This window comes from Algoriphagus sp. SE2, from assembly GCF_039563885.1.
GTDB lineage: Bacteria > Bacteroidota > Bacteroidia > Cytophagales > Cyclobacteriaceae > Algoriphagus.
Map to the genome: position 1 here is coordinate 115,344 of NZ_JBCLWJ010000007.1, position 96,998 is coordinate 212,341.

Here is a 96,998-nt window from a genome sequence, read left to right on the forward strand (position 1 = left end):
ATGATAAAAGATAAGAGTGTAACACACGATTAAGATTTATTTATCACTTTTAGAAAGTTAATGCCATTTTACATTCTTTTGATCATTATTGTAATATGAAAACACTTCGAATTACAGGAGTCCCAGAGCATTTTAATCTTCCTTGGAAAAATATTATAGCTAAACAACCCTTTTCTTCAAGAGGTGTAAAATTGGAATGGATAGAGGAATCGAGAGGTTCTGGGCAAATGAATAAGGCCATTCGAAATGATGAAACAGACATGGCCTTGATATTAACAGAAAGTTTTCTTCAGGATTTTGAAAACGGTTCACCTTCCAAAATGATCGGTTTTCATGTACTATCCCCTTTGGTTTGGGGAGTCCATATTCATGGACAAAGCTTAATAAATAGCCTTTCTGAAATTGAAAACCCTTCATTTCTGATCAGTAGAATGGGGTCCGGTTCACAACTAATGTCATACGTTCTTGCAAAAAGAGAAAATTGGAACCAAAACAATTTGAATTTTAAAATAGTCGGTAACCTTCCCGGAGCTTTAGAAGAAATGTCAGCCGATAAGCCTCAACTTTTTCTTTGGGAGAAATTCACTACTAAACCTTGGGTTGATTCAGGAGATTTAAAGCGAATCGGCGAGGTGCCGAGTCCATGGCCTTGTTTCGTCATGTTGGCTTCACTCAAAGCGCTTGATAGTTTCAAAGACTTAATTTTGGAATTACGTGATTTGGTTTATCAGGAATCAAACAAACTTCAGTCCTCCCATTCAACATCTACTGAAATCTCTACTCTATACAAGTTAAAAAAAGAAGATGTAGAACAATGGATGGCTCAAACTCAATGGGCTGCGAATTCGGAAATCTCTACTTCACAACTAGAAAAAGCTATAAAAGAAATGGTCAGTTTGGGGATTTTAAAAAGTGAACTAAGGCTTGAAGAATTCCTTATCCCTGATGGAATTCAGCTCGTGAGATAAATCTTTTTCAGGAATAGTGACGCATATTTTAGTTCCTTTACCTAACGTACTTTCAATGAAAATGTCTCCCCCATTCATTCTTATAAATTCTTTACAAAGCTGAAGACCAAGGCCTGAACCTTTTTCCATTTCCGTACCTTGTTGTGAATTTGTTATGGTATAATCTATTGCCAATATCTCATTAATTTGATCTTGGTTCATACCTACTCCATGGTCCAAAACACACCATTTCACAAAATGATTTTGACTTGATACAGATATCTCAATGTTTTCATTTCTCTTCGAAAATTTGACCGAATTATTTAAAATATTTCTGATAACAACCTCCATCAAATCTGAATCAGCATAGACATTTACTGTATCTGGCATGGAATTTATGACAGAAATATTCTTATCTATCAACTGAGAATCGATAAGTGTTATAGTGGACTCAACAACTTTGGTGAGATTAAAAACATTCTTTTTGATCTTAAATCCTTCCATTTGAGCTATGGACCACTTCAAGGTATTATTCAAAGTAAAATAAACAGTATCAATATCTTTATTAAGAACTTTCACCAATTGGTCAAACTCATCTCTGGAAAGCATTCCTTTAATTAATAAATCCATTACAGATTTTACTTGTCCAACTGGCCCTTTTAAATCATGCCCTAAGATTGAGAAAAGTTTATTTTTCGTCTCATTTATTTTTGCGAGCTGCAAGGATTTAGCCTCAAGATCCTTATTCTGATCTTTAATTTTAGCTTTTTGTTCTAATAGGTAAATATTGTATTTATTGATGTTCCTGTTCAAAATATTGAGCCAAAGCATCAATCCAAAAATCAAAACAATAGCTATTCCTATTATCCAATTGTTTAGTCTATTTAATTTAATTCTTTGAGCCTGGGTTTCATTTTGTGCCTTTAGCAAATCTAATTCAGACTTATCTAGATTTTCCTGAAACATTCCTTGAAGAAGCGCTATCCTATCCTTATTCTCTTTATCTACCAGAGAATCGTTGAGAATCAGATACGTTTTTTGTTGATCAAAGGCATTTTTTATATCTCCTTTCGCCTCATAGACTTGAGATAAATACTTATGATTTTTTGCGAGCTCATCCAGAAATTTATTCTCTTCAGATATTTTAATTCCTTCTTTTAGGATCTTTTCTGCCTCATCCAGCTTCCCAAGTTTAAGGTAGGTAGCTCCTAGTCTATGGATCACGCTAGCTTCGGTACTTTTTACTTTTTGTACCCTAGAATCCTCTAATGAGGATTTAAAAATGTCAGATGCAGCTTCATATTGACCACGATAAAAATAAACATCCCCTATTACTCTTTTGGCAAATGCAGTTAAATAGGGAGAACCAGAAGTCTTATTCAGCTCGATAGAAAAATTGGCATAATAAAGTGCTGAATCATATTCATGCATTTGGCTGAAGCTGAATGCCACATTATTCAAACTCCTAATTTGAGTATAAAGATCTCCTTCTTCTTTGCTATAAGCATACGCTTTTTTGAAATGGTCAATAGCCAAAGCAAAATTATTCTGTTCATAATATAGGGCCCCCATACTATTCAAAAGTCTGGCTGCAACATTATTATTCTTTTCTTGAACAGCCAGCTCAAAAGCTTCAGAAGTATATTCGAAAGATTTTAACCATTTTCCTCTCCTGTAATAAATCCAACCAATATTTTCCTTTGCTAAACTTTCGCCGGAATTATCATGCAGTGAATGGGCCAACAATTCAGCTTGTAAAGCATAGCTTAAGGCCAATTCTTGCTCAGATTCTCTTAGGTTGGAAGCCAATAAATTTAAAACCTTAATTCTATCATAACCTTCAATATCTGTAAGAATAGATTTAAGACTATCAACATTTTCTATAGCTTGAGATTTTGACTCATGTGACCATAAGAAAGAAAGAAATAAAAGAAGTATGTGTATATTTTTTTTCACACTAAAAATTTTCAATTCCAAAAAACGACAAATTATATTAAACAAGAAAAAACCGGAATCAGTAATTTAAATAGTTTTTAGGCTACATAAAAAGTAATGGGTAATCGATAAAAATGAAAAAAATTAAAATTTATTTTTCAGTTACAAATTATCCCAGTCCCAATCTTTATTTATTTGACTGATTGCATGATGAGCTGTTAAATCGTATTGACAAGGAACAATAGAAATATAATTATTTGCTATAGCCCATTCATCATTATCTTCCCCCTTATCAAAATTCACAAAATTACCTGCCATCCAAAAGTATTTTCTACCGTTTGGGTCCATTCGTTCATCAAACTCTTCCTGCCATTTTGCTTCAGCTTGTCGACAAATTTTAATACCCTTTATGGATTCGTTTCTTTTTGGTGGAAAGTTTACATTTAATGCAACTCCTTTCGAAATCCCTTTTTCCAATACTTGTTTTGCTATTTTCTCAACCCACTCCTCCACATGAGCGAAATCTGCATTGGAAGAGTAATCGCATAATGAAAAGCCTATTGAAGGCAATCCTTCAAGAGCTCCTTCGATGGCAGCAGACATAGTTCCTGAATAAAGTACTGAAATGGAAGTATTAGATCCATGATTTATTCCGCTGACCACCAAGTCAGGTGTTCTATCTTTTAAAACGTGGTGTTTTGCTAATTTGACACAATCTGCTGGAGTTCCACTAGATTTGAAAGCTTGTACATCTTCAAAAATATCCTCTTCGGATAATCTCAGAGTTTCTCCAATTGTAATAGCATGCCCCATTCCAGACTGAGGACTGTCAGGTGCCACGACCACTACTTCTCCTAATTTTTTCATTGCGGAAACTAGAATTCTGATTCCTTTTGAGGTTATCCCGTCGTCATTTGAAACGAGAATAAGTGGTTTGGACATTAGTTTTTATTCAATTCGTTATAATAAGCAGTGATTCTTAAAAGATCTCCACGTTTGTCATGTTCCAATCTGTTTTTTCTCATAAACAAATCTATTTCCTGATCATGACCGGTTAAATAATCAAATAAGTCTTTTTTCTTGAGACTGTATTTTTGGATTTTACCATCTTTGAAAAAGTAATAATTGAAGGCTAAACGATAACCTATCATGGTTTGAGGCCCCCAAAATGGATTCATTCCCATAGCACCGTAGGAACCCATGCTTCTTGAATCTGTAGCTATATATTCCCTACAAAGTAGAGCAATATCATTTCCTTGTGTCAAAACTTCAAAAAATATAGGTGTCTCATAATCTCCATTTAAACTAAATGGTAGACTGTAGAAAGTTCTAACACCTCCGAAGATTTCATCGTAGATCTCAAAATTGGAAACATTCGAAGCTGTAAATGTTATGATACTTTCACTTTTAAGTTGAACCAAATTATTTTCGAGATCATATTTTATCAATCCAGAAAAATTCTGCCCATCACTTCCATAAATATTTCCTTTATGCCAAATCTGAGATGGGAATTGTTCCTGCGCCCAGACTGAAACAAGGCCCAAGAAAATCAAGCTTAAAGTGAAGAATGCTTTTTTCATGGTTATTGTCATGTCTTATGTAACGTAAATCTTTATCTCAAGTTAGACTTACTCTTTTTTCAATAATTAATTTAACAACATTTTACTTTAAAATATTGTGCCCCATTTTATCTCTTTTCGTTTGTAGGTATCGCTCGTTATGAGGATTAGGCTTGATTTCAATAGGAACTTGCTCAACTATCTCGAGGCCATAACCAATTAAACCCACTCGCTTTTGAGGATTGTTTGAAATTAATTTGATTTTACTAATTCCTAAATCTCGCAAAATCTGAGCCCCTACTCCATAATCTCTACTATCCATTGGTAAGCCCAAAGCCAAATTAGCCTGGATTGTATCCATACCTTGCTCTTGAAGTTTATAGGCTTTCAATTTATTCAATAAGCCAATTCCTCTTCCCTCTTGATTCATATACAATACAACGCCTTTTCCTTCTTTTTCTACCATAGCCATAGCTGCATGTAATTGTGGGCCACAGTCGCATCTGCATGAGCCAAATATATCTCCGGTGACACAGGAGGAATGAACTCTGACCAATATTGGCTCCTCTGGCGACCAAGTCCCCTTGATCAGAGCCATATGGATTTCATCTGTATTGGTCTGTTTGAAAGCTATTAGCTCGAAATCACCAAATTCAGTAGGCATTTCAACACCAATTTCTCTTTTTATTAATGATTCATTCTTTAATCGATACGCAATTAAGTCCTTGATTGAAACAAGTTTCAGATTGAATTTCTTCGCAACTTTAACAAGATCGTTTAACCTTGCCATCGTACCATCCTCATTCATTATTTCTACCAAAACTCCTGCAGGAGATAATCCCGCTAGTCTTGCAAAATCAATAGCTGCTTCTGTATGACCGGCCCTTCTTAAGACGCCTCCACGTTTTGCCTTTAGTGGGAAAATATGTCCCGGCTTTCCTAATTCATTCGGATTAATAGTATCATCAACCAGCGCTTTGATGGTCTTGGCTCTGTCTGAGGCAGATATCCCTGTAGTACAACCATGCCCAATCAAATCTACAGAAACAGTAAACGGCGTTTCATAAACTGCTGTATTTTGCCCTACCATCATATCCAAACCTAAGGCTTCACAACGATCCTCTATTAAGGGAGCACAAATCAATCCTCTCCCGTGAGTTGCCATAAAATTTACTATTTCTGGAGTGATCAATTCAGCAGCACAAATAAAGTCTCCTTCATTTTCTCTGTCTTCATCATCTACTACGATAATCACTTCTCCATTTTTAATTGCTTTTATAGCATCTTCAATGGGATCTAACTGATAATTTTCCACAGGATTTGGGGTTGAATTCATTTTGGAACTGCAAATTTACACGGTTTCCTTACAAAACAGATTGAGACCAAAGAAAGTTTGGTTTATCCGATTACAATACCTAGCTCTTTATCAATTTCTAACTGCACTTTTTTTAATTCAAAGTAAATCATTTGTAATTCCTCAATTTTGGAATCCACTTCATTTTCACTTTCGGCAGATTTTATTTTTTGCTTAGCCTCTTCCATCATTTTTTGGACAACTCTTCGTTTTAGCCTCAGAATACTCTTGAAACCTGTTAATGATAGATTATCAGTTTCAGTATTGATGAAAATCTGGAATTTCTCATGCCAGTGAGTGGAAACCTCATGTCTTGGAGTAATTAAATCGATAATTTCCTGCCTCATTTCCTCATCTTTTTGTCTAATAAAAAATTCAACTGTTGGAACTTCTCCCCTTCTCAAAATTTGCCGATAAGTCAGCAATATTTTTTCATAAACAGGGGTTTCAAATTTAAGGTCTTCAGTTTCTGCAAGTAAATAATCAGAAAGTTGTAAATCTTCTTGATCCAGCATTTCCCCACCATAGTTTACAAGAAGCCTGATCATTTCTCTTTCCTGAACCTTTAAAATATCAGAAAAGGAAATCTTCTCCTCGGTGGGAAGAAATTCTTCAAAGCCTGTTTCTTTTTCAAAATACTCTTGCTGCTTGTTATATTGATCTTTTTGTGTTTTGATTAATGATTTATTCAGCTCAGTATGGATAATACCTTCTTCTACTTCCAATAAAGTGCCCGCTTCTTTTGCATAAACCGAGCGAATAATCGGGTCTGGTATCTTTCCTATCGACTGAATAACCTCTCGAATCACTTCGGCTTTCCGAATTGGATTCTTCTCAAACTCCTCTTTAAAAAGACCAATCTTGAATCCTATAAAATCTTTGGCATTTTTATTTAAATAGTCTTGAAAAGCCTGAGTTCCTACTTTTCTTGAAAAACTATCAGGATCTTCTCCATCTGGAAAAACAACGGCTTTTACATTCAACCCGCCTTCTAAAAGCAAATCAATTCCCCTCAAAGATGCCTTAATACCTGAAGGATCCCCATCATATAACACAGTGACCTGATCTGTAAACCGTTTGATTAATTTAATCTGACCCTCCGTCAACGAAGTTCCTGAAGAAGCAACCACATTCTCTATTCCTGAAAGATGCAAAGAAACTACATCGGTATATCCCTCCACCAAATAACAATTATCCTTTTCACGAATGGCTTTTTTGGCTTGAAACAATCCATACAGGACATCACTTTTATGGTAAACAGCCGTTTCTGGAGAGTTAATATATTTTGGTTGATTCTTGTCTTTTGTAAGAATTCTTGCTCCAAAACCAATTGGTTTTCCTCCGATATTGTGAATCGTAAAAGTGACTCTCCCTCTAAACCTATCATATACCCGGCTAGTATCACCTTCTTTTTGAAGGATCAGTCCTGCTTTTAATAAAATTTCTTCTTGAAAACCTGCAGATTTAGCTGCCTTCAGTAAATGGTCCCAGCCGTCTAAAGCATAACCTAAATCAAACTTTTCTATAATTGCAGGAGTGAACCCCCTCTCTTTAAAATAACTTAAACCTATAGACTTGCCCTCTTCTGTATGAAGATTTTTAACGAAAAAATCTCTGGCAAACCCAAGTGCGATGTAAAGACTTTCTCTTTCGTTTTGTGCTTGATCCTGCTCTGGTGTCCTATCCTGGTCTTCTTCAATCTCAATACCATATTTACCAGCTAATTGCCTGATAGCTTCCATAAAACCAATCCCCTCAATATCCATTACAAATTGGATTGGATCTCCTGCTTTCCCACAACCAAAGCATTTATAAATTTGCTTTGCAGGAGAAATTGAAAAAGAAGGACTTTTTTCATTATGAAAAGGACAGCAGGCCCACATATTTTGGCCTTTCTTTTTTAAAGGCACGTAATCCCCTACTACCTCAACGATATCGACTCTTTCTTTTACTTTTTCTGTGGTAAGTTTACTGATTCCCATGGGTTGAAAATAACAAACAAAGGTATCCTTCAATTTATGAAAAGGTATGGTATTGACCGAACTATTTACCAAATACCTAAGTTATCCGAACACTTAGTATCTCTTTCGACTTTTCTAAGCGGTAGAGATGCCCTAAATTGCAAAAAAATTCAAAAATCATCCGATGCACTTATCTGAGGAAGCGATCCGAAAAACACTTTCCCGAGTACAAGATCCTGATTTAAAAAAGGACCTGGTCACTTTGGGAATGATCCAAAAAATAAAAATTGATGGAAATAGAGTTAGTTTCAATGTGGTTTTAACCACTCCAGCTTGTCCCCTCAAAGAGGTCATTAAAAACAATTGTCTCGAAGCTTTAGAAGAAGACTTTGGGAAGGAAGTGGAATGGGATATTTTTATGACTTCCCAAGTAACCACTGTAAGAGATGCGACTCCGGTTCTACCACATGTGAAAAACATTATTGCCATCGCTTCTGGTAAAGGTGGTGTAGGTAAATCTACGACTGCAGTAAATCTTGCGGTTGCTTTGGCAGATTTAGGAGCAAAAGTAGGGTTGATAGATGCAGATATTTCCGGACCATCCATACCAACCATGTTTAATGTGGAAGGCGAACAACCCTCTGTTAAAAAGAGTGGAGAAAAAAACATTATCATTCCAATTGTTCAATATGGAGTAAAACTTATGTCAATTGGATTTCTTACACCAACAGACAGCGCTGTAGTTTGGAGAGGTCCAATGGCAAGTTCGGCATTAAGGCAATTTATTTCTGATGTGGATTGGGGAGAATTGGACTATTTATTGATAGATCTTCCTCCTGGAACATCAGATATTCATTTGACTATGGTACAAACTATTCCAGTTACAGGTGCTGTTATTGTAACAACACCACAAAAAGTGGCACTAGCAGATGCTAGCAAAGGTTTATCCATGTTTAAACAGCCTCAAATTAATGTTCCCGTTCTAGGTGTTGTTGAAAATATGGCTTATTTTACACCGGAAGAATTGCCAAACAATAAATATTATTTGTTTGGTAAGGAAGGTGGCAAGAAATTGGCGGAAAAATATGAAGTACCGCTTCTTGGCGAAATTCCTATTGTTCAAAGTATAAGAGAGAGCGGAGATACTGGATATCCAGCGGTAATGAAAAATGGATTGACTAAAGATTCTTATATGAAACTTGCGGAAACAGTTGCCAGACAAATAGCCATTCGAAATGCCTCTGATTCAAAAACAGAGGTAGTAGAAATAAAAGCCTAATAAAATGGAATCAGAATTAAGAAGTAAAATAGAATTCGCGTTGGACACTATTCGCCCCTACCTAGAAGCAGATGGAGGCAATGTAAGAATAGTTGAGCTTACAGATGATATGGTGTTGAGGATAGAAATGATGGGCTCATGCGGATCATGTCCAATGTCTTCGATGACTTTAAAAGCTGGTGTTGAGGATGCAATCAAAAGAGCAATTCCTGAAATAACCAAAGTAGAGGCGATAAATCTCACTGTAGCCTAATATAAAAACACTGAATGAAAAAAGGTTTACGGTTTTATCTAAAAGCCACTATTTTCCTAATTGTAGGGATTTTCGCTTTTTCGCCATTATTTAGTCAACAATTCAAAGTTATTGATATTACTGGCCAATTAGGATCAAGTAATAATCACACGCATGACGGCAAGTGCGCACATACCATTTTAGAAGCAAAGCAAGAAAAGGAACTTGGGTATTTTGGTTCTAAGCAATACTTTGAAAATTGGATTGACCAAAAAATAGAGACCCGTAGATCAAAACCTCAGGTATTAGCAAAAACAAATCAAGAGGTTCGTCTAATTCCAATAGTTGTTCATATTATTCATAACGGTCAGGCAGAAGGTGTAGGGCCAAATGTTCCAGAAAGCCAGATAATTGAACAAATCAGAATTCTTAATGAAGATTTCCGAAGACTTAATGCGGATGCTGTTAATACTCCGGAAGAATTTTTACCTGTTGCAGCAGATTCTAATATAGAGTTTGTGCTTGCTAAGCAAGACCCAGACGGTTTACCCACGAAGGGAATAGTACGGATTCAAGGTCCAAAAAACAATTACAATCCAGAAACAGACGCTACGTTAATAGGTCAGCTTACTCAATGGGATCCCAATGAATATTTGAATTTATACGTTGTCCCATTAATCAGCCCTTATATTGGATATGCTTCTTTCCCAATATCTGATTTACCTGGCCTTAATTCCCCTCCTACTTCAAGTATTACTGATGGTGTAACCATAGACTATCGTTTTTTTGGGATTGGAGGAAGTGCAATTTCAGCTTCATTGGGAAGAACTGCGACACATGAAGTAGGTCACTATTTTGGGTTGAGACACATTTGGGGTGATGGAGGCTGTGGTGTTGATGATTTTGTAGAAGATACTCCCTTACAAGATGCTTCAAACAATAGCTGCAGCCCTAATATAACGCGTCAAAGCTGCGGTTCAAATGACATGATTCAAAACTACATGGATTATACTCCTGACGCCTGTATGAATATCTTCACAAAAGGTCAAGTTGATAGATTCAATGTTGTTTTAGAAAATAGTCCAAGGAGAGTAACTCTTGTAAATAACCGCGCAACAAGAGAACCAGAATTACTTGATCTCGATTTAGCTATTTCTAAAATAATCACACCCTCTGAATTTGCTTGTTCTCCAACGATCAGTCCAGTTATTGAAGTTTTAAATGCTGGAAACAACAGATTGACTTCTGGAAGAGTAGAGATGATTATCAACGGAAACCTGATAGAAAACAAAAGATTTACTTTTGATATTGAAACTGGAGAAAAAGCTACTTTAACTTTTAGAGATTTCGATCTAATCAGTTCGGGAACTACAGTTGAATTCAAAATCACTGAAGCTAATGACCAGCCTGATATGAATAGTGGGAATAACTCTAAAAGTTCAAACCCAATACTTCAGGATGAAATCTCCTTACCATTTATCTTTGACCAAAACAATTTCCCTGGAGTCTTTACCGTTGAAAACCCAGATGAACAATTCACTTGGGAAACAAAAACTCTTTCTATTTCAGGTGTTAGTCAACCTTTGATTTCTGTTTCTAATTATGAATATCAAGCTCCTGGTGAGTTAGATTTTTTCATTTCACCAATTATTAATCTTGCTGAATACCCAAATGCCCAGATCGTGTTTGAGTTAGCTTATGCTAATTATGGTCAACCAGGATTTGAAGATCAATTGATCGTAGCCGTATCTCAGGATTGCGGAAACAGCTTTGACCTAGCAGATGCTACATACAAAAAATTCGGACAAAGCCTTGAAACCAGTAATGCAACCTTAGATGAGTTTATTCCTAGTACTTCATCTCAGTTTAGAACTGAAATTGTCAACTTAAATGCATTTAAGGACCTTGGAACAATACGTTTCGCGTTTATCAATCAAAATGGATATGGAAATAATATTTATATCCGAAATATCAGAATTTTACCTAATGAAGAATTTAGATATGATTTGACTATCAACGAATTAGTTACTCCTACCCCTATCGGAAATGGAACGCATGACAATGAAGTATTCTTATTGACAAACACCGGAAACCTTCCTGTTTCTAAATTCTTATTCTCAAGATCTACGAATAGTTCAGGTTTTCAAACGTTCTTGGCAACTGGTGCAGAAGTTCAACCTGGTGAAAGTTTTACGCTTTCCGGTTCAAAAACAACCAGGCTTGGTAAAAACGAATTAGAAATGATTGTTAGCAGACCTAATTTTGACCAAAATGGAATAAATGGAAATTCCTTCACTAGGTATGTTATAGAAGATACGAATTCTATTCCATCACCTTGGAGGCAGAACTTTAATAACTCAGGCAGCATCACCCCTACAAACCAAACTATTAATACCGAGTCTGATTTTACAGCTTGGGAGATTATCCCGGTAACGTCTGGGGAAGGACCAAATAACGTTGCAAGAGTCCAAAATCTTGCAGATGGAAATAGCTACTGGCTGGGAACTTCTATTTTCGATTTAAGCAGTAGAAGTCAAGCTAGTATATTTTTTGATCTGGCAGCAGGTTCTGTTGGTACCGAAACGACCCTGAGTGTTTTGGCCAGTTCGGATGGTGGAGAAAACTATTTTGTAGTTTTGGAAATATCGGGATCTGAACTTTCCACCGTCTCAGTTGGTGAAGCTAACCCAAATAGTATTAATGATTTTGCTCGAAAGTATGTAAACCTAACCGATTTTGCAGGATCTGGTGCTAGTGAAATCAGGCTTGCTTTTGTAGTTTCCGGTGGAACGGAAACAGATAGCCCCATATATTTAGATAATATTGAGCTATTCCTAAGTGCGAATCCGAATCCAGTAATTCCAGCAGAAGGAATGTCTATTCTTTATCCTAACCCTGCTAGGGATGTATTTAACATTGCATTTAATTTAGCACAGTTTGAAGATGTTAATATTCAAATTATATCGAGCGCAGGAATGGTTGTTCAGGATTTAAACTATCCGGGCACTTTAAACCAAACATATTCATTTAGTACAGAATTATTCTCAAAAGGAGTCTTCATTATTAAAATCACAAGCAATACAGTCCAAGAAACCAGACGTTTAATAATTAATTAACTTGTTTTTAAGCCGAAGTTCATTCTTCGGCTTATTTTTTGTCGAGGAATTAGCTGGTTTAAGGGAATCTCAGCGTTGTAGGGTTTGAAATTCCCATGTATCTTTAGCTATCGTAACAATCTAAAATGAGCTCATTCAATTATTCTTTAAAGAAAGTATTAATCAATCTCTTCCTTGTAATTGCCCTCTCGGTTTTATTGGGTTTTTTATTCTTAAAACTCTATTTACCAATGTATACAAACCATGGAGAAACAGTTTCGGTACCTGATCTCACTGGCTTCACTTATGAGGAAGGAAAAAGTATCCTGGAAAATGCTAGTTTAGAATATGAGGTTTCTGTAGATTCTGGTTTTAGTACCGAATTAAAACCACTTGCGGTACTAAAGCAATTTCCCGAAGCAAACTCTCAAGTTAAGACTGGAAGAAAAATTTATCTGACCTTGAATGCCAGGAATGCTCCAATGCTTAGAATGCCGAATTTGGTAAATACTCCTTTAAAAAATGTTCAGGAGATTCTTTCCAATATGGGCTTAGAAAGAGGAGATATTGTATACGTTCCAGATATAGGAATCAACGTAGTTTTAGAGCAAAAATATAGAGGTGTAGATGTGCCGGAAGGCTTTGAGATTCCGAAAGGTGCTAAAATTGATTTAGTTGTGGGAGATGGAATGGGTAATCAAATCCTTGAAGTTCCCAGCCTATCAGGAATGGATGAAATAGATGCGGAATTTTTGATTTTAGGTTCAGGACTCAGAGTCGGAAATAAAAACTTTATTGAAAATGACACAGTTCCTCCAGGAAAAATATTCAAGCAAATCCCTGGAGCCGGCACGCAAGTAAAGACGGGAGAGCTGATAGAAATATGGATTTCTAAAGAAAATTTTTAATTGAATGGGCAATAGCCTTCACATAATCAGAGCACTGCTTTTTATACTTACTATTGGATTAGTCTCGGATTCTTATGCTCAAATTGTAGAGTTTTCACCAATTCATCGTGTAAAAACACCTGAATATTCAGTCTTCAATAAAAAGGAACTGCGGGTCCAAAATGGAAATGTAGTTCCATTTTGGGATGATTTTTCTTTAGGAATTGATACTCTTAAATGGGACTTGGAAGGAGTTTCTTATACTGAGACGATTGGAATTGATCCACCATCCATAGGCCAAGTATTATTTAATGGGGTAGATTCAAATGGAAAGCCCTATTCTTTATCTCAAAGAGACATTGGGGTTACGGATATATTAATCTCTAAAAGTTTTGACCTTTCAGATCAATCTTCAAACTCTTTATTCTTGAGCTTTTTCTGGCAAGCAGGTGGCAAAGCTGAATATCCGGATAGTAATGATCAGTTTTCCCTACAGTTTTTAAGCGAGGATAACAATTGGATTACCGTTTGGTCTCGAATTGGTGGCATTGAAGAAGATAGATCCAAGTTTACTCAAAGTATCGTGCAGGTGACTCCTGAATTTCAACATGATTCTTTCCAGTTCCGATTTATTGCAGATGGACGACAGGCGGGGCCATTCGATAGCTGGATACTGGATTATATTTATTTGAATTATAATAGATCAGAAAGTGATTTAGATTATAGAGATAGAAGCCTAACTCAGGTCAACCTGGTAAGTCTGGGAGATTTTGGAGCTTACCCATTTGAACTATTTGAAAATAATCAGGAAGAACTTTGGAGTAGCGTACAAAACCAATTTTATAATCTAGAAAACAGGTTTCGAGCTATGGAATATTCTATTTCGGTTAGGGATACCTTAACTAATTCAACTTTTTTAATTAATCAAAATACGCCATTTAATCCAGTTCCTAATTCGAAGGAAAGAAGGAGTTTCAGTAGTAATGAGTTTGACGAAGTCCCTCTACCAACTGGAGAATCAACTTTAGAATTTTCGACTTCATTGACTACAGGCGATACTAGATATTTTGAATTTAATGGTAATGACACCACCTTTTTTTCAAGTGTTGATTACAGAATAAATGATACAGTCAAATCCTATTTTCCCTTACAGGATTATTTTGCTTATGATCATGGGTCTGCAGACTACGCAGCAGGAATTAACCAAAAATCTGGGATGCTTGCTGCCAAATACGATACCCCCGAAGAAGTTTATATCGAAGGCATCTCAATTAATTTCACAAATCCAAATCAGGCTAATCAAGCGATAGATATTATTGTTTGGAAAGATTTGGAAGAAGGTCCGCTTTATAGAAGCGAAGAATTGATTCCTGTTAAAGAGGCTGGAGAGGAGTTTTTATATTATCCCCTAGATACCAATATTAAAGTCAATGGTGAATTCTATATCGGCTATGCCCAATTCACAAATGATTTTATACATGTAGGTTTAGATAAATCAAATGATCAAGGGGATAAATTATTCTACAATGTGGCAGGAGCTTGGGCACAAAATGAAGAGGTGAAAGGATCGATGATGATTCGTCCACATGTCTCTTTAACTCAACCTTTCGAAGAAAGTATTACTCCAGGTGCAAGATTAAAATTTTATCCAAACCCCGTTGAAAAGTTCCTTAATATAGAAGGTAGTTTTAGCGGAGTTCGAATTTTTGACTCTTTTGGAAGAGAGATTTTTCTACAAAGAGAGACTAGTCAAGAAGGGGAAATTATTAATTTTACGGGACAGCGGCCCGGCATTTATCTCATCAATATAATTTCGGAAGCTGGTTTAGAATCAATAAGAATATTAGTCAGATAAAATCATGGAAGATATTAATGTAAAAGAGCTCAAAGCGAGACTTGACAAAAATGAAAAATTTGTATTCATAGATGTTCGAGAAGAATGGGAATATGAAGACGAAAATCTGGGAGCGATAAATATTCCTTTGGGAGATTTACAAAATAGATTGGATGAAATCGAAAAATATAAGAATGAGGAAATTGTTGTTCATTGCAGATCTGGAGCAAGGAGCGGCAATGCAAAAAAGTTTTTAGAATCTAAAGGGTTCGCAAAAGTCCGAAATGTTTTAGGTGGAATAATGGCCTATAATGAATTATAAACTCCCAATTGGGAGTTTTTTTTATGTAAATAAAAATGGTCTAGGAGAAAAACTAATTAAGAATATCAAAATTGCTATCCAACCTAAAACTTTTCTCATGGGGCTTAATTCTTTGTATCCAGAGACTTCCGGATGTCTAAGCCCCATCACTCTTCCCAATAAGAAAGCAAAAAACAACCAACCTTGATAGCCTTCCCATTCTGGTTTAAAAAAGGCGATTGCATACTGGGTGGCAGCCAAACTTAAAACTAATGTCAATTTATTCTGTGTCGATAAAGCTGACCTACTGTAGCATAAATATAAATAGCCAACGTACAATGGTATTCTTAAGAGCAAATCGTCAAAAGGGAGGTAAGGATTGATAAACCCTAAACCTGCGTATCCAACGAATCCAGTAAAAGCAATCAGAGAAACTGTTTGATGATGTTTTGGGAAAAGCCCAAATATGACATGCCCGCCATCCAACTGGCCTATGGGCAAGAGATTTAATGCAGTAAAAAACAAAGCTAAATAACCTGCAAAAAGAAAAGGATAATGTATTACTTCTGACATAGATGGCATTCGCTCCGGGTCTGCAAAGACTTCGCCCAGAGACCAGAAAAGAAAATTATTCCCTAAATCAAAGTCCAATACTTCCTCACCATAGCCTTCAAAATTAGGATCTGCATATTCCGGGTGAACTTGATAGATATAGTCCGCAGGAGGCAAATTAGAGAAACCATAAATTAATAAACCTAGGGCAACGACAAAGCCGGCAAGGGGACCGGCAATTCCAATGTCAAAGAATTTTTTTCGACTATTAACCAATCCTTTCATTCTTATTACGGCTCCAAAAGTCCCGATAGAGGGAATTCCAATAAAGCCAAGCCAAACTGGAATGAAAAAAGGTAAGGTACATTTTACTTTATGATACATGGAAGTGAAAAAATGTCCCAATTCATGAATTAATAATATTCCAATAAAAGGAATTGAAAATGCAGTGGCCTTCCAAAAATCATCCAAAGAGAGGAATTGATCGTCAGATGCTAAAACTGATTTACCCAAAACCCACTCCCCTCCTGCCAAAGTTGCAGTAATGAGAGTAAGAACAAATAAAAGACCGTGAACTAAATATTCTTTTTTGCTATACATGCTTCAAATAATCAAAAATAACATGAGGTCCTGTCACATGAACAGCTTGAATTCCAACTGAAGCTGCTCCTTTAACATTTGCTTCCAAATCATCAAAGAATACTACCCGTTCAGGCTTTGCCCCTAATTGATCGAGCATAGTTAAATAAATTTCCTGAGAGGGTTTAGATAATCCCATTTCGTGACTTAGAAAAACGTGATGAAAAAGTGGATCGAAATTTTTTAGCTCAAAATCTTTGTTTAACATTTTATAAACCGCATCTATATGAATCTCATTCGTATTGCTCAATATACCCAGAGTGTATTTATCTTTCAATTTGGCAATTAGATCTATTCTTTCAGAGGGAATGTTTTTCAAAAGTGAATTCCATAATTCATCAATTTTCTCATCATTCCAGTCTTGTTGAAAAAAATCTCTCACTTCATTTCTAAATGTGATAGAATTTATTTCCCCTTTCTCATATTTTTTATGAAAATCGGTTAAATAAAATTGTTCAGTCTTATCTTGATGATTTTCAGGAAGTTCCTTTTTAATTAAATCCAAAGATTTTCTGTAGTCGATATCAACAATTACATTTCCAAGATCAAAAATTAAAAAATCAGCATCAGGACTATTTTTCATGCACAAATAGGGTTGTTTATATTACTTCAAATATGTAACATTGCACTCCCAAAACCAAGGTTTAAGGCTTCATAGAAGTCAAAAAGCAATGGTAATACATTTTGGGCCTATAGCTCAGTTGGTTAGAGCACCTGACTCATAATCAGGTGGTCCCTGGTTCGAGCCCAGGTGGGCCCACAAAGCCATTCGATTATTCGGATGGCTTTTTTTATTTTTATCAATGAATAATTTTTTTGTTTATATCCTTTTCTCTGAATCTCTAAATCGATTTTATACTGGACTTACAACACTTAAAGTTGAAGAACGATTGGAAAATCATTTACATAAAAAATATGCTGGATCGAATTTCACCCAAAAAGCCAATGATTGGACTCTTTTCCATTCAATAAAATGTAAATCATTCTCCCAGGCTAGAAATATCGAATTGCATGTTAAGCGAATGAAATCATCTTCCTATATCAAAAACTTAAAGCTATATCCTGAACTTCAACAAAAACTATTGGATCAGTATAAAAATACCTGACTCTCCCGAAAGCTTTCGGGACAGGTGGTCCCTGCACCGATAGCAATCGGCAGAGCCCAGGTGGGCCCACAAAGCCATTCGATTATTCGGATGGCTTTTTTTATTTTTATCAATGAATAATTTTTTTGTTTATATCCTTTTCTCTGAATCTCTAAATCGATTTTATACTGGACTTACAACACTTAAAGTTGAAGAACGATTGGAAAATCATTTACATAAAAAATATGCTGGATCGAATTTCACCCAAAAAGCCAATGATTGGACTCTTTTCCATTCAATAAAATGCAAATCATTCTCCCAGGCTAGAAATATCGAATTGCATGTTAAGCGAATGAAATCATCTACCTATATCAAAAACTTAAAGCTATATCCTGAACTTCAACAAAAACTATTGGATCAGTATAAAAGTACCTGACTCTCCCGAAAGCTTTCGGGACAGGTGGTCCCTGTACCGATAGCAATCGGCAGAGCCCAGGAAGGCCCACAAAGCCATTCGATTATTCGGATGGCTTTTTTTATTTTTATCAATGAATAATTTTTTTGTTTATATCCTTTACTCTGAATCTCTAAATCGATTTTATACTGGACTTACAACACTTAAAGTTGAAGAACGATTGGAAAAATAATTAAAAAATCTCCTGAGCAAAATTATATAGATTATTCCTCCAAACTGGCCAAGTATGGCCTCCAGGGTACTCCGAATAGGTATAATCCACCCCTATTTCGTCAAACTTCTTCATCATAATCTGGCAATTTTCATAGGCAATATCCTGCTTTCCTCCCATGGCTATCCAAAATGACTTTAGATTTTGATTGATTTTAGAAGCATTTTCTTTCATATAGGCATATTGTGCATCCGCAATTTCTGTCTGTCTAGATGCAATCCAACCTGAACTAAAAACTCCCAAGTAAGAAAACAAATCGGTATTGTTTACGCCTGCATACAAGGTTTGTATTCCTCCCATGGAAAGTCCAGCCAAAGCACGATCTGAAGCATTTGACTTCACTCTGTAATTTTTCTCAACATAAGGAATCAAGCTTTCTTTAAGCTCTCTTTCAAATTGCTTCAGGCCATTATCGATAAAAGCACTGGCTGGCATGTTTCCATCTGCCATCACCACCAACATCTTTTTAGCCTTACCTTCTGCAATCAGATTATCCAGAATCAAATCAGTTTTACCTTGTCTAGCCCAGCCTGCTTCATCTTCTCCTCCGCCATGATAGATATACAGGGTTGGATAGGTTTCAGCAGTATTGGCGTCATAACCCGGAGGCGTGTATATAAAAAACTGTCTCCAGGATCTTAGAGCCGTAGAAAAATATCTAACTCTTCTAACTTCCCCATGTGGCACATTTTTTAATTGATAGTATCCATCTCCTTTAAAAGGGACTTCAATGCCACTGGCATATCGACCCATTCCATAAAATGCTTCACTGGATGGATCTACCACAGCTACCCCATCAATGATCATTGAGTAATAATGGAATCCTTCACTCAAAGAATCAGTCATGACTTCCCAAACACCATCCTCGCCTTTGACCATATCATACTTTCTCCCCAAGTCCAGTTGGATTTTTTCTGAATCAGGGGCTTTGATTCTGAACTTGGCTCTATGATCCGGATAAATCTGTGGGTATTTGGAGTTTCTGATATTAGTTGCGGCAGGAGTTCCAAGAGGACTATATTTATTGAACTTTGATTGATCCACAGGTTTAAAGAGAAGCTGAGAAAACATATACAAGCCATTCTTCCAAACTTTAAAATCATGGCCTCCCGACTCTAAATAATAAATATGGGGAACCTCCTCTTTTATCAAATAGTCGTGAGTTCGCTTACTGAAACTAAGCAATCCATCTTCATCCCCACAGGAAATCCAAAGCACCTTCAAAAGCTCTTTTGCTTTTGCTGGATCCGGAACCAAAACTTCAGGAGCTTTGGTGTTAGGAGCGGAAGAAAATCCTCCAACCCAAGCAAACTTATCCAAGTTCCCCAGTCCAAAATTCAAGGACTGCCCACCTCCCATAGATAAACCTGCAATTGCCCGGTTTTCCCGGTCAGTTAAAACAGGGTATTTCTTTTCTATAAAAGGAATCAAATCATTCAAGAGATCCTTTTCAAAGGTTGCAAATGCCTCCACTTTTTCAGGAGCCATGATATTTCCTGTAGCCCGGTCATCCTTCATCGCGCGACCATTTGGCATGACTACAATCATGGGTTCTAGTTTACCTTCAGCATACAGATTATCCAAAATCACCTCGGGATGCCCTCCTTTCAACCATTCTTTTTCATCTCCTCCAATTCCATGTAAGAGATAAAGTACCGGATACTTGACTTTTTTGGAATAGCCTGGGGGTGTATAAACCAAAGACTTTCTGGTAGATCCAACGGTCTTAGAATTATATTGAATAGAATCAATCTTCCCATGGGGAATGGCGGCTTGAATTTGATCAAAGCCAGCAGGAGCTTCTTTTTCTAATTCTTGGCCAATTGTTGTGCTTGCAAAAAGGCAAAACACAAAAAGTAATTTGAAAAATCGCTTCATAAAGGTATAGGTATATGGGTTTTAAAATTTTAATACACAATTAAGCTTTTATTTTTCTAAGATCTCAATCATCTTTTCTCCATATCGTGAACCAAGCAGACGATATCCAGCTGCCGAAAAATGCAAACCATCTTTTATGGCTTCACATCCTTGAGATGAAATCACATAGGCATTTGGAATGACATTCGACAAGGTGGCAATGATCGGATTCATGCTGGCACATTTTCCGCCTTCTTCTGCACTGACCAATTCACCTGCCAATAGTGGAACCGAATTCGGTTCCAATCCTAAATCCGCCAATAAATTCGCATAGACACCAGCCACTTTGGTTGGCCAGGTTTGATCTCCGGTATTGGATTCACCCTGATGCAGCAAAACCCCTTTAATAACCCCACTTGCTTGGGCCAAATTCCCTAATTCTACCAGTCTTTGGTAAGGATTTCCATCGTATTGAGCGATCATTCCTTTCATCCATTCCGGGGCTGTAGCAGTGTAGGTTTCATAATTGTCTTTATCAAACAACTCGATTTTACAACCTCCAACAGAGACGTTGATAATCCCGATCCGTATGCTATCCGGTAAATTTTCCACCAAAGTTTTCCCAAAGTAATCTCCTGGAGTAATTCCAGTATTACACCTACTTAAAGGAGGTACTGCAGGATACCATTTCCCTTTTTCCCTTGCTAAATCCGGACAATCCACTGCCTGAAGCAATTGAAAACGCTCATTGGGTATGGTATCTTGAGGTTCAAACCGGGCATTCCCTTCCATGTTAGACTGACCAAAACTCAGAAAAATGTAAAAATTAGGGTCTTGACCAAAGCTTTGTATACTTATAAAACAAAGCACTACAACGAAAAAAACTCTTGAAAACATGTCGTATTGGTTTTTTAGGGTTAATTATTTCATGATCAATACATAAGACTTTCCTGACTCAGTAGCCAAATCATATGAATAACCTGCATCCAAAGTCGGCTTTTCCAAATTCGCTTTATCAGAAATCACGGGAGAAGGAGTTTCTTCCACATAGTAAAATGGATTAGGGTTTTCTCCTTTTGCAAGGTTCAAACTCCCTTTTTCTACAGTCATAGCATTAGGAAGGCGAAAACGAAGATTACCTCCTAAATCAGATCTTATTGTAACTCGTTGGATTTTTCCTTCCTTCCAAACCATATCCTCTACCTCAAACCCACCTCTGGCCTTAATGCCCGAAATACTTCCATTTGGCCAGGCATCCGGAAGTGCCGGCAACAAATGCAGTTCACCATTGGCACTTTGGACTAGCATCTCCGTAATTCCGGAAGTACATCCAAAATTTCCATCAATCTGGAAAGGCGGATGTGCATCAAATAAATTATTATATGAACCTCCGCCACCTTGGTTGGTACCAACAGGTGAAAGTTGATTTTGGATCAATTTATAGGCATGATTCCCATCCAAGGCTCTTGCCCACCAGTTCACTTTCCAACCCATACTCCAACCTGTAGAGACATCTCCTCTATGAATCAAGGTGGTTTTGGATGCCTGATATAATTCAGGTGTTCGAAAAGGGGAAATCTGATTGGAAGGAAAAAAACCATACAAATGGGAAATGTGGCGGTGATGATCATTCGGATCATCGATATCTTCCAGCCATTCCTGGAGTTGTCCATGCTGGCCGATATGCATCGGAGGAAGCTGCTTTCTCAACAGCTTTAAGGTATCTTGAAAAGAGGCATCTTTTTTCAATATTTCTGCTGCTTGAATCGCAGTGCTAAAAACGTCAAATACAATTTGATTATCCATAGTCGTCCCTGCATCCAAAGAAGAGCCTCCATGTGCTTGGGGAGCATTTTCTGGAGAGGTTCCTGGGTTGATAACTAACCAACCATTTCGAGGGTCTTTCACCAAGAAGTCAGCATAAAACTGAGCAGCGCCTTTTAAAACAGGATAGATGGATGAAAGGAATTGCTGATCTCCTGTATACAAATAATGCTCCCATAGGTGCTGACTGGTCCAACCTCCTCCTCCATTCCAAATTCCCCAAAATATGGCATCCACAGGACCCGTGATTCTCCAGATATCTGTGTTATGATGCGCCATCCAACCTCTTGCTCCATACATGACTTTAGCCGTTTCTTTCCCGGTTTCAGCCATTTCCTGAACCATTTTCAAGAAGGGCTCATGCAATTCAGAAAGGTTGGTCTTTTCTGCCGGCCAATAATTCATTTGTGCATTGATGTTGATCGTATACTTACTGTCCCAAGGCGGCATCATTTCTTTGTTCCAGATACCTTGGAGGTTGGCTGGTTGTCCTCCCGGCTGGGAAGAAGAAATAAGGAGGTATCGTCCATATTGGTAATACAAGGTTACCAATTGAGGATCATTGGTATTTCTAAAATTCTTTAAACGTTCGTCGGTAGGAAGCTTTGAAGCTTTTGATTCACCCAAATCCAAAGTAACCCGATTGAAATAGTGCTGATAAGCTTTGAGCTGATCTGTCTTTAATACGTTATAAGACTTGAAAAAAGCCTTTTCCATATAACCCGCAGCCCTACCATGTTCGTTACCTGAGAGATCATCGTAGCGATTAAAATTAGAAGCAATAGAAATATAAATCGTGGCCTCATCGGCATCCTTCACAACCAAGGCTGTATCTGTATGATTGAGTGAACCTCCTTTTGTTTGAATCTTTATTAACCCCTCAAAATTGACTTTTCCTGGAACTCCTTCATGATCTGAAGTTGTTCCAGTCAGGATCAACTCATTGGAAGTATTGGTCCTAATAGCTGACTTTTGATGCGGACTGGTAAATGCTGCACTAAATGAAATCATTCCCGGCTCACTGGCATTTAACTTCACCGCAATTATTCGATCAGGAATCGAAGCAATCGCCTCTCTAGTATAGGTCACTCCATTAACGGCGTAACTTGTTATCGCAACCGCATGGGCAATATCTAATTCCCGGTAGTAATCCTCATACTCGGAATGACCTACCATAGTGATCTCTAGATTGCCAACAGGCTGAAACATCTGCCCGTTGGATTTCTTAGTCTGGATCATTTTGGATGCCAGCAACTCCGCTTCTTTTTGTTTTCCCTCAAAAATCAATTTCCGGATTTCCGGTAGGGCATTCAATGCATCAGGATTATCATTTCGGTTTGGACTACCTGACCAAACCGTGTGTTCATTGAGTTGGAGAATTTCAGTTTCCACATTTCCATAAACCATGGCTCCCAATCTTCCATTCCCGATAGGTAAAGCATCTGTCGAGACTTTTCCAGCAGGCTGTTTGTACCAAAGCTTGAGGTCTTGCTCTTTCTGGGAAAATGCATGTAAGGAAATGAATATCAAAACGAAAAAAATCAATTGTTTCATGAGGGGAAATTTTGGGTTTTAGATTTATTTTTAAATTAAGAAAAAGAGTCCATCAAACGCTGACCCTAAGCGCCTTATTTCGGGTACATAATTCCCCAAAAATAATTTCCATTATTATAAAGATCACTTTTTCTTCAAGGTTTGGGCTGTTTTACAATCTGGCATTCAGCTTGGATTATCAACAATGTAATTATTTGAAAACTAAACCACTAAAACCATGAGTTCTCTTTTATATTTTATTGCTGTAATCCTTCTAATAGGATGGTTAATCGGAGTATTTGTCTACAGTGTATCGGGTCTGATCCATGTCTTACTTGTGCTTGCTGTAATAGCTGTATTATTTAGACTGATAGGAGGCCGATAAAACCCCAACCAAAATAAAAAAGAAAAAGGCAGAGAAACTCTGCCTTTTCTACTTTATAAAACCCAATCTAATTAATATTAAAAATTAAATCTTGCAGATAACAGATAGATCTGCGTTTCCCTTTTTGAGTAAAAATCTTGAGAAAAGGAATTAGTCAATGAACTCCCGGCAAATCTCCTGGTATCAAAAATATCTCTCGCACTGAAGGTTAAACTTCCCTTACCTTCAAAAAATGATTTTTGCAAACTCCCATCAAAATAATATTGTGCTAAATCTCTTCCCTGAGCTTCAATTTCAGGAGATTCGTAGTTTCCTACTAATTGGAAATTTATACCCCAAGGCAGTTTAAAGTCCTGGGTCATTTTTACATTCCAAGAAAATCCAGAGTTCGTGAATTCTTCGCCAATATTTGAACCGTCCACAGCAATTTGAAATAGCGTAAGACCTCCATTTAGAGAATACCAGTCATTAATCTCACTTGTCGCGATAAATTCAACTCCATAAGACTGAGAGGAAAGCAAATTGTCTGGTTGCGAATAAGATATGCCATCCTCAACCAAAGTGATGAAATCCATCTGTCCATTTACTTTTCTGTAGAAAAGATTAGTTGTGAAACTTGACTTATCGAAATTTGCTAAATGCCCTAACTCAAATGAATTGATCATTTCTGGCTCTAACTCAGGATTTCCTCTTCTCACATTCAAACTATCCGTAATATCAGGGAAAGGGTTTAACCTCCAGGCTCTTGGCCTATCAATCCTTCTACTGTAAGTTATTTTTAATGCGTGGTTCTCATTCAGGTTATATAAACCCTGTACACTTGGGAATAAATTGAAATAAGATTGATCATTTGATTCATTGGTGTTTGCCAGATAGGTGTCGACTTTAGTCAGCTCACCCCTTAGACCTAGTGCATATTCAAACTTTGGATTGGATTGAGAAAAGACAAAATATCCCGCATGGATTTGATCTTTATAAATAAACTGATTGCTTATCGCTGGATCATTTACAAATTCCTGAGATCCTTCTTCAAACCTTAGATATTGATAATCATTGTCGAATTTACGGATGGTTGATTTCAAACCTGTTTCAAACTTTCCAGATTCCAAAGGACGAATATAGTCCGCTTGTAAAACCGAAATATTTCTGATTTCGTCGGTGAAAGCCTTTTCTTTTCCTGTTAGATTTTCAGGATTTGGATTTTTACTGTTGTTAAAAATTTCAATGTTTTGGGTTTTGTATTGATTTCTAAAAGAGTGACTTGCAGAAGCTCTGATTAAATGTCCTTTTTCTTTAAATGAATGCTCAAAAATTAAAGCATTATCAAATCCATCATCTGTTTCATTCTCAGAATTTCTCCTGACATAATTAAATAAATTATCCTGTTTGATTTGTTCTGCATACAAAGTGTTCGTTTGCCAATTTTCACTGGACTGGAAAACACCTTCATAGCTCAAAATATTATTTCCAAAATAATAATCTGCTCCATAGTTAAGATTATGTCCTATATCATGATCAGTATTATCTGTATTCTGAACCAGCGACTCATTATCTTCAAAAAGTATTCTTGTGGATTCACGCGTTCCTATGCTTTTCCAATTCCTATAATTATATCCAGCATAGGTATTTAGCTTCAAACTTCTGTGACTAATTCTACCACCTAAATTTGTTCGGTTTCTTGTACCATATGTTGCTTCCAGACCTCCATGTGTACCAAGCTCAAGACCTTTTTTTAAAACAATGTCTATAACTCCTGCTTCAGCTTCTGCATCGTATCTAGCATTTGGGTTATTTATTACGCGTATTTCTTCTACTGCACTCGCAGGTAGTTGATCAAGATTATTGGTCAAAGATGAGTTTCTACCATTAATTAAAATATTTGTTCCTGAGCTACCTCTAAGAGAAACTGATCCGTCTTCACTTACCGAAATGGATGGAGTATTTCTTAACACATCTAATACGGTACCACCTGTATTTGCCAAATTATTTTCAGGAGTAATTGTTATTCCTTCCATGGTCGTCCTTACAGGCATCTTTGAAGTTTCTACTACTACCTCTTCCAAACTTTGATTTTCCCTTGCTAATTGAAGTGTTCCGAGATCTACTGCGCCAGAAACTTCAATATTGGAAATAATCAAATCTGAATAACCTAGAAAAAAGGCTTTGAAATCATATTCACCGGAGTTCACCAGCAAAGAAAAACGTCCATTTTCATCCGTATCTCCAAAAATCTCCGGAGAACTAGAATCCGAATCCTCAAAAAGTGCTACTTGTACAAAAGATAATGGTTTCTCCGATTCTGAATCCAATAGAACTCCAGAAACCGTTGATTTTTGGCCATAGGAATTATGGATAACCAAAAAAAGGCATAGCGTTAAAAACAGAAAAATTTTTGGATTTGATTTCTTCATTGAAACAGTTGGTTTATTAGTTATAACCAATTTTACCAAATGAATCTGAATGAAATTTGAAGTTGGTTAAGAAAGCAGAATTTTTGCAGTATGAATTTCGCCTTTGGAGGAATACATGAATAATAATCCATAGCTTTTACAAATCTGATTCACTATGGAGAGCCCTAAGCCTATGGATTCAGGTTTATCGCTTTCTTTCTGAAACCGTTGCAAAAGTTCTTCAGGATTTTTCTTTAATGGTGTACCTGAATTTTCAATTTTTAAAAACTTACTCGTCAATTGAATTTTTACCCACCCTCCTTTTTGGTTATGCTTCACAGCATTCCCAATTAAGTTTTGAATTAATATTTCGGCAATAAATGGATGAATAATAGCAAATACATTGTTTTCAACATCTTTTTCAAGGGAAAGATTACTGACCGAAATTAATTCTTCTGCCATTTCGATATTTTTCAGCAAAATTTCAGATAGGTTAACCTTACTAGGAGTTTCAAATTCATTATTTTCGAGCTTTGCCAATAAACTAAGGGATTTTACAATTCGCTGAATCCGCTCGTTATTTTGATAGGCCGAATGAATTAAATGCGCTTGTTCTTCAGTGATTTCTTCATTCATCAAATGCTCCAATTTTCCTCTGACTACAGAAGCCGGGGTTTGAATTTCGTGCGAAATATTCTCTGAAAATTCCTTAATCTGCCTATAATCCTTCAATAGTTTTTTTGACATACGCATCAAAAAATCATTGAGTTGGTCAAACTCTTTAATTTTGCTTTTTTCAAATATGAAAGGTTCGTTTTGAGAAAAATTGAAATCTTGAATTTTACTTAAAGAATATTGAAATGGACGAAATATTCGATTTGAAATTCCTCTTAAAAACAAGACGATAAAAGCTAATTGTAAAAGAAAAACCACCACCATAGTAAATACAACGGTCTCTGTGATATCATCTGTCTCCACCAACAAATTGAAATAGGAAATCCGATAATGTTCCCCATCTATTTTAAATGATTTACTGGCTTTGAGTTGCTTTACTTTTTTATCATTCGGCTCATGAAATGCCAAGGTATCCCTTAAATACAATTCTTCTTCTAGTCTATCAAATGGAATAATTTCTATTTCTAATCTTCCGTTAACCAAACTTTGGTAAGGATTACCACTTCGGATCTGATCGGCTACCGAATCAACTTGTCTATCGAGTTCTCTACCCATTTCAAATTCAATCTCAGAATCAATTTTTAGGTAAATAAAAAACCCTCCTATAAGAAGCCCTGCAAGAGTCAGTATTAAATATACAAATGTGATGATGTTAATGAGTTTCATATCGTATTCTCATCAAACTTATACCCTAAGCCATAAACGGTCTTAAGATAGTCTTTCCCTCCTGCTCCGCAGATCTTCTTTCTAAGGTTTTTCATGTGCTGATAAACAAAATCAAAATTGGCCAAATTATCGGTGTAATCTCCCCACAAATGTTGGGCGATGGCTTCTTTACCTAGCACTCGGTTTTTATTGGTCATTAGGAATATGAGTAGATCAAACTCTTTCTTGGTCAAATCAAGATAATTCCCGTTGACAAAAGCCTCAGAAGTGGTAAGATTAATAGAAATCTCCTTGATTTGGATTTCATCTGAACCGTCCAACTTCGATCTTCTATAGATTGCTTTTAACCTTGCCAATAATTCAGATAAGTGAAAAGGTTTGGGTAAATAGTCATCTGCTCCTTGATCTAATCCCTTAATTTTATCATCTAGCGCCCCTTTTGCTGAAATAATAAGAACATTGGGAGAACTTTTTCTAGATTTAATTAACTCTAAGAGTGACAATCCATCCCCGTCAGGAAGCATTAAATCCAACAGAACGCAATCGTAAGAGTAGGATAAAAGTTTGTCCTCTGCGATGAATAAGGAATTGGCAGTTTCGCACAGAATTCCCTCATGATCTAAATATCTTACTACGTTTTCTGCAAGTTCTGAATTATCTTCGATAAGGAGAATTTTCATTTAACTAAGAATAAAATAAGGTTCAATAACTCAAATTGAAATTGATGAGATACTCTGAAGCAATTTTGAAGTTCAGTTTTTAAAATGAGTTTCAAGCTAAGAAAAACGTAACTATTTTATTCCCAACTTATTAAATATTGGCAATTTTCCAGATTGGACGTAACTGGATTTTTTTCAGAATAATTAAAGATACAAAATTGGGAAAAGGAATATTTTACTACATTTGCATCCGGTTCTGAAGCATTGGTCATAGACTTAAGCATCAATCTAACCACGGGGCATAGCCTCGAAAGCTTTCGGGGTAAACTCCGCTAAAAACGTTAATCTATTTTGATAACAAACTTTAGCCTTTAGTCCCGATCGTTTTAAACACCTCGGGGTGTAGCGTAGCCCGGTATCGCGCCTGCTTTGGGAGCAGGAGGTCGTAGGTTCGAATCCTGCCACCCCGACAATTGCCAGCAAAAAAAGTGCTGGCATTTTTTATTTTCAGACAGAATTTATTTAGATCCAATTTGAAAAATCCTGTTTCCAGAAGAATTATCTGCATTTCACAAGAAAAAACCCCCATTCAAAACGATTCTTCTGAGTTTATAGGGTATTTTTTACTTTCTTCGGGTTCAAAATAAACCCAAGATTTAGAATTCTTGTAAGATTTAGAAGTTTACCAATCAAAAATGAAAGAAATTGTAGAAGCAATTAATGCTGTAGTTTGGAGTGATGCCTTGATCCTTTTGTGTTTGGGGGCTGGGATATATTTTTCTTTTGTGACCAAGTTTCTTCAAGTCACCTATTTCAAAGAAATGATCCAACTTCTATTCAAAGGTGAATCATCCGAAAAAGGAGTTTCTTCATTCCAGGCTTTTGCGATTGCCATTTCCGGTAGAGTTGGGACAGGAAATATCGCCGGTGTGGCAACAGCTATCGCAATGGGAGGTCCTGGAGCTATTTTCTGGATGTGGGTGATTGCTTTTTTAGGCGCGGCATCTGCATTTGTAGAATCGACTTTAGGACAGATTTATAAAGAAGTAGATCACGGAGAATACCGCGGGGGACCTGCATACTATATAGAAAAGGGACTTGGCATTAAATGGTATGCAATTTTATTTGCTTTTGCTACAATTCTCGCGACGGCCTTATTTATGCCTGGTGTGCAAAGTAATAGTATCGCATTGAGTGTTGAGAACGCATTCGAAATTCCTGTCATGTATACAGGAATTATCGTGACTGGCTTTCTCGGTTTAATTATCCTTGGTGGTGTCAAACGAATCAGTAAAGTAGCAGAGGTGGTTATTCCATTTATGGCAGCAGCATATATTTTAATGGCCATCACAATTATATTGATGAACATTACAGAGGTTCCTTCAATTTTTGCATTGATTATAAAATCAGCAATGAACCTTGAAGCTGCATTTAGTGGGGTTTTTGGGATGGCTATCGCCTGGGGAGTTAAAAGAGGAATTTATTCAAATGAGGCAGGTCAAGGTACTGCACCCCATGCTGCATCCGCAGCCGAAGTATCTCATCCAGTAAAGCAAGGGCTTGTTCAGGCATTTTCTGTCTATGTAGACACGATTTTCGTTTGTACCGCGACTGCACTGATGATTCTTTTTACAGGGCAATACAATGTACTAAATCCTGATGGTGGATTTATTGTTGAAAACCTTCCAGGTGTTTCGTTTGGTCCAGAATACACACAATATGCAGTGGGAACTCATTTTCCTGCTTTAGGAAAAGGCTTTGTTGCTGTATCCTTATTGTTCTTTGCTTTTACCACCATTATGGCCTATTACTACATCGCGGAAACTAACCTTAGTTATCTTCTTAGAAAATCAAATAACGGTTGGGCTATTTGGGTACTTAGAGTTGCAATTTTAGCCTCTACATTTTATGGTTCTATTAAAACTGCTGCTCTTGCCTGGACCATGGGTGATATCGGAGTTGGAATGATGGCGTGGCTCAACGTCATAGCCATACTTCTCTTGAGAAAACCAGCCATGAAAGCATTTAAAGATTATAAAAAGCAGAAAAAAGCAGGAAAAGACCCTGTGTTTATCGCGAAAGAAGCAGGAATTGAAAATGCAGATTTCTGGAAATAGAAAAGAGTTAATTTATACCATAAAAAGGCCGTCAAGTTACTTGTCGGCCTTTTTTTGTGTTTCTAACACTAGTATGTTTTCTATTAAATAATTAGATACATAAAGCATAAACACTAATTTCTACAAAGATTCCTTCTCAAGTACTTGCTAATAAATCGATATCTTTAATAAAAATCATAATTCCTAAAACAAAGAATAACCATGAAAAAGAAAGTATTAGTAACAGGAGTTTCAGGCTTTGTAGGTCAGCATTGTGCTGTTGAACTCCTTAAGCATGGTTATCATGTGAAAGGTTCTCTCCGGGATTTATCAAAAGGAGATAAAATAAAAGAAGCAATTAGTAAAGTTGTTGATCCAAAAGACCAGCTTGAATTTTGTATTCTGGATTTGACCAAAGATGAAGGATGGGAGGAAGCAATGAAAGGCTGTGAATTTTTACTTCACGTGGCATCACCTTTTATTTTTAAACAAACCGACGATGAAAATGAATTAATTAAACCTGCTGTCGATGGGACGCTCAGAGCTTTGAAAGCTGCTCAGAAGTCTGAAGTAAAACGAGTGGTTTTAACCTCATCGATTACTGCTATGAGTGGTCACATGTATAGCGGGGAATTCACTCCAAATGATTGGACTGATTTAAGCGATAAAAACTTGAGTACCTATACACGAAGTAAAACCATTGCAGAAAAAGCAGCTTGGGATTTTTATAACAACCAGAAAACCGGTCATAAAATTGAATTAGTTGTGATTAATCCAGGAGGTATAACGGGGCCTACACTCACAAATAATTTGGAGGGCACAAGTATGGATACACTAGTCCAACTGATTACCGGTAAAATGTCCATGATTCCTGATGTCTCTTTCCCTATGGTGGATGTAAGAGACGTTGCAGCACTTCATGTTCAAGCATTAACTAATGAATCAGCAAATGGAAAGCGCTTTATCGCTGCTTCAAAACAACCTGTTCATTACATGGATATAGCAAAAATGCTGAAAAATAATGGATATGATAAAGTAAGTACCAAGAAAGCTCCTCTATTTTTATTGAAAATGATTGGGTTCGTTAATAAAGAAGTAAAGGCACTGCTAACGCTGATTGGAAAGCATCTTTCTGCAGATAATAGTCAAACCATTTCAGTATTTAATTGGGAACCTATGTCTATGGAAAAGTCAGCGCTTGATATGGCTAAATCTGTAGAAATAGCTTTAAACAAGAAATACTCAAAAGGCTAAACTTCCTACTTAGTTAAACCTTATTTCGGTAAAGGAAATACCAAAACATATTTACCAAATGAAAAATCACTTTACCGGATTTTCTCATTTTTGTTTTCCATCTAAAACGAATCAGATTATTTTGCGGGAATATAAAGTTTGACGCAAAAAATTCTATTTGATGAAAATCCTCATTATCGCTTACCCCAGGGATCTTCATCAATTAATAATCAACAGAATGAGTAAGAAATTAATGATTTTCCTATTTCTATTATTTGGTGTAAACCATGTAAAATCACAAGATCTAGGAGAAATAACAATAGGAATAAAACATTCAATCCACTCCAATATTTTAGATGAAAACAGGGAATATTGGGTAAGCTTACCTGAATCGTACAACGGTATAGAATCATCATACCAGAGCTATCCCGTGTTGATTTTGCTTGATGGGAATGCCCATTTTAGATCAATAACTGGGATGGTAAACTATATGAGTTCTGGATACAATGGAAATAGAAAGATTCCAGAAATGATTGTTGTGGCGATTCAAAATGTAGATCGGGCAAGAGACTTTACTCCTGATAAAATAGTTACAGTTAGAGAGAATAATTTTGGAGGAGGTGACAACTTTTTACGTTTTCTGGAAGAAGAGCTTTTTCCAGTACTGGATCAGGAATACAGAACAGCACCTTATCGAATTCTATATGGACACTCTTTGGGCGGATTATTAGCTACCCATGCCTACATGAAAGAACAAACACTGTTCAACTCATTTATAGCAGTTGACCCAAGCTTTGGTTCTTGGGATGCAGAAACAATGGACAAAAAGCTGGAAGCCTTAACAGAGAAATCATTTAACAGATATTATTATATAGCCACAGCAAATTGGGGCAAAAGAAATATCAGAAACCGCGATCGCCATGTAAGATTATTTGAATCATTGAATAGCAAAGTGGCGGATGAATATCCCGGAAAACTGGAATATTTTGAAAATGAAAATCATGGTTCCGTTCCCGTTATTGCTTTTCATAATGGTATCTCTTCAATTTTCGAAGGATATGGGATTTCCTATCGTGATATTGAAAGCCAAGAACAGCTAAACGAACATTTTCAATCTATTTCAAAACGGTTATCCTGGAATGTAAAACCACCCGAATATCTTGTCAATCAGTTAGGATATAAATTTCTTCGGGGAAATGAAAACGATAAGTCAAAGGCCTTATCTTTTTTTATCTTAAACACCGAAAATTATCCTAAGTCATATAATGCTTTTGATAGTTTGGGTGAGGCCTATGAATCTTTAGGTGATCAGGAAAAAGCAATGGAAAATTATAAAAAATCCCTTCTGCTAAATGCAGATAATGAGCATGCAGAAATGAAAATTAAAAACTTTAGCCAAAGCAAATAAAGAAAGAAGGTCTCGCAATAAGCTATTTTTTACAAGCTTCAGATTCCTTCTCTTGTAGAGAAAAAGTAAAACAGAAATAATGAAGATGAGGCAGTGTTCTATAATTTTTTCTCTCCTTCTAGTAAGTTTCAACTTGTCTGCACAAGTTGATAGTTCCTGGCAGCAAAAACCTCAGATAAATATTTTAGGCTTTGCAGATGTGTTTTATGTATATGACTTTAATCAACCATCAAGCCCAGAAAGACAGCCCTTTTTGTATAATCATAACCGCCACAATGAATTCAATTTGAATTTAGGGTTGGTGAAATTTAACCTGGAACATAAAAAGTATCGAGCAAATCTGGCTTTGCAAACAGGAACATATGCAAATGACAATTATGCTGCAGAACCTGGAGTTCTGAAGAATATTTTTGAGGCCAATGTTGGAATTTCACTTAACAGGGAAAATAGTTTATGGTTGGATGCTGGCGTGCTACCTTCCCATATTGGTTTTGAAAGTGCCATTTCAATGGACAATATGACTTTAACTCGTTCCTTATTGGCTGAAAATTCACCCTATTTTCTATCCGGAGCAAAACTTACTTTCAATCCCAATGAAAAATGGGAACTGGCAGCTTTGATTGTGAATGGTTGGCAACGAATTCAACGATTGGAAGGGAATTCATTGCCTTCTTTTGGAACTCAAATAAAATTTAGCGCATCTGAAAACGTAACTATTAACTGGAGTACTTTTCTTGGAACAGACGACCCGGATAGCACAAGAAGAATGCGATACTTCAATGACCTTTACGGGTTATTTCAATTAACAGAAAAGATCAACTTAATTACTGGTTTTGATTTTGGATTCCAACAAACATCAAAAGGAAATACGAATTATAACCTTTGGTTTAGTCCAATCATTATAGGACAATATAAAATTGACAAAACCTGGAAAATGGCTTTAAGAGCAGAATACTATCAAGATAAAACAGGAATCATCATTCCTACGGACACAGTTAATGGGTTTTTAACGAGAGGTCTTTCATTAAATATAGACTACTCTCCTGTGCAAAATATTGCTTGTAGGCTAGAAGGACGTTGGTTGCACAGCAAAGACCAAGTCTTTGAAACTAAAACCACTTCATCCAACAATAACTATATTATCGGAACATCGATAGCTATCAAATTTTCAGATCGTATTAATAATTAATAAAGTCTGGAGCTTCGTAAATTTTTAGATAGATCGAAACTACACTGATTATTACTTATAATCCCCCATCAAGTTTTTGCTTAATGGGGGATTATTAATTTTTAATTGAATATGTTAATTAATGCCCTTGATCATGTTCATCAGGCTTATAATTCGCTTCTAATTCAGCCAATGTCTTCTTACCATAAGCGATTTTTGTAATCGTCACGTACAATACCGGTACAAAGAAAATTGCCAAGAATGTTGCCGCGAGCATTCCTCCAATCACGGTCCAGCCAATGGTCTGTCTTGCTACTGCTCCTGCTCCATTTGATAGCGCCAATGGAACAACTCCCAAAATAAAGGCAAGAGACGTCATGATAATAGGCCTTAATCTCAATTTAACTGCTTCCAGCGTAGCTTGAATTAAAGGCATCCCTCGATCCACGCGGTCCTTGGCAAATTCAACAATCAAAATCGCATTCTTCGCTGCCAATCCGATTAAGGTAATCAGACCAATTTGAGCATAAACATTATTATCCAATTTTGGTAAAAAGTGTAACGCCACGATCGCTCCAAATGCTCCTAAAGGCAAAGCAAGAAGTACAGAGAATGGAACAGACCAACTTTCATATAAAGCTGCCAACAAAAGTGAAACCAACACTATTGCTAAAATGAAGATCAAAATTGTGCTATTTCCAGAAGAGAGTTCCTCTCTACTCAAAGCAGAGAAATCATAACCATATCCAGCTGGTAAAACCTGAGCCGCCACTTCCTGAAGTGCAGTCAATGCCTGTCCACTACTATAACCTGGAGCAGCATTTCCATTGATTTCTGCAGATCTGAACAGGTTGTAATGCGAAATTACAGAAGCATTCTCCACCACTTCATAACTTACCAAAGCCGAAAGCGGAACCGACTCACCTTTTGAATTGATTACATAATACTGTTTCAAATCCTCAATTCCAGATCTGTAGCTGGTATCTGCTTGCGCTACTACTCGAAAGTTCCGGCCATACTTTGTAAAGTCGTTGACATAAGTACTTCCCATGTTATTTGACATGGTACTGAAAATATCTGTCATTTGAATCCCAAGTTTTTTCGCTTTTTCACGATCTACTGTGATATGGTAACCTGGAGTTTTTGCATTAAAGAAACTGTAAGCCATAGCTATTTCAGGTCTCTGATTCACTGCAGCCAAAAATTGCCCCATCACTTGTTCAAATTCATTGACATCACCTCCACCACCTCTTTGTTCCAACATAAAACTGAATCCTCCTGTTCTGCCTAAACCGGGGATTGCTGGAGGAGGTACGACAACGATATTCCCATCTTTAATACTTTTGAACTTTTCATTCAATTGAGCAATCAATCCGAAGAGTTGTTTGGAAGGATCTTTTCTTTCAGACCAAGGATCCATTTGAATAAAGAAAGTAGCTGAGTTAGACTTGAATGAGAAGTTTATCACATTCAAACCACCTATACCAGTGACATGATTAACACCATCTGTGTTTTGAATGAGATCACTCATTTGCATCATTACTTCTCTAGTGCGACTAGTAGATGCACTTTCCGGAAGTTCCAAAGTTATATACAGTCTTCCTTCATCTTCTGTAGGCAAGAACCCAGTTGGTTTTGTTTGGAATAACCCAAAAGTTCCTACGAAAATACAGATCAAAATAATCAACACAAGAGGTGCCCTTTTGATAGATTTCTTCACACCTGAGGAATAGGAATTAGTAGTTCTTTCAAACCAATTATTGAACTTAAAGAAAAATTTATTTAGTCCTTTTCCTTTTTCATTTACCTCGGATGGCTTCAATAATAGCGTACAGAGTGCCGGAGTCAAGCTCAGAGCAATGAACGCCGAAATCAACACAGAGATTGCAATCGTGATGGCAAATTGCTGATACATTCTACCTACGATCCCCGGAATAAAACCAACTGGAATAAAGACCGCACTCAAAATTAAAGCAATGGCAATTACCGGAGCAGTAATATCCTTCATCGCCAATTTTGTTGCCTCTAAAGCTGAAACTTTTTTAGAATCAATATAATGCTGCACGGCTTCTACAACCACAATTGCATCATCAACCACAATCCCTATCGCAAGTACAAAACCGAATAAGGTTAGCGTATTTATGGTAAAACCTAAGAGGGGAAAGAAAATAAATGTGCCAATAATAGAAACTGGAATTGCTAATACGGGAACAAGTGTCGCCCGCCAACTCTGGAGGAATAGAAACACAACAAGTACTACCAAAATCAAAGCCTCCATGAATGTTTTAAGTACCTCATTGATACTTACATCAACCACGGAAACAGATTCAAAAGAGATGGTGTAATCCAAATCGTTTGGAAAAGTCTTTTTTAATTCTTCCATTGCGGCATATACTCCATCCGCTGTTTCAAGAGCATTACTTCCGGGTGCTTGATAGACAAGAAGAATTGCAGAATCTTTTCCATCCAAAATAGAAAATCTACTGTAGTCAAATTGGCCTAATTCAATTCTTGCAACATCTCTAAGATAAACCAAAGAACCATCAGCAGGATTACTCCTCAGGATAATATCCCCAAACTCCTCCTCATCTTCTAATCTACCATTTACAGTAATTGCGTATTCAAAAGCTTGATTGTTATACTGAGGCATTCCTCCTACCGTACCAGCTGCTACCTGGAGATTTTGCTCTTGAATTGCTGCTGTTACTTCTCTGGATGAAATATTATACTGTGCGAGCTTATCTGGTTTCAGCCAAATCCTCATACTAAAATCCTGACCAATTGGTGTAATATCACCTACTCCATTCACTCTGAGCAAGGCATCTTTAATGTAGATATTGGCATAATTGGAAAGAAACTTAGGGTCATGTGTATCATTTGGGGAAGTGATGCTAACTACCATCATGATACTTGGATTTCTTTTCCTTACCACTACCCCAAGTCTTCTCACAGCTTCAGGTAATTGAGGCTCAGCGATACTCACTCTGTTTTGAACATCCAGCGTCGCAATATCAATATCAGTTCCTACCTCAAAAGTCACATTGGCATTCATCTGACCAGTACTGGTATTGGTTGAAGAAATATATGCCATCCCAGGTGTACCATTTACCTGTGTCTCAATAGGAGTCGCGACAGTTTCTTCCACTGTTTTGGCATCGGCACCAATGTAATTTGCTGCAATGGAGACCACTGGTGGAGTAATGTCAGGATACTGTGTGACCGGAAGATTCAGTATTGCCAGAAACCCTACCAACACTATGACAATGGATATGACCATTGCTGTTACCGGTCTTTTTATAAATACATCTGATATCATATTTCTTGATTCAAGTCTTTAAAATTATTGCTGACCAGTTGTTTCAGTAGTGATCTCGACTCCCTCACGAAGTTTCTGAACGCCAGTATCCACAATTACATCACCTTCCTTAAGCCCCTCTCTCACCACTATTTCATCTCCTATCTGAGTCCCTAATTCAATTTTTTCTTGATGGACCTTATTTCCATCCTGAACTATAAAAACAAAATATTCTCCCATTTGCTCTACAACTGCCTTATAGGGGATAGCTAATTGAGCTCCTATATCTTCATTGAGTACTTGAAGGGTTACCGTCATTCCAGCGATTAATTCATGATCTGGATTGGGGAATTTAACCCTCAGGTTAATCGTTCCTGATTGTCTCCCAACAGCCCTATCAATGGTGATAAATTCTCCAGGAAATGGATAGGCAGAACCATCACTAAACTTAATCGTGAATAAAGAATCAGGCTTATCTTCTTTTCTAAGCAACCTATTATATCTTGGGATTTCCCGTTCGTTGACCACAAAATTTAGAGACATGGGATCGTTTGAAGACAGTGTATTTAATAAGGGCTGACCAGGAGAAACCTGCGCACCTATTCTCACTTGAGAAATTCCTACTGTCCCATCAAATGGTGCAGTAATTACTGAATATTGATAATCTGTTGTAGCCGATTGTAGTTGTGCATTGGCAAAAGCAACTTTGGACTTGGCATCCAAAACTGCTGTTTCAGCATAATCCAATTGTTGTTTTGCAATTGCATCTTGGGCATCCAATCGCTTATACCTTTCTAAATCCTTAACGAGTTTATCAAGATTAGCTTCTGCACTAGCTAAATTAGCCTGTGCTTGCTGTTGTGCTGCGGAATATTTACTTCGATCTATTTCATATAATTTCTGTCCCTTTTTAACCAGCTGGCCATCCTGAACAAAAATATTCGTAATATATCCTGAAATCTGAGGCCTTAATTCCACCTCACTCATTGGAACCAAAGTAGCTGGATATTCATCAAAACCTCTTACCGTTTTTTCGACAACTTTATAGGTGTTAACAGAAACTATTGGAGCTGGGGGAGGGCCTGATTGCTGTTTCGTGCCACAGGAAAAAACCGTAAAAATCAGCGCTGTAAGGGCAAGAATGCTAAAATTTGATTTCATTATTTTGATTTTTAGAGATGCAGAATTAATTGTATTCAATGAGTCCAAGTGCTTTTTTCAGATCAAGCTTGCTTTCTAATACCTGATAAACAGCATTTAAATGATTTATTTGAGCAGTCCTCAAATCTGTTTCAGCAACTATCAAATCCACATAAGCCTTAATTCCCTCATCATATTGCAGTTTGATGATATTATAGACCTCCTCGGCCAATTGCATATTCTCCCGAATAGCTTCCCACTCGAAAAGACTACTTTGATAATTAGCCAAAGCAAATTCATATTCCGTTTTTATTTGGCTCGTCAAGTTTTTCAAATCAATTTCTCCTCTTTGCACTTGGAGATTAGCGATGCGTACCCGATTCATTCTTTTACCCCCCTGAAAAATAGGAAGGGATAAGGTCAATCCTACAGAAGAAGTAGGGTATGATTGATTGTATAGATTTGAAAAATCCTGATTGAAATAAAGCCAATTGTATCTATAATTTGCCGAAAGCTCAGGAAGGTAATTCCACTTCTCATAACTTGTCTGAATTTCGTTCAATGTCTGCTGCGTTACCATTAATTGATACTCTACTCTGTTTTCCAAAACCAGGGGTTCTGTATCAGTCATGAGCATTTCAGAAAGCATTTTCTCTCTATTGAATTCAACTGTGAAGTCAAACTCGTCAGGATATCCCATTAATTGTTTGAGATAAGCATACTTTGCTTCGAAAGATATATTAACCCTATTTCGGTCACTTTTTTCATTGGCCAATGCAATGCTTGCCCTTTGATAATCGGTTTTATCCACCAATCCAGCTTCATAGCGGCTTACCGCATCCTGATATTGCTTTTGCAGTCTATCCAGGTTTTCATCCAATACATTCAATTGTTCGCTGGCCAATAAAATATCGTAGTAAGCTTTACTTACCTCCACAATCGTATTAATCCGGCTATTTTCGGTCACCTTCTCTAATTGTTCCCGATAATACTTAGAAGTCTTAGATGCAAATAATTGATCCCGGTTAAACAGTGTTTGGTTCACCTGAAATAACAAATTAGAATTCCATGGTTGTCCGAAAGTGATTAATTGGTCTCCTATTACCTGGGTTTGGAGTTTGATGTTGTAGGCAGCTCCACCCGACGCTGAAATTTGAGGATACCAACCTGATATGGCAGATTTAATTTCCTGATCACCTATTTCTTGATCTATCAGAGATTGTCTAATTAGAGGACTATTTAGCAGGGAGTAATCCAAAATTTCCTCAAGGGTAAGCTCACCTTGGGGGATAGCTTGGTCCTCCTGGCCAAAACCTGTTGTCGAAAAGAGTAAAATACCCAATCCAACCAACAGAATATGCTTTTTGAACATAGAATTAATAATTAAATAAAATTTACTGCACTAAAAAGGTTTGGGTCAATCGTCTTTAATCCCCTTCCAAATAAGTTGGGAGATCTCTTCCAGATTCACATTATTACTGGCAAGTTTTTGCTTGAAGTTATTTTTGATACTAACAATTGATCTAATATTGGAATTGACTAATATTGATAAAATAGTGGGGTTTATGTTTTTTATAGCCCCTTCATCGATTCCAGACTGAAAAAAGCTATTCGACCACTCATGCCATACATTTGGCTTTTCATTGGTCTTCTCTAAATAAAATGGAGAATTAAGGAATTGGTCATAAAATCCATGTTTTGCAGGATTAAGATTGTAAAATTCAGTATAATTTTTCCAATAATTGAAAAACCTAGTTTCGAAATCTAGCGAAATATCATCCTTTTCTGCCACGTAATTTTTAATACTTTCTGTTACATAATCATAAATCCCCAGTATCAAGGCTTCCTTACTTTCAAAATAAGTATAAATGGATCCAGCAGCTACCCCCGCATTTTTTGCGACCTTGCTGATTGGACTACCATGAAAACCATAATCACTTATCAGCTCAATTGCACTCTCCAAAATACAGTTTTTCTTGCTTTGTAGATTTTCCATTAACAATGAATGAACGTTCAATCAAATTAACAAAACAATAGTTCCACATTCTAAGAAATTAATGGATTTTTTATCTGATAAGAGATTTAATCTATTGAAAATTTATTTTTTACCCAGCAGTTAATCATTTCACAATCTGGAAGGCAGAAATCATTTAGACTTATTTTTTAAAAAATTCTTTTTAAAAAGTATCCAGAAATTTTCCTTTTTCTCAGAAATGGGGATTTCATCTCCAAGAAGATATCCATATGCACTTAATGCTTCATTCCTTTCCAGAGTAATTTTCAGGACACCAACTAAAGGGATAAACAACACCATTCCTGATATTCCCCAAACAAAACCTCCAATTAAAATAGCTAATACAACAGCGAGTGCATTTACTTTTACCTGAGATCCTACCACCAAGGGTGTTATAAGATTATTTTCCAGAAGTTGAATCCCCCATAAAACCAGAAAAGTCAATAGCGGATATATAAGTAAATCAGTTGTCAAAAAAACATATAAGATTGCGAGTAAAGAACTCAAGAAAACACCGACATAAGGTATCAAATTCATCAATGCGATGAAAACAGCGAAGAGCAGAAAATATTTCACTCCAATAAAATAGAAAAACAACCCTGCGAGGATAGCTACTATGACAGTGACTTTTAATATCCCCGCAAGATAAAATTGAATAACTTTTCCTGAGTCCTTGGCCCAGTTGATGATTTTCTCATTTGAGTCATTTGATTTCCTTATTAAAAACTCAACGAAAAAGTCCTTATAATACATCAGAAGAAAAATATAAAGTGGGATAATTCCTGCCAATGCCAAAGACTTTCCAGTGGAAAAAATTGTCTGATTTAAATTGCCAAAATCAAGAAATTTCTCGAAACTTATTAATTCTTCGGAATTGATTTCAAGCCCTAATAACTCCTGAACATCAGTCATATAATTATTTAGTTTTGAACTAAAGGCTGAACCAATTTCCGGAATATCTCCTATCAGACCAATTACCTGGTCCAAGAGTAAATATAAAATACCAAAAGCCCCTAATGACACAATCAGAATACTAAGAAAAATCGCTATCCCCCTTGGAATTCGTCTTTCCTCAATCCAATTCGACATAGGGTTCAATGCAAAAGCAAAAAAAACACCCCACACAAATGGGACAAAAATAAATGAACCTTCCCTCAACAAGATTGCTCCAAGAATCAAAGCGATTAGAAAATTTGCAGTATTCTGAAGAGTTATATTTTTCATATTTAACAAAGTGAAGATACTAAAATACAATTCTGAAGAAAAAGACTTATATCATAGGCCTTAATCTAAAGTTTTTTTTATTCTTAATTTAGGGCCCTAAATCACCTTTAAATTCAATAATCTATGAAGAATTTTCTTTTTACTTTTTTCCTAATACCAACTTTTGTATGGGCCCAGGCTAAAGTTGATACTATCGAAGTTTATAGCTCAGGAATGAAGAAAGTACTTAAAGCTGCTGTCACTCTGCCTTCGGATTATTCCAATTCAAATTCTAAATTTCCAGTTCTTTATTTACTCCATGGAGGTAGCGGAGCGTTTGATGATTGGCATAAAAAAGTAACCGAGCCAGGCTTGGTAAATAAAATGGCAGATAGTTATAATTTAATAATTGTCACTCCAGGCGTAGGTCCAGCTAGCTACTATTTTGATAGCCCCACGATGGATTCCGTACAATACGAAACATACTTTATTGAAGACTTAATCCCAGAAATAGATAAAAAATACAGAACGCTTTCAAAAAAAGAATCAAGAGCGATAACCGGGTTATCCATGGGGGGCCATGGCGCCATGTTATTGAGTGCAAAACACCCCGAATTATTTGTAGCAGCTGGCAGCATGAGCGGTGTCATGAATATAGATACCAGATTGTGGAAAGTGCCCGAGAACTTTCAAAAACTGAGACAGAGTCAACAAAGAGCAATGCTTGGCGAAGATCTTCAATATGATGCACCATTTTCAACTTACACTATTGTGGGATTAGTAGATAAAATGAAATCTAATAACATTGCTCTCATTCTAGATATTGGCGTGGATGATTTCCTGATCGAAACAAATAGACAATTGCACCAGCTTCTTTTGAACAACCAAACAGACCATGATTACACAGAAAGGCCCGGGGCACATACTTGGGAATACTGGACAGAAGCTCTGCCCTATCATCTTTTATTTTTCTCTAAACACCTGAAATGGGAATAATTAGCGCCATTTCAAAAAATCATTTACATAAGAAACTTCAAAAATTGACCTAAATTTTGCTTTTTGCAGGATAACCCTTAAACCCACTATGTCTAATTTTGATTCTATCAGGCCTTTTTATGACGCAGAAGCGAATGCCGCTATTCGAGAAATAGTAGATGATCCAATGTTAGAGGCTATGATGAATTTCACTTTTCCTCATGATTCAAAGGATCATTGGAAAGATTTAATGTTGCATACCCATTCACTGAGAGATTTCCAAATTAATTTCATTTACCCAGGCGTCAGAAAAGTGCTGGAAAAGAGTTCAGATGGGTTAAGTATAGGAGGTTTTGAGGTACTAAAACCTAATACCTCTTATTTGTTTATTTCCAATCACAGGGACATTATCCTGGACACCTCTTTATTGAATTCCTGTTTGCACGAAAATGGTTTAGTTCTTACAACCTCGGCCATCGGTGACAACCTGATCAAAAAGAAATTCCTGCACACCTTATCTCGCTTAAATCGAAATTTTGCGATCAAAAGAGGACTTCAGGGTAGAGCTCTGTTAGAAAGCTCACAGCTCGCGTCGGAATACATCAAAAAATCCTTGATTAGTGAGAATAGATCTGTTTGGACAGCCCAAAGAGAAGGAAGAACCAAAGATGGAAATGATGCAACGCAGCGTGGAGTTTTAAAAATGTTGACCCTGTCTGAAGAAGGAAATGATCCATTCAGTTTTTTTGAAAAAGTCAGAGTAGTTCCTATTTCAATATCCTATGAATATGACCCAACGGATATTTTAAAAATGCCCGAACTTCTTGCCAAGTCTCGCCATGAGAAATACGTAAAAAGCGAAAACGAGGACTTTCTAAATCTACTCAGAGGTATTATGGGCACCAAAAAAAGAATTCACATACAGGTGAATGGGATTTTGGATAAAGAGATTTCAGAAATCTCTAAGATGGAAATATCCCAAAGTGAAAAGTTAAGTCAGTTGGCAGCAGTTATTGACCAAAAGATTTTATCCGGATATATGCTTTGGCCAAGTAATTATATAGCACATGACCTGCTATATGGTGGGGAAGAATATAAATCATTCTATACAAAGGAAGAAAAAAATGCATTTGTAAATAGACTTAATGAAAAAGTGGACACCAAAAACACCTTGATGGTAGATAACTTTTTGTCTATGTATGCCAATCCAGTAAACAATAAGAAAAAAAGTTTAGAAGCAAACTCTGTGATTTAAGCTGGATATCAATCCAAAAAACAAATTCAATTTCTTTACGGGCTAATTTTAGAAATCTTCAATCGTCTCTTTTTCGATGGTAATAGTCTACTTTGCTTAACAACAGAGGTGAGTTTTACTTAAATTAATATGGATAATTTTTAAAGTACAAAGTCTCACTGCTTTCGAAGTAAAATCATTTTCATTCAATTTCAAATGATCATATATTTAGGATAATCAACCATTTTCGATCCATGCTCCTAAACAGATCAATTCTCTCAATTCTTTTTTTATATTTTTTGAATTTATCTTTTGGGATAGCTCAAAATCAACAAAAAATACCGATTGGTGAAATCAAAACACCTTATGGGAAAATCCTTATTTCTTTAGATGAGCGTACACCAAATCATAAAGAGAGTTTTATCGAACTGGCCAATGCCGGATATTGGGATACGCTTACTTTCAATAGAGTCATTCCCAATTTTGTTAATCAAGGAGGATGCCCAGATACTGAAGAAGGTTTCAACGATCCAGAATATTTATTACCTCCAGAAATCACTCCAGAGCTAACTCATAAATATGGAGCTGTCGGAGCCGGAAGAGATGGGAATCCAGAAAAGAACAGTGCTAGATGTCAATTTTATATTATACAAAATCTAGAAGGTGTTCACCGGTTAGATGGTGATTATACGGTTTTTGGACAGGTTATCGACGGGATGGATGTAGTTGAAAAAATTGCTCATTCTGAAACAAATGATAAGGATGAGCCAATAAAACCTGTAACCATGAAGGTCAAAATAAAATATCTTTCTCCTTCAAAAATTAAAAAACTACTGACTCAATCAAAAGGAGGATAATCAAACCATTTTTTTTATTTTAAGATATTTCCAAAAAAAACCTTTAATGAAATCAATAGACCCTATAAGAATTTTGGTAGTAGGATGTGGAAATATGGGTGCTTCTCATGCCACTTCCTACCATCAAATGGATGAATTTGAAATCTGTGGACTAGCTGCCAGGGGGAATAGTAAAATCCGCCTAAATGAAAGTCTAAAGTCAAATTATCCGCTATTTGATGATTTTGACCAAGCATTGGCTACCTCACAGCCAGATGCTGTTTGCATCAGCACTTATCCAGATACCCACGAAGATTTTGCTCTGAAATCATTAGATGCAGGCTGCCATGTATTTATAGAAAAACCGCTAGCTGATTCCATTTTAGGCTGTGAAAAGATCATTTCAAAAGCTAAAGAAAAAAATAAAAAAGTAGTGGTCGGATATATTTTGAGGCATCATCCTTCCTGGATACGATTTATTGAAGAGTCCCAAAAAATGGGTAAACCTTTGGTGATGAGGATGAATTTGAATCAGCAAAGTCAGGGGTATATGTGGGACGTTCATAGAAATTTGATGAAAAGTCTCAGCCCAATTGTAGACTGTGGAGTCCACTACATTGATGTAATGTGTCAGATGACAAGATCAAAACCAATTTCCGTTTCAGCCATTGGGGCAAGATTGACAGAGGATATTTCCGAGGACAATTATAATTATGGTCAGCTTCAAATTAGATTTGAAGATGGGAGCGTTGGATGGTATGAAGCTGGATGGGGACCTATGGTGAGTGAAACAGCTTTCTTTGTCAAAGATGTTTTTGGACCCAATGGCTCAGTTTCTATCACTGCAAAGGACGCTGGATCTTCCGGTAAATCCGACAATGTAGACAGTCATACCAAAACTGAGTCGATTAGGATCCATCATGCAGCAATAGATTCAGCCAACAAATTCACCAAAGAGGATGAATGGATTGATATGAAAGATGAACCAGATCATCAGGAGCTTTGTAATCGGGAACAAACTTATTTTCTAAAATCTATTTTGGAGAACTTCGATTTAAATGATCATTTGGAAGATGCACTGAATAGTCTAAAGATAGCATTCGCTTGTGATGAGTCTGTCAAAACAGGTGAAACAATAAAACTATAGGTTGGCAGAAATTATTTTGCGGATAGTTTCCTATGGCCTTATTTTAATTTTTCAATCGAAATCATGAAAAATAAATCAATAGTAATTACAGGGGGATCCAGTGGAATTGGGCTGGCTATGGTGAAAAAATTTGCTGCTGAAAATTCAAATGTTTATTTCCTTGATCTGAATGACGATGGGGAAGAAATTAGCAAAGAACTGACCAAAAAAGGTCAAAAAGCAACCTTTATCAAATGTAACATTGCCTCCTATTCTGAAGTGAAAAACGCCATAAATAGCATTCCTGGAAAAATAGATGTCTTGATTAACAATGCAGGAATTTCTCATGTAGGTAAATTAGAAAATACCAGTGAGGAAGATTTTGACAAATTGTTTCAGGTAAACGTAAAAGGGATGTTCAATTGCACCAAAGCAGCCCTTTCGAAATTGAAAGAAGACGGAGGTGGATCTATTTTAAATATGGCTTCTGTTGCTGCAACAATTGGAATTCCAGATCGATTTGCCTACAGCATGACCAAGGGCGCAGCCTATACCATGACATTAAGTATTGCCAGAGATTATGTTCAGGATGGCATCCGATGTAATTGCCTTTCACCAGGAAGAGTCCACACCCCGTTTGTAGATGGTTTTTTAGCAAAAAATTATCCTGGAAAAGAGAAAGAAATGTTTGAAAAATTATCAGCAACTCAGCCAATTGGAAGAATGGCAACGCCTGAAGAAATAGCCGAACTGGCTTATTTTGTGAGTTCTGATTCAGGTAGTTTTTTCACTGGAGCAAATATCCCCATAGATGGTGGATTTTTGGGATTGAAAATGTAAAGCAGCGTTGATTATTTAATGATATAGGAAAATATCTTCATCAACATACTTTCCCCTACTTCCCTTAATTGAAGAAAATTATTTTATAAAATATTTGATACTAAATACTAGCGAATGAAACTGATACGATTTGGAGATGCTGGTCAAGAGAAACCAGGAATTATTGATAACGAGGGTAATTATTTAGATTGCTCAGCATTCCAAGAGGATTGGGACGAAACATTTTTCACCAACAATGGAATTGATCGATTGGATGCTTGGGTCCAAGCGAATATCGAAAACTTAAAAAAGATACCTGAAAACTCAAGAATAGGATCTCCAGTCGCACGTCCATCCAAGATAATTTGCATTGGATTAAATTACAGGAAACATGCAATAGAATCTGGAATGCCTGTTCCTGAAATACCAATCATATTTATGAAAGCTACCTCTTCTTTAAGTGGTCCTTTTGATCCGATTTATATCCCTAAAAACTCGGTAGCAACGGACTGGGAAGTGGAATTGGCAGTGGTCATAGGAAAACGGGCTAAATATGTAAGTAAGGATAAGGCAATGGATTATGTCGCGGGATATTGCCTTCATAATGATGTCAGCGAAAGAGATTTTCAGTTGCGCCATGGTGGTCAATGGGTAAAAGGTAAAAGTGCTGATAATTTTGCTCCACTTGGTCCCTTTTTGGCTACCAAATTTGAAATCCCCAATCCACATAATTTGAGACTTTGGCTGAAATTAAATGGAAAAACAATTCAGGATAGTAATACCTCCGATCTGGTTTTTGATATCCCCACATTAATTGAGCACCTTAGTCAGTATATGACCTTGCTCCCTGGCGATGTAATTTCTACCGGAACGCCGGCTGGAGTTGGACTAGGCTTTGACCCACCAAGATATTTAGCTGAGGGAGATGTTGTTGAACTTGGAATCGACGGGCTTGGCGTTTCGCGTCAGGTTGCCAAGAAGGACCCTGAAGCATGAGATTAGATTCACATCAGCATTTTTGGAAATATAATCCAGATAAACACTCATGGATCAATGAAGACATGAAAGTCATTCAGAAGAACTTTCTTCCGGAGGACTTATTGCCTTTGCTATCCCAACATAATATTGATGGTTGTGTGGCCGTGCAAGCTGATGAAAGTTTTCATGAAACAGCATTTCTCCTCGATTTAGCTGAAGAGTATGAAAAAATAAAAGCTGTAGTTGGCTGGGCTGACCTTGCCAGCGATGAATTAGACAAAGATCTTGACCAATTTGCAAAACATCCAAAACTCAAAGGATATCGAGAAATTCTTCAATCCAAACCAATTGAGTATATGCTTCGGGAAAATTTTATCCGTGGTATTGAAAAAATTGGCAAAAGAGGTTACACCTATGATATTCTTGTTTTCCCAAACCAATTAGAAGCAACACTAAAATTCATAAAATTAAGTCCCGAGCAACCTTTCGCAATTGACCATCTTGCCAAGCCAAATATCAAATTAGGGATTTGGAGGGAATGGAAAAAAGAAATGGCGCCACTTGCGGAAAGAGAGTATATCTATTGTAAACTTTCAGGGATGGTTACTGAAGCAGATTGGAGAGGCTGGAAACCAAATGATTTTCAAACATATATGGATATTATGCTGGAAACATTTGGGCCAGGCAGACTAATGTTTGGGTCAGATTGGCCAGTTTGTTTAGTAGCAGCTGAATATGAGCAAGTATTTGATTTGGTAGACCGTTTTACAGAAAAGCTCTCTCCTACAGAGAAAAAACAGATCATGGGCGAAAACGCTGCCACCTTTTATGGGATAAAAGAATAATTTAAAGATTGACATAACCCAAAATGAATTTAAACCTTAAAGAAAAAGTAATCTTAATCAGCGGTGGTGCCAAAGGAATTGGAGGTGCTATTTCATTAGGGCTGATCGAGGAAGGAGCAATTCCTGTGATTATTGATCCCTCTGAAAAGGAAGGGGTGAAAATTCTGGAAAAGGCCCCTTTGAAATCTCTTCAAATACCAATCAGATTGACATCTCCATCAGATGCTGAAAAAGCTGTCAACCTAGCAATTGAAAAATTTGGTAGAATTGATGGATTGGTGAATAATGCCGGCGCTAATGACAGCGTTGGTCTGGAGCATGGTTCCCCAGAGGCATTTGCCAATTCAGTATCCAAAAATTTATTTCACTATTATCATTTGGCACATTTTGCACTTCCTTACCTCAAAAAAACAAAGGGAGCAATTGTAAATATCAGTAGCAAAACTGCAGTTACTGGACAAGGGGGGACTTCTGGTTACACGGCTGCGAAAGGTGCTCAACTTTCACTTACCAGGGAATGGGCTGTTGAACTCCTACCCTATCAAATTCGGGTAAATGCGGTAATTCCAGCTGAAGTGTATACACCACTCTATCAAAACTGGATTCAGACTTTTGAAAATCCAGAGCAAAAACTTGCAGATATTACCCAAAATATTCCTCTTGGAAACCGAATGACAACACCAGAGGAAATCGCTGCAATGAGTATTTTCTTACTTTCTGATAAAGCCTCTCATATTACAGGACAACACCTGTTTGTAGATGGAGGATACACCCACCTTGACCGATCACTTTGATGAGCCCAAAACCAGCATTAGTTCCCAAAAATCTAGTAATCCCATTTATTTTAATCACATCACTTTTTGCTCTATGGGGTTTTGCAAATGACATTACCAATCCCATGGTGGCTGCTTTTAAACGAGTCCTAGAGTTAAATAATACTCAGGCATCCTGGGTTCAAATGGCTTTCTATGGGGGCTATTTTACCATGGCACTTCCCGCTGCGTTTTTCATTAAAAAGTATTCCTACAAAACTGGAATCTTACTTGGCTTAGGGCTTTATGGGTTTGGGGCATTACTTTTCTATCCAGCTGCTGCTTGGGAGAGTTATGGCTTTTTCCTCGCCTCTCTTTACATTCTGACATTTGGATTGGCCTTTCTTGAAACAACGGCAAATCCCTACATTTTGTCGATGGGACCTGAGTCTACAGCCACTCAGCGTTTGAATTTGGCACAGGCATTTAACCCCATGGGGGCACTGGCAGGTTTGTTCGTAGCCAAGCAATTTATATTGAATGCACTTCAATCGAATGCAACCGATGCCGATGGAAATATCATATTCTCAACTTTGGATGAATCGGCAAAAGCAGTCATTCGAACCGCTGATTTAATGGTGATTCGAAACCCTTATGTGATGCTTGGTCTAGTAGTCATTGCAATTCTTGTAATTATTGCCCTAGTAAAAATGCCAGAGAATAAAGAAACCGGTAAAGTAGAATTTCAGGCAACCATGAAGAGATTGTTGAAAAACAGGAATTTTGTGGAAGGTACGTTTGCACAAATGTTTTATGTAGGAGCACAAATCATGGTCTGGACTTACATTTATCAATATGCCGAAGTCTTGGGAATCTCAAACGCTGATGCTGTTAATTTTGGGTATGCCGCATTGGTTGTTTTCCTAGTTGGCCGATGGATTTGCACTTTTTTACTTCGATTTATCTCTCCAACTAGGCTACTCAGCATCTTTTCAATTCTTGCTATTACATTTACTGCAGGTGCAATATTTCTCCCAGGAATTAGCGGACTTTATTCCTTGGTTGCTATTTCTTTTGCCATGTCACTGATGTTTCCAACAATCTATGGAATTGCCCTGGACGGATTGGGAGAAGATTCAAAATTTGCAGCTGCCTTCTTGGTCATGGCAATCGTGGGTGGGGCCATTATGCCAACGCTACAAGGTATGATTATGGATATTGGTGGAATTGGTTATGATGACACCTTAATTTTGGGTGTTCCTGAAGTTAATTTCTCTTTTATTCTTCCCCTTTCCTGTTTCGTTATGGTTTTATTATTTAGTGTTAGAGTGAAAAAAGTGACGAAGTTGGAAATATAAAATTCTGAATCTCAAGTACGACTCCTTGATTAAAAAATGCCTCTTTATGAAAACTCAAACTTTTGTCTTAATCTGTGATCTAAAAGATGATGAGGAAGCTATTCAAGCCTATGTAGATTGTCATAAATCCGTTGCACCGGAAATTATTGAAAGTATCAGGGTTGCAGGTGTACTTCAAATGAGTATTTACCGCTGGAAATATAGGCTGACGATGATATTGGTAGGAGATGAAGAATTTTCTTTTGAGAAAAAAGCTAAATTGGATGATGCCAATATGAAAGTGCAGGAATGGGAAGCATTTTTGGGACAATACCAAACCAATCTTCCCGGGACGCCTCCTAATTGGAGGTGGGCATTAACAGAAAAAATTTTTGATTTTCAAGGCTAAAATAACCCTTATGAAAAAGACTTTATTAATACTCGGCATGATCATGAGCAGCGCATTTGTAAACGCCCAAGAAATTATTCTGCCCCTTTGGGAAGGTACTCCTCCACTTCAAGAAGACATGGGTCTGGAAGAAAAAGCTGTTGAGGAAGGAATCATCCGGATTGAAAATGTACAAATTCCCCAGATTGAAGTTTTCTTGCCCAGCAAACAAATGCGAACCGGGCAGGCGGTAGTTATTTTTCCAGGAGGCGGATATCACATTTTGGCTTATGATTGGGAAGGAAGAGACTTTGCCAAGTGGCTGAATACACAAGGTATTGTGGGAATAGTTGTAAAGTACAGACTTCCTGATTCCAAATCCCTTACAGATGCTAAAGAAGTACCTTTGTTAGATGCACAACGCGCCGTAAGACTTGCAAGACATCATGCAGAAGAGTGGAATATCGATCCATCTCAAATTGGAGTAATGGGTTTTTCGGCAGGCGGACATTTGGCTTCTACCGTCAGCACACAATATGCCCATGAAGTGGATAGACCAAAAGATGCCATTGATGCACTATCAGCCCGTCCTGATTTTTCAATTTTAGCCTATCCTGTTATTTCTTTTAGAGATGCGAGTGCACATTCGGGATCAAGAAGGAATTTAATCGGGGAAAATGCCAGTCAAGAACTAGTTGATCGATTTTCCAGTGAGTTAAATGTAACTGAAGAAACTCCTCCAACTTTTTTGGTCCATGCTCAAGATGACAATGGAGTGCCTATAGAAAATAGCTTTTTGTATTACAAAGCACTGCATGCAAAGGGAGTTCCTGCTTCATTACATATTTATCCTAAAGGAGGACATGGATTCGGTTTCGGTTTAGGAAAAGGACCTGTTGAAGGTTGGAGAGAAGTATTACTGGATTGGATGAAATCAATTGATATTGAACAGTAGGCAGGTTTGAACTTTGGTCCGAAATTGAGCATCCGAGAATGGATGGAAACAATCTCATTTAATTAAACAATATAAATAAATGATAAAAGTAATCGCTTTTGACGCCGACGATACGCTTTGGGTAAATGAACCATTTTTTAGAGAAGCAGAAGAAAAATTCACGGAATTGCTCGAAGACTTTATGCCTCAGCACAGTGTCTTAAAGGAACTTTACCTGACAGAAATTGAGAATCTGAATTTATATGGCTATGGAATCAAAGGCTTTATGTTATCAATGATCCAAACTGCATTAAGGATTTCCGAGCATAAAATCCCCCTGAAAGTAATTGACAGAATTTTGGAAATCGGCAATGAAATGATGGAAAAGCCAGTGGAAATCCTACCGGGGGTTGAGGAAGTTTTAGCAGAATTAAAGAATGATTATCGGCTAGTCATGGCTACCAAAGGAGATTTAGTCGATCAGCAGAGAAAATTAAATAAGTCAGGATTGGATCATTATTTTCATCACATTGAGATCATGAGTGAAAAGAAAGAAGCAGATTTTGCAAAACTTATCCAACATCTTGATGTAGCTCCAAAGGAATTCCTGATGTTGGGAAATAGTCTGAAATCAGATGTGTTACCAGTGTTAGAACTTGGTGGCCATGCCATTCATATCCCTTTTCATATTACATGGCAACATGAGAAAATTGAATATAATGTTGAGCATGATAATTTCTACCAAGCAGAACATATCACTCAGGTAGTTGAACTTATTAAGGAAATGTAAAATATTTCTATAGTTTCCATTCTCCCTAAATTCTCGCTTGGTAGGTATACAATTGGTAATATCTCCCTTCAAGTGCGATCAGTTCTTCATGCTTCCCTCTCTCTACTATTTTACCCTGTTCAATGACAAGAATTTGATCCGCTTGCCGAATGGTACTCAACCTGTGAGCAATGACAAAAGTGGTCCTTCCCTTCATCAAATCTTTCAAACTTGCTTGAATCAAGGTTTCAGATTCTGTATCCAAGTTGGAGGTAGCTTCATCCAATATCAATATTCTAGGATCGGCTAAAATAGCTCTTGCGATAGCGATACGCTGTCTTTGACCTCCCGAAAGCTTTACTCCTCTTTCTCCGATCAAAGTATCTAAACCCTCTTCAAATCGATCAGTAAATTCCTGAACATGCGCTGCATGAACCGCCTGAAGCAATTGCTCCTCTGATGCATCAGGTCTTGGGAACAATATATTTTCGCGTATGGTCCCTTCAAAAAGGAAATCATCTTGCAGCACAACTCCCAATTTCGATCGAAATGATTCCAATGTAACTGTAGCTAGATCGTGTCCATCTAGCGTGATCATTCCTGAGTCAGGATTCAAAAATGTAGCTGCCAAACCCGCGATTGTTGTTTTGCCAGACCCTGAAGTACCCACTAAAGCGGTTACCGATCCGGAGGGAGCTTCAAAACTAATTTCCTTAACAACTTCTTTTCCTTCTTCATATGCAAAAGAGACTTTTTCAAATGTCATATCGCCTTTGATTTCATCCAAAGAACGTGTTCTCAATTTATCATCAGCTTCCAAAGGTGTATTCATGATCTCTTCGGTACGATCCAGACCTGCAAAAGCTTCTGTGAGTTGACTGCCAATGTTGGACATTTGGACAATCGGGGCAATCATAAAACCAAGATAAAGTGTGAATGCTAAGAAGTCTCCAAAAGTCAATTGTTCCTGCATGATCATATAACCACCCAAGCCCATGATTCCAGCTGAAGCAAGACCTAATAATAAGGCCCCAGCGGAAGTCACAAAACTGGTTGCAGTCAAACTTGCTTTTACATTTTGAAAAAGCTCATCAACTCCTTTGGCAAAGGTGCTGATCTCTTGCTGCTCGGCATTAAATCCTTTAATGACCCGGATCCCTCCTAGTGTCTCTGTTAATCTTCCAGTTACCTGTGCATTAATTTTACCTCTTTCTCTAAAAATCGGTCTGATTTTTCCAAAAGCTTTTAAGGAAACCAACCCAAATACCACTACTGGCAATAGAACAAACAGCGTCATTTTCGGAGAAATACTAATTAATAAGAATAAAGATATAACAGCTGTTAATACCCCTCCTATCATTTGTGCGAAACCCGTTCCCACGAGGTTTCTGACCCCTTCCACGTCTGACATGATTCGGGAAACCAATTCTCCAGTTTTCGTATTATCAAAAAATCGAATCGGCAATTTAATGATATGACTTTGAACCTGAGATCTCAGTTTTGCAATTAGATTTTGTGCCTCCACACTCAAAATTTGAGTGAGTGCATAAGAGGTCACCGATTGAACCACGATTGCTGTTACTACTGCAATGATCAGCCACTTAAGCATCGTAAGATCATTGCTTGGGATCACATCATCAATGAGGTATTTACTAGCTCCTGGCAAAACCAAACTGGCCAATCTACTGATGACAATTAAAAATAAACCTAAAAAAAGATGCTTTCTTCTGGGCCAGATAATGGTTTTAAAAACCTGACTCATGGTTACCTTACGCTCCGCTGTTCTTGCCATGAAATAGTATGTTTAGACTGAGAAACCCCGAATTTTCTTTTACAGTTCAAAAATGGAAGGAAGTTAAGTGATTGATAAATGTGGGAGCAAAAATTCAGAGCGTTTTCAAACTAAAATCTCTTTAATCGAAACTATTTGCAGATATTTATTCTATAGAAATATATCCGCAACTTTTTACTTTTTTGACGATGTATACTGATAGAATAGAAATTCGAGTAGTGGGAAGAAAGATTCTACTTAAAATGCCTAAAAACGAGGCTGACATTTCCTTCATTAGAACGATTCCTTACGTCAGATGGAATAACCAAGGCTTATGGAAAATACCCCACTATCCTGGCAACCTTATAAAGATAACAGTGCATTTCGGAACTAGGGTTTCTTTGCTCGAAATCAATGAGGAAATAGAAAACCCTATCACTAACAAGATCCAAATTCAAAAAAATAAGGTACTCATGATCAGAACCAACTCAGGCCGGATCAAACTGATTTTTGGTTATTTCACGAATTTGATCAAACACATCAAAACTATTCCATATTGTCATTGGGATTCTAAAAATAAATGGTGGACAATACCCTATTCTGAGCAGTTTGAGGAAGAGATCAAGAAGTTTTGTGCATTAAACCAGCTCAAAATTTCCCAAGAAATAGAAGTGCCTAAAAAAGAAGGAATTCCCAGATTAAATCCCTCACAAGTAATTCACTATAAAAGCTGTCCGGAGGCTTACATCAATAAGCTACAAGAACTCCGATACAGCCAAAAAATCATATATCCCTTTATTTGAAGAATTCATCAATCACTTTCCAAAAGAAGATCTTGAAACTTTATCGGAAAAGCATGTGGTGGAATTTTCAAGATATTTAGTGACAGAACGAAAAGTATCAGCCTCCTATCAAAATTCAGCCATCAATTCAATTAAATTTCACATTAGAAAAGTTTTATGTTGTAGAAAGGAACCGTATTCTGACACACTATTATAAAGTAGCGAATCGAGCTATTTCAAATTCAAAAGTCACTGAAAAGAAGTTATGGCAATCATTGGAAAAGAAGTTAAAAATAAGAGTATCTCAGTTTTCTGAATATCTTACTAAAAAGGTTCGGTTACATGAGATCATAATATGTCTCCAGCTTTTAACTTTAGAAACTCAAAAAAATGAGTTCAATTTCACCCATACAAGGGAAACATTATCGTTTTTCAAAAAGGTATTCGAAGCATAAAAAAAAATTATCAATGGTAATAAATTGGCCTGGTATGATAATGCCTAGGGCTAGTGGTTTATTTCTTTTTCTAAAGGGTGGAGAGATTTCAAAAAGCAATGTCCTTTCGGATGAAAGATCCAGGAACTTAAGGAAATTGACATCAGCTTAACTTTGTGAATATTTCTGATTCGGACGACTCTTGCATATACCCTACCACTCTAATTCAACAAATACAACTGATCTGCTTTAACGAGCTTTCAGGAATATCCTCTTCAGAAAAGAAACGAGACCGTGACAGTTATTATAAGCTATATTCCAAAGTGCTTTCCGGATATTTTCACTAGCCTTATTTGTATTGCCAAATTCGGGCAAACAACCAAGCAACCAGTTAACATGAAAAAAGACTGGATAGGCTAAGAAACACCCCCGATTTGTGGATACATTATGTTGTGACTAATGTGAAAGCGACGACTATTTTTTATCATTCAAAAAAGGACAATCATGTAGTCAATAACATGTAAACAATTAGGTGGTTCTTGCGAACATAGATTTCATGCCGACACTTTAGAAAACATTGCTGAGCAAAGCAAAAAGCATGGCATGGAAATGTTTCAAGCAGGTGACAAAGGATACCTCAAACCTATGAATGAAATGAAAGAACTTATGCAATCTCCTGAAGCAATGGCAAGTGGTTTGAAAATCTAAGAAAAGAATCTGAAGCACCACCCGACAACGATTGATAAGGGGGATAAAATAGTGAAGATGTAAAAAAGAAAGAAAATTAACTCTTTTAGCAATTAGAATAAGTTCACCTTTTTTTAAGGAAACTATATGAAATAGAACATCATGTTTTATGATTTCAATCATGTTATAAGTATATAATAATGAGTACATTCAAGGGTGGTTAATAATAAATTCCTAATATCCTTTCACGTTAACCAAAGGTAAGTTTAACCTCCTTTAGCCTTAATTATTGATCAGTGTCAGCGATTTGATAGGAGAATATTTTGAGGATGAGACTGATTCAATCAATAGGCGAAGCAAAGGTGTTAGAATTATATGAATTAGAGATTCCCTATTGTAAACTATTTGTAATCATGAAGTCTCTGTTCCTAAAATGAAAGTGGTAATACCAAAGCGGCAGAATGCTTAGAATCATGAAAGTTTTCAGTAAACAAATGAAATAAAGTGAATTCTAAAAATCACTTTAAAACTTAATTATTATAACGTATGAGACTGTATATTCTAGTGTTTATTTGTTTGTCATCCATATCAATGGCATGTGCAGATATCAAAGAGGACAAGAATACTGCCATTACTCTTTCAAACGAGGTGACCAATGGCATGGACTCCCTAATATATTCAAATCCAAAGAATTATACCTTCACTCTGGAAAAGACTGAAGGAGCTACCAATATTGAAGTCAGCTCTTATAAAGATATGCTTGACTTGTTTGAAAAACATCAATATACCCCAGAATCATGGCAAGCTGGAATCCGTGAGATTCCCAGAATTTACCTTCCGATTATCGGTGACAAATGGGGCCAAACTACCTCCAAGGAAATTACTACTGACAATAAAAAAAGAATGTTTTTTCGAGGTTTAGCCCCAATGATTTTAAGAGCCAATGAATTGATCATGATTGATAGAAACCATTTGAAAAACATTCGACTTTCATTTAATGAGAATAAGATGAGTGATGATGATAATAAATGGATTCTGAAACTTGCCAAACTATATAAGGTCGAACTAAATGAAAACGGGATAACTACTTCCACACTGGATGAACTTTGGGAAAAAGTAGATATTGTTCCCCTATCACTTGCCTTGGCCCAAGCTGCTGAAGAAAGTGGTTGGGGAACTTCCAAATTTGCCGACAAAGGCAATGCCCTATACGGACAGTGGACATGGGGTGAAAATGCGATCACACCTGAAAAGCAAAGGAAAGAATTAGGGAATTACGGGATAGCGACTTTTGAAACCCTTCAACAATCCATAAGCGCTTATATGCTTAATCTGAACACGCACAAAGCCTATACCAGCCTGCGCTCTAAAAGAGCCGAACTTCGAACAAAGGATCAGAAAATTACAGGACATATCCTGGCTGGGCAATTAACAAAATATTCAGAACGGGGGGAGGAATATGTCAAGGGGCTTCGATCTCTGATGGACTACAACCTGCTTAGTCCGGCGGATGATGCTTATTTGTCTGATGATCCACCAATTTATCTAATTCCAGTGGCGAATTAATTGATCCAATCTTAAATTAAATCAACACTAAAAATGAAATATCTTATTAAAGACATTCTCTCAATTACTTTAATCCTTCTTTTTTTTGGTTGTTCGTCAGCAAAAAAAGAAACCATTCCTACTGATGACAACGGGGAAGCTATCCTGACAGATGATCAAATAGAAAACATTGTTAAGCGTTCGTATCAATATGTAGCCATGTATAATGTCAACAACAAGTTTGCCATGAAAGCAGGTGGCTGGAACACCGTGGATTCTGACACAAAATTGAAAGATCATACGATGAGGGATATTGCACGCCCCAACAACGACAGTTTTTACGCCAGCGCATTACTGGATTTGCAGGCTGAACCCGTAATTATGTACCTGCCTGCTTTTGATTCCAAGTACGTGTCCTTAATGGTTACGGCCTATGATCATTATGTGGATGTACCCAAAGCAACGCGTAAGGGAGATTTTCAAAAACCGGAGAAAATCCTGTTTTATTCCGACAGGACAGAAGGATACAGCGGAGAAGAGGTGCCGGGAGTAGATATGATTTACAAAACATCAGGAGATTTTGTATCAGCCGTACTGCGTATTATGCCGCATGCCAACGATACTGAGCGATTCAAACGCATCGTTGAAACCATTGGAACCATAAAAATTGAGACACTTTCAGAATATAATGGCAATCAGCCAAAAATGGCAAAGGAAATCTCCTTTCCGGAGGTTGGAAAGACCGATTTAGATGTTTTTGAGAATAACTTACTGGAAGTGATGCAGTTTGTGTTCAATCATGTTTCATTTGATGTTAGCGATCCTGAAGACCAGGCGGTATTGGCAGCCTTTAAGCCTTTGGGTATAGTTCCCGGCGGTGAATACAATGCTGAAGACATTAAGATCGACGGAAAAAAATTCCGGGAGGTGGCAGAAAATATTCAAGCCGAATACCTCGGAAAACTAACCGATCCAGACCTGTTTGCCTCCATTGCACGTAAGATGTTTAAACCAAAAGGGGTAACCGACTTGGAAACTGTTATCACGGTATCGATAATCGGACCTATTGGACTGCCCATGGAAGAAGCCATGTATCCGAATATTACTTCAGCTGATGGCGAACCCCTGAACGCCATGAATGATTATGTGGTAAAAATGACAAAAGACCAACTGCCTCCGGATCAGGCTTTCTGGTCGGTAACCCTCTACGATAAGGCCAATGGCTTTTTTATTCCCAACGACAGAAAAAAATACAGTGTGGGCGAGAATGCCGGCTTTAAACTTAATGGTGAAGGTGGTATTGAGATCTACGTTGCAGAAGAAAAACCAAATGGTGTTCCCGAAGAAAACTGGCTGCCCATTAACCGCAAAGATGAGGAAATCGACCTGATTCTAAGGATCTATGTGCCGGACATGGAGAAGATAAAAACGTGGAAGGCGCCCAAGGCAGTGAAATTATAAACACTAAATACAATACCTATGAAACAAAATTCAATTAGATCCTTATTTATAGCAGTGGAAAAATTATCACTGCTTATATTAATAGCAAGTATTGTGTTTTCTTGCACTCAAAATCAAAAACCTCTAACTGTTTCTGATTATCCTTCTGATGGAAGTGTTTTGCCTTTCCCGGAACCACCACAAGCAAGTGTGACCGGTAAAACATTGAAGGACTCCAAGCATCAATGGCGAAAAGCGGAAAATCATCTTCCTGATGATGCTCCCAACATTGTAATATTCATGACGGATGATGCCGGTTTTTCTAATCCATCGACTTTCGGGGGGCCGATAAACATGCCAACCATGACGCGATTGGCTGAATCGGGTATCGCGTATAATGCTTTTCATACCACAGCCATGTGCTCACCAACAAGGGCTTCTTTGCTAACCGGTCGAAACCATCACCGTGTTGGAGCCGGGCAAATTGCGGAACTTGCTTCTGATTGGGATGGCTATGTTGGATTAATTCCTAAATCCACTGCTACTATGGCCCAGGTACTTTCGTATTATGGTTATAACACAGCCGCTTTTGGCAAATGGCATAATACTCCTGTAACCGACATCACTAAACTGGGTCCTTTTGACAGGTATCCGACAGGACTGGGCTTTGATTATTTTTACGGCTTTCTGGCAGGTGAAGACTCACAGTATGAGCCTATGTTGTTTGAAAACACCAATCCTATAAATCCACCTCACCACCCTAAGTACCATCTGACAGAGGATATGGCAGAAAAGGCCATAGATTGGATGAGAACCAGCAACACCATTTCACCCGGCAAGCCATTTTTTATGTATTTCACCCCCGGGGCTGTGCATGGCCCACACCAGATTTTTGAAGAGTGGGTAGAAAAGTACGACGGCAAATTTGATGAAGGCTGGGAGGTTTTAAGAGAAACGACCTTTGAAAAACAAAAAGAAATGGGATGGATTCCGGAGGATGCAGTATTGAACCCATTAGCTAAAGGGATGCAGAAATGGAGTGATGTTCCCGAATCACAAAAAGAATTTCAAATCCGCTTGATGGAAATTTATGCAGGTTTCCTAGAGCATACTGATGTTCAATATGGTAAGGTGATAGATGAACTCGAAAATCAAGGGCTGCTGGAGAATACTCTTATCATCTATATTAATTCTGACAATGGACCCTCCGCTGAAGGTATGAATGGAACCATTAGTGAATTGTTAGCCCAGAATGGAATGCCGTCCACTGTAGAACAGCAGTTGGAAGTACTTGAAAGAGACTTTGGAGGATTGGAAGCTTTGGGAGGGCCAAAACTTGAGAATATGTACCACCATGGTTGGGCCTATTCAGGAGCGTCTCCGTTTCAGGGAACTAAACTGGTTGCGGCACAATTTGGGGGAACCAGAACTCCATTGGTTATTTCCTGGCCAAAAGGAATTAAACACGACGGTAAAGTACGTTCACAATTTCATCATGTGAACGATATTGCTCCAACTATTTATGATCTTCTGGATATTAATCCTCCGGGTGTTGTGGATGGTTTTGAACAACAAGCTCTTGACGGTGTATCGATGAAATATACCTTTGATCAGCCCGAAGAAAAAACCAAAAAACTTACTCAATATTTTGAAATTTTAGGAAGCCGGGGTATCTACCATGATGGTTGGTTTGCCGGCACTTTTGGTCCACGAGCTCCCTGGAGTGTAGATTTGTCCGGTGTAATGAATTGGGAACCAGACAAAGAAGTTTGGGAACTTTATAACCTGGAAGAAGACTATTCTCAGTCAAAAGATTTGGCCAATGAGTATCCGGAAAAACTGGCGGAGTTAAAAGATTTGTTTGACAAAGAAGCCACCGAGAACCTGGTTTATCCTATTGGTGCCTCTATGTATACTGTGTTTTTCAATCCGAGTGAATTGCCGTCTTCTCCACTAACTGAATGGTCTTTTTATGTGGGACAGAACCGAATTCCCGAAGCTATGGCTCCCAAGTTTGTAAGTGGACGATCCACCCTGGCTGTCATTGATGCTGAAATTGACAAAAATTCTGAAGGTGTGTTCTTTGCCCTGGGAGGAATTGCTTCCGGATTCACGGTTTATTTAGACAAGGGTATTTTAAAAGCTGAATACAATGCCATGACCCTTGACCGATATAAAATAGCCTCTGAATCAGCTATTGCAACAGGTAAAGTAAAGATTGAAGTTGAAACTAAATATGATTCCAAGGAACGCATGGCGCCTGCAACAATAACTTTAAAGGTGAACGGGGAGCAAGTAGGTCAGGGGCGTATAGAAAGATCAGTGCCAGCCCAACATTCTGCTTTTGAAACCTTTGATGTGGGAGAAGATTTGGGCTCGCCCGTTGCATTGGATTATTATGATCGGGCACCATTCAAATTTAGTGGGAAGATTAATAAAATTAACATTCGATATTTGGATTAATTTTTATGTAAAAATGTGATCATAAAATCTCAAAAACTGAATAATATGAAAAGACTTCTTGTAGGATTGTTCAAAGTGGCATTGCGATTCTACATACCCCAAGAAAGTGTCATAATCGAAGAATGGGTGCCACCCGGAATCGTACCGCAGAAGTAGCATAAATAAAAAGATAAACAAGGTGAATCACTGCAAAGAGCGGCTTGATGCCTTACCAGCTAACTCTAGTATATCCCTAAAAAGAAACAAAATGAGAAAATTCAAATTCGGAATACTAAGCATAACACTTCTGGCGGTATTCACCGGCTGTCAGGAAAAAAATGATGGTGGTAAAAGCCAAAAAGTAGCGCCAGCCACCTATGCGCAGACCACTGAAATTCCTGCTGGAATTACAACGCCAAATGAGGTGTCCACTTCAATAGGAACCTTGCATTTTAAGGATGGTGCTCCTTTGCCGGAGACTGCCGAATTGGTCTATGAAAATCTGGATAGGATGCGAGGAGTGGATGCTTTTTTAAAGGCTATGCCAGCTGCTTCGGTACGGCAAATGATGTTAGGGCCTGCAGAAATCGGTGTATCAGATTATAACAAAGTGATGATAACAGAAGGTTTGATGGATTCTAAACCGCTCTATCTAACTGCCAACACCAACACTTTGTATGCAACACCCTATATCAACATGAAGGACCTGGGGCCAATGGTTTTGGAAATTCCCGCTGGCATGTTGGGTGCGTTTAATGACGCTTGGTTCAGGTACATCGGTGACATAGGCCCCTTTGGACCGGATAAGGGACAGGGCGGCAAATTCCTCCTTTTACCTCCGGATTATGAGGGAGAGGTCCCTCAGGGTTATTTCGTTGTCCAATCGAAAACCTTTCGGGTTTGGGCCTTCATGCGTGGTTCAATTGATAAAGGCCTGGAAAATGCCGTAACCAACATCAAGGAAAACCTAAAAGTGTATCCCTTGAGTGAAAAGGAAAATCCAAAGCCTATGGAATTTATGAACGCCACCGGAAAGTCATTTAACACGATTCACGACAACGACATTAACTTTTATTATCATGTGAATGAAGTGATACAGGAAGAGCCCCTGGAGATGATTGATCCAGAAACCCGTGGTTTACTGGCGAGCATCGGAATTGAAAAAGGGAAAGAATTTAATCCTGACGAACGGATGAAACGGATTCTCACTGATGCGGTGGCCATCGGAAACGCAACAGCACGATCCATTGTCTGGTACCCAAGAACCAGCGGAAACCTAGCTAATATGAAGGGTGTTCAGATCTATCCCGACACGGAAAGCGCTTGGATAACGGGATGGGTCAACAAGAACGTCTTTTTCAATGGTGATGACGGCCAAACCATGAATTCAGATGCGCGTGTCATGTTCCATTATCCCTATACGGGCGTTACTCCTGCCATGGGGGCAACCATTCCGGGAAAGGGTTCAGACTATGGTATTGCCTTTGTAGATGACAAGAAGCTACCCTTTGATGGAAGTAAAACTTATAAACTGCACTTACCCCCTCAGCCCCCGGCAAAGGATTTCTGGGCAGTAACCATTTACGATTCACAAACACGTTCTATGCTTCAAACAGACCAGGCCTATCCTACGGTCGGCAGCCAAACAGAGGGCATCAAAATGAACGGTGATGGTTCATTTGACATTTATTTTGGCCCCAAGGCTCCAGATGGATTTGAAAAGAACTGGCTACAAACCATACCGGGGAAAAGCTGGTTTGTTGCGCTCAGGATTTACGGACCACTTGAACCCTGGATAGAAAAGACTTGGAGGCCAAGTGAAATATCAGAAATAGAATAACAGCATACAGTAAACAATATAAAACAGTTGGTATTCAGTGGTTTAATATGACCTGGTTCCCTTTTCAGTATTCTTGTCGGTGGACAAGAACGCAGCCCGAAAACCCAACCGTTTCATATTTTAAAATGTTATGCTTCATTATCAGAAACCGCTAACCAATGATAAAAACTGACACCCTCATTAGAAAGCTTAAAAACTATTTGCTCTCCTTTAAACACTGAGAAAAACTTACAGTTAAATCAATAAATAAGATTTTTGTAAGTGACCCAAATCAATCTAGTCTGGCTTAAAAGAGACTTGCGCACGCAAGATCATGAACCGCTGCGAGAAGCTGAAAAAGCTGGACTCCCCTATTTGATCATTTACCTTTTTGAACCTTCCATAATCTCCCTCCCAGATACTTCAGAGCGACATTTGCAGTTCATTTACCATTCCATAAAAGAGTTAAATCGGTCATTAAAAATATATAATAGAAAAGTAGATGTTTTCTACTCAGAATTTGAACCAGCACTTGATTATATCTGTCAGAAATATGAAGTCAGGCAGCTCTTTAGTTATCAAGAAAGTGGTGTAAAGAAGACATGGGAAAGAGATAAAAATGTAAAGAAGATTTTACTCAAAAAGGGAATCAAGTGGAGGGAATTTCAAAGAGATGGAGTGATCAGAGGCATTCGGAATCGAGCTGGTTGGGATAAAAGTTGGTATTCAATAATGTGCCAACCAATCATTGAAAATACGTTCAGTAAGAATAATCTTCCTCCCTTAAATCACCCTTGTCCATCAGGTAAAGAGTTTGAATCCAAACTTGAGAATTATCCGGGTGAATTTCAGCCTGCCGGAGAATCAAATGCCTGGAAATATCTCAAATCCTTTACAGATAAAAGAGGTGCCAATTATAGCTTTCATATTTCCAAACCAACAGAAAGCAGAAAATCTTGCGGACGAATCTCCCCATATCTTTCCTGGGGTACTCTCAGTATCAAACAAGCTTATCAATACATCAAGAATCACGATAACTTCAGTAAGTACAAACGATCTTTCGGAGGTATACTCACACGACTAAAATGGCACTGTCATTTCATTCAAAAATTTGAAGTGGAATGTGAATACGAACATACTTGCATTAACCGGGGATATGAATTACTTGAGCGGGACGATAACCCAAACTTTCTTAATGCTTGGAAAGAAGGGAAAACGGGTTATCCATTGGTAGATGCTACTATGAGATGTGTGACTGCAACTGGTTGGATTAACTTCCGAATGAGAGCCATGTTGGTTTCATTCCTATGCCATCACCTAGATCAAGATTGGCGAAAAGGGGTTTACCATCTGGCCAATCAATTTTTAGATTATGAACCAGGAATTCACTACCCACAATTTCAGATGCAGGCAGGTACAACGGGGATTAATACCATTCGGATTTATAATCCAGTGAAACAATCGAAAGATCACGATCCGAAAGGAATATTTATTAAAAAATGGGTTCCGGAATTAGCAAATGTGCCTACAAACCATATCCATGAACCATGGAGAATGACTGAGATGGATCAGTCTTTCTGTGGAGTGAAAATTGGAAAAGACTACCCTCTTCCGATAATCGATCTGGAAGAAAGGGGCAAAAATGCCCGAAAAAAAATCTGGGGACATCGAAAAAATGAAGCAGTAAAAACTGATAGTCAAAGAATCATTGAAACCCACACCCGAAATTCTTAGCAACCTTTTTTGGCTACTTTAATTTATTTTCAAACTACGCTAAAGGAAAATTCAATTATTTCTAAGGCTCCTGTCCTTTAAGTACCTAAAGGTTATGTCAAAAAATTTCATAAATTGATTGAGGCTTATCTTCAAATACAAAGAATGAGCTTCATTATTTTGCATTACCCCAATGCCCAAAGAGGTAGGTAAAACTCCGATTTTATGAGAAAGACATTGTCCCAATTAATGCTCACTTTTTTAATAGCAATTAGTATTTATGCTTGTGAGCAAGCGAATAACAATAAACTCATCGTCAATGGATTGCAAGAACCTGTCGAAATAATCAGAGATGAGTGGGGGATCAATCACATTTATGCAAAAAACCAACATGATCTATTTTTTGCCCAAGGCTATGCAGCCGCAAAAGATCGACTTTTTCAGTTCGAAATATGGAGGCGACAAGCCACTGGAACAGTGGCAGAGATTTTAGGAGAAAGAGAATTGAAGCGAGATATAGGTACCCGGCTTTTTAAATTCCGTGGTGATTTATCAGAGGAATTGAATCATTATCATGAAGACGGTGAAGAAATCATAAATGCTTATACTCAAGGAGTAAATGCCTACATTGAAGAAATCCTAGCAACACCGGATCAGCTTCCGATCGAATTTAAGATTCTCAATATCGTACCTGAAAAATGGACTTCAGATGTTGTGATTTCAAGGCATCAAGGGCTTTTGGGAAATATTGAGGAGGAATTAGAAATTGGGCAAGCTGTGGCCAGATTAGGAGTCGATAAGGTCAAGGATCTCTCATGGTTTCATCCAAAAGAACCGGATCTGAGTATTGATCCGGTCATTGACCAAGAGTTGCTTTTCGATGATATTTTAGAATTATATAAAGCATACAGAAAGCCAGTTCAATTCAAGAAAAGTGATATCCTTCCCCAGTATCGGGACTCAATAAAAGAGAATTCTGTTGCTACACTAATTGAAGATAATGACGCATCTTTTTCGATAGGAAGTAACAATTGGGTAGTGAGTGGCGAACTTACGGAGAATGGAAATACTTATATGGCCAACGATCCACATAGGACAATAGCGATTCCTTCTTTGAGATATATGGTCCATTTGGTGGCTCCGGAATGGAATGTCATAGGAGGAGGTGAACCTGAAATTCCCGGGATATCTATTGGTCATAATGAATATGGAGCTTGGGGACTTACTGTTTTTGAAACAGATGGGGAGGACTTATATGTTTATGAATTAAATCCAGAGAATAATCAGCAGTACCTGTACAAAGGAGAATGGGAGGAAATGAATGTCATTACGGAGACATTCAAAGTAAAAGGAAAAGAAGATGTAAAAGTTGACCTTTTTTATTCCCGGCATGGCCCCGTCACCTATGTGGATTCTGTAAATAATAAAGCATATGCAGTTCGATGTGCATGGCTGGAACCCGGAGGTTCACCCTATTTAGCTTCCCTGCGTATGGATCAGGCAAAAACTTGGGAAGAGTTCCGTGAAGCCTGTAATTACAGTCATATTCCGGGTGAAAATATGATTTGGGCAGATAAGGAAGGAAATATAGGCTGGCAATCAGTTGGCATTGCTCCTATTCGTAGGAATTTTAGTGGTCTTGTCCCGGTTCCGGGTGATGGAAGATACGAATGGGATGGTTATTTACCCATAATTCAAAAACCAAATATTGAAAATCCTTCCGTAGGATATTTCGCCTCTGCAAATCAGAATATTACACCAGAGGATTATGAGCATTGGGATGCTATTGGATTTACCTGGGCTGATCCTTTTCGTGGAGATAGAGTTGAAGAAGTACTTAGCTCGGGAAAAAAATTTACTATGGAGGACATGATGGATCTTCAGGTTGATTACCTCTCCATTCCGGCTAGGACGCTCGTTCCTTATTTATTAGATCTGCCATTCACAGATAAAGTTGCTGCTGCAAAGGAAAAACTTCGTGGATGGGATTACAAATTAGAACCTAACTCAATTGAAGCTGCGATTTATGTGGCATGGGAAAACGAGATACGAAGTCTTGCAGCATCCAGATTTATTCCAGATTCTGGCAAAGAAATATTAGGAAGCATTCAGATGCAAAAGATCTTAGATTGGATTATTGCTCCTGACAGAAGATTTGGATTCAACCCAAGTCTAGGGAGAGATCAATTTCTTGCAGAGTCATTTCAAAATGGGATAGCTTATCTTGAAGAAAGGCTTGGTGAGAACATGAACAATTGGCAATATGGCCAAGAGAAATTCAAGCATACCTATATGGCGCATGCTTTAGGAGGATTGGTAAACGAAGAGCTTAAAGCAAAATTAGATGTTGGCCCTTTACCACGTGGAGGAAATTCTTATACACCAGGTTCGACAGGGGGAAACAATAGACAAAGCTCTGGTGCTTCCTTTCGGATTATCGTAAATACAGGAGACTGGGATGCTACTGTTGGAACCAATGGCCCGGGTCAATCAGGCAATCCTGACAGCCCTTTTTATAGTAACCTATTCGAGCCATGGGCAAAAGATCAATACTTTCCTGTTTATTATTCGCGAGATAAAGTAGAAGCTGTTTCTGCAGATAAAATAGTCTTAAGTCCAAAAAAATAAATTAAGAATCACCCTGGTAATTGTTTGAAGTGATTTAAAATACCACCTTAATCAACATTATTTAAAAATTGATCTTAATTAAATCACTAATAATTCGATTCATAAGATTTAAGATTTTTTGACTGATTGATCTGTCATAGGAATGACCATCTTTTTAGTCTACCTTATGCAAAGGAAGATCTTCACCCAAAGCGAATCCTAAGAGTAGGATATGATGCTTCCAATGCTAATCAGTTTTACCTAAATAAAAGAAAATGGCAAACAAAGAGGATTTAGATTTTACATACACTACTATAGACAACATATTTCGCCTAAGCATTGGAGAAACAGGAGATTATAGTGGAGCTAAATATGATGGTGATTTTTCAATGTCCCTAGAAGAAGCCCAAGAGGCTAAACATAAATTTATTGCTGACAGCCTTCACATTAAAAAAGGCAGTAAAGTACTGGATATGGCCTGCGGCTGGGGACCATTTATCAATTACATCACCAAAGAAAGAGGGGCTTCTGCTATAGGATTAACCCTCTCTGAAGGGCAAGCAAAAGCATGCAATAAAAATGGGATGGATGTGAGAGTAAAGGATTGCCGCACCGTTAAGCCTGAAGATTTTGGTGTTTTTGATGCTATTACCTGCATAGGTGGGTTGGAGCATTTCTGTTCGGTAGAAGAATGGAAAGCAGGCAAACAAGAGCAGGTTTACAGCGATTTTTTTAAAACTCTAGATGCGCTATTGCCAAAAGGAGGAAGATTCTACATGCAAACCATGACCTTTGGTAAGAATATGATAGACTTCGAAGATATAGACGTAACTGCCGAAAAGGGATCTGCAGCACATGTTTTGGCATTAATGATAAAAGAATTTCCTGGATCTTGGCTTCCATATGGACCCGAAATGGTGATAAGGAATGCTGAACCCCGATTTAAACTCATTTCTCAAAGTAGCGGGAGGCTCGATTATATTGAAACTATCGGTCAATGGAGAAAGAAGTTTAGAAAATTTAGTTTAAAAAAGTATTGGCTCTATGCTTCTCTACTTCCTAGATATTTTACCGATAAAGAATTTAGACATCAGATAGAAGTTTTTAAAGTGAGCCCAAATCGTGTCTGTTTTGAAAAAGAAATCATGGAGCATTATAGGTTGGTCTTTGAAAAAGTGTAAAGAGTTGATTTAGAATTATCTGAAAATCAACACAAAAAAAACCTCCCGCGAATCAGGAGGCTTCAATTTGAATTTTATTTTTTCGTTTTTGGAAGAACGTTAGAAATCAGAGACACTTTTTCTATAGGTTCTGATGCGTTTGAATAAATTCGAACGACCGAATTTTGCTTTCCCATTTTTCCGGCCGAATTAAAAGAAACTTTGATTTCAGCCGACTTACCTGGAGGAATTGGATCTTTTGGCCAACTTGGAACAGTACAACCACAGGTTGCTGCAACGTTTGAGATGATCAAAGGCCCATTTCCAGTATTGGTCAACTCAAAGGTGTGCGAAACTTTATCCCCTTGTGTTATGTCTCCAAAATCAACTGACTTTTCCTTAAAGGTAATAGCGGCTCCAGCAGCTTCTTGTGCATCTACATGGGAAACTAAAGTGAAGACAAATAGACTAAATAGGATTGCTAATTTTTTCATGATTTTACTTTATTACGATCTTCAAATATTCATTTTTTTCAAATAGCATCAAATAACGGATTTGAAAGCTATCGGGTTATCTTAACTTAAATACCTTGCCAAAAAAGGATAAAGACCTTACTCTAAGGTATTTTCATCCATTGCCTTAACAAAAAACATGGGGTTAAAATTCACTAAATAAAGTTCCTCGGTAGCTCTAGTGATAGCTGTATAGAGCCATCTCGTAAAATCTTTATCCACCTGGTCTTCTTTCACATAGCCTTGATCCACAAAAACGGCTTTCCATTGTCCTCCCTGAGCTTTATGGCAAGTCAAAGCATAAGCAAACTTAACCTGAAGTGCATTTAAATAGGGGTCTTTTCTGATTAGTTCCATCCGTTCAACTTTGCTCGCTACATCAGCATAATCTTCCGACACCTGCTGGTAAAGGCTTCTGTATTGATCCCTAGTTAAAGATGGACTTGGAGAATAAAGTGTATCCAAGATGACTTTTGCCTCAAAATGTGGCTCATCTGGATAATCTAATAATCTCAATTCCAATGTCGCAAAACGGAATCCATACAATTCCTCAAATGACCTGATTTTCATCACCTCAGCCATATCCCCATTGGCCAAAAAGTTTACCTTTTCGGATTCAGCCATATAGGTGTAATTATTCTTAACTATCATCAGCAAATCCCCAGTGCTGATTTCATCTTCAAAAAAATGAATGACTTGACGAATGTATAAATTGTATTGAACGGCAGCTTTATTGGAACGAGTAACGATCGTGGTATTTTCTGTCCCGTATTTATCGTAAGCATATCTCAACCCATCCTCTAACCTCTCACCGGTCATCTTAAAAGTATCCTTAAAAGTATTGGTTGTAATCTGAATTTTGGGAGGGTCCTTTTTTAGCTCATTTCGAAGATTTGTGGCATTGAAAAGTATTCCTGATTCAAGTTTCTGGCGCATTACTTCAGTTAACTCTATTTGATCTGCATCCAAACGAAAATGCCTTTGTAAATAGGTTGATTCTAAAGCAGGGCTAAAATCACTTCCAACAGGAGGTAATTGTGCTGTATCTCCAACCAATATGATACGATTTCCTGAACCTTGAAAAGTAAATCGGATTAAATCTCCAAGTAAGTTCCCGGACATCCCACCATCATCTGCCAGCATAGAGGATTCGTCTACTATAAATACGGTATCCTTGTAGTAATTTTTTTGAAGTATGAATCCTAAACCTAAACTTCCGTCCTCTCCTTTCGGCTTATATATAATCTTGTGAATCGTATAAGCCGCCCTTTTACTGTAATTCCCCATAACTTTTGCAGCTCTTCCAGTAGGGGCCAATAGCAAAGCTCTCATGTTTAGCCGGGGTAAACTTTTTACCAAAGCGGAAATCACAGAAGTTTTCCCCGTACCTGCATACCCTCTTAATACAAAAGTGGGCTGAGTGGAAGCCTCCAAACTTAGGAATTGATCCATTTTTCTAAAAAATTCATTTTGACCCAGAGTAGGTGTAAAAGGAAAATTTTTGACCAATAAATCCGATGGCTTTGGTATGTGCTGATTATCTTTAGGCATATAAGCTAATGTAAATGTCAAAAGACGAAATCAGCAAGGAAATAGAGTCAAAATTTGGAAATCATTTAAGGATTCGGGTAAATGGGATTCTAATTGAGAATAATAAATTATTGATGGTGAAACATCTGATGGGAAAAGGGAAGATCTTATGGTCTGTTCCTGGGGGTGGAATGGTTTATGGTCAAAATGCAGAAGAAAATTTAATCAGGGAATTTAGAGAAGAGACAGGCCTAAATGTTAAAATTCACAAATATTTGTTCGTTCATGAGTTTTTAGACCCTCCATTGCATGCAATGGAGCATTTTTTTAGTTTAAAATCCACGGGAGGTAGTTTAAAACTGGGAGAAGATCCCGAACTTAGTAAACGATTCCAGATATTAAATGAAATAGCCTGGATGAGTATAGAAGATATCCGTTCACTGCCTCAGGACTCCCTTCATCAAATCTTTTGGCGAATAAATTCACTTGAGGAGTTAGGATTGTGGAAAGGATATTTTAATTTTGAAAATATTTCCATAAAATAGCACGTTATAAAAACCTTCAACCTTACCTTGATTTAAAATTTAATCAAAATGAATCTAACTAAAGTATTATCCTTTGTCTTCCTTTTAGCTGCTCTAGGTCTTGGTTACCTTCTTTGGAAAGGTGTAGATGATGTAGTGGAAACTGAGAAAAGAATTGCTTTGACTGAAGCTGCAATTATTGAGAAACTCCAAATGCTACGTGATGCCGAATTGGCTTATCAAGCTGCAAACGGAAAGTATGCAGACAATTGGGACAGCTTAAAGCAATTTATCGAGGAAGGAAAAATCTGGCTTGTACAGCGAACTGAAACAACCAAATTATTGGAATATGGTAAAGAAGAAACTACTGTTACTTTTGATACCTTAGGTTCTGTAAATGTACTTGATTCTTTATTTAACGAAAGAAAGTATCCAGACTTCAATTTAGAGGCTTTAGCAGTAGTTCCAGGTTCAGGAGGTAAGAGATTTGAATTTTTCGCAGATAAGATCGAAAGAAACAATTACGAAATTGCAGTATTTGAAATAAGAGATCCTGCTCCAATTAACCCTGAAAGAAGACTTAACAACAATGAGAAAGCTTTAAAAGTAGGTTCCAGAACAGACGCTTCTACTGAAGGTAACTGGAAATAATCCCTACGGATTTTGGAAAACAATCTCAAAGTATATAAAAGTGATAAGTTTGATGTGGCGGACACCACTGGCTTATCACTTTTTTTATTCCCTAATTCTGTAGCCATTTTTGCCAAAGACAAAAACCAGGCTAACATAGCCATTCACTATTACAAAAATTTGAATAGCGAAAACTTAGATTCTTTGCTTGTTTCTGATGAGTTTCTAAGATTGGATATACCCACAAAAGTTTTTACCCATGAGTTGGAATTCAGTCTTGTACCTGGGGTTTTATATTCACCAGGAAAAGAAGACACCTATCTTTCCTTTGTAGGAAAACAAAAAGACAATAATTTTTATTTTGCCAATGCTCTTGACAGCAATAACATTCAACTCGTTTCTTTTCTTTCTGAAAAAACCAAAAAATCCTTAGAGTCCAGATTTTCAGATTTAAGCTACTTTCATGGAGCTACTTCCTTTCTATCTTACCTTTTCAAAGAACGCTTCAATCTAATTGGTCAAGAAATTCTAGTTTGCGTTCTAGATCATTATTTTTATGCAGCAGCTTTTACTGATCAAGAATTAACGGTCTTTAATATTTTTGAAATTCAAAGTAAAGAGGATATTTTGAAGTATGTAAGTATTCTTATAGCCCAGTTGAACTACGACAAGAACCATGTTCGAATAAGTGTTTTTGGCGCTTCTAGCCAGCATGAGATTACAGAGGATTGGGGTATGGCATATTTCCATCATTTCAGGGTGAAGACACCCCATTCAAATCAAAACTATTCACACGGGTTTAAGCATTTAAAATCAGGAGGATTGTTTGAGACCTACTGGCAATTTGACTAACAATGAAAAAAACAGCCGTTTTTCCTGGTTCCTTTGACCCATTCACTATGGGGCATCATGATATTGTCACAAGAAGTTTAAAACTTTTTGATGAGGTAATCATTGGAATAGGCTATAACTCCACGAAGCAAAATCGATATTTTGATATCGATATGATGGTGGAAAAAATACAGGAGGTTTATAAGGGTATCGATGCAGTAAAAGTGGTTGTTTACAATGAATTGACTTCTACCCTAGCAAAAAAACATAATGCAGGTTATTTAATCAGAGGGTTGAGAAACACTACTGATTTTGAATATGAGAATACGATCTGCCAAATGAATCGATACCTAAATGAAGATTTAGAAACTGTATTCCTTATTACATCTCCCCCATTTGCAGCAATTAGCTCAACAGTGATTCGGGAAGTTCATCGATACGGGGGTGATGTTACAGAATTCCTTCCTTATAAAATATGAGGTTTCGGATGATTTTTAATGAATTGCTTAAATAGAAACCTCATTGATGGATATGAATTAACCAAAGCGATTTTGGCATCAGGCTCGTAGAACCATCTGATATCTTCAATTCCTTCTTCTTTTTGGGGAGTCATATTTCTATCATCAATACACTCCATTTCATACCAGTATGTTTTCTTAAGAATACTTTTCCGATTTTGAGTATAGGTATGCCAAGTATTGTAAAGATGTTTTTTTGATCTGACCTTAATTGCACATTCTTCCTCTACTTCTCTCACAGCACATTGCTCGGGAGTTTCACCTTTTTCAAATTTACCTTTTGGAAAATCCCATTTCCCTAATCTAAAAATCAGTAAAACTTTATTTTTCTGGTTTGTTACTACCCCACCTGCAGCTTTGATGATCATGAACCTACTTTTTACAAATTTCTTCAAAGTAGATTTATCTTTTGTGACTAAAGTAATGGAATCAAGGTCCTTTAATTTCCGAGTTCTTAAGACATATAGAATTTTGATAATCAAATCATGGGATGGCTCATGAAACAGCACATCGTCATTCCATTGCACCTGATTTAGCAATTCATCTGCCTGATGATAAATAGACTCATAATTTTTTCTACCGTCTAGCTCTTCATACGAGAGTAAGTCTAATGGCTTGTCGTTTACAAAAATTCTCATAAAAAGCTGAGTCTTAATTTTTCTGTTTAGATCAAAAATGCATAAAAAATTCAGCAGCAACAACCTTCCACAAAGTTTATCACTTATTTTTGGGGTATGGAAATATTAGACTCGAGTGTAGCTGCTGAAGTAGCTGATAAATTACTGGAAATTCAAGCAATTCGGCTTAAACCGGATTCACCTTTTACTTGGGCATCAGGTTGGAAGTCACCGATATATTGTGATAATAGGCTATCCTTATCATTTCCCGAAGTACGAAACCTGATTAAAGAACAATTAGTTAAAAGTGTAATGCATCATTTTCCAAATGCACAAGCAATTGCAGGAGTTGCAACTGCTGGTATTCCTCAAGGAGCACTTATAGCAAATGATTTAGATCTTCCATTTATTTATGTAAGATCAAAAGCCAAAGGTCATGGAATGGAGAATATGATAGAAGGAAAGGTGACTCAAGGACAAAAGGTAGTAGTCGTAGAAGATTTAGTCTCTACAGGTGGTAGTTCCCTCAAGGCAGTTAAAGACCTAAGGAAGGCAGGATTTGAAGTATTAGGAATGGTTGCCATTTTCAGCTATGGCTTTGATATCGCAGCCACTAATTTTAAAAATGCCAATGTAAAATTGGTATGTTTAAGTCACTATGAAGCTTTACTTCCAAGAGCAATAGAGAAAAAATACATCACTGATGAAACTCTTAAATCTCTGGAATCCTGGAGGAAAGACCCTGAAAATTGGAACCCGTAATTAAGCCGGTTATCCGGCTTTTTCTTTTTCAAACAATCCTAATGAACCCCCAACCCAATCTTTATCCTTATTGAATTTAACACCGATCATTTCTCCTCTGCTAAGTCTTACTAAATTACCAGCGTAAATAGGATTAGGTTCCTCTTCAGGCCAAAGTGCTAAAATCCTCACTTCTACTTTTACATTGCCTTCAGGAGACTTCAAAACTGGTGCATAATGCACTTTCTTCTGAAGAATGTATAGGTCCTTTTCTTTGACTTCCTCTATATCCTGCAGAGTTACATGGAATTTCACACCACTTCCTGAAAAAGAAAACAAAGGTTTCAAAACATAATTTTCTAAGTCCTTAGGAATTTCCTCTATTTCACTTAACAATTTGCTTTCAATAAAGTACGGCCCATGGAGATATGGTAAAATGAATTTTGAAATTCTTGTATACCAATTGGGATGACCTGCCCACTCAATATCCAACTCATCTTCAAAACTAAAAGCAAGTTTTAAGTCCTTTCTCAAATCCAGTTCATCGAAAATCACTCTATTATAAACTCTTTTTATTTGGATTTTCTTTCCTTCGGAATTGATGTAATAAAGCTTTTTATTATCCTTTATAACTTCGGTAACACAAACAATTGGTATTCCTAGATCTCTTTTACAATAGTAAAAATCTATTTTAGTGTTCTGTTTTTCAGGCTCGATTTCAAGTAGGACCACCTCTTCTGGCCTATGATCTTTTATTATCACTTGTTTGAGTAATTCTAGGTATGACGCGTCATCTAAATCACTTAAGTAAGGCGTGGTATTTTCAATAAATGGGTAAAAACTCTGAAACTTTTTGAGAAGATTATATTGAAAGTTGAAAATTGATGGAAACCCCTGAATTTCAATGAGCTTAGGTACAATTTTTCCTTTCTCCTCACAAACGCCAAAATCTATTGCCATAAACTGTGTATGAGCATCTTCATTCGGAACAGAAATATTTAAATCAATTGATCTTTGCGTAATTTCTTTGAAATCTGGCTTTTGGATAAAAGAGACCACTTGATCACAAGCCTCCAGAATTTTACTCTTCAAATCATTAGGAATGAAAAAAGGAGTTTCCGCAATTCTGAAAGTGGGAGCATACCCAAAATCATTGGCTATTTCTTTCAGGAAAGTATCATACTTGTCTTTCGAAAACCCTGCATTAAATTTTTCTCTTAAAGGAGGGATCATAAAATCTAAATAAGAGTAGGCATTTTAGCTGTTTTGATTTTCCTTATAGATTGCTCTAAAAAATTAGGAATCAAAGTTTCGTTCGTTTTATAGATTTTATTTTCATCTACCAAATGCTCAAGCATTGTTCTGAATTTAGCCTTGCCTTTCGTTGCAATAATTTTTTCTCTCACCTCTGGTTTTTTCAAATGAGCCAGAAAGCTTACTGGATCTGCCTCCGGGTGAAATTGAGTCCCCATAATTTCTTCCGAAAACCTAATTGCCATAATTGCTCTCTCATATTCAACATGGGTTCTGATTTTCTCCAGAGCTATAATTTTAGCACCTAATAGGTTGAATTTTTTATGGTTAGGTTGCAAAACTTGGTAATCTCTTGAATCTACAGCCCAAAATGGATTATCCAAGTTTTGAAACAAGGGATCATTTAAACCTTCTTGGGTTTTGTGAATAGACATAACTCCAAAAGAGGTGGATTTTCTTTTACTTAGTTGTCCTAACCCAAAATGTTTGCATGCCATTTGGAAGGAATGACAAATCAATAGAATATACTTTTTATGTGAATGGTTTTGGTTCCATATCCAAATTTGATCGAGTAAATCAAAATACTTGAGGTCCCAATTCCCATCACCTCCTAGTGGACTTCCTGGTCCTCCAGTTGAAATATATAAATCATATTCCAAAATATCCGGTAACTCTGACTTCCCTCTTACATCATAAACTCTGTATGAAATCTGATCCGAAAACCTATCTAGAATATCCTTGATACATCGCATACCTTGGTTGACCTCTCCATCATACATGTCCAAGATTGCCAGATTTATCTTTTTCTTACGCACGATTCTTCTTCTTTAAAACTTTTACAAAGATAATCAAAGGGAATGAATCCCTTGCCTAAACTTCCCAGTTATAAAATCAACAACTTTAGATAAATCTTGTGTTTCTTTGAATACCGCAAGCTGTTGATCAGCTCCTGTACCATTTTTAAGCATCTGGTAGACATAGTTTATTTCATCTCTACTTTCCAACTCATCCACCACATCATCAATAAATTCAAGCAATTCCATTATCAAATCTTTTGTTGGCACTTCTGTTTTTTTGCCAAAATCTATCAGTTTACCTTCTATTCCATTTCTCGCCGCACGAAATTTATTTTCTCTTATTAAGGCAATTCTGTAAATATTAAAACTCGTATTACTAATAAGTAGCTTGTATAATTTAGCAACAACAGCCTGAATTAATGCTGTAATACAGATTGTCTCGTCCACCGTGAGACACATGTCACAAATTCTAAATTCTATTGTGCTGAAAAATGGATGCATTCTCAAGTCCCACCAGATTTTCTTGGGATTATCAATGCAATTGGTCTTAACTAAAATTTCAAGGAAATTGTCATAGGATTGTACAGAATCAAAATACTCAGGTAAACCAGTTCTCGGAAACTTCGCAAATATCTTAGCTCTAAAAGCTTTAAATCCCGTATCTCTTCCTTCCCAAAAAGGTGAATTAGTTGACAAAGCATAAATATGTGGAAGAAAATAGCATGCCTGGTTCATCAATTGAAGAGCAATATCCCGATTATCGATTCCTACATGTACATGAAGTCCAAAAATCAAGTTAGAACGAGCAATGTCTTTTAACTCATTTACAATTTCATGATACCGTGTATCATCTGTGATTTCCTGATCTTGCCATTTAGAAAAGGGATGTGTTCCTGCAGCACCTACAATAAGATCTTGCTTTTGGGCCAATTCAAATATTTTATTTCTCAAAAAGGAAACTTCTTTTCTAGCTTGAGAAATATCTTCGCAAACATTTGTTCCAACTTCAACGACAGATTGATGCATTTCCGCTTTTACCTGTTCTCTCAATTGGATCTTACCCCCCTCCACAATCTTTGACATATGCGACTTTAAATCCCTGGTTTGCGGATCTATAATCTGATATTCTTCTTCAACTCCCAAAGTGAATTTGGGTAATTTTCTCTCTCTTTCTTTCATGAAAAGATTAATTTCTATTTAAAAGCGTTTTGCATTGGATGCGGCATCCCGAATAAAAGTCCCCCAGGTTAAATTTATTTTTCCCGGCTTATGGGCTTTAGCATAACTGATTGCCATTTTTGCTGCTTCCTCAACAACCCAGTCAAAGTTTTCCTGACCCACAGAATTAACATCTGCATCTGGAGCAGGATTACCAAAATCAATAGCATAGGGAATTCCATCTCTCACTGCAAATTCTACTGTATTAAAATCATATCCTAAACCTTTACAAAGTCGGATGGTATAATCCTTTACCGTAGCCAAGAGTTTTTTTGAAGTTGGGGATTTCTCAACTACATACCTTAAATGATGTGGATTTCTTGGCTCATAATCCATTATTCTAACTGCCTTGCCTCCTAAACAATAAACTCTAAAATACTCATCAAAGACAATCTCTTCTTGAAGAAGCATCACAAGTTGGCCTGTTTCTGGATGTTTTTGAAAAAACTCTTCTTTGTTTTCCAGTCGGTAGACATTTTTCCATCCTCCACCTGCATAGGGTTTCATATAGGCTGGAAAACCAATGTATTGAAACATTCCATTCCAGTCTAAGGGAGCTGCTAAATTCCTGAATGATTTACTTGAAGTATCATCGGGATGTTCAGAAGATGGAAGTAAAACTGTTTTTGGTAAAGGGACTCCAAGTTGATCAGCAAGAGCATTGTTGAAAAATTTATCATCTGCACTCCACCAAAATGGATTATTAATTACCGCAGTACCGGTTAATGCCGCATTTTTTAAATAGGCTCTATAAAACGGAACATCCTGGGAAATCCTATCTATGATCACAGCATATTCAGAAAGATGGTTTTGAATCACTTTATCAATTTTTACTGCTTCCGCAGAAATGCCTGTAGGTGCTGTTTGGTTTACCCTATCTATAAAAGCCTGAGGAAATGTATCCTCCATCCCGAAAAGTATTCCTATTTTTTTCATTACAAAATTTTTAAAAGGTGATTTTAAAGTCTATTTATTAATCAAATTTTATTCTGGATAAATAATGCGGAAACATCTCTTTCCAGACTCCCCAATCATGCTCCCTATTCTGTCTCACATCTAGCCAATGAGGGAGTCCTTTATCTTCCAATACCTCATGAAGCTTAAAATTGGCATCATAGCAAATATCCCAATTAGAGGTGCCCAGAACAATATCCATTTTCCATAATTCTTGATCATTTAAAGCTCCCAAAAACTCTAATGGACTGTTATAATAAATATCATCATGAACATAACCATCCATAAAGTTACGAATACTAAATGCTCCTGACATACTGAACATATGGCTTACATAGCCGGGGTGCCTAAATGCAAAATTAGCAGCATGATAACCTCCAAAGCTACATCCCGCCATAGCAACCTTCCCTACTCGGGTATTTAGCCTAATCCGTTCTACCAAATCATGACAAATCATCTTGTCATATGCCACATGCTGCTCTATTCGCTGATGTGGGTGTACATTCTTATTATAGAAACTATTTTTATCATTACTTTCAGGACAAAATATTTGGACTAGCCCTTGATCAATATACCATTGAGCGGAACCGATTAATCCCATATCCCTGTTTTCATGAAAAGATCCCTGTGAAGTTGGGAAAACAACAACCGGATAGCCAGCATGACCAAAAACCAGCATTTCTACATCTCTTTGCAGGTAATTTGAATACCACTTGAAATATTCTTCCTTCATCTATTGCGACTTTGAATTATAGATAATTAAGTGGAACCCACTTAACATCAAATAAGTCAAATTTCATCAAAAACCAAAGCCTTATAGATTGTCAGAAGATTATATTTTCTCTGTTTCCGATTCTATTGTTGAAAATGATTCCTTACGACTAAATCTAATTAGTCTTAGCAACCCAATTAAAAGCGATAATAAAAGTAAACCTACAAATAACCACTTCGACGTTGTAGATACAGAAGCCATAATTGCTAATACCGGTCTTTCGAATGGATAACTATTTAGAATGCACACAATCAGGATGTTTTCTATCAAATCGAAAAACACAATCAGTATCGGGATAAGTAGAATCACCTTATTGTGCCACATGTAGTAAATAAGACCGATTGTTAATAATCCATAAACTATCATGTAAGGAAAATCCAGAGCGAAAATTCCAAATCTGTATATTTCCCTATCTGGCTTAGACAAACTGCTAATTGCATAATATGCCTGATCAACCGAATAAGCAAATTTTAAGTCTAAAGCATATTCTGAGGGAAGAAAATAATTCAACAAAAAGTTGAATAAGATGAAAAGAAAGGCCAACAAAATTAAAATATGCCTTTTCACCAGTGAAGAAAAAAATGCATCTGATACCATGAAAAATGTATTTATATTCTAAATATACCAAAATATTTCAATTAATTTTAAAAAAACAACTTAAAAAATTCCCAGTTTAGAAAAAAAATAAACTCTAGACAGAAAGAATATCTATTTATACCATTTAGCGTACATAGGGTAATTTTTTGCAGTCCTATCTATGATTTGTTGCAGATCTTCACTCGTATCTTTTACTTTTTTTGCCGGTATCCCTGCATAAATTGAATTAGCCTCAACAACTGTTCCTGCCAGAACTACTGCACCGGCAGCAATAACTGCCCCTGATTTAACGAGGGCTCCATCCATTACAATTGCTCCCATTCCAACTAGTACTCTATCTTCAATTGTACAGCCATGGACAATCGCATTATGAGCTATTGAAACTTTCTTTCCGATAATAGTGGGGAATTTTTGATAGGTACAGTGGATTATTGCCCCATCTTGTATGTTAGAATCATCACCAATCCGAATAAAATGAACATCCCCTCGGATCACTGCATTAAACCAAACTGTACAATTATCGCCTAATTCCACATCGCCCACAAGAGTTGAGTTAGGTGCCAACCAACAATTCTGTCCAAATTTAGGTGCCTTCGAATTTACTGGAATAATTAATGCCATAGCTTATTTGTTTGTTCTCGAATCCCAAATCTAAAAATAACTTTCAGCTAAGATTCTTATGCTAAATGAAACTTTTAGAAAAGTTTTGAGTTTACATGTATATACATATAAATTTGCAACTCATTCAACCCTTTATTTAAACCAAATGAAAACTATTAAACTATCAGGATTATTAATTGCAACTGCAATGCTTACATTTTCATGTAGCAAACCAGCAGATACTGTTGAAACAACTGAAGCTCAAGAAGTAGCAGCGGCGGAAGGAAAATCTTTAGAAATTGTTCAAGACGCAACGACAATTGCTTGGAGAGGCTACAAGCCAACTGGTCAGCATTTTGGTAAAATTCCGGCAATTGAGGGATCTCTTGCAGTCAATGGTGAAGAAATTACTGGAGGTAAATTCACTTTTGACATCACAGGTCTGAAAATTGAAGACATGGAAGAAACAGACGAAAGCTACGGTAAACTATGGGGCCACCTTCAATCAGCAGATTTCTTTGATGCGGAGAATCATCCACAAGCAACTTTTGAAATTACTAATGTTGAGTCATTTGCAGCAGGTGATGTGATAGCAGATCAAGAGCAATTTGAGACAGAGAATACCCCTAAATCATCATCTGAACTTTCTCCTGAAAATCCTACGCATTGGATCAGCGGAAATTTAACGATGAGAGGTACAACCAAAAACATTAAATTTCCAGCTACTGTAAGCCTTGATAACGGAACTGTAGTAGCAAAAGCTGGTTTCAATATTGATAGAACTGCATGGGGTTTGGCTTATGGTGACGAAGCAACAGCTGTAGATAAAGCAAAAGATAAATTTATCTATAATACAGTTTCGCTTTCATTAGATGTCAAAGCTGTAGATTAATTTAGATTCAAAATCATTTTAATGAAGAGGAATTCACACGGATTCCTCTTTTTTTGTCCTCAAATGCTAGAATTCAATTTTAAATATTATCCAAAATTTGCCTTTTGGAAGCAAAAATTAATCTATTGGGCTGAGAAGCAATATGCTTCTTTATCCTATTTTGACGGAAATAATTATACCTATCCCCAACAGCCTTTTGCGAATTTGCTTTTTGCTTGGAATAAAAAAATAGATGAAAATGATTTGTGGAATGATCAATTCAATCAAGTAAAAATAGGTATCATAGCATATGATTTTAAGAATTCACTCGAAGCTTTAAGCAGTTCAAACCCACCTATTATTTCCTTACCAAATCTCTGCTTTTTCTCACCAGAATTGAGTTTTTGTTTTGAAGGAGATTTCATCAAAAGTCAAACAAAATTATCAGAAGAGTTTTGGGGGAAAATAGAAAATTTTGAGATACCCTTAGTGAATAGTACTTGTGAGACCAAAGCGCAAATTACAAAAGCCGAATACATTGCTAATGTAAATACAATCCAGAATTATATCTGGGAAGGAGAAACATATGAGATGAATTTCTGTCAGGCTTTCGAAGGAAATTTCATTGATTGGGATCCAATTGATTCTTTTTTTCAACTTCAAGAAATTTCTCCCATGCCATTTTCTTCCCTTTTCAAAGCTGAAGACAAATGGTTGATTTCTGCTTCTCCGGAAAGGTTTTAAAAAAAAGTGGATTCAAAAATAATTGCTCAGCCGATCAAAGGGACTATTCAAAGAGGTAATGATAAAGTCAATGATGAAATAAATAAAGAACACTTATTGGCAAGTGCAAAAGAACGGGCAGAAAATCTAATGATTACGGATTTGACCAGAAATGACCTATCTAAGATTTCTGAAATAGGTTCAGTTCGAGTAGAAGAACTTTTTGGGATTTATTCTCTTCCAAGAGTATTTCAAATGATTACTACCGTAAGTTCAATTTTAAAACCAAATACACCCATCAAAGAGATAATTCAGACAACATTCCCGATGGGTTCAATGACAGGTGCTCCTAAAATAAGAACAATGGAGTTGATCGATGAATTAGAATTATTTCAGCGAGGTTGGTTTTCGGGAGCATTTGGATGGATTGATGAAAAAGGAGACTTTGACTTTTCCGTTGTGATTCGAAGCATAATTGCAGATATGGAATCAAAAAAACTTTATTTTGGAGTTGGAAATGCCATCACAATTGATTCGGATGCCGAAAAGGAATACGAAGAATGTGAACTGAAATCACAAGCAATCCTAGATGTGCTAAATGGAAGAACAAAATCCTAACCCAATAAGGAAAATAATCCATGTTGATATGGATGCATTTTATGCTTCCGTGGAACAAATGGATCATCCTGAATGGAGAGGTAAACCTTTGGTCGTTGGAGGAAATGAATCAAGAGGAGTCGTAGCGGCGGCGAGTTATGAAGCCCGGAAATTTGGAATTTATTCAGCGATGTCTTCAATGATAGCTGCCCGAAAATGCCCCAACCTAATCTTTGCAAGACCTAGATTTGATCGGTACAAAGAGATCTCAGAGCAGATTCGCGAAGTTTTTTATGAATACACAGATTTAGTAGAGCCGCTTTCCTTGGATGAAGCTTTCTTGGATGTGACAGAAAACAAGAAAGAAATTAAATCAGCTATTCTCATTGCTAAACAAATCAGGTTGAAGATTAAAGAAAAGACAGGTCTGAATGCTTCAGCTGGAGTATCCTATAATAAGTTTTTGGCAAAGATTGCATCTGACTTGAATAAACCCAATGGTCAAGCCTACATTTTACCAGAAGACGCAGAAGAATTTCTTGAAAAACTTCCGATTGGGAAATTTTTTGGAATAGGGAAAGTTACTGCTGAAAAGATGCAAGAAATCGGAATCCATAATGGTTTTGATCTGAAACAGTTTTCGCTACAGTTTCTTACTAAAAAATTCGGTAAATCTGGATTGCACTACTTTAACATTGTAAGAGGTATTCATCTATCAGAAGTTCAACCTCACAGAGTCCGTAAATCTTTAAGTGCAGAAAACACATTTGAAAAGGATCTAATAACTGATTCTGAATTTGAAGAAGCCTTAAAAGCTATCAATAAAGAACTCTTAAAAAGGTTAAGGAAAAGTGGTGTAAAAGGCCGTACAATTACTTTGAAAATTAAATATGCCGATTTTACTCAGCAAACGAGGAGTAAAACCCTGGATCAATATCCAGAGGAAGAAACCATCTGGGAAATAGCGAAAGAACTTTTGAAGCAAGAAGAACTTCCTAAAGCTGTCCGACTTTTTGGCCTAGGCGTTTCCAACTTAAATATCACAGAAGAACATCAACATTTCGGAGAGCAATTAAAAATTCCTTTTTCAAGAATTGGTACATTCAGTTGATATGAATTTTAAATAGCGAATAAAAAGGCATTTTAAACTGCCATTTTGTCTGCATTTTATTAATTTCGCATCCCTAAAGCATTTAATTACATGAGTAATTTGATTAAAGATATAGATATTATCTCTGGAGAAGAGGCACAAGCTTGTGACTTTAAGACTACTGCAGACGAAAATACCGGGAAATCACGAAAGCTATACATAGAGAGTTATGGTTGCCAAATGAATTTCTCAGACTCTGAGATTGTGGCTTCTATCATGAAAGAAAACGGGTTTGACACTACCTCGGATTTCAATCAAGCGGATGTGATCTTCCTAAATACTTGTTCAATTCGGGAAAAGGCTGAATTAACTGTAAGAAAACGATTAACTGATTTTAATAAAGCGAAAAGGACCAAGCCCGAAATGACAATTGGAGTTTTGGGATGTATGGCCGAGCGGTTGAAAGAAAAACTTCTCGAAGAAGAAAAAATTGTCGATGTGGTTGTTGGCCCAGATGCTTATAGAGATCTTCCAAATTTAGTTTCTGCTGCTGAAGATGGCAATAAGGGAGTAAATACGTTTCTATCAAGAGAAGAAACTTATGCTGACATTGCTCCTGTTCGGTTGAATTCCAATGGAATTACAGCATTCATTTCCATCATGAGAGGCTGTGATAATATGTGTTCTTTTTGTGTAGTCCCTTTTACGAGAGGAAGAGAAAGAAGCAGGGATCCGCATTCCATTGTGGCAGAGGCACAAAACTTATTTTCTAAAGGCTATAAAGAAGTAACTTTACTGGGTCAAAATGTAGATAGCTACAAATGGTCACCCGAAGAAAATAACAAAGCAAGGTTAAATAAAAAAGAAGAAGAAGTAAGTACGGTTATCAATTTCGCCAATCTTCTTGAAATGGTTGCTCAGGTATCTCCTAAGCTTCGTGTTCGGTTTTCTACCTCGCATCCAAAGGACATTACAGACGAAGTACTTTATACAATGAAGAAGTACGATAATATCTGTAAATACATTCATTTACCTGTTCAGAGTGGGAATAGCAGAGTATTGAGTCTTATGAACAGGACTTATGACAGAGAATGGTATTTAGATCGTGTTAATGCTATTCGTGAAATACTTGGAGATGAGTGTGGTATTTCTTCCGATATGATCACAGGCTTCTGTACAGAAACTGAAGAAGAGCATCAAGACACCCTCACCCTAATGGATATCGTTAAGTATGATTTTAGCTACATGTTTTTCTATTCTGAAAGACCTGGTACCCTAGCAGCAAAAAAATATGAAGATGACATCCCTTTACAGATCAAAAAAAGAAGATTAGCTGAGGTAATTGCCAAACAAAGTGAACTTTCCTTATTCAGAAACAAACTTGACATAGGTAAAGAACAAGTGATATTAATCGAAGGAACATCAAAGAAATCGGATTTGGAATATAAAGGAAGAAATTCTGCCAATAAAGTAGTGATCATTCCTGGCGGTGACTTCAAAATTGGAGATTATGTGTTAGTCAAAATCACAGATTGTACAGCAGCAACCCTTTTTGGAGAAATCATCACAGTAAATCCTATAGTTTAATGATTACAGAGTCAGAAATAAGAAGTGTTAAACAAAGATTCGGGATCATTGGAAACAGTCCTTTATTGAATCATGCAATTCAGGTAGCGATGCAGGCTGCTCCTACGGACATGACTGTTCTAATTACTGGGGAGAGTGGAAGTGGAAAAGAAAGTTTTTCAAAAATCATTCATTCTCTTAGCCTTAGAAAGCATGGAAAATTTATCGCAATTAACTGCGGTGCTATACCTGAAGGAACTATTGATTCTGAGCTTTTTGGCCATGAAAAAGGATCATTCACAGGAGCTCATGAAGCTAGAAAAGGATATTTTGAAGTGACTGATGGAGGTTCGATTTTCCTTGATGAAATAGGTGAAATGCCACTCGGGACTCAGGCAAGGCTTTTAAGAGTTCTGGAAAATGGTGAATTTATTAAGGTAGGTTCTTCTAAGGTTCAAAAAACTAATGTCCGGGTTATCACTGCGACTAATGTTAAATTGCTTAAGGCAGTAGAAAAAGGGAAGTTTAGAGAGGATTTATACTACAGATTGAATACAGTACCTATTTATGTTCCTCCTTTAAGAGAGCGTGGAGATGATATGGTTTTACTCTTCAGAAAATTTACTTCAGATTTTTCCGAAAAATACCATGTCAAACCAATCGTATTGAATGCTGAAGCTCAATCTTTGTTAAAACGATATCCTTTTCCAGGTAATATCCGTCAATTGAAAAACTTGGCAGAACAAATTTCATTGCTAGAAGAGTCCAGAGAAGTGGATGCCGAAACGCTTTCCAAATACCTTCCTACTGATAATTCCAGGTTACCAATGGCCTTACATCATTCTGGATCAAAGTCAGATATGACCGATTTTTCGGAAAGAGACTTACTATATAAAGTCTTATTTGATATGAAGAAAGACATGAACGAGTTAAAAAAACTTGTTTTAGAATCTTACCAGAGCGGTGGTCTTAATCATAGCATAATTCAAAAACATCAGGGTTTATTTGAAGATATGGATAGTAGTATCTCTAAAAAGGAACCAAGCGACAGCTCTCCAAATTATTCGGTACCTCTAGTAATTACACCTCAAAAAAACACTTCCAATCAAAGCGAAAACTTTGAGGAAGAAGTTATAGAAGATATTTTCCACGAAGAAGATGATAATTCACTTTCTTTGGAGAGAAAAGAAAAAGAAATGATTCTTAGAGCACTTCATAAGCATAATAATAAAAGAAAATATGCAGCTAGTGATTTGGGGATTTCTGAGCGAACCTTATATAGGAAGATCAAACAATATGAAATTGATCAATAGACTACGGCTTGTTCTAATTTTAGGAATGCTTCTGGCACTTCAGGCTTGTTCTGTAAAATATAGCTTTACGGGTACAAATATTAATTACGATCTGGTTAAGACCTTTACTGTAGAAAATTTCTTCAATGATTCGGGAGGAGGACCCGCTAATATGGAGCAACTTTTCACTGAGTCTTTAAAGGAATATTACCAAAGAAATACGCAATTAGAATTGGTGAGAACGAATGGGGATTTACAATTTGCAGGAGCAATTAACCGTTATTCTCTTACTCCTCAATCTGCTGTTTCAAGTAATAATCCAAATTTACCGGACAGAGCTGGTCAAATGAGACTTACAATTGCTGTAGAGGTAGAATATTTAAATTTAACAAATGAGGAAGAAAACTTGCGAAGAACATTTTCCTTCTTCCAAGATTATGATCCAAGAACGACCACGCTTTTAGACGTTGAAAATCAGTTGGTAGAAGAAATATTTCAAAATATCATCCAGGATATCTTTACCGCAACTGTAGCAAACTGGTAAATCCATTATATTAAACCCAAAACCAAAGAGATTGAACGCAGCACAGTTTATAGAACTAATAAGCAAATCAGACACTACGAATAAAACTGATTTCTTATCTCTGAAAAAAATTCAGGAAAATTTCCCCTATTTCCAGATCCCTCATGTTTTGGTTGCTCGTTATGAATACGACAATAACCCGGATAAAACGCCTGAATCTTTAGGATTTGCTGCCATAACCAGTCCAAATAGAATCTGGTTGAAAGAACTTGTTGAAAGAACTTCGGAAGCTTCTAATAAAAAACAGGGAGTTAAAAAAGAAGTTGAATTAAAGAAAGAGAAACCAAAACCTGTCAGAAAGCGAAGAAAAGCACCAGCTGATGATTTGCTGGAGACGATCAAGCGCAAAGAAAAAAAGACAATTGTCGATGCTAAAAAGAGAGAACAAATTGATCTTATCAAGGCTTTTAGCAAACGAGATATCAAACTTGCTACGATCAAAGAGATAGAGGCTAACCAAAATAATGAGAACTTGGCCGCAAGTAGCACAGAGATAAATGATAATTTATTATCGGAATCATTCGCAAAACTTTTGGTTTCTCAGAGTAAAAAGCCTAAGGCTAAGAAAATTTATGAGAAATTGATGTTGAAATTTCCGGATAAAAGGTCTTACTTTGCGGACTTAATTGAAAAGTTGAAAGAATAATCCCTAATATATGTTTACTTTATTAATCACCGTTATCCTTATCTTGGCGGTACTTCTTGTGCTTGTTATCCTAGGTCAAAATTCTAAAGGTGGCGTTGGAGCGGCTTTCGGAGGTAGTGCATCTCAAATCATGGGAGTAACACGCACCGGAAATGTTTTAGAAAAGGCCACTTGGTTTCTAGCCGTTTCAATTTTAGTTCTTTCCCTAGCTTCTTCAGCGTTTTACTCTGGTAGCCAACCAAATCAGTTTTCTTCTCCAAACATTGAGAGCGCTAAACAGCAAGTTGTAGCACCTGCTTTTGGGGACAATGAGAGCCTGCTTCCTACTGAGTCAACACCAGCTACAAATGAGGACACAACCTCAGGGGGTGAATAAAAAAAATAAAACATTTACTAAAGTCTGCTCCAAAAGAGCAGACTTTTTTGTTTTAATTAAAATCATCTCTTATTTTCCAATTCAATCACCAAATCCTAGTCTTTCGACTTGTTTTTGAACTTTACAAGAATTTCTCAATACCTTTTATCTTTTTATTCCCTTTTACTTTATGAATACAAAACCTATTCGTCTAGAGGACTTGCATATCGAAAATTGGCCAAATCTCATTTTGTGGGCAGCTCCTATCATGTTCCTCTTAGTCTTTATAGAATGGGGAATTAGCGCCTATCAAAAAAAAGATGCGTACAATACAAAAGATTTTTTTGCAGCTTCTACTATTGGATTGGTAAATGTAGGCATCAGTGCCTTAATTAAAATTGCAACCTTCGGTTCTGCATTATTCTTTTATAATATTTCCCCCTTCACTATTCCCGTAACCTGGTGGTCATTTATATTATGCTTTTTTGCTATTGATTTAGCAAGATATTGGGCACATAGATTGGCACATGAGCAAAGATTCTGGTGGGCAACTCACATTACACATCATAATTCCTCGAAATACAACCTTTCAGTTTCATTTCGTTTAGGATGGACACAACATATTAAAGTCATTTTCTTTTTTCCTGTGATGTTTATGGGTTTTAATCCATTTGTATTCTTTATCTGTCATCAGATAGCAGTATTGTATCAGTTTTGGATTCACACCGAATACATTACCAAATTACCAAAACCAATAGAATTTTTCTTCACGACTCCCTCCCATCATAGAGTTCATCACGCGAGTGATGAACATTATCTTGATAAAAATTATGGATCTACTTTTATCATATGGGACAGAATTTTTGGAACCTTTATGCCAGAGGGTGAGAGACCAACCTACGGGATAACAAAGCCTGTCACTTCCTATAATCCCATTTATTTGGTTTTCCACGAATGGGTGGATATTGTAAAAGATCTTCGAAAAGCTAAAAACTTTAAAGAAGGCTGGAGAATCTTATTCGATAAGCCAGGAGCGGAAGTTATTGCAAACCGTGAAAAGGCAGAAAACAAATCAAAAGCTACGACTTCTGCGGAGATTCAGAAAGAAGTTTTAGCTCTTGAAATTCAGGAAAAATAAATTACTCCTGATTTGAGGATACGTGCTGCAATAATAATCTTTTACTTATCGGCAGTAACGTTTCTTCCATCGGAAAATCGTGGGAACTATGAAGTCTCCAAGTTGCGGGGTTTGGAAGCTCCTTGATATCTTTGATCAACTGGAGCTTGATCTTTTCCAAGGTATTAACTAGTGATTTTTGAAAAACTCCAACAAACCACATTCTGATGCTTCGAAATTTTTCACCTGCCAATTGTAAAAAATTTGATTGGTAACGAAATGCATGCACATCAGATTTTGATTCCCGGGAAACCAAGATAAATCCTTCTCGGGTATAAATTGGCATAATTCCGACTGGCTCAAACTCTACCTGATTTTCTACAAGTTGATAAATTTCCTTTCCTTTTTTGATTTGCTCTGTAAATTTTGGTAAGGCAAAATCAGTGATATTCGCTATTTCTTGCATTATCTCACCTTCTGTTTCTCGAGGTTGATACTGAAGTTTCCCGTTTTGAAAATCTATCCCGGAAATCACTCTTGGAAATAAATTACTCAATTCAGATTTCCCTTTCTTTAGATCATCCAAAAGACGGTGATGTTCTATTAATTCACCAAGCATAGGGTAAAGCTTGGCAGCATTGAATTGTTGATTTGTTTCCTGAAGATATGCGAGAAGCTGATACTTTTTGTATTCAAAATCAATTAATCCTTCCGCAATCCAGTTTTTAGGTAAATTCTTCATAAGTAAATAGGTTTACCAAAAATTACTAAAATCTGACATAAAAACTGTCAGTTTTGGAAAAATTGACAGTTAATTTTTGGTCATGTGTCGCAAACTTTTCGATTTCCACCTGACAATTACAGCCGATTTGTCAGCCTTTTTGAAATATACTCTAATGGCACAAGAAGTGCTATAAGGCATATGCATTTTAATCTAACATTTAAACAAATTAATTATATGTCAAACGTGAACATCAAACCTCTTGCAGATCGGGTTTTGGTACAACCAGCTGCAGCCGAAGAGAAAACTGCCTCCGGACTTTATATCCCGGACACTGCAAAAGAAAAGCCTCAAAAAGGAACAGTGGTGGCAGTGGGTAATGGTAAAAAAGATGAGCCCTTGACTGTTTCAGTAGGAGACACTGTTTTGTATGGTAAGTATTCCGGAACTGAACTGAATGTAGATGGAAAAGATTATCTCATCATGAGAGAATCTGACATCTTTGCAATCCTTTAATTAATCAACCCTAATCGTTAACAAAAATATTTAACAATATGGCTAAGCAATTATTTTTCAACACTAGTGCTAGAGATCAGCTGAAAAAGGGCGTAGATGCTCTTGCTGACGCGGTGAAAGTAACATTGGGACCAAAAGGTCGAAATGTTATCATCGATAAAAAATTCGGTGCACCAACTATTACAAAAGATGGTGTATCTGTGGCTAAAGAAATCGAATTGGATGAACCAATCGAGAACATGGGAGCTCAATTAGTAAAAGAAGTAGCTTCTAAAACTGCTGATAATGCAGGTGATGGAACTACAACTGCTACAGTACTTGCTCAATCTATTTTTGGAGTAGGTATTAAAAACGTAGCTGCCGGAGCTAATCCAATGGATCTTAAAAGAGGAATTGACAAAGCTGTTTCAGCTGTTGTTAAAAAACTTCAAGCTGATTCTAAGCAAATTTCTACCTCCAAAGAGATCGCTCAAGTAGCAACTGTTTCTGCTAACAATGACGAGGAAATCGGAATAATGATTTCCAACGCCATGGACAAAGTAGGTAAAGACGGAGTAATTACTGTTGAGGAGGCAAAAGGTACTGAAACAGAAGTTAAAACTGTGGAAGGTATGCAGTTTGACAGAGGTTATCTTTCTCCATACTTTGTAACAAATACAGAGAAAATGGAGGTTGAGTTAGAGCAACCTTACATTTTGATCTATGACAAAAAGATTTCTTCTATGAAGGAATTACTTCCTGTACTTGAGCCAGTTGCCCAATCAGGTAAGCCTTTAGTTATCATTTCTGAAGATGTTGATGGAGAAGCTCTTGCTACGCTTGTAGTAAACAAAATCAGAGGTGCTTTGAAAGTGGCTGCTGTTAAGGCTCCAGGATTTGGAGACAGAAGAAAAGCAATGTTGGAAGATATTGCAATTCTTACAGGAGGAACTGTGATCTCTGAAGAAAGAGGTTTTAAGCTTGAGAATGCAACTGTTGAAATGCTTGGAAGAGCAGAAAAAATCAACATTGACAAGGATAATACGACTATCGTAAATGGATCTGGTGATGCAAATGCGATCAAAGGAAGAATTGCTGAAATCAAAGCTCAGATAGACAAAACAACTTCTGACTACGACAGAGAGAAATTGCAGGAAAGACTTGCTAAACTTTCTGGCGGTGTGGCTATCTTATATATTGGTGCTGCTACTGAAGTAGAAATGAAAGAAAAGAAAGATCGTGTTGATGATGCTTTGCATGCAACTAGAGCCGCTGTTCAAGAAGGTGTCGTAGTTGGTGGTGGAGTTGCTTTAGTAAGAGCAGCTGAAGCACTTAACAACTTGAAAGGTCTTAATGAAGATGAAGATACTGGTATCAATATCATCAGACAAGCTATTGAGTCTCCTTTGAGAACAATCGTTTCAAATGCAGGTGGTGAGCCTTCCGTTGTGATCAACAAAATCCGTGAAAATAAAGGAAATTATGGTTACAATGCCAGAACAGATGTCTATGAAGACTTGTTCAAGGCTGGTGTAATTGATCCAACTAAAGTAACTAGACTAGCTTTAGAAAATGCAGCTTCTATCGCAGCATTATTGTTAACAACAGAATGTGTTGTTGCAGATGTGAAAGAAGATACTCCTGCAATGCCTCCTATGGGTGGCGGCGGAGGAATGGGAGGAATGATGTAATTCCGATCATCGCTTTAAACAGAAAGGAGACCAAACGGTCTCCTTTTTTTATTTCCTCAGAAATGAGACTAAATGCATACTATTGCAAAAAATGAAGAAAATACTTTTTCTAGGATATGGAATAATTGTATTTTGCCAACAATACCTCAACTGAATACTATAACTCATTAAATGATTCACTTCGATGCCATTTTTCTCGTGGATGATGACCCAATCAATAATCTAATTAACAATAGACTATTGAACAAAGTAAAAGTAACAGAGCAAATTGAGGAGTTTTTGGAAGGTCAATTTGCAATTGATAGGATTTCAGAGCTTCCAGTAGATCATAAAATATTAATTTTTCTTGATATCAATATGCCGGTTATGAACGGTTGGGAATTTTTAGAAATATATCAAGAGCGATTCATTGAAAGGAATGATAAAATCATCATACTCTCCAGCTCGATTGATTTTCAAGACAGACAGAAAGCTCAAGAATTTAGTATTGTTTCAGATTTTTTAGAAAAACCTCTCACTTTAGATAAAATACAAAATCAAATAGACAAATATCAATAGTCCCTAATTCCCTTAAAAAGTACTGGATATAATCGATCCCAAATATCCCAGATTAAAAAAATGGGACTTGCAATTCTCCTATTGATTCTCCCAAGTTGTAGATTTTATAGGAGGGAAATAAAATCTTTCTTGGACGTCAGACACTTGTCTATCAACACAAGAAGAAAAAAATAAACCAGCTTCCAATTAAAATTTTATCGATCTACCAAAATCAATAAAGGATTAATTGAAAACTGGTTTTCATAAATTATTTCCTTAAGGTATCTGAAATAAATTCCTTTAAATCAGATCTGAACTTAGCTGCAGAAGGAAGATGTGTATACATCATGTGCCCTGCTTCATAGTATGTCATTTTGATTCTGTCTGATGCAGATTTAGGAAGACCTAAATGTGAAATGGAATGCTCCACGCCATAAAAAACGGTGGCTAAATCATAATATCCATTCATTATTAAAACTTTCATATTTGGATCTTTGCTTAAAGCATCTGCCATATCAGGCAATGTTGTTATAGCTCCGGTTGTTCCCCAATATTGGTTACCACTGTGTGACCAATCCCACTTAAATCCATCTTTGCTGTAGGCAGAAGGAGCATATAATAAATCCTTACTTACTCCTAAAGAACCATGGAAATAATCCAGGAATAGACTCGTATAGGCAGGTGAAATAGCATCACTCTGGGGGTCTGTAAATGCAGACATAGACATCGGGTCAATATTTATTCCTTTATATCGGGAATCTAATCTTCCAACAGTCATTTCCTCATCTCGTAACATTTCTTGAAAAATTTCTCCTGCATTCAATTTCAAATCTGCTCTCTTCCAAATTTCAGCAGCAATACCAGTATAACTTTCTAATTTCTGTGCGATTGAATTCTCAGCTTCCTCAGATAAGGTATTTCCTTTGAAAAGCGCAGGAGCATATTCATTTTCTGTAAACGCTCTTACCTCCTGGACAAAGGATTCTAAATCAGCTCCTTTGTTGGAAATTTTATCGTGATATCGCGCTGTAACAGCGACAGTCGGTAAGTATGCGATATTGGAAATATCTTCATTAGGAACAAAGAATAAAGTTCTTAGATCAAACACAGAGGAAACCATTATAACACCATTCAAAGCATATCCTTGATTCAATAAATAGCTCATCACACCAGCATTTCTAAAGGTTCCGTAACTTTCTCCCAAAATGTATTTTGGGGAATTCAGTCGATCATATTCTTTCAAAAACTGCATGATAAATAAACTGACACTTCTTATATCTTGATCAACTCCCCAGAAGTCTTTTCCTGTCGCATCTCCTATCGGCACACTTAAACCTGTTCCAACTGGATCCATCATTACGACGTCAGCCACATCAAGAATTGAAAATTCATTATTAGCCAGTTCATAGGGACCTGCCTGATTATAATATGGATCATCAACTACTATTCTTTTAGGTCCCATAATCCCCATATGTAGCCAGTATGAAGAAGAACCGGGACCTCCATTGTAAGAAAATATGATAGGCCTGTTTTCTTCGGCGTTCTCCTTAAAATACGCTGTAAATCCAAACAATGCGATCGGTTTATTTTGCTCATCTTTCAATTCAAAGGTTCCTGCTTTTGCATTTAGATTGATGGTTTTACCATCTATGTTTACAGACTGTTTCGATTCGAATACCTGCGCTTTTGGAAATTCTTTTTCTGCGTCAGGTTTTTCTTGTGCTATCGCAAAGGTTGAAACTAGAAACAGAATTACTAAAAATCTGGTTTTCATAATGTTTTGATTTATGTTGACTGGTTTGGTTTAATCCAAATCAAAAAAACCCGAAATAGGGCTTTTAAATGATCTATTGTTTATAAATTTTTCCTTCTTTCATCACGAAGACTACATTCTTCATAACCGAAATATCTTTTTCAGGGTCTCCTGCTACTGCAATAATATCCGCTATTTTTCCTCCTTCAATAGTACCTAATTTATCTTCTACTCCCATAAAAATTGCGTTGGTATAAGTGGCTGATTGAATCGCTTCCAAACTTGGCATCCCTGCTTCTACCATGTAAACAAATTCTCGGTAATTATCACCATGAGGATAAACTCCCGCATCCGTTCCAAAAGCGATTTTTACCCCGCTTTTATAGGCTTTGCCGAAGGTATCTTGGATTTGGGCACCAATTCTTCTCGCCTTTTCCGCTACCACATCAGGATAGTAACCTGGCACTTCCGCAAATTGTGCTGCAGTCATCCCAGCGGTGATGGTAGGTACATACCATGTTCCTTTTGATTTCATCATATCCATGGTTTCTGTAGACATCATCGTACCATGTTCTATCGAGTGTACTCCGGCTTTAACAGCTCTTTGCATCCCTTCATCTCCATGGGCATGAGCGGCAACATGCATTCCAAAATCAGTGGCTGTGGCTACTATCGCATCTAATTCATCTTGCTGAAATTGAGGAGCAGAACCATCCCTAGCTACAGAAAGCACACCTCCGGTAGCCGTTACTTTAATTACATCCGAACCATATTTTACGGCTTGCCTTACAGCTTTTCTTGCCTCATAGGGTCCATTGATCACCCCTTGATCTGGCCCTGGATCTCCCATCAAATCACGCTTGACCCCATTGGTAGGATCTGCATGTCCACCAGTTGGAGCAATTGATTTACCGGCAGTATAGATTCTAGGGCCATTCACTCTGCCTGCTGCAATCGCGTTTCTAAGGGCAATATTCACTCCGGACCCACCAAGATCTCGGACCGTGGTAAAGCCTGCCATCAACGTTTTCTCCGCAAATGGAATCGCCTTGTATGCAATGTCTGCCTCGTTATCTCTAAACCCATCCACATAGCGGGTTGGGCTCGTTTCACCCTCGATATGCACGTGCATATCCATCAATCCCGGCATTGCTGTACTGTTTTTCAAATCGATGGTTTTGTCTTCCGAACCTGCTTGTTGATAGCCTGCGTTAACTGATAAAATTTTATTTCCTTCGACTACAATTGTTTGTTCGGAAAGGACTTTTTTGGTTTTGACATCCACAAGTTTACCAGCGTGGATGTATGTTTTTTGAGCAAAAACACCAAGGGAAAGCAGGAGCGCTAACCCTGATAAAATTACTTTCTTCATGGGTGATGGGTTGGTTGGTTAAATTCAGAAGCAGTTTAACAAAAAATCAGGACATTGGCTCACCAGTTTTCAACTGATAGCATCGCTCATGTAAATGAAAACCTAATTTTTTGTAAAAACCTTCGGCATCTTCTGTTGAAAAGAGAATTAATCTGGCTGTCGGGGCTACTTCACGAGTTAAAATAAGCATTCTTTTCCCAATCCCTTTT

The 96,998-nt window shown here is 37.1% G+C and carries 84 protein-coding genes, 2 tRNA genes and 1 pseudogene (1 of these 87 only partly in view); 55 read left to right on the top strand and 32 right to left on the bottom strand.

Annotated elements, in window-relative coordinates; translation table 11 throughout:
• Both AAGF08_RS10555 and AAGF08_RS10560 read left to right on the top strand, forming a co-directional pair.
• Window positions 1-33, top strand: partial view of an MFS transporter gene (locus tag AAGF08_RS10555; protein ID WP_343511127.1) — the 3' portion only. 1,287 nt of this gene lie to the left of the window's left edge; only the last 33 of its 1,320 coding nucleotides appear in the window; its start codon lies beyond the left edge, outside the window; its stop codon occupies window positions 31-33.
• A gap of 62 nt (window positions 34-95) precedes the next feature.
• Window positions 96-968, top strand: coding sequence for an ABC transporter substrate-binding protein (locus AAGF08_RS10560; protein WP_343511128.1), 873 nt, complete (start codon window positions 96-98; stop codon window positions 966-968).
• On the opposite strand, the gene AAGF08_RS10565 is transcribed toward AAGF08_RS10560, so the two are convergent.
• The 5 genes from AAGF08_RS10565 to dnaG all read right to left on the bottom strand — a co-directional run bounded on the left by AAGF08_RS10565 (window position 918) and on the right by dnaG (window position 7,777).
• A complete protein-coding gene (locus tag AAGF08_RS10565; RefSeq protein WP_343511129.1) occupies window positions 918-2,903 on the bottom strand; it encodes a tetratricopeptide repeat-containing sensor histidine kinase in 1,986 nt (661 codons plus the stop codon). The two genes, AAGF08_RS10560 and AAGF08_RS10565, sit on opposite strands and share 51 nt — an antisense overlap.
• Window positions 2,904-3,044: 141 nt before the next feature.
• Window positions 3,045-3,824: a 5'/3'-nucleotidase SurE gene (gene surE, locus AAGF08_RS10570; RefSeq protein ID WP_343511130.1), complete on the bottom strand. Its 780-nt coding sequence runs from the start codon at window positions 3,822-3,824 to the stop codon at window positions 3,045-3,047.
• On the bottom strand, window positions 3,824-4,462 hold the full coding sequence (locus AAGF08_RS10575; RefSeq protein ID WP_343511131.1) for a hypothetical protein: 639 nt from the start codon (window positions 4,460-4,462) through the stop codon (window positions 3,824-3,826). Before AAGF08_RS10575 ends, surE begins: the two co-directional genes overlap by 1 nt.
• Window positions 4,463-4,544: 82 nt before the next feature.
• Complete coding sequence (locus tag AAGF08_RS10580; protein WP_343511132.1) at window positions 4,545-5,777, bottom strand: bifunctional 3,4-dihydroxy-2-butanone-4-phosphate synthase/GTP cyclohydrolase II; 1,233 nt, start codon at window positions 5,775-5,777, stop codon at window positions 4,545-4,547.
• A gap of 62 nt (window positions 5,778-5,839) precedes the next feature.
• On the bottom strand, window positions 5,840-7,777 hold the full coding sequence (gene dnaG / locus AAGF08_RS10585; protein WP_343511133.1) for a DNA primase: 1,938 nt from the start codon (window positions 7,775-7,777) through the stop codon (window positions 5,840-5,842).
• Between the two features lie 163 nt (window positions 7,778-7,940).
• Between dnaG and AAGF08_RS10590 the strand changes: the two genes are divergently transcribed.
• From AAGF08_RS10590 to AAGF08_RS10615, 6 genes are all read left to right on the top strand, one after another.
• Window positions 7,941-9,035: an Mrp/NBP35 family ATP-binding protein gene (locus AAGF08_RS10590; protein WP_343511134.1), complete on the top strand. Its 1,095-nt coding sequence runs from the start codon at window positions 7,941-7,943 to the stop codon at window positions 9,033-9,035.
• Between the two features lie 4 nt (window positions 9,036-9,039).
• Window positions 9,040-9,288 carry a NifU family protein gene (locus AAGF08_RS10595; RefSeq protein WP_343511135.1) on the top strand — a complete coding sequence of 83 codons (249 nt, stop codon included), beginning with the start codon at window positions 9,040-9,042 and terminating at the stop codon, window positions 9,286-9,288.
• Between the two features lie 14 nt (window positions 9,289-9,302).
• Window positions 9,303-12,383 carry a M43 family zinc metalloprotease gene (locus AAGF08_RS10600; protein WP_343511136.1) on the top strand — a complete coding sequence of 1,027 codons (3,081 nt, stop codon included), beginning with the start codon at window positions 9,303-9,305 and terminating at the stop codon, window positions 12,381-12,383.
• 125 nt (window positions 12,384-12,508) lie between these two features.
• Window positions 12,509-13,270 (top strand): PASTA domain-containing protein, encoded by a 762-nt coding sequence (locus AAGF08_RS10605; protein WP_343511137.1) that lies wholly within the window; start codon window positions 12,509-12,511, stop codon window positions 13,268-13,270.
• Window positions 13,271-13,274: 4 nt separating this feature from the next.
• On the top strand, window positions 13,275-15,104 hold the full coding sequence (locus tag AAGF08_RS10610; protein ID WP_343511138.1) for a T9SS type A sorting domain-containing protein: 1,830 nt from the start codon (window positions 13,275-13,277) through the stop codon (window positions 15,102-15,104).
• 4 nt (window positions 15,105-15,108) lie between these two features.
• Entirely contained in the window at window positions 15,109-15,405 is a 297-nt protein-coding gene (locus AAGF08_RS10615) for a rhodanese-like domain-containing protein (protein WP_343511139.1), read from the top strand.
• A gap of 21 nt (window positions 15,406-15,426) precedes the next feature.
• Here the strand turns inward: AAGF08_RS10615 and AAGF08_RS10620 are convergent, their stop codons facing one another.
• The gene (locus AAGF08_RS10620) at window positions 15,427-16,536 is read right to left on the bottom strand and encodes a site-2 protease family protein (protein ID WP_343511140.1); all 1,110 of its coding nucleotides are present in this window, start codon (window positions 16,534-16,536) and stop codon (window positions 15,427-15,429) included.
• A complete protein-coding gene (locus AAGF08_RS10625) occupies window positions 16,529-17,158 on the bottom strand; it encodes an HAD family phosphatase (RefSeq protein WP_343511141.1) in 630 nt (209 codons plus the stop codon). Before AAGF08_RS10625 ends, AAGF08_RS10620 begins: the two co-directional genes overlap by 8 nt.
• A 103-nt stretch (window positions 17,159-17,261) precedes the next feature.
• Between AAGF08_RS10625 and AAGF08_RS10630 the strand changes: the two genes are divergently transcribed.
• The 3 genes from AAGF08_RS10630 to AAGF08_RS10640 all read left to right on the top strand — a co-directional run bounded on the left by AAGF08_RS10630 (window position 17,262) and on the right by AAGF08_RS10640 (window position 18,096).
• Window positions 17,262-17,335, top strand: a tRNA-Ile gene (locus AAGF08_RS10630).
• A 43-nt stretch (window positions 17,336-17,378) separates the two neighbouring features.
• On the top strand, window positions 17,379-17,681 hold the full coding sequence (locus tag AAGF08_RS10635) for a GIY-YIG nuclease family protein (RefSeq protein WP_343511142.1): 303 nt from the start codon (window positions 17,379-17,381) through the stop codon (window positions 17,679-17,681).
• 112 nt (window positions 17,682-17,793) lie between these two features.
• On the top strand, window positions 17,794-18,096 hold the full coding sequence (locus tag AAGF08_RS10640) for a GIY-YIG nuclease family protein (RefSeq protein ID WP_343511143.1): 303 nt from the start codon (window positions 17,794-17,796) through the stop codon (window positions 18,094-18,096).
• A gap of 211 nt (window positions 18,097-18,307) precedes the next feature.
• Here the strand turns inward: AAGF08_RS10640 and AAGF08_RS10645 are convergent, their stop codons facing one another.
• From AAGF08_RS10645 to AAGF08_RS10655, 3 genes are read right to left on the bottom strand one after another with little or no spacing between them, the layout of a single operon-like run.
• Entirely contained in the window at window positions 18,308-20,224 is a 1,917-nt protein-coding gene (locus tag AAGF08_RS10645) for an alpha/beta hydrolase-fold protein (protein WP_343511144.1), read from the bottom strand.
• A 48-nt stretch (window positions 20,225-20,272) separates the two neighbouring features.
• A complete protein-coding gene (locus AAGF08_RS10650; RefSeq protein ID WP_343511145.1) occupies window positions 20,273-21,100 on the bottom strand; it encodes a sialate O-acetylesterase in 828 nt (275 codons plus the stop codon).
• Between the two features lie 24 nt (window positions 21,101-21,124).
• Window positions 21,125-23,581: a glycoside hydrolase family 95 protein gene (locus AAGF08_RS10655; RefSeq protein WP_343511146.1), complete on the bottom strand. Its 2,457-nt coding sequence runs from the start codon at window positions 23,579-23,581 to the stop codon at window positions 21,125-21,127.
• Window positions 23,582-23,798: 217 nt separating this feature from the next.
• On the opposite strand from AAGF08_RS10655, the gene AAGF08_RS10660 reads away from it, so the two are divergent.
• Window positions 23,799-23,945, top strand: a complete 147-nt coding sequence (locus AAGF08_RS10660) for a lmo0937 family membrane protein (RefSeq protein ID WP_343511147.1) — start codon at window positions 23,799-23,801, stop codon at window positions 23,943-23,945.
• 77 nt (window positions 23,946-24,022) lie between these two features.
• Here AAGF08_RS10660 and AAGF08_RS10665 read toward each other — a convergent pair whose 3' ends face one another.
• From AAGF08_RS10665 to AAGF08_RS10675, 3 genes are all read right to left on the bottom strand, one after another.
• On the bottom strand, window positions 24,023-26,356 hold the full coding sequence (locus tag AAGF08_RS10665; RefSeq protein WP_343511148.1) for a TonB-dependent receptor: 2,334 nt from the start codon (window positions 26,354-26,356) through the stop codon (window positions 24,023-24,025).
• 66 nt (window positions 26,357-26,422) lie between these two features.
• Window positions 26,423-27,676, bottom strand: a complete 1,254-nt coding sequence (locus AAGF08_RS10670) for a HAMP domain-containing sensor histidine kinase (RefSeq protein WP_343511149.1) — start codon at window positions 27,674-27,676, stop codon at window positions 26,423-26,425.
• The gene (locus AAGF08_RS10675; RefSeq protein WP_343511150.1) at window positions 27,673-28,356 is read right to left on the bottom strand and encodes a response regulator transcription factor; all 684 of its coding nucleotides are present in this window, start codon (window positions 28,354-28,356) and stop codon (window positions 27,673-27,675) included. Before AAGF08_RS10675 ends, AAGF08_RS10670 begins: the two co-directional genes overlap by 4 nt.
• A 375-nt stretch (window positions 28,357-28,731) precedes the next feature.
• On the opposite strand from AAGF08_RS10675, the gene AAGF08_RS10680 reads away from it, so the two are divergent.
• The 5 genes from AAGF08_RS10680 (at window position 28,732) to AAGF08_RS10700 (ending at window position 34,261) form a co-directional block, all read left to right on the top strand.
• A tRNA-Pro gene (locus tag AAGF08_RS10680) sits at window positions 28,732-28,805 on the top strand.
• 225 nt (window positions 28,806-29,030) lie between these two features.
• Window positions 29,031-30,452: an alanine/glycine:cation symporter family protein gene (locus AAGF08_RS10685; RefSeq protein ID WP_343511151.1), complete on the top strand. Its 1,422-nt coding sequence runs from the start codon at window positions 29,031-29,033 to the stop codon at window positions 30,450-30,452.
• A gap of 201 nt (window positions 30,453-30,653) precedes the next feature.
• Window positions 30,654-31,685, top strand: coding sequence for an aldehyde reductase (locus tag AAGF08_RS10690; RefSeq protein ID WP_343511152.1), 1,032 nt, complete (start codon window positions 30,654-30,656; stop codon window positions 31,683-31,685).
• Between the two features lie 217 nt (window positions 31,686-31,902).
• A complete protein-coding gene (locus tag AAGF08_RS10695) occupies window positions 31,903-33,072 on the top strand; it encodes an alpha/beta hydrolase-fold protein (RefSeq protein WP_343511153.1) in 1,170 nt (389 codons plus the stop codon).
• Window positions 33,073-33,205: 133 nt separating this feature from the next.
• Window positions 33,206-34,261 carry a porin gene (locus AAGF08_RS10700; protein WP_343511154.1) on the top strand — a complete coding sequence of 352 codons (1,056 nt, stop codon included), beginning with the start codon at window positions 33,206-33,208 and terminating at the stop codon, window positions 34,259-34,261.
• A 118-nt stretch (window positions 34,262-34,379) separates the two neighbouring features.
• Here the strand turns inward: AAGF08_RS10700 and AAGF08_RS10705 are convergent, their stop codons facing one another.
• From AAGF08_RS10705 to AAGF08_RS10725, 5 genes are all read right to left on the bottom strand, one after another.
• A complete protein-coding gene (locus AAGF08_RS10705; RefSeq protein WP_343511155.1) occupies window positions 34,380-37,556 on the bottom strand; it encodes a multidrug efflux RND transporter permease subunit in 3,177 nt (1,058 codons plus the stop codon).
• Between the two features lie 24 nt (window positions 37,557-37,580).
• Window positions 37,581-38,696 (bottom strand): efflux RND transporter periplasmic adaptor subunit, encoded by a 1,116-nt coding sequence (locus AAGF08_RS10710; protein ID WP_343511156.1) that lies wholly within the window; start codon window positions 38,694-38,696, stop codon window positions 37,581-37,583.
• 25 nt (window positions 38,697-38,721) lie between these two features.
• Window positions 38,722-40,047, bottom strand: a complete 1,326-nt coding sequence (locus AAGF08_RS10715) for a TolC family protein (RefSeq protein WP_343511157.1) — start codon at window positions 40,045-40,047, stop codon at window positions 38,722-38,724.
• 45 nt (window positions 40,048-40,092) lie between these two features.
• A complete protein-coding gene (locus AAGF08_RS10720; RefSeq protein ID WP_343511158.1) occupies window positions 40,093-40,671 on the bottom strand; it encodes a TetR/AcrR family transcriptional regulator in 579 nt (192 codons plus the stop codon).
• 150 nt (window positions 40,672-40,821) lie between these two features.
• On the bottom strand, window positions 40,822-41,913 hold the full coding sequence (locus AAGF08_RS10725) for an AI-2E family transporter (protein ID WP_343511159.1): 1,092 nt from the start codon (window positions 41,911-41,913) through the stop codon (window positions 40,822-40,824).
• A 123-nt stretch (window positions 41,914-42,036) separates the two neighbouring features.
• On the opposite strand from AAGF08_RS10725, the gene AAGF08_RS10730 reads away from it, so the two are divergent.
• From AAGF08_RS10730 to AAGF08_RS10785, 12 genes are all read left to right on the top strand, one after another.
• Complete coding sequence (locus tag AAGF08_RS10730; protein WP_343511160.1) at window positions 42,037-42,888, top strand: alpha/beta hydrolase family protein; 852 nt, start codon at window positions 42,037-42,039, stop codon at window positions 42,886-42,888.
• A gap of 88 nt (window positions 42,889-42,976) precedes the next feature.
• On the top strand, window positions 42,977-44,122 hold the full coding sequence (locus AAGF08_RS10735) for a 1-acyl-sn-glycerol-3-phosphate acyltransferase (RefSeq protein ID WP_343511161.1): 1,146 nt from the start codon (window positions 42,977-42,979) through the stop codon (window positions 44,120-44,122).
• Between the two features lie 233 nt (window positions 44,123-44,355).
• On the top strand, window positions 44,356-44,958 hold the full coding sequence (locus AAGF08_RS10740) for a peptidylprolyl isomerase (protein ID WP_343511162.1): 603 nt from the start codon (window positions 44,356-44,358) through the stop codon (window positions 44,956-44,958).
• 46 nt (window positions 44,959-45,004) lie between these two features.
• A complete protein-coding gene (locus tag AAGF08_RS10745; RefSeq protein WP_343511163.1) occupies window positions 45,005-46,084 on the top strand; it encodes a Gfo/Idh/MocA family oxidoreductase in 1,080 nt (359 codons plus the stop codon).
• A 63-nt stretch (window positions 46,085-46,147) separates the two neighbouring features.
• Window positions 46,148-46,903, top strand: coding sequence for an SDR family oxidoreductase (locus AAGF08_RS10750; protein ID WP_343511164.1), 756 nt, complete (start codon window positions 46,148-46,150; stop codon window positions 46,901-46,903).
• Window positions 46,904-47,017: 114 nt separating this feature from the next.
• Window positions 47,018-47,878 carry a fumarylacetoacetate hydrolase family protein gene (locus tag AAGF08_RS10755; protein WP_343511165.1) on the top strand — a complete coding sequence of 287 codons (861 nt, stop codon included), beginning with the start codon at window positions 47,018-47,020 and terminating at the stop codon, window positions 47,876-47,878.
• Window positions 47,875-48,705 (top strand): amidohydrolase family protein, encoded by an 831-nt coding sequence (locus AAGF08_RS10760; protein WP_343511166.1) that lies wholly within the window; start codon window positions 47,875-47,877, stop codon window positions 48,703-48,705. Before AAGF08_RS10755 ends, AAGF08_RS10760 begins: the two co-directional genes overlap by 4 nt.
• A 23-nt stretch (window positions 48,706-48,728) precedes the next feature.
• Window positions 48,729-49,499: an SDR family oxidoreductase gene (locus tag AAGF08_RS10765; RefSeq protein WP_343511167.1), complete on the top strand. Its 771-nt coding sequence runs from the start codon at window positions 48,729-48,731 to the stop codon at window positions 49,497-49,499.
• A complete protein-coding gene (gene fucP, locus AAGF08_RS10770; protein WP_343511168.1) occupies window positions 49,499-50,815 on the top strand; it encodes an L-fucose:H+ symporter permease in 1,317 nt (438 codons plus the stop codon). Before AAGF08_RS10765 ends, fucP begins: the two co-directional genes overlap by 1 nt.
• A gap of 46 nt (window positions 50,816-50,861) precedes the next feature.
• The gene (locus AAGF08_RS10775) at window positions 50,862-51,203 is read left to right on the top strand and encodes an L-rhamnose mutarotase (RefSeq protein WP_343511169.1); all 342 of its coding nucleotides are present in this window, start codon (window positions 50,862-50,864) and stop codon (window positions 51,201-51,203) included.
• Between the two features lie 10 nt (window positions 51,204-51,213).
• Window positions 51,214-52,137: an alpha/beta hydrolase gene (locus AAGF08_RS10780; protein WP_343511170.1), complete on the top strand. Its 924-nt coding sequence runs from the start codon at window positions 51,214-51,216 to the stop codon at window positions 52,135-52,137.
• Between the two features lie 79 nt (window positions 52,138-52,216).
• Window positions 52,217-52,906, top strand: coding sequence for an HAD family hydrolase (locus tag AAGF08_RS10785; RefSeq protein ID WP_343511171.1), 690 nt, complete (start codon window positions 52,217-52,219; stop codon window positions 52,904-52,906).
• A gap of 25 nt (window positions 52,907-52,931) precedes the next feature.
• Here the strand turns inward: AAGF08_RS10785 and AAGF08_RS10790 are convergent, their stop codons facing one another.
• The gene (locus AAGF08_RS10790; RefSeq protein ID WP_343511172.1) at window positions 52,932-54,677 is read right to left on the bottom strand and encodes an ABC transporter ATP-binding protein; all 1,746 of its coding nucleotides are present in this window, start codon (window positions 54,675-54,677) and stop codon (window positions 52,932-52,934) included.
• A 242-nt stretch (window positions 54,678-54,919) separates the two neighbouring features.
• Here AAGF08_RS10790 and AAGF08_RS10795 point away from each other — a divergent pair, with 242 nt between their 5' ends.
• The 9 genes from AAGF08_RS10795 (at window position 54,920) to AAGF08_RS10830 (ending at window position 69,306) form a co-directional block, all read left to right on the top strand.
• On the top strand, window positions 54,920-55,459 hold the full coding sequence (locus AAGF08_RS10795) for a hypothetical protein (protein WP_343511173.1): 540 nt from the start codon (window positions 54,920-54,922) through the stop codon (window positions 55,457-55,459).
• A gap of 7 nt (window positions 55,460-55,466) precedes the next feature.
• Window positions 55,467-55,655, top strand: coding sequence for a phage integrase N-terminal SAM-like domain-containing protein (locus AAGF08_RS20560; protein WP_353527395.1), 189 nt, complete (start codon window positions 55,467-55,469; stop codon window positions 55,653-55,655).
• Between the two features lie 1,450 nt (window positions 55,656-57,105).
• On the top strand, window positions 57,106-58,125 hold the full coding sequence (locus AAGF08_RS10800; protein ID WP_343511174.1) for a glucosaminidase domain-containing protein: 1,020 nt from the start codon (window positions 57,106-57,108) through the stop codon (window positions 58,123-58,125).
• Window positions 58,126-58,158: 33 nt separating this feature from the next.
• Window positions 58,159-59,565, top strand: a complete 1,407-nt coding sequence (locus AAGF08_RS10805) for a DUF1214 domain-containing protein (protein ID WP_343511175.1) — start codon at window positions 58,159-58,161, stop codon at window positions 59,563-59,565.
• 18 nt (window positions 59,566-59,583) lie between these two features.
• Window positions 59,584-62,007: an arylsulfatase gene (locus tag AAGF08_RS10810; RefSeq protein WP_343511176.1), complete on the top strand. Its 2,424-nt coding sequence runs from the start codon at window positions 59,584-59,586 to the stop codon at window positions 62,005-62,007.
• A 247-nt stretch (window positions 62,008-62,254) separates the two neighbouring features.
• Window positions 62,255-63,826 (top strand): DUF1254 domain-containing protein, encoded by a 1,572-nt coding sequence (locus AAGF08_RS10815; RefSeq protein WP_343511177.1) that lies wholly within the window; start codon window positions 62,255-62,257, stop codon window positions 63,824-63,826.
• A gap of 261 nt (window positions 63,827-64,087) precedes the next feature.
• On the top strand, window positions 64,088-65,539 hold the full coding sequence (locus AAGF08_RS10820; RefSeq protein ID WP_343511178.1) for a deoxyribodipyrimidine photo-lyase: 1,452 nt from the start codon (window positions 64,088-64,090) through the stop codon (window positions 65,537-65,539).
• A 204-nt stretch (window positions 65,540-65,743) separates the two neighbouring features.
• Entirely contained in the window at window positions 65,744-68,146 is a 2,403-nt protein-coding gene (locus AAGF08_RS10825) for a penicillin acylase family protein (RefSeq protein ID WP_343511179.1), read from the top strand.
• 254 nt (window positions 68,147-68,400) lie between these two features.
• Entirely contained in the window at window positions 68,401-69,306 is a 906-nt protein-coding gene (locus AAGF08_RS10830; RefSeq protein WP_343511180.1) for a class I SAM-dependent methyltransferase, read from the top strand.
• A 74-nt stretch (window positions 69,307-69,380) separates the two neighbouring features.
• Here AAGF08_RS10830 and AAGF08_RS10835 read toward each other — a convergent pair whose 3' ends face one another.
• Both AAGF08_RS10835 and AAGF08_RS10840 read right to left on the bottom strand, forming a co-directional pair.
• Window positions 69,381-69,779 (bottom strand): DUF1573 domain-containing protein, encoded by a 399-nt coding sequence (locus AAGF08_RS10835; RefSeq protein WP_343511181.1) that lies wholly within the window; start codon window positions 69,777-69,779, stop codon window positions 69,381-69,383.
• Window positions 69,780-69,896: 117 nt separating this feature from the next.
• Window positions 69,897-71,348: an AAA family ATPase gene (locus tag AAGF08_RS10840; protein ID WP_343511182.1), complete on the bottom strand. Its 1,452-nt coding sequence runs from the start codon at window positions 71,346-71,348 to the stop codon at window positions 69,897-69,899.
• A gap of 14 nt (window positions 71,349-71,362) precedes the next feature.
• Here AAGF08_RS10840 and AAGF08_RS10845 point away from each other — a divergent pair, with 14 nt between their 5' ends.
• Genes AAGF08_RS10845 through coaD form a run of 4 tightly spaced genes read left to right on the top strand, consistent with a single transcriptional unit; the run spans window position 71,363 to window position 73,791 of the window.
• Window positions 71,363-71,872 (top strand): NUDIX hydrolase, encoded by a 510-nt coding sequence (locus AAGF08_RS10845; RefSeq protein WP_343511183.1) that lies wholly within the window; start codon window positions 71,363-71,365, stop codon window positions 71,870-71,872.
• Window positions 71,873-71,920: 48 nt separating this feature from the next.
• On the top strand, window positions 71,921-72,502 hold the full coding sequence (locus AAGF08_RS10850; protein ID WP_343511184.1) for a hypothetical protein: 582 nt from the start codon (window positions 71,921-71,923) through the stop codon (window positions 72,500-72,502).
• 12 nt (window positions 72,503-72,514) lie between these two features.
• Window positions 72,515-73,333: a DUF3822 family protein gene (locus AAGF08_RS10855; RefSeq protein ID WP_343511185.1), complete on the top strand. Its 819-nt coding sequence runs from the start codon at window positions 72,515-72,517 to the stop codon at window positions 73,331-73,333.
• Between the two features lie 2 nt (window positions 73,334-73,335).
• On the top strand, window positions 73,336-73,791 hold the full coding sequence (gene coaD / locus AAGF08_RS10860; protein ID WP_343511187.1) for a pantetheine-phosphate adenylyltransferase: 456 nt from the start codon (window positions 73,336-73,338) through the stop codon (window positions 73,789-73,791).
• On the opposite strand, the gene AAGF08_RS10865 is transcribed toward coaD, so the two are convergent.
• On the bottom strand, window positions 73,779-74,468 hold the full coding sequence (locus tag AAGF08_RS10865; protein ID WP_343511188.1) for an NUDIX hydrolase: 690 nt from the start codon (window positions 74,466-74,468) through the stop codon (window positions 73,779-73,781). The two genes, coaD and AAGF08_RS10865, sit on opposite strands and share 13 nt — an antisense overlap.
• A gap of 96 nt (window positions 74,469-74,564) precedes the next feature.
• On the opposite strand from AAGF08_RS10865, the gene pyrE reads away from it, so the two are divergent.
• Entirely contained in the window at window positions 74,565-75,209 is a 645-nt protein-coding gene (gene pyrE, locus AAGF08_RS10870; RefSeq protein WP_343511189.1) for an orotate phosphoribosyltransferase, read from the top strand.
• Between the two features lie 9 nt (window positions 75,210-75,218).
• Here the strand turns inward: pyrE and AAGF08_RS10875 are convergent, their stop codons facing one another.
• The 7 genes from AAGF08_RS10875 to AAGF08_RS10905 form a co-directional block, all read right to left on the bottom strand.
• Window positions 75,219-76,421, bottom strand: a complete 1,203-nt coding sequence (locus tag AAGF08_RS10875) for a hypothetical protein (protein WP_343511190.1) — start codon at window positions 76,419-76,421, stop codon at window positions 75,219-75,221.
• Between the two features lie 5 nt (window positions 76,422-76,426).
• Complete coding sequence (locus tag AAGF08_RS10880) at window positions 76,427-77,257, bottom strand: GMP synthase (protein WP_343511191.1); 831 nt, start codon at window positions 77,255-77,257, stop codon at window positions 76,427-76,429.
• 33 nt (window positions 77,258-77,290) lie between these two features.
• On the bottom strand, window positions 77,291-78,418 hold the full coding sequence (locus tag AAGF08_RS10885; RefSeq protein WP_343511192.1) for a carboxylate-amine ligase: 1,128 nt from the start codon (window positions 78,416-78,418) through the stop codon (window positions 77,291-77,293).
• Window positions 78,419-78,436: 18 nt separating this feature from the next.
• Window positions 78,437-79,393: a hypothetical protein gene (locus tag AAGF08_RS10890; protein WP_343511193.1), complete on the bottom strand. Its 957-nt coding sequence runs from the start codon at window positions 79,391-79,393 to the stop codon at window positions 78,437-78,439.
• Between the two features lie 37 nt (window positions 79,394-79,430).
• A complete protein-coding gene (locus tag AAGF08_RS10895) occupies window positions 79,431-80,144 on the bottom strand; it encodes an alpha/beta hydrolase-fold protein (protein WP_343511194.1) in 714 nt (237 codons plus the stop codon).
• 99 nt (window positions 80,145-80,243) lie between these two features.
• Window positions 80,244-80,693, bottom strand: a complete 450-nt coding sequence (locus tag AAGF08_RS10900; protein WP_343511195.1) for a hypothetical protein — start codon at window positions 80,691-80,693, stop codon at window positions 80,244-80,246.
• 198 nt (window positions 80,694-80,891) lie between these two features.
• Window positions 80,892-81,401 carry a gamma carbonic anhydrase family protein gene (locus tag AAGF08_RS10905; protein WP_343511196.1) on the bottom strand — a complete coding sequence of 170 codons (510 nt, stop codon included), beginning with the start codon at window positions 81,399-81,401 and terminating at the stop codon, window positions 80,892-80,894.
• 145 nt (window positions 81,402-81,546) lie between these two features.
• Between AAGF08_RS10905 and AAGF08_RS10910 the strand changes: the two genes are divergently transcribed.
• From AAGF08_RS10910 to AAGF08_RS10950, 9 genes and pseudogenes are all read left to right on the top strand, one after another.
• On the top strand, window positions 81,547-82,272 hold the full coding sequence (locus tag AAGF08_RS10910; protein WP_343511197.1) for a YceI family protein: 726 nt from the start codon (window positions 81,547-81,549) through the stop codon (window positions 82,270-82,272).
• 63 nt (window positions 82,273-82,335) lie between these two features.
• Window positions 82,336-83,592 (top strand): annotated as a pseudogene (locus AAGF08_RS10915) (chorismate-binding protein).
• Window positions 83,573-84,682 carry a DNA polymerase IV gene (dinB, locus tag AAGF08_RS10920; protein WP_343511198.1) on the top strand — a complete coding sequence of 370 codons (1,110 nt, stop codon included), beginning with the start codon at window positions 83,573-83,575 and terminating at the stop codon, window positions 84,680-84,682. Before AAGF08_RS10915 ends, dinB begins: the two are co-directional and overlap by 20 nt.
• Window positions 84,683-84,772: 90 nt before the next feature.
• Window positions 84,773-86,248: a tRNA (N6-isopentenyl adenosine(37)-C2)-methylthiotransferase MiaB gene (miaB, locus tag AAGF08_RS10925; protein WP_343511199.1), complete on the top strand. Its 1,476-nt coding sequence runs from the start codon at window positions 84,773-84,775 to the stop codon at window positions 86,246-86,248.
• A complete protein-coding gene (locus AAGF08_RS10930) occupies window positions 86,248-87,540 on the top strand; it encodes a sigma-54 dependent transcriptional regulator (protein ID WP_343511200.1) in 1,293 nt (430 codons plus the stop codon). The genes miaB and AAGF08_RS10930 overlap by 1 nt, the downstream gene beginning before the upstream one ends.
• The gene (lptE, locus tag AAGF08_RS10935; protein ID WP_343511201.1) at window positions 87,524-88,063 is read left to right on the top strand and encodes an LPS assembly lipoprotein LptE; all 540 of its coding nucleotides are present in this window, start codon (window positions 87,524-87,526) and stop codon (window positions 88,061-88,063) included. Before AAGF08_RS10930 ends, lptE begins: the two co-directional genes overlap by 17 nt.
• A 31-nt stretch (window positions 88,064-88,094) precedes the next feature.
• On the top strand, window positions 88,095-88,748 hold the full coding sequence (locus AAGF08_RS10940) for a hypothetical protein (RefSeq protein ID WP_343511202.1): 654 nt from the start codon (window positions 88,095-88,097) through the stop codon (window positions 88,746-88,748).
• Between the two features lie 10 nt (window positions 88,749-88,758).
• Window positions 88,759-89,124, top strand: a complete 366-nt coding sequence (secG, locus tag AAGF08_RS10945; RefSeq protein ID WP_343511203.1) for a preprotein translocase subunit SecG — start codon at window positions 88,759-88,761, stop codon at window positions 89,122-89,124.
• 169 nt (window positions 89,125-89,293) lie between these two features.
• On the top strand, window positions 89,294-90,241 hold the full coding sequence (locus tag AAGF08_RS10950; protein ID WP_343511204.1) for a sterol desaturase family protein: 948 nt from the start codon (window positions 89,294-89,296) through the stop codon (window positions 90,239-90,241).
• Window position 90,242: 1 nt separating this feature from the next.
• Here AAGF08_RS10950 and AAGF08_RS10955 read toward each other — a convergent pair whose 3' ends face one another.
• Complete coding sequence (locus AAGF08_RS10955) at window positions 90,243-90,962, bottom strand: hypothetical protein (RefSeq protein ID WP_343511205.1); 720 nt, start codon at window positions 90,960-90,962, stop codon at window positions 90,243-90,245.
• A 216-nt stretch (window positions 90,963-91,178) separates the two neighbouring features.
• Here AAGF08_RS10955 and groES point away from each other — a divergent pair, with 216 nt between their 5' ends.
• From groES to AAGF08_RS10970, 3 genes are all read left to right on the top strand, one after another.
• On the top strand, window positions 91,179-91,457 hold the full coding sequence (gene groES, locus AAGF08_RS10960; protein WP_184493485.1) for a co-chaperone GroES: 279 nt from the start codon (window positions 91,179-91,181) through the stop codon (window positions 91,455-91,457).
• 38 nt (window positions 91,458-91,495) lie between these two features.
• Window positions 91,496-93,127: a chaperonin GroEL gene (gene groL, locus AAGF08_RS10965; protein ID WP_343511206.1), complete on the top strand. Its 1,632-nt coding sequence runs from the start codon at window positions 91,496-91,498 to the stop codon at window positions 93,125-93,127.
• Between the two features lie 171 nt (window positions 93,128-93,298).
• Window positions 93,299-93,685 (top strand): response regulator, encoded by a 387-nt coding sequence (locus AAGF08_RS10970; RefSeq protein WP_343511207.1) that lies wholly within the window; start codon window positions 93,299-93,301, stop codon window positions 93,683-93,685.
• Window positions 93,686-93,932: 247 nt separating this feature from the next.
• On the opposite strand, the gene AAGF08_RS10975 is transcribed toward AAGF08_RS10970, so the two are convergent.
• Both AAGF08_RS10975 and AAGF08_RS10980 read right to left on the bottom strand, forming a co-directional pair.
• The gene (locus AAGF08_RS10975) at window positions 93,933-95,438 is read right to left on the bottom strand and encodes a carboxypeptidase (RefSeq protein WP_343511208.1); all 1,506 of its coding nucleotides are present in this window, start codon (window positions 95,436-95,438) and stop codon (window positions 93,933-93,935) included.
• Between the two features lie 73 nt (window positions 95,439-95,511).
• A complete protein-coding gene (locus AAGF08_RS10980) occupies window positions 95,512-96,789 on the bottom strand; it encodes an amidohydrolase family protein (protein WP_343511209.1) in 1,278 nt (425 codons plus the stop codon).
• Window positions 96,790-96,998 lie beyond the last annotated feature (209 nt).

Coding starts and splice junctions, on each gene's coding strand:
- AAGF08_RS10975 (WP_343511208.1), bottom strand. CDS start 95,438: ATGAAAACCAGATTTTTAGTAATTCTGTTTCTAGTTTCAACCTTTGCG.
- fucP (WP_343511168.1), top strand. CDS start 49,499: ATGAGCCCAAAACCAGCATTAGTTCCCAAAAATCTAGTAATCCCATTT.
- AAGF08_RS10580 (WP_343511132.1), bottom strand. CDS start 5,777: ATGAATTCAACCCCAAATCCTGTGGAAAATTATCAGTTAGATCCCATT.
- AAGF08_RS10980 (WP_343511209.1), bottom strand. CDS start 96,789: ATGAAGAAAGTAATTTTATCAGGGTTAGCGCTCCTGCTTTCCCTTGGT.
- AAGF08_RS10660 (WP_343511147.1), top strand. CDS start 23,799: ATGAGTTCTCTTTTATATTTTATTGCTGTAATCCTTCTAATAGGATGG.
- AAGF08_RS10670 (WP_343511149.1), bottom strand. CDS start 27,676: ATGAAACTCATTAACATCATCACATTTGTATATTTAATACTGACTCTT.
- AAGF08_RS10590 (WP_343511134.1), top strand. CDS start 7,941: ATGCACTTATCTGAGGAAGCGATCCGAAAAACACTTTCCCGAGTACAA.
- AAGF08_RS10600 (WP_343511136.1), top strand. CDS start 9,303: ATGAAAAAAGGTTTACGGTTTTATCTAAAAGCCACTATTTTCCTAATT.
- AAGF08_RS10720 (WP_343511158.1), bottom strand. CDS start 40,671: ATGGAAAATCTACAAAGCAAGAAAAACTGTATTTTGGAGAGTGCAATT.
- lptE (WP_343511201.1), top strand. CDS start 87,524: ATGAAATTGATCAATAGACTACGGCTTGTTCTAATTTTAGGAATGCTT.
- AAGF08_RS10905 (WP_343511196.1), bottom strand. CDS start 81,401: ATGGCATTAATTATTCCAGTAAATTCGAAGGCACCTAAATTTGGACAG.
- AAGF08_RS10840 (WP_343511182.1), bottom strand. CDS start 71,348: ATGCCTAAAGATAATCAGCACATACCAAAGCCATCGGATTTATTGGTC.
- AAGF08_RS10805 (WP_343511175.1), top strand. CDS start 58,159: ATGAAATATCTTATTAAAGACATTCTCTCAATTACTTTAATCCTTCTT.
- AAGF08_RS10650 (WP_343511145.1), bottom strand. CDS start 21,100: ATGTTTTCAAGAGTTTTTTTCGTTGTAGTGCTTTGTTTTATAAGTATA.
- AAGF08_RS10950 (WP_343511204.1), top strand. CDS start 89,294: ATGAATACAAAACCTATTCGTCTAGAGGACTTGCATATCGAAAATTGG.
- AAGF08_RS10605 (WP_343511137.1), top strand. CDS start 12,509: ATGAGCTCATTCAATTATTCTTTAAAGAAAGTATTAATCAATCTCTTC.
- AAGF08_RS10575 (WP_343511131.1), bottom strand. CDS start 4,462: ATGAAAAAAGCATTCTTCACTTTAAGCTTGATTTTCTTGGGCCTTGTT.
- AAGF08_RS10755 (WP_343511165.1), top strand. CDS start 47,018: ATGAAACTGATACGATTTGGAGATGCTGGTCAAGAGAAACCAGGAATT.
- AAGF08_RS10735 (WP_343511161.1), top strand. CDS start 42,977: ATGTCTAATTTTGATTCTATCAGGCCTTTTTATGACGCAGAAGCGAAT.
- AAGF08_RS10810 (WP_343511176.1), top strand. CDS start 59,584: ATGAAACAAAATTCAATTAGATCCTTATTTATAGCAGTGGAAAAATTA.
- secG (WP_343511203.1), top strand. CDS start 88,759: ATGTTTACTTTATTAATCACCGTTATCCTTATCTTGGCGGTACTTCTT.
- groES (WP_184493485.1), top strand. CDS start 91,179: ATGTCAAACGTGAACATCAAACCTCTTGCAGATCGGGTTTTGGTACAA.
- AAGF08_RS10665 (WP_343511148.1), bottom strand. CDS start 26,356: ATGAAGAAATCAAATCCAAAAATTTTTCTGTTTTTAACGCTATGCCTT.
- AAGF08_RS10615 (WP_343511139.1), top strand. CDS start 15,109: ATGGAAGATATTAATGTAAAAGAGCTCAAAGCGAGACTTGACAAAAAT.
- AAGF08_RS10825 (WP_343511179.1), top strand. CDS start 65,744: ATGAGAAAGACATTGTCCCAATTAATGCTCACTTTTTTAATAGCAATT.
- dnaG (WP_343511133.1), bottom strand. CDS start 7,777: ATGGGAATCAGTAAACTTACCACAGAAAAAGTAAAAGAAAGAGTCGAT.
- AAGF08_RS10875 (WP_343511190.1), bottom strand. CDS start 76,421: ATGATCCCTCCTTTAAGAGAAAAATTTAATGCAGGGTTTTCGAAAGAC.
- AAGF08_RS10715 (WP_343511157.1), bottom strand. CDS start 40,047: ATGTTCAAAAAGCATATTCTGTTGGTTGGATTGGGTATTTTACTCTTT.
- AAGF08_RS10655 (WP_343511146.1), bottom strand. CDS start 23,581: ATGAAACAATTGATTTTTTTCGTTTTGATATTCATTTCCTTACATGCA.
- AAGF08_RS10690 (WP_343511152.1), top strand. CDS start 30,654: ATGAAAAAGAAAGTATTAGTAACAGGAGTTTCAGGCTTTGTAGGTCAG.
- AAGF08_RS10845 (WP_343511183.1), top strand. CDS start 71,363: ATGTCAAAAGACGAAATCAGCAAGGAAATAGAGTCAAAATTTGGAAAT.
- AAGF08_RS10955 (WP_343511205.1), bottom strand. CDS start 90,962: ATGAAGAATTTACCTAAAAACTGGATTGCGGAAGGATTAATTGATTTT.
- surE (WP_343511130.1), bottom strand. CDS start 3,824: ATGTCCAAACCACTTATTCTCGTTTCAAATGACGACGGGATAACCTCA.
- groL (WP_343511206.1), top strand. CDS start 91,496: ATGGCTAAGCAATTATTTTTCAACACTAGTGCTAGAGATCAGCTGAAA.
- AAGF08_RS10765 (WP_343511167.1), top strand. CDS start 48,729: ATGAATTTAAACCTTAAAGAAAAAGTAATCTTAATCAGCGGTGGTGCC.
- AAGF08_RS10610 (WP_343511138.1), top strand. CDS start 13,275: ATGGGCAATAGCCTTCACATAATCAGAGCACTGCTTTTTATACTTACT.
- AAGF08_RS10645 (WP_343511144.1), bottom strand. CDS start 20,224: ATGAAGCGATTTTTCAAATTACTTTTTGTGTTTTGCCTTTTTGCAAGC.
- coaD (WP_343511187.1), top strand. CDS start 73,336: ATGAAAAAAACAGCCGTTTTTCCTGGTTCCTTTGACCCATTCACTATG.
- AAGF08_RS10635 (WP_343511142.1), top strand. CDS start 17,379: ATGAATAATTTTTTTGTTTATATCCTTTTCTCTGAATCTCTAAATCGA.
- AAGF08_RS10760 (WP_343511166.1), top strand. CDS start 47,875: ATGAGATTAGATTCACATCAGCATTTTTGGAAATATAATCCAGATAAA.
- AAGF08_RS10930 (WP_343511200.1), top strand. CDS start 86,248: ATGATTACAGAGTCAGAAATAAGAAGTGTTAAACAAAGATTCGGGATC.
- AAGF08_RS10745 (WP_343511163.1), top strand. CDS start 45,005: ATGAAATCAATAGACCCTATAAGAATTTTGGTAGTAGGATGTGGAAAT.
- miaB (WP_343511199.1), top strand. CDS start 84,773: ATGAGTAATTTGATTAAAGATATAGATATTATCTCTGGAGAAGAGGCA.
- AAGF08_RS10795 (WP_343511173.1), top strand. CDS start 54,920: ATGCCTAAAAACGAGGCTGACATTTCCTTCATTAGAACGATTCCTTAC.
- AAGF08_RS10695 (WP_343511153.1), top strand. CDS start 31,903: ATGAGTAAGAAATTAATGATTTTCCTATTTCTATTATTTGGTGTAAAC.
- AAGF08_RS10890 (WP_343511193.1), bottom strand. CDS start 79,393: ATGAAAAAAATAGGAATACTTTTCGGGATGGAGGATACATTTCCTCAG.
- AAGF08_RS10640 (WP_343511143.1), top strand. CDS start 17,794: ATGAATAATTTTTTTGTTTATATCCTTTTCTCTGAATCTCTAAATCGA.
- AAGF08_RS10780 (WP_343511170.1), top strand. CDS start 51,214: ATGAAAAAGACTTTATTAATACTCGGCATGATCATGAGCAGCGCATTT.
- AAGF08_RS10620 (WP_343511140.1), bottom strand. CDS start 16,536: ATGTATAGCAAAAAAGAATATTTAGTTCACGGTCTTTTATTTGTTCTT.
- pyrE (WP_343511189.1), top strand. CDS start 74,565: ATGGAAATATTAGACTCGAGTGTAGCTGCTGAAGTAGCTGATAAATTA.
- AAGF08_RS10910 (WP_343511197.1), top strand. CDS start 81,547: ATGAAAACTATTAAACTATCAGGATTATTAATTGCAACTGCAATGCTT.
- dinB (WP_343511198.1), top strand. CDS start 83,573: ATGGAAGAACAAAATCCTAACCCAATAAGGAAAATAATCCATGTTGAT.
- AAGF08_RS10865 (WP_343511188.1), bottom strand. CDS start 74,468: ATGAGAATTTTTGTAAACGACAAGCCATTAGACTTACTCTCGTATGAA.
- AAGF08_RS10725 (WP_343511159.1), bottom strand. CDS start 41,913: ATGAAAAATATAACTCTTCAGAATACTGCAAATTTTCTAATCGCTTTG.
- AAGF08_RS10730 (WP_343511160.1), top strand. CDS start 42,037: ATGAAGAATTTTCTTTTTACTTTTTTCCTAATACCAACTTTTGTATGG.
- AAGF08_RS10830 (WP_343511180.1), top strand. CDS start 68,401: ATGGCAAACAAAGAGGATTTAGATTTTACATACACTACTATAGACAAC.
- AAGF08_RS10815 (WP_343511177.1), top strand. CDS start 62,255: ATGAGAAAATTCAAATTCGGAATACTAAGCATAACACTTCTGGCGGTA.
- AAGF08_RS10685 (WP_343511151.1), top strand. CDS start 29,031: ATGAAAGAAATTGTAGAAGCAATTAATGCTGTAGTTTGGAGTGATGCC.
- AAGF08_RS10835 (WP_343511181.1), bottom strand. CDS start 69,779: ATGAAAAAATTAGCAATCCTATTTAGTCTATTTGTCTTCACTTTAGTT.
- AAGF08_RS10625 (WP_343511141.1), bottom strand. CDS start 17,158: ATGAAAAATAGTCCTGATGCTGATTTTTTAATTTTTGATCTTGGAAAT.
- AAGF08_RS10775 (WP_343511169.1), top strand. CDS start 50,862: ATGAAAACTCAAACTTTTGTCTTAATCTGTGATCTAAAAGATGATGAG.
- AAGF08_RS10750 (WP_343511164.1), top strand. CDS start 46,148: ATGAAAAATAAATCAATAGTAATTACAGGGGGATCCAGTGGAATTGGG.
- AAGF08_RS10595 (WP_343511135.1), top strand. CDS start 9,040: ATGGAATCAGAATTAAGAAGTAAAATAGAATTCGCGTTGGACACTATT.
- AAGF08_RS10785 (WP_343511171.1), top strand. CDS start 52,217: ATGATAAAAGTAATCGCTTTTGACGCCGACGATACGCTTTGGGTAAAT.
- AAGF08_RS10885 (WP_343511192.1), bottom strand. CDS start 78,418: ATGAAAGAAAGAGAGAGAAAATTACCCAAATTCACTTTGGGAGTTGAA.
- AAGF08_RS10895 (WP_343511194.1), bottom strand. CDS start 80,144: ATGAAGGAAGAATATTTCAAGTGGTATTCAAATTACCTGCAAAGAGAT.
- AAGF08_RS10705 (WP_343511155.1), bottom strand. CDS start 37,556: ATGATATCAGATGTATTTATAAAAAGACCGGTAACAGCAATGGTCATA.
- AAGF08_RS10850 (WP_343511184.1), top strand. CDS start 71,921: ATGAATCTAACTAAAGTATTATCCTTTGTCTTCCTTTTAGCTGCTCTA.
- AAGF08_RS10710 (WP_343511156.1), bottom strand. CDS start 38,696: ATGAAATCAAATTTTAGCATTCTTGCCCTTACAGCGCTGATTTTTACG.
- AAGF08_RS10970 (WP_343511207.1), top strand. CDS start 93,299: ATGATTCACTTCGATGCCATTTTTCTCGTGGATGATGACCCAATCAAT.
- AAGF08_RS10740 (WP_343511162.1), top strand. CDS start 44,356: ATGCTCCTAAACAGATCAATTCTCTCAATTCTTTTTTTATATTTTTTG.
- AAGF08_RS10560 (WP_343511128.1), top strand. CDS start 96: ATGAAAACACTTCGAATTACAGGAGTCCCAGAGCATTTTAATCTTCCT.
- AAGF08_RS10800 (WP_343511174.1), top strand. CDS start 57,106: ATGAGACTGTATATTCTAGTGTTTATTTGTTTGTCATCCATATCAATG.
- AAGF08_RS10675 (WP_343511150.1), bottom strand. CDS start 28,356: ATGAAAATTCTCCTTATCGAAGATAATTCAGAACTTGCAGAAAACGTA.
- AAGF08_RS10790 (WP_343511172.1), bottom strand. CDS start 54,677: ATGGCAAGAACAGCGGAGCGTAAGGTAACCATGAGTCAGGTTTTTAAA.